Raw genomic sequence first — 114,570 nt, 5'->3', positions numbered from 1 at the left:
TCTGGCCCACCAGCGTGGAGATGGCCATCGACAAACCCATCGCCGGGATCATGACGAGCTGCAGCACGTTGGCCAGCACAATGGGCACGGCCAGCCGGAGTAATGCGGGGGCGATGGGACCGTCCAGCAAGTTGTGGGGTGCGGAGGGAGCAGCGGTTCTTGCCATGCACCCCTACCTGAAAATTTGGGGCCGTATTACAAGCTCAGCACCACCTTACCGCGCGTGTGGCCCGTTTCCACCTGGGCATGCGCCGCCGCCATCTCCGCAAAGGAGAAGCGATGCCCGATCGTCGCCTTGAGGTGGCCGGCTTCCAGGAGACGGGCGAGGTCTTCCATATCGGGGCCGCTCGATTGCACGAGGTAGTTTTCCGCCCGCAGGCAGCGGCGCTCCGCTTCCTGCGCTACGGGTTCCCTGGCGCCGCCCACGATGGACACGAGCACGCCGCCGGGCCGCAGCACGTCGAGCGAATGCAGGGCCGTGTCGCCACCGACGGGATCCAATACCAGGTCGATGTCGGAAGCGAGCTTGCGGAAATCGTCATTGTGGTAGTCGATGACTTCGGAAGCACCGAGCCGGCGCAGGTAGTCGTGGTTGGCGGCCGAAGCGGTGCCGATCACTTCGGCGCCGACCTGTTTGGCGATCTGCACGGCAAAGTGGCCCACGCCCCCTGCAGCCGCGTGGATCAGCACGCGCTGCCCGGCGCGGAGGCCGCCACGGTGCACGAGCACCTGCCAGGCGGTGAGCGCCGCCAGTGTGGTCGCCGCGGCTTCTTCCGTAGAAATACCGTCGGGGATGCGCGCGAAATGCGTCGCGGGTGCAGTTACATATTCGGCGTACGCGCGACCCGCGCCGGGGAAGTTGACCATCCCGAAGAGGCGGTCGCCCACTTTCCATTGCGTTACGCCTTCGCCCACCGCCTCGACCGTTCCGGCCACGTCCCAGCCCAGGATGACCGGCGGCGCTTCCATCAGCTTATTAAAGAAGGCGCCGCCCTTGCGGGTCTTGATGTCCACCGGGTTGATGCTGATGGCTTCGTTGCGCAGCAGCACGTCACCGGCCGCGGGCCTGGGTTGCCGGACATCGGTCAGTTGCAGGACATCGGTGCCGCCGGCGGCATTCAGTACATAGGCTTTCATATCAGTGGATCGGTTGTGTTTTAAAGAGGGGTGCGATCAGTTCCAGCGAGCGGGTGCGCGCCGCGAGGTCGTACACGTGTGCCGTCACCATCAGCTCGTCGACGCCCGTTTCGGCCACGAAGCCGGACAGGCCTTCGGCCACCGTAGACGGACTGCCTACGAAGGAGTAGTGCGCAAACTGGCGGACGGCGGCTTCCTCGGCGGGTGTCCATTGGGCCGACATATCTTCTGTGGGCGGTGCCAGGGGGCGGCGCTTGTTGCGGATGAGGCCCAGCACGAGCTCGTAGTACGAGGTGGCGAGGTGCTGCGCTTCTTCGTCGCTTTCGGCGGCGATCACCGACACGCAGGCCAGCGCGTAGGGTTCCTGCAAATACTTCGACGGCTGGAAGCGGGCCTTGTACAGGGCCAGCGCCTCGTGCAGGTAGGTGGGCGCAAAGTGCGAGGCGAAGCCGAAGGGCAATCCCAGCATGGCGGCCAGCTGCGCGCTGTAGGTGCTGGAGCCGAGCAGCCATACCGGCACCTGCGTCCCTTCGCCGGGGATGGCGCGCACCCGCGCGCTGGGCTCGGGCACATCGAGAAAGCGGAGCAGCTCCACCACGTCGTTGGGAAAGTCGTCGCCGCCCTGCAGGGAACGGCGCAGGGCCGCGGAGGTGAGCGGGTCGGTGCCCGGGGCGCGGCCGAGGCCGAGGTCGATGCGGCCGGGATAGAGCGCCTCGAGGGTGCCGAACTGTTCGGCGATGACCAGCGGTGCGTGGTTGGGCAGCATCACGCCGCCCGCGCCGACACGGATGCTGTTTGTTTGCCCCGCCACGTGGCCGATGAGCACGGAGGTGGCCGCCGACGCGACGCTCTCCATGTTGTGGTGCTCGGCGAACCAGTAGCGGGTGCAGCCGAGGCGCTCGGCGGATTGCGCGCCGGCAACAGCACGGCGAAAGGCGCCCGACACGGTATCTCCTTCCACCACGGTGGCGAGGTCGAGTACGGACAGCGGTATATCGGAAAGCTTTTTAGACACAGGCATTTGTTAAGGCCTTGCAAGGTAGCACGGTGCCAACCGACAGCTGTCGGCGAACGGCGTTCCTGCGTCGGTAAAAAACAAGCCCGGCCGTTAAACATTGAAGTCGGCGGTCGGTCTGATGAACAGGACCCCGCAAAAGGTCCGCATCGTTAACCTCAAAAAAAAACACCATGAAAAAGATCTTTCTCGCCTTCGCCCTCCTCGCCGGCGTGCTCGGCGCGTCGGCCCAGGGTCGTTCCCGCGAGCAAGCCACTGACGCCATCCTCCGCGGCGGCGCGCCCACGGCCAGCAGCAACTATCCCGGCAGCAACAACGGCTACGGCCGCGACGATCGCTACGAGCGCAACGAACGCAACGACCACCACGATCGCTACGACCGGAAGGACCGCTACGAGCGGGATCGCCGCGAGCGCGAAGCCCGCGACCGCCGCGAAGAAGCGATCCGCCGCATCAATGACGACTACGATTACCGCATCGCCCGCGTGCGCGACGACCGCCGCCTCAGGAACCGCGAGCGCAAGCGCCAGGTAGCAGTGCTGCAGCGCGAGCGCGAGCAACGCCTCCGCGACGTGCAGGCCGGCAACAACGGTTACCGTTATTGAGGATCAATCGTGAATCAGGAAAAGGCGTTCGCCATCGGCGGGCGCTTTTTGCGTCTAAGAAGGTATTAAAGGGTAAAAGGTCCGGAACCGCCCCGCCGTCGCTAAAGCTATGGCGGGCGATGAAAGAAAAAAGAAAGGAAGTTGGTACGCTAAGCAGAGACGCACGATGTGCGTCGCTACTTAATGAACAGCCTTGCCTGCGGCGGAACCATTATTATATCTCTTCGCGAAACACCTTATTCTCTTTTTTTCTTAGCGGTGAAAAACGCTTCTTTCCCTTTATACACCTTGTCCGCTCCCGCCAGCTTCTACAGGACTCCGATGCTCCTATTCAGGGAGCGGCTCTTCAAATTGAAAGGATGCCTCCTCCGGCACGCGGCTGCGGCGTTGCGCGCGGAAGTAGGGCCACAGCGGGCCGGCCATGACGGTGAGGGTCAACAGCCAGTCGAGCGGATCCTTGCCGAAGTTTTTAGCGGAGAACGCGATAAAGACACCGGCCATCAGTAGGGCGCCCTGAACGAAGCCGAGGTAACCGCGCGGGGCGATGCGGGCACCCAGCACGGCGCCCAGCAGTCCGAAGGTGAAGAGCATGCCGGCCACCACGAGGGTCACCCCGTTGGTGGAGAGGCCGCGCAGGGGGCGCGAATGGGTGCTGCGCAGCGCCAGGGCCAGCAGCACGAAGAGAAGCACCGACAGGGCCGCGCCCGCCAGCGGGGCAACGCATTGCCGCCAGGCGGGTACCGGTTGGAGCGAATGAGCCATGGCTGCAAGTTAGGCATTCCGGCGGGCAAGCTTTGGGTCGGTAGGGTGCTTGTCCCACAAGGCAAGATTTCTCGCAGAGGACACGGAGCGTTTCACAGGGCGCACGAAGACTTACCTGCTGCCAACAGAAAACGAGGCACTCCTAACGGCTGCGCAGATCTCTTAACCCGCGGTAGCGAGCGGCGCCCTGCGGGACAGGAAATCCTGGTGTTTTTCCCATGGATTTTCGGGGCGTGGCGGGCAGGCTTGCAGCGTGGAAAAAGTAGCACTTAACCGCATCGGCGTCGCGATCCTGGAGGCTTCCATTTACGTGCATCGGACTGCCACCGCGCCGAAGGCGGCGGGGCGGTTAAGAACCTTCGTCTGCTTGCCGACTTCTTAACGGAGGCCAGCAGCCTGCGTAACGGGGGAGTTTGCCCGCCCGGCTGACGCCAATCGGACGGGCTTCGCTACGCTCGCAATGACCCCGCTTCCTGCGGGGTCGCTGGCGCCAGCAACCGGCAACCGGAAACCGGAAACCCGAAACCGGAAACCCGAAACCGCCAACGCCCCCCACCACAAACTAAAAACTACAAACTACAAACTCTCTCTACCTTCGCGCCTATGCCTGCTCCCCTCGACATTCCCGCGCTGCTCGCCAACCTGAACATCAAAACCCTCAACCCGATGCAGGAAGCGGCGCTCGCTGCCGCCCAGGAGCACGACAACCTCGTGCTGCTCGCACCCACCGGCTCGGGCAAGACCCTCGCCTTCCTGCTGCCGCTGCTGGCCAACCTGGAGCCGGGCGTGTCCACGCAGGCCATCATTGTAACGCCTTCGCGCGAGCTCGCCCTGCAGATCGAGGAGGTATGGCGCAAGCTGAAAACGAACCGCAAGGTGCTGGCCACCTACGGCGGCCACAAGCGCGAGATCGAGGAAACCTCCATCAGCGGTGAGGCACCCGTGCTCATCGTGGGCACTCCCGGCCGCCTCGCCGACCACCTGCGCCGCGGCAACATCAACAAGGAAACCGTCCGCACGCTCGTGCTCGACGAGTTCGACAAGTCCGTGGAGCTGGGCTTCCAGGACGAACTCGAAGAAGTGCTCGGCCACCTGCCCCACATTAAAAAACGCATCCTCACCTCGGCTACCTCGGCCGAGATCCCCGACTTCGTGGGCGCCACCGATGCCCACGTGCTCCAGTTCCAACCGGAAACGACAGAAACCGACAACCCCGAAGAAGGCATCGTCACCGGCGCCAAGCTTACCCTGCAGGCCCTCCGCGCGTCGGAGAAGGACAAGCTCGACACCCTGTTCCGCTACCTCTGCCTGCTGGGCCGCGGCCCCGCCATCATCTTCCTCAACCACCGCGAGAGCGTGGAGCGCACCGCCAACTACCTCCGCGAGGCGGGCGTAGCCACGGGCTGGTACCACGGCGCCCTCGAGCAGCGCGAACGCGAGGTGGCCCTCGCCCGCTTCCGCAACGGGTCGGATCCCTTCCTCGTGACCACCGACCTCGCCGCCCGCGGCCTCGACATCCCCCACATCCGCGCCGTGGTGCATTACCACATCCCGAACACCGAGTCCGAATTCACCCACCGCAACGGCCGCACCGCCCGCGCCGACGCCTCGGGCACGGCCGTACTCATCCTCAGCCCCGGCGAGGAAGTGCCCGACTACATCAAAGAGCCCGTGGAATTCATCGAGCTCCCCGAAGACCTGCAGCTGCCCGAAAAGCCGCGCTGGGCCACGCTCTACATCTCCGCAGGCAAAAAAGACAAGGTCAACAAGATCGACATCGTGGGCTTTCTCTCCAAGGTCGGCGGCCTCAAGCCGGAAGACATCGGCCTCATCGAGGTGAAAGACTACATGGCCTTCGCCGCCGTGCGCCGCAGCCAGGCCTCCCGCGTGCTGGCCGAGGTGAAAGACCAGAAGCTGAAAGGCAAAAAGATCAAGATCGACATGGCGCGATAAAGGAAAGGAAGTGAAAGAAGCGTTTTGAACCGCGAAGGAAAAAAGAGAATAAGCGTTTCGCGAAGAGATACAAAACGTCCCGCCATGGCGGGACGTTTTCGTTACAAACAACTTAGCGTACCACCTTCTTCTCTTCTTCTCTTTGCGGTTACGAACCTTTTTTTACTTTGCTTCCGTCGAGCATGTTCCGGCTTTAGGTTTGCTAGGAAACCTTAAGAACCTTCAAAACCCTGAGAACCCCAAGAACCACTTTTCGAATGCGCACAAAACAACTCGGTAATTCCACGTTATACGCTTCCCGCCAGGGCCTCGGCTGCATGGGGATGAGCGAATTCTACGGCGAGCGCGACGATGCCACCTCGGAGCTCGTGATCAAGGAAGCCTACGAACGCGGCATCACCTTCTTCGATACGGCCGATATGTACGGCCCCTACCACAACGAGGAGCTCCTCGGCCGCGCCATCAAGCCCTTCCGCCAGAACATCGTGCTGGCCACCAAGTTCGGTATCGTGCGCGATGCCGCCGACCCGTCGAAGCGCGGCGTCAACGGGCGCCCCGAATACGTACGCCAAAGCCTCGAGGGCTCCCTGCAGCGCCTCGGCACCACCGTGGTGGACCTGTATTACGTGCACCGCCTCGACCCCGACGTGCCCGTGGAAGAGACGGTAGGCGAGATGGCCCGGCTGAAAGAAGAAGGAAAGATCCGCGCCATCGGCCTCAGCGAGGTCAGCGCCGACACCCTCCGCCGCGCCCACACCGTGCATCCCATCGCCGCCCTCCAGAGCGAGTATTCCCTCTGGACCCGCGACCCCGAAGACGAGATCCTCCCCGCCTGCCGCGAGCTGGGCATCGCCTTCGTGGCCTACAGCCCGCTGGGCCGTGGCTTCCTCACCGGCCAGCTCAAAAGCTTCGACGACTTCGCCCCCAACGACTACCGCCGCCACTCGCCGCGCTTCCAGGGCGCCAACTTCGAAAAAAACCGCGCATTGGTAGAAAAGCTTGGTGAGTTCGCCCTCGCCAAGGGCTGCTCGGCCGCGCAGCTCGCCCTCGCCTGGGTGCTCGCCCAGGGCGACGATATCTTCGCCATCCCCGGGACCAAACAGCTCGGCTACCTCGCCGAGAACATCGCCGCCATGGATGTGACCTTCACCCCCGAAGAGCTCGAGCTCCTCGAAGCGATCGCCCCCAAAGGCGTGGCTGCGGGGGAACGCTACCCCGAGGCGATGATGAAGAGCGTGGGAAAGTAGGCGGCCTTCGGCCGGAGTTGGCTCGCGGAAAACGCGGAAGACGCGGAAGGCGTCTTTTGTGGAAACGTTTTTCAAATGCGAAACCGTCTTCTGTGCCGCATTCCTTATGGCGGACGATGCGTTCTAAAAGTTGAAAGAGTATACTGTTTGACGTTTCCGGTAAAAACGCAGAAAGGAAATGGCTGTTAGGGGCCTTCCGCGTATTTACCGGAAATCACAACCTGAAAGGAGTTTCCTTTTTTAAAGGATACGTCGACGCGCAAGAGTTTCCAAAAAAGGATGATTCCAAGTATGAAGAAAACTGCCACTGCAAGTTTCCGCGTCTTCTGCGTTTTCCGCGTGCCATAGTACGCCGCGCAATGCGCCTGTCCCGTGCCTACTTTTATACCATGCAATTCGGACTATTCACTTTCGGCGACATCGGCACCAACCCGGCCACCGGCGATACCATCGCGGCGCCGCAGCGCCTGCAATACCTGGTAGAAGAAGCGGAGCTCGCCGAAGCGGTGGGGCTCGACGTATTCGGCGTGGGCGAGCACCATCGTCCCGACTATGCCGTGTCGGCGCCGGCCGTGGTGCTGGGCGCCATCGCCGCCCGCACGAAGCGCATCCGCCTCAGCAGCGCCGTGACCGTGCTTTCCTCCGAAGACCCCGTGCGCGCCTACCAGCAGTTTGCCACCGTGGACGGCCTCTCCGGCGGACGGGCCGAGCTGATGGCGGGCCGCGGCTCCTTTATCGAATCGTTCCCGCTGTTCGGCTACGACCTCAAGGACTACGACTCCTTGTTTGAAGAGAAGCTCGAGTTGCTGCTCCGCATCCGGCAAAGCGCCATCCTCAACTGGAAAGGGACGCATACGCAGACCATCAGCCAGCGGGGCGTGTTCCCGCGGTCGGTGCAGGAGCCGCTGCCCGTGTGGATCGCCGTGGGGGGCACTACCGGCAGCGTGGTGCGCGCGGCGCAATACGGCCTGCCACTGGCCCTCGCCATCATCGGCGGACAGCCCGCCCACTTCGCCCCACTGATCGACCTCTACAAGGAAACCTATGCGAAAAGCGGCCACCCCGAAGACGCCCGCCAGGTGGCCATCAACTGCCACACCTTCATCGCCCCGACCACGCAGGAAGCCCGCGACACGTTCTGGCCGCCTTACGCCTCGGTGATGACCCGCATCGGCCGCGAGCGCGGCTGGCCCGCTATGACCCGCCCCCAGTTCGACGCCGCCTGCGGCCCGAATGGCGCCCTGCTGGTGGGCTCCCCCCAGGAGGTGGCCGACAAGATCGCCGCCCACCGCGCGCTTTTCGGCCATACCCGCTTTGCCGCGCAGATGAGCATCGGCGTTGTGCCCCAGCCCGCACTCATGCGCTCCATCGAGCTTTTTGGCTCGGCTGTAACGCCGCAATTCCGGTAATGGTATAATTTTCGCCAAACACCTCTCTATGAAACGAGCGCTCATCCTTTCCCTCCTGGCCCTTGGCTTTGCCACGGGCGCCTTTGCGCAGGACGGCATCATCGGCAAATGGTGGAGCCCCCGGCGCGACGGCCAGATCGAGATCTATAAGGCCAACGGCCAATACTTCGGTAAGCTGATCTGGGCCCAGAAGTCGGGCAAGAAAGACATCCACAACCCCGACGCCTCCCTGCGCCAGCGCGACGTCGTAGGCCTCAACCTCTTCACCAACTTTCACTACGACGACGATGACGGCGAATGGGTGGACGGTAAGGTATACGACCCCTCCAGCGGCAAAGTATACAGCTGCAAACTCTGGCTCAGCGAAGATGGAAAAGTGCTGAATGCAAGAGGCTACATCGGGTTTTCGCTGCTGGGGCGGACGGAGAAGTTTGAGAAGGTCAGGTAGCGGCCCCCTGTCCCCCGAAGGGGGCACTTGGACGGATGCCTTACTCCTGGTTTGGCAACTGTTCTTTATTGAAAATTTGTGCAGCCCTGAATATGTCGGGGCTGTTTTTTTCACCGTAACTGCGGGGAATTTTCCCGGAAATCAATGCTTGTTTTCACCTTGGCCTGAATTGCTGAAGCCGGAGTTTCAGTGAATGAAAAATACTACGTCCGACTCAGACAAGCATTACGGGTATCAATTGGCTGACCCGTTGTTTTATGTGGCATTGAAGCAATATGCGCAGCGAATGCGCGCTCAGCCAACGCACGCGGAAATGCTGTTGTGGAATGCGTTAAGAGGAAAGAAACTTGACGGCCACAAGTTCCGGCGACAGCACATAATCGGCCGCTACATTACCGACCTCGTTTGCCTGAAAAAACGACTGATCATCGAGATCGACGGCCTCATTCATCAACTCCCCGACAACCAGCAAAGCGACGCCGAGCGCCAAGAGGAATTAGAAGGAATGGGCTTCACAGTAACCCGCTTTACCAACAAAGAAGTAGAAACACAACTCGAAGATGTCCTGGAAAAAATTGGCTCCATCTTGAATAAACTACAGGAGATTTCAACCCAATAATGATCCAGCCAAAGAAGAAATGATCGACCTGAGTGCCCCCCTCGCGCCGCCAGCCGAAGCCTATGGCGCGGAGGCCGGGGGTTCAGGGGGCCGGTAGGGTAACGATGAACGTCGCCCCTTCCCCGGGCCGGCCCTCGGCGCGGATGGAGCCGCCATGGTTCTCGGCTACCTTCTTGCAAAGGGCGAGGCCGATACCCGAGCCGCTATAGGCGGCGCGGTCGTGGAGGCGCTGGAAGATCGTGAAGATCTTGTCGGCATAGTTCTGTAAAAAGCCGATGCCGTTGTCGCACACGCGGAGCTCGTGAAAGCGGCGGCCGTCCTGCTCCACGAGGCGGTAGCGCAGCTGCACGTGCGGCGGCACGCCGGCGCGGGCAAACTTGAGCGCATTGTTCACCAGGTTGTACAGCAGCTGGTGCATCTGCAGCGGGATGGCCGGCAGCGTCGGCAGGTGGTCGGATTCGATGAGGGCGCCCGATTGGGTGATGGCCAGCTCGAGGTCCTGTTTCACCTGCTGCAGCACGTCGTTGAGATCTACCGGCTCGCGGTGGTCGGCGCGCTCCAGGGAGGCATATTCGAGGAGGTCGCGGAGGGAGCGGCTCATGCGGTCGGCGGCGGCGGTGATCTTTTCAAAGCGCGTGCGCGACAGCTCGCTCAGGTTGTCGTATTCCTGCTCGCGGATGTAATCGGCAAACATGCGGATCTTCCGCAGCGGCTCCTGCAGGTCGTGGCTCGACACGTAGGCAAACTGCTCCAGTTCCGCGTTCTGGCGGTTCAGCGCACGGTTGGCGTCCTGCAGGGCCTGTGTGCGTTCTTCCACCTGGCGGGTGAGCTCGGCGGCGAACTCCTTGATCTCGGTAATGTCCTGCACCACGCCGAGCAGCTGCACCGGCGTTCCGTCTTCGAAAAAGATGCGCCCCTTGAAGCGGCACCAACGGATGGAACCGTCGGGGTGCACCACGCGTCCTTCGTATTGCAGGTAGCCGTCGGCATAAGCGCGCTTGTAGGCTTCCGTGCGCAGCACCTGGTCGTCGGGGTGGATGGCGTGCACGTAGGCCTCACGGTCGTTGCTGTGCGTAATTCCCATGATGTCGGCCATCCGCTTCGATGCCGAAATGGCGTTATTACGCAGGTCCACATCGAAGGTGCCGAGGTCGGCGGAGTCGATGGCGAGGCGGGCACGTTCTTCGGAGCGCTGGATGGCGCGGCGCGCGGCGACCTTGTCGGTCACGTCGATCACCAGGGCCATGATGCGGCTCCAGGTGCCGTCGCGCTCGCGGAGCGGCTCGTATACAAAATCTACGTAGATGGTTTCCTGGAGCCCGTTGCGAACGATCTGCACCGGCGTATCGCGGCCGATGAACGCCTCGCCGTTGCGGAGCACATTCTTGAGGATCTCGTCGAAGCCCTGGTCGCGCACTTCGGGGATCCCCTCCCAGATCGGCCGGTGCTCGAAGTCGGTTCGCGTGCGCTGCACGATGGCCAGGTAAGCGTCGTTGACCAGCTCCACGTACAACTCTTCTCCACGGAGAATACAGATGCCCATCGGCGCCTGCATGAACAGCCGGCGCAGGTTGTCTTCGCTCTTCAACAGCTCCTCGCGGGCCTGCTCCTCGAGTTCGATGGCCGCCACCCGGGTGAGGGTGGTGTTGAGGTGCAGGGCCACGGTGCTGATATACTGCCGGTAACCGGTGTCGAGCTGGCGGCGCGGGCTGACGCCGCATACCATGTAGCCGCTGGGTTGCCCATTGGTCAGGAGCGGCAGCAGTAATGCCTCCCGCACGGGCTCGGGCCAATGGCCTATCCATCCTTCGAGCGGCGTGCCCTGCAGCGGCACCTGCTGCGCGGTGCCTTCCGCGCCCGCCGCATCAAATGGCCAGGGCAGGGCGGCAGCTTCTTCGGCACGGAGGCCCACCGCCTGCTCGAGACGGGGTTGCCCGTTGCCGTCCAGCGAATAGAGCAGGGCAAACGGGAGCGACATCGGCGCGCCGGCGATGACCGCGGCGGCGCAGGTATAAACATCGTGGCGGGAGCGCAGCGCGCTCAGCTTGCCGAGTAATTCGTGGAGAAAACGATTGCGCCGTTCGTTAACGATACGGTAGGTGGTTTCGATCCCCGCGTTGAATACGCCCGCCACCTGGCCGTCGGGCTGAAAGATGGGTGACAGGTTGTAGTCGAAATAGGTTTCTTCGGTAAACCCGTAGCGATGCATCGGCAGGAACTGGTCGGTTGCGCGGAAGCTGCGGCCATCGGAAAGAACGGCGGCAAACTGCGGTCCTACCGTGTCCCAGATGTCGGGCCATACTTCCGCCGCGGGGCGGCCCAGGGCCCAGGGATGCTTGTCGCCGGGAATACCCGACCAGGCGTCGTTGTAAAAAAGATAGAGCTCGGGGCCCCAGTAGATGGCGATCGGGAAGCCCGCGTTGAGACAGATGCTCAGCGACGAACGAAGCAGCATGGGCCACTCCGATACGGGGCCCATCGGGTGCGCCGACCAGTCGTACTGGCGGATGCGCTCTCCCATCTGGCCACCGGCCTGAAGAAATCGGAACGATGCTGCTTGCTGGGTACTGTCCATGTATTTGTGTGGAAACGAAGCGGTAAAGGGCGGGGTAAAATTAAGCATTGGCCGCCGTTTCTAATAAGCATTTGGCTGGCCTTTGTTTAACTTAGCCTGTTTCGCACACCCTTAAACCCAAACAATGACCCTGACCTCCCCCGTCATCGGGCGCAACCATGTGCGCGTTTTTGGAAAAGGCAGCCAGCCGATGCTTTTTGCACACGGCTTCTGCTGCGACCAGAACCCCTGGCGCTACCCGACGCCCGCCTTTAAAAATGACTACAAGATCGTACTGTTCGACTCCGTGGGCGCCGGCCATTGTCCGCATTTGAGCGAAGCCGATAAAACGATCGGGCTGGTGAAGGAATACCTCTCAACCGCTGCCTGATGGACCATTCGCTGCGGGGTGCGCCCTGTCTTTATTTTGTTACAACCGACGACGGTACCATCCTGTCGGTCAACGATACGCTGTGCCGTCTCCTCGGCTATTCGGCCGGCGAGCTGACCGGCGAAAAGATCGACTTCTTCCTCCCCGTCGCCAGCCGGATCTTCCAGCAAACGCACCTCTTTCCACGGCTGAAGATGCAGGGCTTCGCCGAAGAGATCTTCGTGCACCTTCGCCCCCGAACCGGTGAAGACCTACCCGTGCTGCTCAACGCCGAGTGCCGCGGGCGCGGGCGCGCCGAGCTCCATTATGCCGGCATCGTGGTGCGCAACCGGAAAACGTTCGAGGAGGAGCTTATCACGGCCCGCCGCGCCGCCGAAACCGCCCTGGAAGAAAACACGGCGCTGCAGGAAGCCAAGCGCGCGCTGCAACAGAAGGCCGAAGCCCTCGACCGGCAGGTGGAGCAAACTAAACGGCAGAACGACGAGCTGCAGCAGTTCAACCGCGTGGTGACCCACGACCTGCAGGAGCCGCTGCGAAAGCTTCAGGTGTTTGCCAACATGATCCTTGAAGACGGTAGCCCCGACGGCCGCCACCCTGCGCTGCTGAAGGTGCGCCGCGTAACGGGGCAGCTCCGCGATATCATCAACGGGCTGCAGCAGTACGTATGGCTCAACGATGCGCCGCTCCGTAGAAATACAATCGACCTCGAACCGATGCTCCGGGCTGCGGCTGCGCGCATCGAGCCGGAATTCGAAGGCGTACGCCTGCACCTCGAATTGCCCGCCGGCATCGGCCTCGCCGGCGACCGCGAGCAGTTGCAGTGGCTCTTTTACGAGTTGCTTTATAATGCCGTGCGCTTCCGGTCCAAACCCGACAGGGTGCGCGTGGTCGTATCGGCCGAGCCTGTAAAGCAAAACCGCTACCGCAATGAGGAAGGCCGCTACGAATACACCGACCACCTGCGCCTGCGCTTCAGCGACGACGGCCAGGGCTTTGAACCGGCCTGTGGAGAGCAGGCCTTCGAGCTGTTTCGCCGCCTGCATACCGAGAGCGGCCGCGGCGTCGGGCTGGCGCTTTGCCGCAAGATCGTCGATCACCACGGCGGCTCCATCCGCCTCGACGGCCGCCCCGGCGCCGGCTGCACCGTAACGCTGCTGCTACCGCTGGAAGCACCGCAGCAGCTACGCGATTCCCTAACCGATCAACCGGAAAATACACTTCATGAACCTACAGAAAAAGACACTGGTCGTTGAAGACGCCGCCGACGACGACCGCGATATCGTCGTAGAGGTCGTGCACGGCCTCGACCCGGAGCTGAACGGAATTGCACGACGGGTGATCCATGCGTGCACCTGCGAAGAAAGAGCTTGATCGCATTCCCCTTCTTTCCCTATGAGTACCCTTATCGAAATCAAAACAAAACGCTGGCAGTCGTTGCTGCTCCTGCCCTTCATCCTCGGGCTGATGATCGTCTCGTATTGGTTTGTATTGGGCCCCGGGGCCCGTCCGGACGACCCGCCTCCGCCGATCGCGAAGATCGTTGTGTACTTGTTGCAGGTTGTCGGAGCCTTCCTGTGCGCCTATTTCCTGCGGATGACCCTGAAGCCGAAAACGGTGTTGCGGGTCGACGACAAAGGCTTCGTGATGGACACGGGAATCAGCACCAACCTCATTCGCTGGGAAGAGACGCGGTGCGTCACCGAGAAGCTGGTGGCCGTGGCAGGCACTGCGGGCGTACACCGGCGGGAGCTGGTGCTGGCGATTTACCTGAAAGACCCCGAACGCTTTCGCTGCCCGTACCACCTGCTGTTGCGGGGCCTGCTGGCCGCCAGCGAACAGCTGCGCGGCGCGAGCATCCTCATCCCGGCTACTTACCTGGGCCGCAACTACGAGGCATTCAAGACCCTCGCAGCGCGCCGGACGGGCCTGCCGGTGGTGCCGGAAACATAGCGGCGCCCTGCGGCAGGTGCCTAAGCCGCCGCCGTTGCCAGGGGCTGCTCGGAGTTATCGTCACCGGCCTTGGGTTTCAAAATGGAGCAGCGCGCCGGGCGCACGAACAGGAACGAAAGGAAAGTGTTCCGCAGCAGGTACCGAAGGATGAGTGGCCCGGCAACACCCGCTGTTGTAACGGTCAGCGCCAGGATATCTACGTTGGTAACGATCCCGCTGTGGACGAGAACAAGCCGGGCGGCATGCGCCGGCACGAAAAACCCGAGGTAGATGATGATCGAATTGCGGCCGCAGTAACGGATCGGGTTGGCCAATGACACACGCGAGAGCAGCGCCGACAGGGTGACGACTGCCGCGGCGCCTGCAAAACCGAGCAGCAGGGAAACCAGGCCCAGGTCTCCATAACCCGCGAACACCAGGGCGCCATTGAGGATGGCCCAGAGTACGAGCCCGGCGCTGGCCAGCCGTGGCCGAGCAAGCGCCGCCGCTGCAAGGGCGAAGATGCGGGGCGCCAGCAGGTAGCCCGTGTAGAAATAAATGAATCGTTCCGCCGTCTGGTCGATCACGATCCAGCCGGTTTCGATCCGTGCAACCTGGAGCGCGGCCGCCACGGCAAAAACGAGTGCCGGAGGCACGCGGCGGAGCAGCCGGGCAATCACGAAAAAGATGGCCAGCAGGTAGATGAACCACAAGGTTCCCAGCGGCTGAATAAAAGTTTGCAGATAGAGGTAGAAGGTCTGCAATGCTCCTTCCTGTGCCCATGTGCCCGGCGCTTTTACAAGGAAATGAATGGTCACCCAGATGGCATAGAAATAAGCGAAATGGATGACCTTCCGATCAAGGTAATACCGCCAGTTTCGCTCGATGACGCGCGCCAGGAACAGGCCGGAGATCATGAAAAAGTCGGGCATGCGAAACGGCTTGGCGAAGGCCACGAGGTAATCGATGTAGCCCTCACGGCCTATCGATTCTTCTACGGCGTGCGTAGAGTGAAACATCACCACGAGGATGATGCACAAGCCCTTGGCACAGTCCACCCAATCGAGCCGGCGCACCGCGCTGTTGGGTGTAGGATGGGTCGTTGCATTGGCTCGGAATATCCAATTGAATACCCCGGCAGTTGGTTGTAGTACGCGCATTGCCTGGAGGTTTTATGTCGAACGAATCGTACGTTAACCAATATCCAAACAAATAAATGGAGCGCGGCGGTCTTGCCTTTCTGTAAATGACACCTCTCTTTTGGAGCACCTTGCTTGCTGCTTCGTTGGCTGGTTGCTGCTGCAGTTCAGGATGAGTTCAGGCATCTGGTTAACGGGTAGTCAGGCAAAATAATCGTGCCATGAAGAAGGTCTTCCATGCCGGTGGCGGGGCGTTCGAAATGTACAAACACATGCGTTTTGTAATTGGTTATTTTCCGATACAAAACTTGCTGAAGATGTAATCCAGCTGATCTTCATTAGTGATCTCACCCGTGATCTCGCCGAGAAAGTGCAGGCAGCGCCGGATGTCGAGGGCCAGCAGGTCGCCGGGAAGGCCGTTGTCGAGGCCGTCGAGTACATCCTGCACCGAGCGCGCCACTTCCTGCAGCGCGGCATAATGGCGCGCATTGGTCACTACGACGCTCTCGGTTTGTGTGGCGCCTTCGAGCACCTTGGCCACCATGGCGGCTTTGAGCGTATCGATGCCGCGCCCGGCTTTGGCGGAAATATACACCAGGTCGGGACGCTCCTGCCAGCGGGCGCTCAGGACCGCCTCTTCAGCCGCGTCTACCTTATTGGCTACAGACAGGAATGGCTTGCCGCTGTCGGCGAGCTCGCTTTCGAGCTCCCGTAGTTCTACGGGGCTGGTGCCGAGCGCATCGGCCAGGAAGAGTACGAGGTCGGCACCCTGTAATTTTTGGCGGCTTTTCTCAATACCGGCACTCTCAATCACGTCGGCGGTATGGCTGCGGATGCCGGCCGTATCGATGAGGCGAAAGAGGATGCCGTCGATGTTGAGAGTTTCTTCGATCGTGTCGCGGGTGGTGCCGGGGATGGCGCTGACGATGGCGCGCTCCTCGTTGAGCAGCGCGTTGAGCAGTGTGCTCTTGCCGGCATTCGGCCGCCCGATAATGGCTACCGATACGCCATTGCGCACCACGTTGCCCAGGCGGAACGATTGCAGCAACTGCCCCGTCAGCGTGCGGGCCTCATGGAGCAACGCGCGCAGGCGCGTCCGGTCGGCGAATTCCACGTCCTCCTGCGAAAAGTCGAGCTCCAGTTCGATAAGGGCGGAGAACTGCAGCAGCTGCTCGCGCAGTTGCGCCAAAGCCTTGGAAAAGCCGCCGCGGATATGTTGCAGGGCGGTGCGGGCCGAAGCCGCGGTATTGGAAGCGATGAGATCGGCCACCGACTCGGCTTGCGCGAGGTCGAGCTTGCCGTTGAGAAAGGCCCGCTGGGTGAATTCGCCCGGCTTCGCCAGGCGTGCCCCTTCGGCGATGCAGGCTTCGATGATGCGCTGCTGCACGTAGGGCGATCCGTGGCAGGACAGTTCCACCACGTGCTCGCCGGTGTACGAACGGGGCGCCTTGAACAGCGACAGCACCACCTCGTCGAGATCTTCCCCCGCCTGGTGCAGGATGCCCACGTGCAGTGTGTGCGTGCGCTGCGCTTCCACGTCCTTGGCAGGAAAGAGGCGGTTGGCGATCGACAGCGCCTGCGGCCCGCTGAGGCGGATGACGCCGATGGCGCCGATGCCGGGCGGGGTGGCCAGCGCCACAATGGTATCGGACCAACCGGACAGCTTGTTCAACATAGGGGCAAAAGTACGTCTCGAAAGTCGGGAAGTCGGAAGTGAGAAGTGGGAAGTGTTCCGTAAGACGTCATTGCGAGCGCACTTCCCACTTCCGACTTCCGACTTGAATACTTCCACGAAAAAGCCCCGACGTTTCCGCCGGGGCCTTATAAGCTTTCCGTTGAATTACTCGGAGATCATGAACGTGATCGGCTGCGTGCGGTAGGCTTTCACCTGGCGGCCGTTCTGGATGGCGGGCGTCCACTTGGGGCCACGCTTCACGGCGCGGACGGCTTCTTCAGCCATACCGTAACCGGGATCGTTGAGGGCTTCCACGTCGCTCACATTGCCTTCCTTGTCCACCACGAAGCGCACCTTAACGGTGTAGCTGCCGGCGGGGGCGTCGCTGGGGGCCTGCAGGGTGCGCTGGAGATACGAACCCCAGTTGCCCGGCTGGCCGGCGTCTACTTCCACTTTGGTGAAGGTCTGGTCGTAGTTGGTTTCGTCTTTGGGAGCGGCCACTACACCTTTGTTGTCATCGACCGGGGGAACGGCGATGTCTTGCTTCACGCCTTCCTGGCTAACGACGTCGATCTTGGTATCCTGGAGTTTTTCCACTTCCGGCGGAACGTCTTCCTTCTTCACCTGCTCATCGGGAACGATCTTGGGCGGGGTGAACTTGGTCATTTCCACTTTCGGGGGCGGCTCGGTCTTCGGCGGCGGCGGCGGCGGCGGCTCGGGCTTTTTCTCCTCGGGCTGCTCTACCTTGGCCAGCTCTACTTCCTTCACCTCGATCTCGGCCGGTCCGGAGCTGAGCTGCTTGGACACGAATGAAGCGACCAGGCCCAGGATCAGCAGCGCAGCCGTGGCCAGCAGGGCCGTGGTGATCCGCTTGTTGTAAGCCCGGCGCAGCTCGTAGGCGCCGTACTCCTTGTTCCGGTTCTCGAAGACGATGTCCAGGAGATCGGCACTCAGAATTTTATTTGCTTCCATTTGATGTTTTTGTTTTTAGTGAGATGCGCCGCGGGCGCGCATTCCACAACATGGTATCCTAATTATTGACCGGCCGGGGGCATCGGGGTGCCTTCGGTGGCGTGCACCAGCTGGTTTTCCTGGGGCAGGATGTCGATCAGCGCGAATCGCTTGATGTTGGCGATCGTCATCTCGTCCAGAATGTCCACCGTATTCTTGTACGAAGCCTGCTCGTTGGGCTTGATCACCACCACCAGGTCTTCCGGGGGGGTGCTGCGCTTCTTCTGCATGATCACCGACCGGATCCCTTTCTCGGGATCGAAGGAGGAGGTCTTGAAGTTTGAAGCGGTAGCGTCGAGCTGGCCTTCGTAGTAGTACACGTGGTTGTCGTTGCCCAGCATGATGGTCAGGGCACCCGATTCCTTCGCTTTGTTCTGCTCGTCGGGCTTATCCGTATCCTTCGGCATGAACAGCGACATGGCGGCGGGTGTGCTCATCGTCGTGGTGAAGATGAAGAACGTGATCAGGAGAAAGCCCAGGTCCACCATCGGCGTCATGTCTACACGGGTAGACAGCTTCTTCGCTTTCTTGACGCCTGGGCCTTTCTTATGGCCACTATCTGCACCGGCATCTACACTTGCCATAGTAAGTTACTTTTAAGGTGATTGTTTCGGGTTTACTCGGTTTTACCGGTGGCGCGCTCGGTAGCCAGCGGTGAGCCGGCCGGAGCTTCCTCGGGCATCGTTACGAGCTTGAACTTGTAGATCTCATTGCGCTTGAACGCTTCCAGTACGTGTTTGAAGTCGGGGTACTTGGAGCCGTTGTCGCCCTTGATCATGTAGTCTACCGTTCTGCCGGACACGAGTGAGACGGCGTCGCGGATCCAGTATTGGAGCTCGTTGTTGGCCGAGTCCTTCACCGGGATGCCGGGCCAGGTAGCCGCGTTGGCGGCCTGGCCGGAGAGCACCTGCTTCAGGTTGGCAAAGGGCACACCAATGGGACCGGGCAGCGCGAACTTCTGCATCTCGGCCTCGGTGAGGCCCAGGTTGCGGGTGCTGTTGAGGTTCTTGATCAGGTCGTACTTTTTATGCTCACCGGGGGCGTCTTTCGGCTGGAAGTCGAAGAACACGCGGCCCTTCGGGTCCATCGCCACCAGGATGGCGTCGTGCTCGCCGATCTTGACCGTCGACACCGAGTTCGGCGTCGTGATCTCTACCGGCTCCGGCGGCTTGAATTTGGTCGCCAGCATGAAGAACGACAGGATCAGGAACGCCACATCCACGAAGGGCGTCATGTCCGTATCGGTACTTTTCCTGGGAATTTTAACACTTGGCATTGTCGAAGAGAATTTGATTGATAAGATGCAGGTTATACCTGCTTTCCACAAAACTGGTTCCGCTTACTTGTAAAGCGAAGCGAAGCTTTGGGTCAGGGTGAAACCGGACTCATCAATGCCGTACGTGATGCTGTCGATCTTGGTAGTGAACACGTTGTACATGATCAGCGAAAGGGCCGAAGTACCGATACCGAGGGCGGTGTTGTACAGGGCTTCCGAGATACCAACGGCGAGTTCACCGGCGTTACCGCCACCCGATTCACCGAGGGCCGAGAACGAGCGGATCATACCGATTACCGTACCGAGCAGGGCGATGAGGGTACCTACCGAAACGATCGTGGAGAGGAACACCAGGTTCTTCTGCAGCATGGGGAGTTCGAGGGCCGTGGCTTCTTCTACTTCCTTCTGGATGGAGAGTACTTTCTGCTCGGTGTCGAGACCGCCTTCGTTGATCATTTCCTTGTAGCGGCGCAGACCGGCCTTCATGACGTTGGCAACAGAGCCACGCTGCTTGTCGCACTCGGCGATGGCGGCGTCCACGTTGCGGTTGGCGAGGTGGTACTGCACTTTGCGGATGAAGTCGGCGATGTTGCCGGAACCCAGGGCGCGGCCGATGGTCAGGAAGCGCTCGATCGAGAAGGTGATCACCATGAGGAGCATACCGATCAGCAGGGGTACGATGATACCACCTTCATAGATGCGGTTGAAGGCCGTTTTGGGACCTTTATGTTCGGGCCAGAATCCACCGCCGGCAGGTTGACGGAAACCGTCTGCATTACCCATGCCATAGCGCCAGATGATATAACCTACGATGATACAAACGATGGGCGCCAGCCACGAGATGATGTTGCTGCTCCGTTTCGGCTGCACCGAAGTGGACGCTTTGGTGGAGGTTGCCGATGCAGCGGGTCTTTGTTCTGCCATGATTCTGTTTTTAGAGATTTTTTGAAATGAATATTGAACTAACGATTAAGAGGTCACAATTCTAAGGAAAAAACGGATCAAATGCGAAGCATCGTTGCATTTTTTTTGATGGGCTCGCAAAAGATTCCGTTAAAAGGTCCATTGCGCCAAACCCGCGCCGGGCCTCATTCGTAGCGAAGGGCCTGTATCGGGTTCAGGCGTCCGGCCTTGAGCGCGGGGTAAAGTCCCGCCAGCAAGCCCACGGCCGTACAAATCACAATACCGATTATCACCCAGTTCCAGGGCACCACGAATCCGGTGCCCATCGCAAGGGCCACCACGTTGCCGAGCAGTATGCCAAGCACGATGCCGAAGAGCGCACCGAGCACCGAAATGATCATCGACTCGAAGAGAAACTGCAGGCGCACCGTGCGGCTCTTGCCCCCGATGGCCTTAACTAGACCCACTTCCTTCGTGCGCTCTGTAACGGCCACCAGCATGATGTTCATTAACCCGATGGCGGCGCCGATCAGCGTGATGAGGCCGATCACTGTAGCCGAAATAGTCAGAAAGCCGAGGCTGTTCATCGCCTTCTCCGCCACGCTGTCGCTGCGATCGATCACGAAGTTGCTTTCCTCCGTCGTGTTGAGGCGGCGCACCGCGCGGAACACGCTTTCGGCCTCCCCCATCGCTTCTTCCACCTGGTGCAGGTCGTTTACCAGCACCCCGATGGCGAAGGAGCCGTTGGGGTCGAAGTAGCGGCGCACCGACTTATAGCTGACGATGACGATGTTGTCGCGGCTGAAACCGAACGACGATCCGCGGCTTCCGAGAATGCCCACCACGCGGAACGGAATGCCGTTGATGCGCACCACGCGGCCCACGGCGCTTTCCATCCGCGGCTTGAAGAGGCGCTGCGCCACGTCGTGGCCCAGCAGGCATACGTTCTGCGCGCCCTGCACCTCCTGCCGCCCGAAGTTGCGGCCGCTGTGGAGCGTAAAACCGTTGAGGGCGGTATAGTTTTCATCGGCCCCGAACAGAAATACGTTGGGCGTCGTCTTGCGCGTGCCGTTGTTGATGATGGCATTGCGCGATGCAAACGTGGAGAGTCCTACCGAAGCCGGGAAATGATAGCCGCGGGCAAAGGCTTCGGCCTGCTCCTCGGTAATGGGTTTGCCCAGCGAGGATTTCTTTTCGCGGCGCGCACCCTTCTTGGACACCTTCATGTTGTTGTTATTGCCGCCGCCGAACTGGATGTTGCGCTCCTTGAAGCGGAGCGTAAAGCCGTTGGCGCCCATCGTGGAAAAGCTCTCGGTAAACTTCTGGCTCATTGCCTGGATACAGGTAATGATGAAGATGAGGGCCATGATGCCCAGTGCAATGATGGTTACGGTGATGCCGGTGCGGAGCTTGTTGCCGCGCACCGTGCGGGAAGCTAGCGCATAAATATCGAATAGCCGCATGATAAAGTGCTCCTAAGGTACCATTAAAAGTGATCACGTCGGAAGTGGGAACCGGAAAGTGGCTTTTCGCGTCAGACAACGAAAAGCCTCGCATCGCTGCGGGGCTTCGTATTTTTTGACAGATGGCGGAAAGACTTCCGACTTCCGAATTGATGACTTAGAAATAGAGCCATCCCGTGAGCAGCTCCGGGAAGAGGCCCAGCGCGATGGTCAGCGCGGCCAGGGCCACGAGGGTCGCTTTGAAACCCGTGTTGAGGCGCAGCGTGCTGCCGCTGTTGCCCTCGCGGAAGTACATCGCCTGCAGCAGGCGGAAGTAGTAATACACCGAGATGGCGGCCATCAGTACGGCAAACACCGGCAGGGCCAACGAACCGGCCTGCAGCGTGGCGCGCAGCATGTAAAACTTCGACAGGAAGCCGGCCGTGAGCGGGATGCCGGCGAGCGACAGCAGGAAGATCACCAGCGTGGCGGCTACCAGCGGCTGCTGGCGCGCAAAGCCGTTGAAGCCCTCGAAGCTCTGGTCCTTCATCCGGATCAGTACGGCGAAGATGCCGATCGTGGCGAAGGAATAAGCGGCGGCGTAGAGGATCAGGCCATCCAGGGCATCGCTGTTCAGCGCGTATACGGCCATCATCATGAAGCCGGCTTGCGCGATGGACGAGTAGGCAAGCATGCGCTTCACGCTTTGCTGGAACACAGCGGTGATATTGCCGATGAAGAGCGTGATAGCCACGATGACCGCCACGATCAGCTTCCACTGCATGGCGATGCCGCCGAAGCTTTCGTTGAAAAGCCGCATGAAGGCAATGAAGCCGGCGGCCTTCACTACGGTAGCCATGAACGACGTGAACACCGTGGGTGAGCCGTCGTATACGTCGGGCGTCCAGAAGTGGAAGGGCGCAGCGGATACTTTGAAGGAAAGCGCGAACAGAAGCATCAGCATACCGGCCGTCATCAGCACCGGCACGCCCGCATCTCCGGGCACATAGCCCACCGTGTCGAAAGTGCCGGTGGCTCCGTAGAGCAGCGCGATGCCCATCAGCATCAGTCCCGTTGAAAAGGAGCCCATGAGGAAATACTTGAGGGCGGCCTCATTGCTCTTGAGGTTGTTTTTCTCAGAGCCGGCGAGGATGTACAGCGGGATCGAAAGGACCTCGATGCCCAGGAAGAGGATCAGCAGCGACTGGAAGGCTGCCGTCATTGCCACACCGGTGAGGATGAAAAAGATCAGCGTGAAATATTCCGCGTAGTGCTTGCCCACTTTTTCCATGTCGCGCGCGGAGAGCAGGAAGTAGGCCAGCGTGGCCACAACGGCCACCGCCATGAAGAGCGAGGCGAAGCGGTCGAAACGGAGCATCCGCTCCACGTTGGCAATATGATATAGCTCGATGCCGCGCAGGTCGAGCAGGGCGCCGCCCAGTACCAGCAGCAGCAGCACATAGGCCAGGCCGCGTACCGCGGAGGCACGCTTCAAGGCAAAGCCGCCGAACATCATCGCGATCCCGCTGAGTGCCGAAATAAGAAGAGCGTTCATAGTTTATCGTGCTATGTAGTTAGAGTAATTGGCCACCTTGAGCAGGCCCTTCACAAAGGGCTCCGTGGCATTGATCAGGGGTTGCGGGTAGAAGCCGAACCAAAGGATAAGTGCCGCCACCAGCAGGAGCGAAACCGTTTCGGCAGGACGCAGGCGGTAGCCGACGGCGGTCTGCTCATTGGCAGCGCCGAAGAACACCGCCTGTACCATCTTGAGCGTGTAGGCCGCACCCAGGATGATGCTGAGGGTTGCCAGCACGGTGAACACCACGCGGTATTGCGTGCCGCCGGAACTCCAGATGCCGTTGAACATGAGGAACTCACCGGCAAAGGAATTGGTGAGCGGGAGCGATACGTTGGCGAAGGCCACCAGCACCAGCAGGATCGTCAGTCCCGGCGCCTTCTGGGCGATGCCGCCCAGCTGGGAAAGCTTGCGGGTGCCGAACTGACGCTCGATGAGTTCCACCACGATCCAGAGACCGATGATGTTCACGCCGTGGTGAAAGAGCTGGATCAGTACCCCCTGCAGGCCCGTGCGGGTTTCTGCAAAAATGGCCGCGCCCATGAGCCCTATGTGGGCGATCGAGGAGTAGGCCACGAGGCGCTTCAGGTCGTCCTGCTGGAGGGCGAGCAGCGAAGCATAGATGATGCCGATCACCGACAGGCTCATGACCACATCGCCCCAGATGTAAGCGGCATTGGGCACCACCGGGAGCACCCAACGGAGCACCCCGAACACACCCATCTTTACCATGAGGCCGCTGAGCACCATCGTAACGGCCGTGGGCGATTGCTCGTAGGTGTCGGGCTGCCAGGTGTGGAAGGGAAAGATCGGCATCTTCACGGCGAAGGCGACGAACAGCATCCAGAAGATGAAGCCCTGTGTTCCGTTGCTCAGTTTCAGGCTGTAGAACGATTGCATGGCGAAGGAGCTGTCGGGCGTCTGCGCATAGAGATAAAGCAGGGCCACCAGCATGATCACCGAGCCGGTAAACGTGTAGATGAAAAACTTGAAGGTCACCGGGATGCGGCGCTCGCCGCCCCAGCCGGAGCAAAGGAAATAAACCGGGATCAGGGCCAGTTCCCAGAAGAAGTAGAACAGCAGCGCGTCGGTGGCGGTGAACACGCCCATCAGCCCCGCCTGTGTGAGCAGCAGGAGCCCGAAGAAGTTGTTCGCCTTGCGGTAGTCCGTCTTCCAGGTGGCCAGCAGGATAATGGGATAAGCAATGCCGGTGAGCAGGGTCAGGATCCCCGAAAGCCCGTCGAGCGAGAGACTGAAGGAAGAACCCAGCGAGCCCAGCCAGGGCGCCGTGAAGTCGGATACGGTTTCGTTCCGCACATCGGCAAAGCCCTTGATCGAAAGAGCCATCGCCGCGAAGGAAAGCAGCAGGGCCCAGCCGCGGGCAAGCTTCGCATCCCGGAGGAAGAAGCTGACGAGGCCGCCAATGAGCGGGACCAGGAACAGTAGTAATACGGTCATAACACAGTTAATTCAAAAGTTCGGATCCGGGCAAAAACCCCATAATGGCGGCCTGCTTCCCGGAGCGTTGCTTTTTACTTTTTAAGAAAGAATTCCATTACAAAGAACAGCACCATCGAGATCACCATCAGCAGCACGTAGGAACCAACCTGCCCGCTTTGCAGCCAGCGCATCTGGCGGCCGCTGTAGTTGACCGCGCGGCCCACGCCATTCACGATGGCGTCGATGCCGCTGCGCTCGATGAAGTTGTTGGCAAACCGTCCGAGCCCGTTGAGCGGCTTCACGATGGCCGTGTCGTAGAGCTCGTCTACATACCACTTGTTGGCCAACACTTTGCCGAAGGCGCCGTTGTGCTCTTCGCGGTAGTTGCGGTAGCGGAACCAGGCAAAGCCGATGGCCAGCAGCGCGATCACCGTGGTGGCCGCCATCAGGGCGATCTCGGTGCCGTGGCTGATACCGGCGTTCTCCGTGTTGCCATGCTGCTGCGCGATCACCGGCGACAGGTAGCCGGCGAGGCGCTCCCCTCCTTTTGCAAACACTTCAGGCACGCCCACAAATCCGCCAACAATCGACAGGATTGCCAGCACAACCAGCGGGATGGTCATCGCCGCGGGGCTTTCATGCACGTGCTGACGCTGCTCGTCGGTGCCGCGGAACGAGCCGTTGAAGGTGATGAACAGCAGACGGAACATATAAAAGGCCGTGAGCGCCGCGGTGATGAGCCCAACGGCCCACAGGAACTTGTCGTGCTCAAAGGCGCTCAGCAGGATGGCGTCTTTGGAGAAGAAGCCGCTGAAAGGCGGAACGCCGGCGATGGCGATACAGCCGATGAGGAAGGTGAGGTAGGTGATCTTCAGCTTGCCCCTGAGGCCCCCCATAAAGCGGATGTCCTGCTGACCGCTCATCGCGTGGATGACCGAGCCCGAGCCGAGGAAGAGGAGGGCCTTGAAGAAGGCGTGCGTCATCACGTGGAATACGGCAGCCGTGTAGGCCCCGGTGCCCAGGGCGAGAAACATGTACCCAAGCTGGCTCACCGTGGAATAGGCGAGCACTTTCTTAATGTCGTTTTGCTTCAGCGCGATGGTGGCGGCGAGGAGTGCCGTGGCCGCGCCGATGATGGCCACTACGGAAAGCGTGGCGGGTGCGAGGCTGTAGAGGATGTTGCTGCGCGCGATCATGTAGATGCCCGCGGTCACCATCGTGGCGGCGTGGATAAGTGCCGATACGGGCGTGGGGCCGGCCATGGCGTCGGGGAGCCAGGTGTAGAGCGGGATCTGGGCGCTCTTGCCGGTGGCGCCCAAAAAGAGCAGCAGGGTGATGCCCACCACGTCGGTGGTATTGAGCGTGTGCAGCGCCGTGATGACACCGTTCGCGCTGAAAAGGTCCTGGTACGACAGGGTGCCGAAGCGCTGGAGCATCCAGAACAGGGCAAGCAGGAAGCCGAGGTCGCCGATGCGGTTCATCACGAAAGCTTTCTTGGCGGCCTTGGTGTAGTCGATGTTTTTGAACCAATAGCCGATGAGCAGGTAAGAGCAAAGCCCCACGCCTTCCCATCCGATGAACATGATGAGGTAGTTGGCACCCATCACCAGCAGCAGCATCGAGAATACAAACAGGTTGAGGTAGGCGAAGTAGCGGCCGAAGTGCTCGCGCTTTTCCTCGTGCATGTAGGCGGTGGAATACACATGGATGAGGAAGCCTACGCCCGTGATGATCAGCAGGAACAGGGTCGACAGCTGGTCGATCTGGAAGGCGAAGGGAATGTGCAGCGAGCCTACGTTGATGAAGTCGAAGTATTTGTAGGGAACGTCGCTGAAGACGCCTTTCGAGAACAGCAGGCAGCTGATGACAAAGGAGCCCAGCACGGTACCGGATCCGATGAGGCCCACAAGGCCCTTCGACAGGTAGTTGCGCCCCAGCCCGTTGATCAGGAAGCCGGCGAGCGGTAGCAGGGGGATGAGTGCGATCAGATTCTTCATAATACAGTAGCGTTGCGGCTTAGTGTTTCAGTCGGTTGAGGAAGTTGATGTCCACGGAGCGGGTGTTGCGGTACAGCATCACGATGATGGCGAGGCCCACGCTCACTTCGGCGGCGGCCACCACCATGATGAAGAACACGAACAGCTGCCCCTCGGTGCCGGCAACGGCGTCGGTGCCGGCCTTGGCGAGGTGGTGCATCTTCGAAAAGGCCACCAGCAGCAGGTTCACGGCATTCAGCATCAGCTCGATGCACATGAAGATGATGATGGCGTTGCGGCGCGTGAGCACACCGATGATACCGGTGATGAACAACGCGAGCGACAGAAACAGGTAATAGCGGATATCCATAAGGATGATTAAGCGGATTGGTTTGATTCGTTACTCAACTTCCATGGTGGCGCGGACGGCCTCGCTGCGCGCGTCTTCAATGGTCGTGGGGATGTTGGCGTCGCGCTTGCCGATGACCACGGCGCCCACCATCGCGGTGAGGAACAGCACCGAGCTCAGCTCGAAAGGCACTACGTAATCGTGAAACAGCACCCAGCCGAGGTTTTGAATGAGGCCGATGTCGCCGGTTCCGAGCTCCGTAGCGCGGGCCTCGGTACCGCGCAGGGCGGCTACCAGCACCAGGAGGAAGCAGCCGCCGGCAACGGCGCCGATAAGGCGCATCCAGCGTCCTTTCTGCACTTCGGTATTCTTATCGAGGTTCATCAGCATGATCACGAACAGGAACAGCACCATGATGGCGCCTGCATACACGATGATGTTGACCACGGCCAGGAACTGCGCGTTGAGCAGGATGTAGTGGCCCGAGATCGTGAAAAAGGTCACGATGAGCCAGATCACGCTGAACACCGGGTTTTTGCTCGTGATCACCATCAGGGCGCTGAACAGCGAGGCAACCGCGAGGATCCAGAAAAGTATTTCAGTAATTCCCATGAGCAGGTTCGGTTTATTTGGATTGGGGGATCGTTCCTTTTGCCTTGGCAAATCCTTCCGGGTCCTTTGTCGGGTCGGGGATCAGCAGGTCGTCTTTCTTATAAATGAAACCCTGGCGGGCATAGTTCGCCGGGGCAAAGGTCTGCGACAGGTAAATGGCGTCCTTGGGACAGGCTTCCTCGCAGAGGCCGCAGAAGATGCAGCGCAGCATGTTGATCTCGTACTTGGCGGCATACTTCTCTTCGCGGTACAGGTGCTCCTCGCCGGGCTGCCGCTCGGCGGCCTCCATGGTGATGGCTTCGGCAGGGCAGGCGAGGGCGCAGAGACCGCAGGCCGTGCAGCGCTCGCGGCCTTCCTCGTCGCGGTTGAGGATTTGCAGCCCCCGGAACACGGCCGAAAACGGGCGCTGCTCCTCGGGGTAGCTGATCGTGGGTTTCTTCTTGAACAGGTGGCTGAAGGTAATGCCCATGCCCTTGAAGATCGCGGGCAGGTACAGCTTCTCGGCCACCGTCATCGGCTTGCGCTCGACCGGTTTGTTCTTATTGGTGAGTTGCATGTGTCAGGCTTATAGGTGCGGTTTGAGACGGCTGCGAAAGTAGCCCTTTTTGAGGGGCAGGCACCGTCGTGTCTTGACTGATCCACAGGACCACGGCGGCCGTGAGGATCATGTTGGCGAGGGCCAGCGGCAGCAGGCCGCGCCAGCCCAGGTTCATCAACTGGTCAAAGCGGAAGCGCGGGATGGTCCAGCGGATCCACATGAACAGGAAGATGGAAAGAAAGGCTTTGCCCATCAGCGAAGCGAAACCAAGCAGTCCCACCCACCAGGCGCCGTTGTAGGCGGCCTCGTTGAAGAAGGGAATGTCCCAGCCGCCGAAAAACAGCGTGGCCATTACCACACCGGAAATAAACATGTTGATGTATTCGGCAAAAAGGTAGAAACCCAGTTTCATCGAAGAATATTCCTGGTGGTAGCCCATGTTGAGCTCGTTCTCCGCTTCCGGCAGGTCGAAGGGCGTGCGGTTGCACTCGGCAAGGGCGCAGATAAAGAAGATGAGGAAGCCCAGGGGCTGGTAAACGATGTTCCAGAGGTGCTCCTGCTGCTGCTGCACGATGACGCTCATCCGCAGGTCGCCCACGATGAGGAGCACGGCCAGCAGCGAGAGGCCCATGGCCAGCTCGTAGGAGATCATCTGCGAGGCGCCGCGGATGGCGGCCAGCAGCGAGAACTTGTTGTTGGAGGCCCAGCCCCCGATCATGATGCCGTACACACCCAGCGAAACCACGCCGAAGATGTAGAGCACGCCGATGTTGATGTCGGCGATCTGCAGGGGCATCGTATGGCCGAAGAACGTGGAGGTGGGGCCCCAGGGAATGACCGCCGAAGTCATCGTGGCGGTGATCATCGCCAGCAGGGGGCCGAGGATGAACAGGAACTTCGACGACGTGTTGGGGATGATCTCTTCCTTCATGAACAGCTTCACGCCGTCGGCGAGCGGCTGCAGCAGTCCGAAGGGACCGGCGCGGTTGGGGCCCTTGCGATCCTGCAGGAAGGCGGCGATCTTGCGCTCGCCGTAAGTGCTGTACATCGCCACGATCAGCGCCGTGGTAACGATGATCGCGATGAGCACGAATTTTTCAATGAGGGTTACTACCCATTCAGCCATTAGTAAGTACATAGTCTACGGTCTATGGGGCTTCGCCCCTTGGTGATATCCTTTCGTGAAGCGTCAGGCGTGAGGCGTGAGCTAAAACGGGCATCAGCACTCACGGTTCACGCTTCACGACTCACGGTGTGTTCGCGTTCGTCGAGTCGGTGCCCATCTGGTTCCGTCCTACGCCTTCCTTCACATCGGTCACGTTCGTGCCGGTGGAATGGGGATTGCCCGAATAGGTGGCGCCGGTGGCGGGTCCGGGGATCTCGTTGAGGTTAACCTGGTTCACGTCGGAGATGGTATGGATGTCCATCAGCAGTTTCGGGTCGCGGCCCTTCATCACGTCCTGGAAGATCTCCTTGGGCTTCCGGATACCGGTATAGTGGCCGGCGCCGATCACCGAATGGCGGTCTACCTGGGTCGGGCCTTCAATGGTCCAGTCGCTTACCTTTTTCTTTTCAAAGCGGCAATCGTTGCAGATCCACTCCTCCACTTCACCCCACTGGTCTTTGCGGGCCGTTACGCGGAGCACGTCGTCGCCGCGCAGCCAGAGGCGTACGTTGCCCTTACAGGTCGGGCAGTCGCGGTGTGCATCTACCGGCTTGGTGAACCATACGCGGTTCTTGAAGCGGAAGGTGCGGTCGGTGAGCGCGCCCACGGGACAGACGTCGATGACGTTGCCGATCATCTCGTTGTCGAGCGACTTCTCGATGTAGGTAGCGATCTGTGCGTGGTCGCCGCGGTCGAGCACGCCGTGCTCGCGGCCGCCGGCCACCTGGTTGGCGGTGTGCACGCAGCGGTAGCACAGGATGCAGCGCGTCATGTGCAGCTGGATGTACGGACCGAGGTCTATACGCTCGAAGGTGCGGCGTTTGAATTCGTAGCGCGTGCCTTCCTTGCCGTGCTCGTAGGACAGGTCCTGGAGGTCGCATTCACCCGCCTGGTCGCACACGGGGCAGTCGAGCGGGTGGTTGAGCAGCAGGAATTCCACCACGCCCTTGCGGGCTTCGAGCACCGCGGGGTTGGTGATGTTTTCGACGATCATCCCGTCCATTACCGCCGTGCGGCAGGAGGCCACGAGCTTGGGCATCGGGCGCGGGTCGGCGGTGGAGCCGGCAGACACACGCACGAGGCAGGTGCGGCAATAACCGCCCGTCTGGGCGAGCTTGCTGTAAAAGCACATCGTCGGCGGAACAATGTCGCCGCCGATCTTGCGTGCCGCCATCAGGATGGTGGTGCCCGGCTCTACTTCGACCTTGATGTTGTCGATGGTGACCGTGAACATCTTTTTTTCTTCAGCCATATAAAAGGTGCTTCAGAAGAAGCTTGTTTTTCTATTTAACTAACAGCAACAGAAATAGGATCTGCATAATGGGCGAGCCCGAAGTTGCGCGTCTGCGATTCCCCGGGGTTCAGCACGTGCCATTCGAACTCGTCGCGGAAGTGGCGGATGGCGGCGGCCACAGGCCAGGCAGCCGCATCGCCCAGCGGGCAGATGGTGTTGCCTTCGATCTTGCTCTGGATGTCCCACAGCAGGTCGATGTCGCGCATGTCGCCTTTGCCGTGCTCGATCTTGTGCAGGATCTTTTCCATCCAGCCGGTGCCTTCGCGGCAGGGCGAGCACTGGCCGCAGCTTTCGTGGCGGTAGAAGCGGGCCAGCGAGAAGGTGTGGCGCACCACGCACTGGTCTTCATCCAGCACGATAAAGCCGCCCGAGCCCATCATGGAACCCGTGGCGAAGCCACCGTCGGCAAGGCTTTCGTAGGTCATCAGGCGAGGCTCGCCCTTGGCGGTCTTGAGCAGCAGGTTGGCCGGCAGGATGGGCACCGACGATCCGCCCGGGATACAGGCCTTCAGGCGCTTGCCATTGGGGATGCCGCCGCAGTACTCGTCGCTGTAAATGAATTCCTCCACGGAGATCGTCATGTCGATCTCGTAGATGCCCGGCTTGTTGATGTTGCCACAGGCCGAGATGAGCTTGGTACCGGTGGAGCGGCCGATGCCGATCTTGGCGTATTCTTCGCCACCCATATTGAGGATGGGCACCACGGCCGCCAGCGTTTCCACGTTGTTGACCACCGTGGGGCAGTCGTACAGGCCTTTGATGGCCGGGAAGGGCGGCTTGATGCGGGGGTTGCCGCGCTTGCCTTCGAGCGATTCGAGCAGCGCTGTTTCCTCGCCGCAGATATAAGCGCCGGCGCCGCGCTGCACATAGATCTGGCAGTTGAAGCCGGTACCGAGAATGTTCGTTCCGAGGAAGCCTGCCTGGTTGGCTTCGGCAATAGCCTGCTCCAGTATATCTACGATCCAGGCGTATTCACCGCGGATGTAGATGTAGGTGCGTTCGGAGCCGAGCGCGAAAGAGGAGATGATGAGGCCCTCGATAAGGAGGTGCGGGATGAACTCCATCAGGTATCGGTCCTTGAAGGTACCGGGCTCCGATTCGTCGGCGTTGCATACGAGGTAGCGGGGCACGCCTTCGGGCTTGGCCAGGAAGCTCCACTTCATGCCCGTGGGGAAGCCGGCGCCGCCACGGCCGCGGAGGCCGCTCTTCTTCACTTCTTCCACGATGTCGGCGGGCGCCATCTTGAACGCCTTCTCCACCGCGGCATAACCGCCGTTGCGGCGGTAGGTGTCGTAGTAGCGGATGCCTTCTACGTGTTCGTGTTCCAGTAATATTTTCTTACCCATGGTCTATCAGATAGGCAGGCCGGGCCTGCGTTGGATCAATGTTGTTTTTCCTGCGGCGCCTTGTCGTGGTTGAACATCCAGTTAACGCCGTAAGCATCGGTGAGCATGCCGAAGCGGGCGCCCCAGAAGGTGTCCTGCAGCGGCATCGTGATGCGGGCACCGTCACTCAGCGCTTCGAAGGTCTTGTTGATCTCTTCTTCCGAAGAGAAGTCGAGGCTGAGGTGTACCATGCCGCCCACGGCTTCGCTCTGCTGGCCGTCGGAAGCCATCAGGAACAGATCGCCCGCGGAAAACTGCGCGTGCATTACTTTCCGGGCGTCCTCGGGAGCCGTATCCACCGGGGCATTCTCGAAATACTGCAAACCCTGGATCTGGCCGCCGAGCGCTTTGCTGTAAAAATTCAGGGCTTCCTCGCAGTTGCCGTTGAACATGATATAGGGAACTACTCGCATCTTAATTGTTTTGAACCGCGTTGCGGCGGCATTCTTCAATGAGGGCATCTACCTTTTCGCGGGTAAGGTGCTCTTTGTAAAACTTGCCCAGCTGCATCATCGGGGCATAGCCGCAGGCGCCGAGGCACTCTACGGTCTTGAGGGTGAACATACCGTCGCTGCTCGTTTCGCCCACGCCGATGTTCAGTTTTTCCTTGATGTAGCCGATGATGTCGTCGGAGCCATTGAGCATGCAGGGACCGGTCTGGCACACCTCGAACAGGTATTTGCCCACCGGCTTCAGGTTGAACATGCTGTAGAAGGTGGCAACTTCGTAAACCTCGATCGGCTTCAGACCGAGCACCGAGGCTACGTCGTCCATCACCTCGGAGGAAAGCCAACCGTTGTTGGATTCCTGCGCCAGGTGCAGCACGGGGATGAGGGCGCTCTTCTGCTTTCCTTCCGGGTAGCGCGCCACGATCTCGCGTACTTTATTGAGTTTGTCTTCTGAAAAGATCACGGTCGTTCGGTTTATTAGTTTACTTGTTTATTGGTTTATTGGTCTATTAGTTAATTGGTACTTGTTACCTACCAACCTTTTCTAAACTATCCTAAACCTTCTAAACTTCTATCAGCACATTTTCATAGCACACATCCAACATTCGGAATCTCAAATCTGAAATCCGAAATCTGAAATCTTTATCCATCCATTTCGCCGGCGATCAGGTTCAGCGATGACATCGTGATGATGGCGTCGGAGAGCATGCCGCCTTTTACCAGTTCCTCGTAGGCCTGGTAGTACACGAAGCAGGGCCGGCGGAAGTGCAGGCGGTAGGGTGTGCGGCCGCCGTCGGAGATCAGGTAGAACCCGAGCTCGCCATTGCCCCCTTCCACGCTGTGATACACTTCGCCCGGCGGGATATCGATCTCGCCCATCACGATCTTGAAGTGGTAGATCAGCGCTTCCATCTTCGTATACACGTCCTTCTTCTCGGGCAGGTAGTATTCCGGAACGTCGGCGTGGTAGATGCCGGACTCCTCCCCTTTTATATCCTGCAGCTTCTGGTAGGCCTGGCGCACGATCGACAGCGATTCGTGCATCTCACCGTTGCGCACCAGGAAGCGGTCGTAGCAGTCGCCGGTAGAGCCGGTGGGGATGCTGAATTCAAAGTCCTGGTAAGAGCAGTAGGGCGTATGCACGCGCACGTCGTAGTCCACGCCGGCGGCGCGCAGGTTCGGTCCGGTGAAGCCGTAGTTGAGCGCGCGCTCAGCCGAGATGGGACCCGCGCCGATCGTACGCTCCATGAAGATGCGGTTGCGCGTAAAGAGGCTCTCGAACTCGTGAAGCACGGCCGGGAACTCCTCGAGAAACTTCTCCAGCTTGGTGAAAGCGATGTTGTTGAAGTCGCGCTCAAAGCCGCCGATACGGCCGATGTTGGTGGTGAGGCGCGAGCCGCACACTTCTTCCCAGATCTCGTAAATGAGCTCGCGGTACTGCATCACGTAGAGGAAGCCCGTGAAGGCACCCGTATCCACCCCGACCACCGAGTTGCAGATGATGTGGTCGGCGATGCGGGCGAGCTCCATGATGATCACGCGGAGGTAATCTACGCGCTTCGGCGTCTGGATGCCCAGCAGCTTTTCGCAGGTCATGTGCCAGCCCATGTTGTTGATCGGCGCCGAGCAGTAGTTCAGGCGGTCGGTCAGCGGGGTGATCTGGTACAGGGGGCGACGCTCGGCGATCTTTTCGAAGGCGCGGTGGATGTAGCCGATGGTCTGCTCGGCCGAAACCACTTTCTCGCCGTCGAGCTCCACGATGTTCTGGAACACGCCGTGCGTAGCCGGGTGCGTCGGGCCGAGGTTGATCGTCGTCGTTTCCTTCTCGAGGGAACCCTCGGGCAGGGGAATATGGGAATTCGGGGTTTGTGTGGCCATGTTCTATCGTGAGTCGTGAAGCCCATCCCCGACCCTTCCCGGGGGGAAGGGAGCCGGTTCTCGGCATCACTGTTTAAAAGTTCATTCTCTGTAACCCGGAGACCGCTGAAGGATTGTCACCCTGAGCGCAGCCGAAGGGTCATTTCTCGCTCTCCGGCTGTGTCAGCAGCGTGGGTGATCCGTCCTGGCGGCGGTTGCCGAAGTCGAAGGAGCCGCCGCGGCCGAACATCTCGTCGTCCTTGTCGATGCGGGTCTGGTCTTCGAGCGGGAATTCCTTCCGCTGGGGGAAGTAGTCCATCTCGTCCACGTTCTGAATCCGCTTCAGGTTGGGGTGGCCGCTGAAGAGCACACCATAGAAGTCGTAGGCTTCGCGCTCCTGCCAGTTGGCGCTTTCGTAGAGGGCCGTGGCGCTTTGCACTTCGGGGCGGGCAACGGGCGCATACACTTTGAAGCGCAGGCGGAGGTTGTCTACCAGGTTGTGCAGGTGGTACACCACGCAGAGCTCGCGGCCGGCGTAGGCGGGATAATGCACCGCGGTCAGGTCGGTCAGGAAGCGAAACCCGGCCTCCCACAAAAAGCGAAGTACCTCGATGTTTTGGTCGAGGTCGGCTTCGAAGGTCAGCATACCGTAGGGCTCTTCGAAGGCTTTCACCTTCTCGCCGAATTGCTCCCGGAGCTGCTGTTGTACTTGTTCGTTTGTCATAAGACCCATCCCCCGGCCCCTTCCCAAAGGGAAGGGGAGCCCGGAGCGTTGTTTTTATTGAATACCGTAGCTCTCGAGGAGCTTCTTGTAATGATCACTGTTGCGTCGCCGCAGGCTTTCCTTTCCGATGATGTCCTGGATGCGCAGGATGCCGTCGATGATAGCTTCGGGGCGCGGCGGGCATCCGGGCACGTAAACGTCCACCGGAACCACCTGGTCGATACCCTGCAGCACGCTGTAGGAGTCGAAAACGCCGCCCGAGCAGGCGCAGGCGCCCACGGCCATTACCCAACGGGGCTCGGCCATCTGGAGGTATACCTGGCGCACTACGGGGGCCATCTTTTTGGAGATCGTTCCCATCACCATCAGCAGGTCGCACTGCCGCGGCGAGAAGCCGAGGCGCTCGGCGCCAAAGCGGGCCAGGTCGTAGTGCGAGGCCATGGTGGCCATGAACTCGATGCCGCAGCAGGAGGTGGCGAAAGGCAGGGGCCAGATGGAATTTTTGCGGGCAAGGCCTACCGCCTCGCTGAGCTTTTGGGCGAAGAAACCCTCACCCTGGTAGCCCTCCGGCATCTCTACGAGCGAGATGTCCTTTTCCAGCGGCTTTTCATTGATATTATACGATACCGGACGTGCCATAATTCAAGTTTTTAAGTGTGAAGTCGGAAGTTCGAAGTGTTGATAAGTCCAAAAACAGTGCACATTTAGCAGTTCCGACTTCACACTTCCGACTTTTATACTTTTCCCATTAATCTTCCCACTTCAGGGCGCCCTTCTTGATGACGTAGATGAACCCGCACAGAAAGAACGCGACGAACAGCACTACGGCCCAAAAACCACTCCAACCCAGGCTCTTGAAATTAACGGCGTAGGGGTAGAAAAAGATCACTTCCACGTCGAACAGAACGAAGAGGATTGCCACGAGGAAATACTTGATGGCCATGGGCTGGCGGGCGTCGCCGTGGCTGGGAATGCCGGAAGCGAAGGTCTCGAGCTTGTCGGCGGTTTTCCGCTTGGGCCCCAGCAGGTGGGTCACGCCCATGAGGGTGCCGATCATACCAAAGGCAAAAAGGAATTGGAGCGCCACGGGCAGATAACTGCCGGCGCTGCGCACGTCCTGCACCGCGCGCGTGAAATCGGCTTGGAGGAAATGAAACATAGGCTTTTGAATCGCCGGCAAAAATACAGTACCGCCATCAATCTCGGCACTACTATTTTAGCCCCTTAGAGGCCGAAAAAAGCCCCCTTTCGGGGGCTTTCGCGGTTATTTTTTTCCTTTTACTTTCGTCTTACCATCCTCGGTTTTGACCTTGGTGGCACCGGAGGGGGCCGAAGGCCTGGCCGGTTTCGACGGCGGTGCCGGCGCCTCAAGGCGCTTGATCACGCCGCTCAGCTGTGCTTCTTTCGACGGATCGAAGGTCAGGGCCTGGCGGAGCAGCTCGGCACCTTTGGCGCGGTCGCCCTTCTCGTTCACATAGTAGTTGGCGAGGTTCGTGGCGGCCTCATAGCCATAAGAGGCAAAGCGGGCCTTGTCGGCAGCCGACACGCGGAGCACCTGCTCGTATTGCGGAACGGCGAGGCCTTGCTTGCCCGAAGTGTCGATGTTGCCCAGGGAGCGGGCGCTCCAGAGGTAACCGTAGATGCTGTCCGGAAGGGCGCGGCTGTAAGCCTGGAACACGCTGTCGGCCTTTTTGAAATTACCGCCTTGGTAGTACGGCAGACCGATCTGGAAGAGGCCGGCCGGCGAAGAACCGGGGTTGAGGCGGTATTGCGCGAGGCGCAGGTCGCCCTCGGCCACTTTGCGGCCGCTCGTCTTGGCCCAGTCAATGCCTTCCTGCAGGATCAGCAGCTTATTGCGCAGCGTCGTATCGGCGTCAGCGGAAGCGAGGAAGATGTTTACCACCTCGGACGGCGCTTCTTTCGAATAAACAGCAGCCTTCAGCGTATAGTCTTTCGACACGAGCTCTTCGGCCTTCGTGGAGGCAAACAGCTGGTCTACATACTGGCGGGCTTTGGCGGTATCCTTCGCTCCTTCGAGGTAGGAATAGGCCATGAGGCGGTACACGCTCGGCTCTACCTTGGCATTGCCGCTCTGCTGGATGATGCGGTTGCCGATGGCGATGGCCTCATCGTATTTCTTCTGCAGGTACAGGGGCTGCGCCTTGAACACTTCGTTCTGGATCGAAGGCTCGGCTACGGCCACGTACTTCTGGCCCCACTCGTTGGCGGCGTTGAAGTCCTGCTTGTAAAAGAGGTTGTATACATACTGGCGCAGGTAAGCCGGGCCATACTTGGGGTCGGCCTGGATGGAGCGGTTCAGGTTTTCCGTCACCACGTCCCAGTTGCGCTGCGTTTCATAGATGCGGGCCATGCGGTAGTAAGCTACTGCAGGCTGACCATTGGTAGCGGCAACTGTATAAGCGCGTACGGCTTCGCCGCCTTCATGGGCGCGGCGGTAGGCGTTGCCGAGGTTGATGGCGATGTCGGCGTTCGTAGGCTGGGCCTGAGCGGCGGCCTGGAGCTTGGCGAGGCCGTAAGCTACGTCGCCCCCGGGCGTTTCAATGTTGGCGCGGCCCACAGCGTTGAGCACGGCCGGGTCGTCGCCTTTCTTGCCACGGCTCTGGTTGAGAGCCATTTCAAATTGCTGGCGGGCTTCAGGTCCCTTACCCTGTGCCAGGAGCGCATGGCCCAAACCGGCGAGCACCAGCGGGGCGTTGCCATTGGTGGAAAGGGCACGCTGGTACAGTGCCTGGGCCTCAGCGGGCTGGCCCATCTCGAGTTGGGTCTGGCCGAGCCAGTAAATGGCGTCGATGTTGTTCGGGTTAGCGGCCAGGATCTTTTCAAAGGTGGTTTTCGCGCTGGCATTCCGCTCGGCGTAAAGGTGGTTCATCCCTTCCTGGATGGTCTGGGCACCTGCCGTCAAAGCGAAAGACAAGGCGAGAAACAATACAAGTGCTGATTTCTTCATGATCCTTTCTGTGTTTGGTGATTGGCTTTTAGAGCGCAAAAATTATTCTTTAGTTTACCAGTAAGTTGTTAAGGTCCTTTTTCTAACTGTTAATTAATGACGCACCACTGATTAATCGCTCACCTCGGCCTGCCTGACCTGGAAGTTCATCAGCGCCGGCATGAGGAAGGCCCGGTTGAAGATGAGCTGCCCGCTCTGCGTGGTTAAGTAATTATAGAAGCCGTGGCCGAGGCCGTTGTGGCGTTCCTTCAGGATGCACACGAGGTCGCGGAGCAGCGGGTAGCGCTTGAAGTAGATATTATACTGGGCCGGAGTCACGAATTTGCCCGAGCTGCGGGCGTCTTCCAGCGATGCCACCTTTACGCGGCTCAGGTAGCTGAGCTGGGTGCTGTCCTGGCTGTTGCCCACCCAACTGACGCCGAGGAGGCCGATGGCATCCGGGTTCTTCGCCACGTAATCGATCACCGCCTCGCTGCCTTCCGCAGCCGTTACATTGGCCCCCAGCTTGCCGCCGCGGAGCATCGAATCAATAACGAAGCGCACCGTGCTGGTGGCCTTCAACCCGTCGAACACCGGCCGCAGCTTCGCCGTGGAGCGGCCCGACAGCAGGTCTTTCAGCTGGGCGATGGTGAACACGGTGTCGGCCGACGACGGGTGCACGATGACGGCCACGGCGTCGTAGGCCACTACGTTGTAGCGGAGGTCGGTCTTCAGTGAATCGTTCACGAAGTTGCGCTCGGCCTCGCTGTAGCGGCGGGTGGCCACGATGCAGCGGATCGAGTCTACCGCCAGGTCGCGGAGGCATTCCGCCTCGGGCTTGTAGTGGGCGATGATGTGGGTGCCGGGGTGCAGCGCCTCGAACACCGAGATCTCCGAATCGATCACCGGCTTGAAGGACTCATCCACACTAATGTGTATAGTGCCGCTGTCGGGCCGGTCGCCCGGCTCGGGCATCGCCGTGCCGTTGCCGCAGCCCGTGGTAAAAAGGGCCAGCAAGGGGGCGAGCAGGTAAGTTGCGAATCGAAGGATGCCGTACCGTTTCATTCCCGGAAATAATTCTTCTTATAACCACGATAAATGCGCCAGATTCCATAGCCGAGAAAAACAAGGCACACCAGCAGGTCTTTGGTGGACGCCTTGCTGCCCATCAGTTCGATGCGGTTGAGGTATACGTAGCCGAAGAAAAGTCCGACCAGCGCAAAGAGCACGCCCATCACGTAGTTCATGATGGAGCGGCCGGTGCTGATCTGCTGGCGTCGCTTGCGTTCGTATTCCTCGATCTCGTTCATAGGCGCTTGTTGGGCTGGGCAAATTAGGACATTTTCATTCTTCGGGCGCCTGAAATGTAACCGGTTGCACGAAGGAGGTAGCTACGGGCCGGCCGCGTTGCAGGGCGGGTTTCCACTTCGGCATCCGCTTCAGCACGCGCAGCACTTCGTTGTCGAAGGCCGCACCGCCCGACTGCTGCACCTCGAAGCGGCCCACGTGTCCTTCTTCATCCACCCAGAAGCGCACGACCACCGAGCGCTTCTCACCGGGCTGCATGTCCGAGGACGGCACCAGGTTGCGTACGAGGAAGTCGGTCCAGGCCTTCATGCCCCCGGGAAAGGACGGCGGCGCCGAGGGTGCTTCCACCACTTCGGGTGCCGGGACGGGCGCCGGGGGCACCGTACCCTGAGCGATCGGGCCGGGATCGGGTGCCGGCGGCACATCACCGGGAACGGCGCCGGGTGTGTTGTGCGTGCTGATGGCGGCGTTGCGCAGGTCGTCGGTCGGCGGCAGGTTGGTCGGGTCGGGGCCGATCACCGGGGCGGTGAAGGCCTTGCTGTTGACTGGTCCGCCGGCCTTCTGGCGCGGCTTCGGCAGCTCCGGCTCCGGCGCCTTCGTCTTGTCGGGTGCGAGTTGCAGCGACACGACCGTCACCTCGGGAGGGGTAAACACATCGCCTGCCTTGCCCGAGAAAACGTTCACCAGGAACAGCGCCAGCAGCACCGCCGCCAGCATGATGCCGATAGACAACGACAGGCGGTTGTCGTAATATTTGCGGAGCACATAAGCACCGTATTGCTTGTTACGGTTTTCGAACAGCAGGTCGAGCAGCGAGCTGCGGGTAATTTCGTTGGGACTCATGGCGTTTGGTTTGGCTATGAGATGCGGGGGCGTTCGGTTTCCATACCAACCGGCCCCATCCCCTAAACCCTTCCCGAAGGGAAGGGGAATAAAGTCCCTTTGAATGAGAAGGATCATTGCTCCTCCTTTCCTTTGGGAAGGAGGTCGGGAGGATGGGTCTATATTTGCGGCGATGAAAATTCTGATGGTTTGCCTCGGGAATATCTGCCGCAGCCCGCTTGCGGAGGGGATCCTGCAGCACAAGGCCGACGCCGCGGGCCTCGACTGGACGGTAGACAGCGCCGGCACCAACGGCTACCACGTGGGCGAGCCGCCGCACCGCCTGTCGCAAAAGGTGGCGCAACTGCATGGCGTCGACATCTGCCGGCAGCGCGCACGCCGCTTTACCGCCGCCGACCTCGATGCCTATGATAAGATCTACGCCATGGCCGCCGACGTCGTAGACGATATGAAGCGCATCGCCGCCCCCCATTGGGATCCTTCGAAGGTAGACCTGCTGCTCAACGAGGTGCACCCCGGGCGCAACGAAGACGTGCCCGACCCCTGGTACGGCGAAGAACCCGGCTACCACGAGGTATATAAACTGATCGAAGCGGCCTGCGATCGCATACTTTCACGCTACGCTGAAGTCAACAGGTAATTAGTCAGTCCCCTGACGCGACGCTCCTGCCTTTGACTTTTGATTTGATTTTTTAATGACTATGATCCAGAAACCTTCTCTCCCCCAGGGCACCCGCGACTTCGGTCCCGAAGTGGTGCGCAAGCGCCAGTATATCCTGCAAACGATCCGCGGTGTGTTTGAGCGCTACGGCTTTCAGCCCCTCGAAACGCCCGCCATGGAAAACCTCGACACCCTCATGGGTAAGTACGGCGAGGAAGGCGACAAGCTCATTTTCAAGATCCTCAACAACGGGCTCGACAACCCGGTCAAGGAAGCTTCGCTGCGTGATGCGTTCGACAAGGTGCTGCAGGGAAAGAACACGAAAGACCTCACCGAGCGCGCGCTTCGCTACGACCTCACCATACCCTTCGCCCGTTACGTGGCGATGAACCACGGGCAGCTCGCCTTCCCGTTCAAGCGCTACCAGATGCAGCCCGTGTGGCGCGCCGACCGCCCGCAAAAGGGCCGCTACCGCGAGTTCTACCAGTGCGACGCCGACGTGGTAGGCTCCCGCTCGCTGCTCAACGAGGTGGACCTGTGCTACATCTACCACACCGTATTTCTACAATTGGGCCTCGAAGGCTACGAGCTCCGTATCAACTCGCGCAAGCTGCTCACGGCCCTCGCCGAGATCTGCGGCGGCGCCGGCAAGATGATCGACATCACCATCGCCATCGACAAGCTCGATAAAATCGGCCTCGACAAGGTGAAGGAAGAACTCGCCGGGCGCGGCCTCGATGACGCCCAGATCGCCACCATCGAACGCTACCTGAACATCAGCGGCAGCAACGACGAAAAGCTCGCGGCTATCAAGGAGTTGTTTGGGAACAACGAGACAGCGAAAAAAGGCATCGAGGAACTGGAGTACGTGACGAACATGGTTATTCCGGCCCCTTCTCAAAGGGAAGGGGAAACGGTAAGCGCTCACGGCTCACGGCTCACGGCTCACGAATCGCCGAACCTCGTCCTTGACTTCACCCTCGCCCGCGGCCTCAACTACTACACGGGGATCATTTTTGAGGTGAAGGCGCCGGCCACGGTGAAGATCGGCTCCATCGGCGGCGGCGGCCGCTACGACGACCTTACCGGCCTCTTCGGCGTGCCCGACATGCCGGGCGTGGGCATCTCCTTCGGCGTCGACCGCATCTATGATGTATTGGAGGAATTGAACCTCTTCCCCCCTACCGTCACGCAGGCCACCGCGGCCCTGTTCTTCAACCTGGGCGAAGCCGAAAGCCGAGCGGCCTACGGACTGTTGCAGGGCCTGCGCTCCGCCGGCATCTCGGGCGAGCTGTACCACGAAGCGACGAAGATGGACAAGCAGTTCAAATACGCCGAAAAGAAAGGCATTCCCTACATCGTTATCATCGGCTCGCGCGAGCTGGAGCAGCAAACGGCGATGGTAAAAGAACTGGCCACGGGCCAGCAGGAGCCGGTGCCTTTCGGGGAACTGGCCGCGCGCTTCGCGGGAGAGAACGTACGCTGATCCCGCAAGCGGGATACGCGGATTTATTAAGATTCGTTATGATTTTTATAGCGCAACAAAGGCACCGCAAGCGGTGCCTTTGTCTTGTACGTAGCGAGTACCGGGCGGGGCTACAGGGTCGCACTAACCGCAACAAGGTAGTCAGGCCTGTCGCTACCGTCCCGCACCTGGTGCAACTTGGCAGCTGCAGGTGTTTCCGGCATGTTGTAGGGCGCACTTGGGCCGGTCAGGGCGGTTTCCGGCGTCTCGCGCGGGGTGCAACAGGGTGGAAACAGGTGTGTCTACCCTTCCGCACCTCGTGCAAAGTCCGGAAACAGGCGTGTCTACCCTCCCGCACGGAGAGGGGATGGGGTGAGGTCTACCGGAATGCTTTTACCGAGTTCACCGCCGAATCAAACAGGGCTTCGGAAGTTCCTTCTTTTACATTGATATAGCCGGCGCGCAGCGCGCCCTTGACGTCCTCGCGCCAGATACGGCCCGTTTGTTCCGACTGCTCCTTATATAAGGTATCGCCCGACGGCAGCAGCCTCGGCACGTGGCGGTCGCGCGGGATGGGCTGGATGTTGCCGCCCTTGGGCGCATAGGCAACATAAAACACGGTACCGCCCCCGTAATCGTACAGCTTCACCGGCCGCCCGGCGGAGTCGGTCTCGCTGCGCACATTTTTCCAGCCCTTCGGCACTTTATAGGAGAGCGCCGCCGGTCCCTGGCCCGCCGCAAAATCGGCTGTGGCCGGGCGCAGGGCTTTATAGGGATTGCAGGCGACGAGCAGGAACAGGAAGGGAGCGACGCGTTTCATGGCGGGAAATTAGGCAACAATCAGGCCTCCCCGACCCATCCCCTAACCCCCCTCCCAAAGGGAAGGAGGAACCGACCCATCCCCTAACCCCTTCCCAAGGGGAAGGGGAAAAGTACAGAGCCCGCATCGTAGATGCGGGCTCTGTAGCTCCCCACTCCTTTGGAGAGGGGTTGGGGGTGAGGTCTGGCTACCCCTTCCCTTCGGGAAGGGGGCTGGGGGGATGGGTCGGGCTGGGGGATGCACCTGCCCGGTTGGGCGTTAACAACGTTCATAGATGATCGCCGCTCCCTGCCCCACGCCCACGCACATCGTGGCCAGGCCGTACTTGAGGCCGCGGCGCTTCAGCTCGTGCACCAGCGTGGTGGAGATGCGCACACCCGAGCAACCGAGCGGGTGGCCGAGCGCGATGGAGCCGCCGTTGACGTTGACGATCTCGGGGTTCAGTTGCAGGTCGTGCATCACGGCCAGCACCTGCGACGCGAACGCTTCGTTGAGCTCCGCCAGCTCGATATTGGCGATGGAAAGCGACGCACGCTTCAGCGCCTTCCGGGTGGCCGGCACCGGACCGATGCCCATGATGGCCGGGTCTACGCCGGCAACAGCCATGGAGAGCACCTTGGCGATGGGCTTCAGCCCGTATTTCTTCACTGCTTCGCCGGAGGCAAGGAGCATCGCGGCGGCGCCGTCGTTGAGCCCCGCAGCGTTGCCGGCGGTGACGGTCCCGTCCTTCACGAAGGCCGGCTTGAGGGTGGCCAGCTTCTCGGCCGTGGTGCGGCGCGGGTGCTCGTCGGTATCGACCGTTTTCTTTTCTTTTCCTTCGGTTACTTCTACCGGCACCAGCTCCGCGGCCCACTTGCCGGCCTCGAGGGCGGCGAAATAGTTGTTTTGCGAGCGCAGCGCCCAGGCGTCCTGGGCCTCGCGGCTGATGTTCCATTGCTTCGCCACGTTCTCACCGGTCTCGCCCATGCTGTAGGGATGGTATGCATCGGCCAGCTCCTTGTTCACGAAGCGCCAGCCCAGGGTGGTGTCCACCACTTCGGCCGTCCGCTGGAAGGGGCTCGTGGATTTGGCCATGACGAAGGGCGCGCGGCTCATACTTTCCACGCCGCAGGCGATGATGAGCTCGGCGTCGTCGGTGGCGATCTGGCGGGCGCCGTCCATGATGGCCTGGAGGCCGGAGGCGCAGAGGCGGTTGACCGTGGTGCCGGGCACCGTCACGGGCAAGCCCGCGAGCAGGGCGGCCATGCGGGCCACGTTGCGGTTGTCTTCGCCGGCCTGGTTGGCGTCGCCGGCGATCACGTCTTCGATGGTAGCCGGGTCCACGGCCGGGTTGCGGGCCAGCAGGGCGCGGATGGCGCCGGCCAGCAGGTCGTCGGGGCGAACGGAGGAAAGAGCGCCGCCGTAGCGGCCGATCGGGGTGCGGAGGGCGTCAATAACGTATACGTCGCGCATGGGGAGCAAGTTTGAAGTTTGTAGTTTGTAGTTTATAGTTGGGGGCGTCGGTCTTGGGTTTTAGCGGTGCGTATCCCGCAACCGTAAACTATAGACTGTAAACTATAAACTGTTTTCGCTGTTAAAAGCAACGCAAGATAACACCTCCCCACTACTCGCCTGCGCCTTTTCAGGTACCTTTGCAGCATGAGCGCAACGGCACATTTCCCCACAAAAGGCGTCCGCAACATCCGCCAGCTGTCCCTCGACGAGCTGACCCAGTACTTTGAAACGCTGGGCGAGCCCAGGTTCCGGGCAAAGCAGGTGTGGGAATGGCTGTGGGCGAAGCAGGCTCATACGTTTGCCGACATGACCAACCTGAGCAAGGACCTCCGCCAGAAGCTGGGCCAGCATTTCACCCTGCCCGCGCTGACGGTGGACGCCACCCAGTACAGCGCCGACGGCACGGTCAAAAGCCGCTTCCGTACCCACGAAGGGCACCTTTGCGAGGGCGTGCTCATCCCTACCGAAGAGCGCTTTACCGCCTGCGTGTCCTCGCAGATCGGCTGCTCCCTGGCCTGTAAGTTCTGCGCCACCGGCTACATCGACCGCAAGCGCAACATCGACTTCGACGAGATCTACGACGAAGTGGTGCTGCTCAACCAGCAGAGCGAGAAGGTTTACAACCGCAAACTGACCAATATTGTGTTCATGGGCATGGGCGAGCCGCTGCTCAACTACAAGAACGTGTTGAAGGCGATTGAGCGGATCACTGCCCCCGACGGCCTGGCCATGAGCCCGCGCCGCATCACGGTGTCCACCGCCGGTGTGGCCAAGGCCATCCGCCAGCTCGGCGACGACAAGGTGAAGTTCAAGCTCGCCCTCTCGCTGCACGCCCCGAACGACGCCAAGCGCAACGAGATCATGAACATCAACGCCTCCAACGACCTGAAGAGCCTGGTGGAGGCGCTCAACTACTTTTACCAGCAAACGAAGAGCGAGATCACGCTGGAATACATCCTGTTCAACGACTTCAACGATTCGCAGAAGGATGCGGAGGAGCTGGTGAAGCTCTATCGCCAGATCCCGGCCGACCTGGTCAACATCATCGAGTACAACCCGATCGACTTCGCGAAATACGAAAAGCCCACCGAGCAGCGCATGGAAGAATTCATGGGTTACCTGGCGAAGCACCGGGTCAATGCCCGCCTGCGCCGTAGCCGGGGTAAAGACATCGATGCCGCCTGCGGACAGCTGGCCAATAAGGAAGGCATCAGCAGCTAAAAGCGATGAACCGTTTTAGAAAGGGGTCCCAACGGGCCCCTTTTTGTTATCTATCCGACCGGCGCACACGAAAACAAGCTCCGACATTGTAGGTAATTTTACCTATTTAACACTTTTCGCCGCGTTCGCCGAGTAAAAAGGGGGCTTAGTCGAACTAAGTAGAAGCCCCGATCCCGGTTAGGTACTTTTGACGAGTCAAACAAGCAACATGAAAGCAACTGCACTCGCCCTCCTTCTCTCGATCGTTTCCCTCGCTTCCTTCGCTACCGAAAACCCCGCCGATAAAAGCCCGAAAAGCAAGGCAGTGACCGTAGCGGCTGTTTACCCCGGCGGTGCGGGCGCTTTCAACACCTTTGTTACCGCCGTGCTGTCGAAGACGATGCGCGCCGGCGTCAGCCGCCAGCTGCCCGCCGGCTCCTACAGCGTTACCCTGAGCTTTGATATTGATGCCCGCGGCAACGTGAGCCGCGTGAAGGCCGTGAGCCAGAACGGCTTTGGCCTCGAAGAAGCCGCCGTGGCCCAGTTCAGCACCACCGGCCGCTGGACCCCCGCCCGCAATGCGGCCGGCGCCGTGAAAACCACCCAGACCCAGACTTTTCGTTTTGACGTGTTTTGATACATTCTTGGTTTCGTATAACGAAGGGCCCTTCCGGGCCCTTTTCTATTTTTCGCACACCGTCCGCAACGTGATCGAGCACCGTGTTCCAGCCACCGGTGCTGCACTGTGCGCCCATTCGCTACGCGCCGCGCCCTGCACCAGGTACGGCGAGCGGCGCCCCGCCACGATACTCCGCAGGCCTTCCTTGCCGGCGCCCGGCGTCAGATAGCAGACATCCGTAACTTCGCGGTCCGCTTTTTTAAACGGATGTGTTTATGGAGATCAAAGTGATTGCCTTCGACGCCGACGACACCCTTTGGGTGAACGAGCCTTATTTCCGCGAAACCGAAACCGCTTTCTGCCAGCTGCTGGAGAGCTTCATGCCGCTGCACAGCGCTGAGCGCGCCCTGTTGCAGACGGAGATCAAAAACCTCCCGCTCTACGGATACGGCATCAAGGGATTTACGCTATCAATGGTGGAGACAGCGCTCACCATTTCGGAAGGACACATCAAGGCGGCGGCTATCGGTCGGATCCTGGAACTGGGAAAGGAACTGCTGGCCCGGCCCATCGAGCTGCTCGAAGGCGTGGAGGATGTGCTGCTGGCGCTCAAGGAACGCTACCGCCTCGTGGTAGCTACCAAGGGCGACCTGCTGGACCAGGAGCGCAAGATGAAGAACTCCGGCATCGACCACCATTTTCACCACATCGAGATCATGTCCGACAAAGGCGTGCGCGACTACCGCAAGCTGGTGCGCCACCTCGACATCGCGCCCGAGCACTTCCTGATGGTGGGCAACTCGCTCAAGTCGGACGTGCTGCCCGTACTCGAACTCGGCGGGCATGCCATTCACGTGCCCTACCACACCACCTGGGCCCATGAAGTGGTGGAAGACACGATCGACCATCCCAACTTCCGCGCCGTTACCGGCATCGCAGACATCCTGCCCCTGCTGTCCTGACCTCCGACTTCCAACTTCCGACTTCCAACTTCCGACTTCCAAACTTCCCTGATATGCCTCGCCCGATTGACCTCGCCACCTGGCCCCGCCGCGACCACTTTCAATTTTTCCGGCGTTTCGAAGAGCCTTTTTTCGGGCTGTGCGTGGAGTTGGACTGCACCGCGGCCTACCGCCGTGTGAAAGAAGAAGGCACTTCCTTTTTCCTGCATTACCTGTGGTGCTCGCTGAAAGCTGCCAACGAAACGGAGCCCTTCCGCTACCGGATCAGCGGGGACGAGGTACTTGAATACGAATCAGTTCATGCCTCCCCTACCATCAACAGGCCCGACGGAACCTTCGGTTTCGCATACATGGATTACCAGAGCGACCGGACCGTATTTCTACGGGCGGCCGCCCTGGAGCGCGACCGCGTTCAGGCGGGCAGCGGTCTCGTGCCGGCGGTATCGGGCGAGAACGTCATTCACTATTCCTCGATGCCCTGGATCCGCTTCACCGGCCTGTCGCATGCCCGCGCGTTTTCCTTTGCCGACAGCTGTCCCAAGATCGCCTTCGGCAGAATGACCAACGTGGGCGGAAGGCTGCTGCTGCCGGTATCGCTGCACGCGCACCACGCACTTATGGACGGCTTCCACGCCGGGCAGTTCCTGGAGCGCTTCGAATCCCTGCTGCGCGAGGCGTAGGCAGGAACGTATCTTCGTAGCCGCATGGCCTACATCGACACCTATCGCTTTCGCGCCCGACTGCCCAAGGCCGACCTGCTGCATTTCGTAGCCAGCGCGCCCGCGGGGCAGTACGTGTTCCTCGTGCCGCCCGGGCCCGACCTGTTCGGCTTGTTTGCCGGGCCGGATGTGCTGGAATTTTTCTGCAATGAATGCCGCGTGGACGAATTGGAGGCCATCGACCCCGCCGAATGGGCGCGCCTGCGCCGGCAGCCCGGCTGCCGCATCTGGGGCGACGCTTCCCTGCTCGATCTCTGACCGTAATTCTACAGATCAGCGCAGCAGCGTGGCCGTTCCTTTCCGAAACACTTTTTGCCCTTTGTAATCGGTGCCTTCAGCAACCCACACCAGCGTTTGCGTACCGAGCGCCACGCCCCCGAAGGTGCCGTCCCAGCCTTTATCGCCCTGCGTGCCCCGGTAGAGAAGCTTGCCGCCGCGGCTATATACCGCGAAATAGTGGAGTGTGCGGATGCCAACCGGCAACACGCGCAGGCGGTCGTTGCGGCCGTCGGCATTGGGCGTGAATGCGGAGGGAACATAAAGATCGGGACCCAGGTAGCGGCGCACCAGGATGCTGCTGCGGCTTTCGCAACCAAAGCGGTCAACTGCATACAATTCGTAGCGGATATCGGCGGGCCACAGCGCAAGCGGCCTGGCCGAAGCCGGGTCGGTGAGCCCGTCGGCGGGGCTCCACGTAAAGCGCATAGTGCTGTCGCCATGGGAGTCGAGCTGCACCGCTTCGCCATACGTCGCGGACGTATCGCTGCCGGCAAAGGCTTCGTTGCGGATCACGGGAATACCGCGGCTTAGTGTATCACGGCAGCCATCGGGCGCCGCGGCGATCACCTGCAGGAAGCGGATGCCGGGTTGCAGGAAAGTTTGCCGCAGTCGCATACCACCATTCACCCAGCCGGCGCCGAGGTTCCAGCGCCAGTCGCGCACCAGGCCCGAAAGCACCTGCGCAGTGAACTGCATCGGCCTGCCGGCACAGGAGTCGTCGGCCTGCACATCGATGCGCGGATGGGCCGATAAGGTAATGCTGCTGTCGGCAGGATCGCTTGTACATCCGAAGTTGTTTGCGACCACGAGCGCTACCCGGTGCGTGCCGCCGCTGAGCAGCACGTCGGGGCTGGACCGATTGCTGAGCGGATTGCCGTCGGCGGTCCAGGACCAGGATTCAAGGCGTTCCCCCTGCGTGTTGGGCGGCTGGTAAGAAGCATCACGCAGTTGCAGCGGCTCGTTGTCGCAGTAGCCGCTGAACGTAAAGGCAGCCACGGGTCGCGCGTGTACCGGAAGTACTTTGTGCACCGTGTCGGAGCGGCAACCATCCGTGTTTGTCACAACCAGGTCCACTGTAACGGGCCCTGCCGCGTTGGCCGGCAGCGGCGGCTGCGGGTTATTGCTGATGACGCCGCCGACATTCCACCACCATTGCGCCAACGACGAACCGGGTACCAGCGACGAATCTGCCAGCGCCGCACCTACGGCGCCCACGCAGATCGACGGAGGGCCCGCGATGAAAGCCACGGGATCAGGAATGACCACGATGTTGATGCCGGTAGTATCGGAGCAGACGCCGGTGTTGGAGAGTACGAGTTTTGCGCGGAAGGCGCCTCCGTAGTCGTAATGATGCGAGACCGGTACGCCCGGCTGGGCAAACGCCCGGTAACCGTCGCCGAATTGAATTTCGAAGTAGGGAGATGCGAGGTTAGCCGTAGTATTGGTGAACACAAAGTCGTGCCCGCGGAAACACTGGCGGTCCTGGTTGACGGCCAGGCTGATGGGCACGGGACCGTGCACGGTTACCCGCACCGGCACCCGCGGGCTTTCACAGCCGAAAAGCTGCTTTTGCGACACCCAGTATTCGCGAACGCCCAGCGTCGCCGTAGATGGCGTGGGCGGGCTGGTGCTGGCAACGCCGCCCGTGGGTGCGGTGTACCATTGCAGCAGGTGGCCGGCCGATGCCGTAGCCGAGAGCGGGAAGGCCGTTTGATTCTGGCAATAATAATAGGCGCGTACATCGGGCGGTGGTGGAACCGGGTTGGTTGTAACCACGGCCTTGATCGTATCGGGACAACCATAGCCGGGATAGGGAACCATGCTTACCCAGTAGGCGCCGCTGGTGGCCGGCGCTGGCGACAGCGTCACGGATTGCCCGCTGCCCACGATCTGCGAGAAGTCTTCGCTGTACCAGGTGTAGTCTTCAAAACCGTAGGGTGCGTTGAGCACCAGCGCATTGGCATCCGGGCAATAGGGCGCCGTGGCGAGCTGACCCGTGCAATTGTCGCTGACATCCACATACGCATAACCGAAATGACCGCCTCGGGTACAGTCGGCCACACGGAATTCGAGCGTGATGGTTTCGCCCGCCATGCCCGCGAACTGCAGGGATGCGGGCGTCCACTCTTTGTACACAACGGTAGGATCGAGCGGTGAATTTTTGAAGCCCGGGATTCCCCCGGAGGCTACGAAGTCGAAGTCGGAACAGTTGACGATACTGCCCGAGCCCTCGTTGCGTGCTGTAACGGTGAAGCGGGGCTGCTCGTCGGGCGCGTGGCCCGGGTTCTGGAGCACCACGGCGTAAAAGAACGTAATGGTGAATGTGTCCAGGTTGGCCGGAACCGTGAAGGAATAGGAAAGTCCGTCGGCTTCCTTGCCGGTGAGGTCGTTGCCCAGCTGCACCGAATAGCGGCCGCCGAAGGGGCACACGATCGGGAAGCCTCCATAGGGATCTAGAAACAGCTCCGAGGTGTCGGTGATGCTGTGGTGATTGGGAGTTGGAGCCGAAGCCGAAAGGTCCATCACATTCCCGGCGCTGCTGTTCGTTACCTGGCCCATCGAGCAGGCCCAATTGGCGAGGTTGCCGCGGCCGAAGCCGATGTTATCCGGGCATTGAGCGCGCGCACCGAAGGAAAGGAAGAACAGGGAAAGCAGCCATAGGTAGCGTTGGTACATCAGCGAGTCGGTTTGAGGCAGGGTGTTGCCATAAGGCCTTTAAGTTACAACACAGAGCAGCCCGGCCGCCAAAATGTTGCATGAACTGCCGCTACCGCAACGCGGGGCGGCGCAAAAGGAGGCTGGGCGGTTGCCGCGCACCGTTGGTCCTTTTCCCACGATTTGATGGTTTTCCCACCCTTGCCATCTCCTTCGCCGGTTTCAATTTTACTTCCAAAGAAATCCCATGCTGGTCAAGACCTTCGGATCTGCCGTATACGGCGTGAGCGCCGTCACTATTACCGTGGAAGTAAACTGGATGGAAAGCAACCTGGGCGTGCTGCTCGTGGGCTTGCCCGACAATGCCGTCAAGGAAAGCCTGCAACGCGTGGAGAGCGCGCTGGGCGCCATCGGCCACGAGCTGCCGCGCACGCGCATCGTCGTCAACCTCGCGCCCGCCGACCTCCGCAAGAGCGGCTCCGCCTTCGACCTGCCTATTGCCCTGGGTATGCTCGCCGCAGCCGAGCGCATCACCGAACCCGCGCGGCTGGAGCGCTACGTGATCATGGGCGAGCTTTCCCTCGATGGCAGCATGCGTCCCGTGCGCGGCGCCCTGCCCATGGCCCTGCAGGCCCGCCGCGAAGGCTTCCACGGGCTCATCGTGCCCGCCGCCAACGCCCGCGAAGCCGCCATGGTGGAAGGGCTCAACGTGTACGGAATGCAGCACCTCCGCGAGGTCCTGGCTTTTTTCGAAGGAGGCGAGCAAGGCGCCGAGCCGGTTCAGGTAGACCTGCTGGAAGCGTTTGCCGCGGCCCAGGAACGCAGCGAGGTCGACTTTTCGGAGGTAAAGGGGCAGGAAAACATCAAGCGGGCATTGGAGATCGCCGCCGCCGGCGGCCACAACGCCATCCTCATCGGGCCGCCGGGCGCCGGCAAGACGATGCTGGCGCGGCGCCTGCCCACCATCCTGCCGCCGCTGACGCTGCAGGAAGCCCTGGAAACGACCAAGATCCACTCCGTTGCCGGCAAGCTTCCGGAGGGCGCGACGCTCGTGGCAGCGCGCCCCTTCCGGAGCCCTCACCATACGATTTCGGATGTGGCCCTCGTGGGCGGCGGCTCGGTGCCCCAGCCCGGCGAGATCTCGCTGGCCCACCACGGCGTCCTTTTCCTCGACGAGCTGCCCGAGTTCAAGCGCACCGTGCTCGAAGTGATGCGCCAGCCGATGGAGGAACGGCGCGTCACGATCTCGCGGGCCCGCGTGGCGGTCGATTTCCCCGCTTCCTTTATGCTCATTGCGTCGATGAACCCCTGCCCCTGCGGCTATTACAACCATCCCGAGCGGGAGTGCCAGTGCAGCAGCCAGGCCGTGCAACGCTACCTCAACAAAGTTTCGGGGCCCCTCCTCGACCGGATCGACCTGCACGTGGAGGTGACGCCCGTTGCGTTCAGCGAGTTGTCGACAGCACACAAGCCGGAATCTTCCGCCGATATCCGCGGGCGCGTCATTGCAGCGCGCGTGCGGCAGGCCGGCCGATTCGCCGGCCGCGACGGCCTGTATTGTAATGCCCAGATGGGCAGCCGCCTGCTGAAGGAAGTGTGTGTGCTTAATACAGCGGGACAAAGCCTGCTGAAAGCGGCCATGGAAAAACTAAACCTGTCGGCACGGGCCTACGACCGCATACTAAAGGTGGCGCGCACCATTGCCGACCTCGCCGGCAGCGAAAACATCGGCACCGAGCACGTGGCGGAGGCTATCCACTACCGCAGCCTCGACCGCGAGGGCTGGGCGGGCTAATTCATTTGGCGCCCGAGCACACCGGGTAGGGACTGACCATCGGCGGGGCGGTAAAGCCCGTGCAGCAGGGCGTACAACACGAGGCCTGCCGTTCCGCGCGCTTCCATCTTGCCAAGGATCCGGGCGCGGAGGCCATCGACTGTGCGCTTACCCAGACAGAGCTCGCGGCTGATCTCCCCGGTGGTCATTTCCTGGCAGATACAGCGAATAATGACCAGCTCCCGTTCGCTGAACAGGTCGCGTTGCACGGTTCCGGCATCGTTGGAAAGAACGTACTGCGCGAGGCGGCTGCTGATAATGCGGCAGAAGTATTCCTCGTGCCGGCTGGCTGCCACGATGGCGTCGATGATCTCGCGGCGGTCGACGTTCTTGAGCAGGTAACCGCAGGCGCCGGCACGGAGCATATCGATGACCATCGACGGGCTGTCGAAGGTGGACAGGGCCACGATCCCGGTCTCGGGCGACAGCTCGCGGATGCGGCGGGTGGCCTCGATGCCGTCCATACCGGGCATGACAATGTCGGTGAGCACTACCTGTGGCCGGAGCCGGCCGGTCAGTGCCACCAGCTGTTCGCCGTTGGCGGCGAGGCCTTCCACTACAAGGCGTGGATCTTTCCCCAGCACAAGGCTCAGGCCTTCGCGCAGCAGCTCGTGATCGTCGGCGATGATCACGCGGATCGGGTTGGAAGAGGGCAGCATAGTCTGGTTTTGTGGCAAAGGGAAAGTTAGTGCATCCGGACGGCTAGCGCTGCGTATTTATACGGTCGGAAAATACGGTAGCGCGCAAAAAAATGCGTACAAGTCGCAAAAACGTTCCGTACAAATGACGCGGCAAACGCCTCCGGTGACCAGTAGTTTCGTCCTATTGTATCACACTAAAACAAATTGCTTTATGAAATCGAACAATGTCGGACTCTTCCCCGTTTCTTACCTCATCGGCGGCGGCCTCATGGGTGGCGTGCAACTGCACCTGCAACTCCTGGTCAACACGCCCTCGCGCCAGGTCAATGGCCGCGCTGAGGTGACGCAATCCACCAACCCGCCCCTGGACATCGTGTCTTCCGCGCACGGCGACTTCACCTACATGACCGTGATGCCGAACAAGACCAGCATTCTCGTGGTGCTGACCGGCTCCGCGCCCGTGCCGCCCACCGAGCCCATCACCCTGCAAAACCTCCACGTGCGCATGGTGCTGAGCGAAGACTGGAAGACCGGCACCGCAGCCTACAGCTACAAGGACGCCAAAGGCCAGTGGCACGAAGTAACCGACGCACCCGTTGAAATGGTCGGCGCCGCTACCACCGCCTGAATGTTTTCTTTTTAGGTCAAGGCCGCTCCCGTTGGAGCGGCCTTTTGCATGGCAGGCCGTTGCCGCGCACACGATTTCGGCGCGCACCGCACCGCTGCTATCTTTATCCCATGAAAATCCTGCTTTTCTACCTCAAACCCCATAAATGGATGGTCGCCGTCATCCTGTTCCTGGCGGCCGTCAACATCGGCTTCTCGCTCATCGACCCAAAGATCTTCGGCCACCTCGTCAACCTGGCATTTTACCAGCAACGCGTGCCGTTCAACTGGCACGACTTCCTGTTCATCAAAACCACGGTTACTGAAACCACCAAGGCGGGGCCCAAGTCGATGGACTTGTACGGTGTGCTGTGGTTGCTCGGCGCCTCCATCACGGTGGCCATGGTGAGCCGCATCGCCAAAAACTTCCAGGACTATTTCCTCAACGTCGTCGTGCAGAAATTCGGGGCCCGCGTTTTCACCGACGGCCTGCGGCACTCCATGCGCCTCCCCTACGCCGAATTCGAAGACCAGCGCTCTGGTGAAACACTATCGATCCTGCAGAAGGTGCGCACCGACACGGAAAAGTTCATCTCCAACTTCGTCAACATCCTGTTCACCGTGCTGGTGGGTATAATCATCGTGGCCGTGGCTGCCTACAGCATCCACTGGTCGCTGCCGCTCATCTACTTCGGTGGCGTGGGCATCCTCATGTACGTGTCGAACCTGCTGAGCAAAAAGGTGAAGGTCATTCAGAAGGCGATCGTGGGGCAAACCAACGCGCTGGCCGGCTCCACTACCGAATCGCTGCGCAACATCGAACTCGTAAAAAGCCTTGGCCTCACCGACCAGGAAGTGTCGCGCCTCAACAAAAACACCTACAAGATCCTCGGCCTCGAGCTTACCAAGGTGAAGCGCGTGCGCTCCATCGGCTTCGTGCAGGGCACCTTCGTCAACACGTTGCGCCAGGTGATCCTGTTCATGCTGATGTGGCTCATCTTCCGCAACTATATGGACGCCGGCGAGATGGTGACGATGCAGTTCTATTCCTTCTTCATCTTCGGACCGCTGCAGGAAATCGGCAACATCATCCTCAGCTACCGCGAGGCAGAGGCATCGCTCAACAACTTTCAGACGCTGATGGCCAAAGAGCCCGAGCCGCGCCCCGCCCACCCGCAACACCTCGGGCCGATCCGCGAGCTCGAATTCCGTAAAGTGGGTTTCCAGCACCGTACCGCGCAACACAAGGCCATCGACGGCATCTCTTTCCGCGTGCACAACGGCGAGACCATTGCGTTCGTAGGACCTTCCGGCTCGGGTAAAAGCACCCTGATGAAACTGCTTGTAGGGCTGTACCGCCCGCTCGAAGGGGCCATCTATTACAACGGCATGGACGAAAACAGCATCGAGTTCGACGACCTGCGCAACCAGATCGGGTTTGTAACGCAGGACACGCAGCTGTTTGCCGGCACCATCCGCGAGAACCTCACCTTTGTCAACCCCGGCGCCTCCGAAGACGACCTTTGGGATGCGCTGCGCAAGGCTTCCTGCGAGAACCTGCTGTCCCGCGCGGAAAAAGGCATCGACACCATTATCGGCGAAGGCGGCCTGAAGCTTTCGGGCGGCGAAAAGCAACGCCTCTCCATTGCCCGCGCCCTGCTCCGCAAACCGCGCCTGCTGCTGTTCGATGAAGCCACCTCCGCGCTCGATTCGATTACCGAAGAAGAAATCACCGAAACGATCCGTGACCTCTCCTCGCAGCGCGAGCAGATCACCGTACTCATTGCCCACCGCCTCTCTACCATCATGCACGCCGACCGCATTTACGTGCTCGAAAAAGGCGTGGTGGTGGAAACCGGCGCGCACCACCAGTTGCTCGAAGAAAAAGGCCTGTATTACGCCATGTGGCGCCAGCAGATCGGCGAGCGGAAGATGATGGTGAAGGCCTAAGCCGAACGCGGATCGCGCCGACCCAATACGTACGATAAAGAAAGCCATCGCAATGCGATGGCTTTCTTTACCTGTGTTATCTGCGTACTACTTTTTCAGTTTCCACTCCATCGGCACATTCAGCTTCACCGAAAAACTGCGGCCTACATTGAACACGCCCCGGCGGCCCGTTGCTGCATTGACGTCGGTGTACTTGAGGCGGCTCAGGTGACTTTGATACGCCACGTCGGTGAGGTTGTTGCCCGACACGTGGAGGCTGAACAGCGTGCGTCCTTTACGTACGAGTTCGCCGCCGAAACCGGCATTGAGCAACGAATAGGACGGCGTCGCGGTTTCGGTATTGTATCCTGCAAACGGATGATTTTGCCGAAAGGTGTTGTCCAGCTCCACTCGACCATACAGGCTGCGGAAGCGTTTGCCCGACTTCGGAAAGGTGACGCGCAGCTCGTTCACGAAGTGAGCCGCCGGGATCGAAGGCAAGTCGTAATCGCCGCCCACCGGCTCGGTAAAGCGTCCGCGCACAAGCGAGAAGGAGTTTTCAAAATGCAGCCAGTCGAGCGGGTGCGGGTGCAGGTCGGTTGACAGTTCGAAGCCGGCCAGCCAGGCGTCGTGCTGCCCATACTGGAAGGCCTCCAGGTCCACGCCATTAATAGTCAGCACCGAGTCGGCGCCCGAAGGCGTTTGCAGGCGCTGGTAGTAAATGTAGCCGGGCAGGTGGTTGTAGAAAGCGCTGGCCGAAAACGAAATATGATCATAGTCGACTTCCACACCGGCGTCGAGCTGCGAGCTGCGTTCCGAGCCGAGGTCGGCGCGGCCATATTCGTAGCGGTTGGTGCCTTCGTGGGCGCCGTTGCTGGCCAGCTCGGACAGCGCCGGGGCCCGGAAGCCGCGGGCCGCGTTGAGGCGGAACGTATAGCGGCTGTTGGGTGTATAGCTGATGCCGAGGCTCCCCGACACATTACCGAAACCACGGCTCAGCGCCGAGAATCTCTGCTGGCCGCCTTCGGCAAACGGAAACGCATCGAGGGCGCGGTGATCGTAGCGCACACCGCCCGAGAGTACGGCATGCGGAATCGTTTTTTGTACGTAGACAAAGCCGCCGATATCGAACAGGTTGTATTCGGGGATGATCACCTCTTCACCACGGTTGCGGTTCCGCTGGTACATCCCGCTGACGCCAACCGTCGGCTGAAAGCCTTTCTGCTCGGGCAAGTGCCACTGCAGGTTGTAGCTGAGGGTACGCAGGTCGAAGTGCAGCGAGGCTTCCTTCGGCGCTTCCGCATCCCCGAACTCGCGGCGGATGTTTTGCTGGTAACCGAGATTGAGTTTTATGCGGCTGTGCCCTGCGCGAAAACTGTTGTCGCTGGTAACGCGGTAGTGCTGCACGTTTTGATAAGGAGTGGTCAGCGTGCGCGACCGGAGCTCGCTTTCGGTGGCCGGCCGCTCCAACGGGCTTTCGGGATTGATCAGGAAGGCGCCACTCTGCGGGTCGCGCAGGCCTTCTACGAGGCCCAGGTTCTGGTTGAAGCTCGATACAATAAGGTGACTGTAGCCCCACTGCTTGTTGAGCCCGAGGTAGCCGCCGAAGTTGCGCTCGTTGAACCGCGAGTTGAGCACGCGCCCGTCGTAGCGGTTGCGGTAATCGGCTGCCGTTTTATAGGAGCCATACGAATTCCAGCTGAATCCCTTTCGGTTGCCCGACAGGCTGGCGTTGAGCCCGACTTGCCCGTTGTTGGTCTGGTAAGAGCTGAAAGCATTGGCGCGCACCGTCCCTTCGGGCACGGGCACATTGGTAATCAGGTGCACCACACCGGCAATGGCGTCCGAACCGTACATCAGCGACGAAGCGCCTTTCAGGATCTCCACGCGGTTTACACTGAGCTCGTCTACTTCGATGCCGTGCTCGTCGCCCCATTGCTGTCCCTCCTGGCGCTGGCCGTCGTTCATCACCACCACGCGGTTGTAGCCAAGGCCCCGGATGACCGGCTTCGAGATGGCCGGACCGGTGCTGATCTGCGCGACGCCCGGCTGCTTGGCCAACGCGTCGATGATGTTGGTGGACGAATTTTCGAGTAATTGCGTTTTACGGATCAGCGTCACCGGCACGGGCGTGTTGCGGTTCGAGGTCGAGGATGCAACGCCCGTAACGATCACCCCGCGGTTCTCGATCACGGCAGGGCGCAGTTGGAAATCCTGGCGGCTGTCGCTGTGGAGGTCGAGGTGGATCACGATCGGCGTATAGCCCGCCGAGCTCACCTCGGCCAGGTAATGTCCCGGCTGCAGGCGCTCCATGCGGAAGTAGCCATTGCTGTCGGCGGAAGTACCGGTGTGCGTGTCGGAAAAATAAAGCGACGCCCCCGGGATGGCGGCGCCGTTGCCGGCATCGGTGATGCGGCCGGTAAGGGAAAGGGTGCGGGACTGTGCGCCGGCGGTGAAGGCCAGCAACAGTAAAACAATGCCCTGGAAAAACTTCATCAGACCTGGGTTTGGAGCAAAAGTATGTTTTTGCAACAAAGCTGCAATTAAAATCAGGTCAAGCCGTTGTTAATACGGGGCACGGTTGTTCGTTGCCGGAAGAGGAATGGAAGAAAATCAGGCGGTGATGGGGGCCAGCTGGCGGATGACACTTTGCCACTCGCCGTGGGAGTCGGGCTTAGTGAGGTAGAGGGCGGCGCCGAGGCGCTGGCAAACGTCGCGATCGAGCTTGTTGTTGGAAGTAGTGACGATGGCCACGGGAATATTGCGGAACTGCGGGTCTTGCTTTAGTTGCTGGAGGGTCTGGCGGCCGTCCATTTCCGGCATGTTGAGATCGAGAACAATCAGGGAAGGCATCCGCTCGGGGCCGCCGCGGAGAAACTCGAGCACCTGCCGGCCGTTCTCCACGAAATGCAGCTCCATCTCTACTCCTACGGTGCGTAGTGCCTCGCTGACCCAGGTGCGGTCATCGGTGTCGTCATCTGCATAGAGAACAAGTTTGGTTTGGGCCACGATTACAGATTGAGTTTATAGCTCTGCGTTGCAAATATGCACCAAAAAAAGAGGCCTTTCCGCCTCTTCGATGAAATGCCGTAAAAACCGGTTCACTTTCCGTAAAAATACGAGGGTCCCAAATCAAAAGCGTTCGATGATCCCGGCGATCCCCTGGCCGCCGCCCACGCAGGCCGTGACCATTCCGTACTTGCCGCCGCTACGCTTCAGGTCGTTGAGCACCTGGATGCTGAGCTTGGCACCGGTGCAACCGAGCGGGTGACCGAGGGCAATGGCGCCGCCGTTGGGGTTTACCTTTTCGGGATCCAGGCCGGCCTCGCGAATGACGGCGATCGCCTGCGACGCAAAAGCTTCGTTGAGCTCTACCGTATCGATCTGGCCCAGGCTCATCCCTGCCTGCTGCAACACCTTTGGAATCGCGGCCACGGGACCGATGCCCATGATGCGGGGATGCACGCCGGCGGAGGCGCAGGCAACGAGGCGCCCGATGGGCGTTACGCCAAGCTCCTTGACAAGGCGCTCGCTCATCACCAGCACAAAGGCAGCCCCATCGCTGGTTTGCGAGGAATTGCCCGCCGTCACGGAGCCACCGGCGGCGAACACCGGCTTCAGCTTCGCGAGCGCTTCCATCGATGTATCGGCACGCGGACCTTCGTCGGTATCCACCACGAACTGGCGGGTTTGGCGCTTGCCTTTTTCGTTGACGAACACTTCATCAACAGTAATGGGCAGCACGCCTTCTTTCAGGTAGCCTTTTTCGATGGCGGCGAGCGCCTTGCGGTGCGAGTGGTAGGAAAATTCGTCCTGCGCTTCGCGGCTCACGTTATAGTCCTTGGCGACCGCTTCGGCGGTGAGGCCCATGCTGAGGTAATAATCCGGATCTTCCTTGGCGATGCTGTAGGCTGGAACGGTCTTCCAGCCGGCCGTGGGCACGAGGCTCATACTCTCGGTGCCACCGGCGATGATGCAGTCGGCCATCCCCATGCGGATCTTGGCCGTAGCGATGGCGATGGTTTCGAGCCCCGAAGCACAATAGCGGTTCACCACCATGCCCGGTGTGTCGAAGCCCACAGCGCGGGCGGCGATGATCCGCCCTACCTGCAGGCCCTGCTCGGCCTCGGGCACGGCATTACCCACGATCACGTCATCCACGCGTTTGCGGTCGAGTGCCGGCACGTCGGCCAGCAACTTCTGAATGACCTCGATGGCCAGGTCGTCGGGACGGTAAAAGCGAAACCCGCCGCGCTTGGCCTTGCCCACCGCCGTGCGATAGCCGGCCACGATATATGCTTCCTGCATAGATTTCTCGTTTTTAGTCCTTAAAGATACGATAGTTGTTCAAACAACTATTTAGAGCATTTTGTAATGAGCGATCACCTCCTTCGGGAAAATCGCCTCGATCATGGCCTTGTTGCGCTTGTAGCCGATGAAGGTCCAGGGCGTGGAAGGCGTGTCGCGGATAGCGTAGAGCACGTCGTTCTTGCTCAGGATGAACGTCCGCGTTTTCGGGTTGAAGGTGACGCGGCCGGCCTCGAAAGCCGTTTGCAACGCAGAGACCATCTGCTCCTGGAAGCCGGGTTGCGCATACACGCTGCTGTCGCGGAAGCCGAGGTGCATCACCATATAATAATCCGCGCGGCGGTACTGGATACCGGCGTTGGTAAAGGGTGCGCCGATCTGTACGACCCGCATTGTGTCGAAACCGATCTCCAGCGATTCGTCGGAGAAAACCTCCTCAAAAGCCTTGACGAGCTCCTCTCGTTTGGCGAGGCGAAACAGCGACGGGTGGATGAGGTCCATCAGGCCGTTGAAATCTTTCTGGTAGGTAAGGTCGAGGTACCGCTGCAGGCGGTTGTCGAGAGCGGCGTCGCCGCTTTTCGCCTGCGCGGAGGCCAGGTTAGTGATGCAAAGTAAGGCGAGGCTGAAAAGCAGGGTTCGCATGGCAAAGGTTTCGGGCAAGTTGGGGCAAAACCGGCAAAGTACCAAGGCCGCCGCTGTATCTTCACGCCGCTATGTACGCCCTGCTGCGCTCCCTGCTTTTTCGCCTACCTGCCGAAACGGCCCACTACGTGTCGATGAACGCCCTCAAGGCCGCCTGTGCGCTACCGCCGCTGCGGGCACTGCTGCGGCGGTCCTTCCGGGCGGCACCAGTGCCCCGGACACACTTTGGTCTTTCTTTCCGCAACCCCGTTGGCCTCGGCGCCGGCTTCGACAAGAACGCCCGCTACCTCCGCGAGCTTGACACCCTCGGCTTCGGTTTCGTGGAGATCGGCACCGTAACCCCGAAGCCGCAGGCCGGCAACGACAAGCCGCGCCTCTTCCGCCTGCCCAAAGACGGCGCCCTCATCAACCGGATGGGCTTCAACAACGACGGCGTGGAAGTGGTGGCTGACCGATTGAAACGCTGGCGCGAGCGTACTGGCCGGCTCAGGGCTGACGGCTCACGGCTCACGATTGGCGGCAACATCGGCAAGAACAAAACCACACCCAACGAAGATGCCTGGAAAGACTATGTAACCTGCTTCTCCGCACTGCATCCCTACGTCGACTTCTTCGTGGTCAACGTTTCTTCGCCCAACACGCCCGGCCTGCGGGCGCTTCAGGAGCGTGACGCGCTCCACGGCATCCTCACGCGGCTGCAGGCGCTCAACCAGCACGTGGTTCCCCGGCCGATCCTGCTGAAGATCGCACCCGACCTCACGGAGACGCAGCTCGACGAAGTGGTGGACCTCGCCCTGGAAATCGGCCTCGACGGCCTCGTGGCCACCAATACCACCATCAGCCGCGCGGGCCTGCAGACGCCCGCCGGGGAGATAGACACCATCGGCGCCGGCGGTCTCAGCGGGCGCCCGCTGAAAGAGCGCTCCACCGAGGTGCTCCACCACCTGGTGACCCGTGCCGGCGGCAAGATCCCGGTGATTGGCTCTGGCGGGATCTTTACCGGCGATGATGCGCTGGAAAAACTCGCCGCCGGCGCGGCCCTGCTGGAAGTGTGGACGGGCTTCATCTATGAAGGACCGTCCATTGCCCAACGAATTTGCAAAGTCTTGTAACGACCGCACGACGTATGTGCTTCTTTACTAATAAACCAATCGATCAATAAACCAATACCCCCTTTCTTTGCACCCATGACCGAGCTGTTAACCGTAGAAAGCCTGATCAGTTTCCTGGTACTTGCCATTCTGGAAATCGTGTTGGGCATTGACAACGTGATTTTTGTGAGTATCATTATCAACCGCTTGCGCGAAGACAATAAAAAGAAAGCGCGGCGCGCCTGGATGATCACCGGCATCATCACGCGGAGCCTGTTGCTGCTCGGCCTCAGCTGGCTGCTGGCACAGCGTGGAAAGGCGCTCTTCAGTATCGGCGACCACGGCTTCGACATCGCCTCGCTGGTGATGCTCGCGGGTGGCCTGTTCCTCATTTATAAATCAGTAAAGGAGATCCACGGCAAGCTCGAAGGCGAAGACCCCGACGCCACGCTGAAATCGGCCAACTACCTGTCGCTCGGTAAGGCCATCGCCCAGATCATGATCATTGATGCGGTGTTCAGCTTCGACAGCGTAATTACCGCCGGCGGCACCGCCAAGCACGTGGAGATCATGATCGCCGCCGTGGTACTGGCCGTGACGGTGATGTTCCTCTTCTCGCCCAGGATCTCGGCCTTCATCCACAAGCATCCGACGCTCAAGATGCTGGCCCTCTCCTTCCTCGTCATGATCGGCCTGAGCCTTGTTATCGAGGGCTGGGACCACGATCGCGCGGAAACACTGCACCTCAAAAATTACATCTACTTCGGCATGGCCTTCTCTTTTGGCGTGGAACTGCTCAACATGACGATGCGCAAGCGCATGAAGAAGCCCGTAGAACTACGGGGACCGCACGTGCGCGAAGAGCGTGTGGACGACGCGGCGCACTAACGCTTCGGCTTCGCTCAGCGTGACAAAGCCCTGTCGTCCTGAGCGCAGTCGAAGGATGGGTGAGGCCGGCAATGCGCTTCTTATAACATGCGTAGCAGCACAGCACCCACCATGCCGGCGGTCTCGGTGCGCAGGCGTGTATCGCCCAGGGTAACGGGCACAAAGCCGGCGGCCAATGCTTCTTCGATTTCCTTTGGTGTAAAATCGCCTTCGGGGCCGATGAGCAGCAAGCGGTCTGCTCCCGGCTTCAATTCATCGCGCAGGGTGCGCTTGCTGCCCTCGTCGCAATGGGCGATGAAGCGCTGCGTGGCGCCATGTTTCAAAACCTGGTTGAACGACTGCGGCTCCTGCAGCTGCGGCAGCCAGCACTGCTGCGATTGCAGCAGCGCCGATTGCAGGATACCCTGCAGCCGGTCGGCACGGAACTTTTCCTTTTCGGTGCGGGCGGTCACCAAGGGAATGATCTCAGTGACGCCGATCTCGGTTGCCTTCTCGAGAAACCATTCGAAGCGCGACGCATTTTTCACCATACCGATGGCGATGCTGACGCGCGGCTGAAGAGCCGCTTCCTGGCTGCGTTCCGTGATGCGCACAAGGCAGCGCTTGCGGTTGTCGTCTTCTATCTCTGCCCCGGCCTTGCCGCCCTTGCCGTCGGTCAGCAGCAAAGCCTCGCCCTTTTGCATACGAAGCACACTGATGACGTGCTTGGACGTCGGCTCATCGAGCTGCAGGGTAGCCGGACTGATATCCGCAACAAAGAAGTAAGGAAGCGCCATAGAAAATCAAAAGTAAAAAGCCAAAAACCAAAAACCTGCACGTTGTAAAGAATGGATACCGCGTACCAGTTTTTGATCTTTGACTTCTGAATGCTTACTTAAAAAGGAGCGTCTTCGTCGTCGTTAAACTGGTTCATTTTGGAACCGGTCTGGATGAACATGCGGGCGCCGCCGCCACCGCCACCGTTGTCGGATACGGGTGTCCAGCTGCCAGGCAGTTGCGGTCCGCCGCCGAAGCCATCGCCCCCGCCGTCGTCGTAGAAGCGCTGGATCTCCAGGCGCGCGCGGAGCACGATCGTTTCGAGCGAGCCGTTCCGGTGCTTGGCGATGCGGATGTGGGTTTCGCCTTTGTTGCTCTCGCCCATTTCGTTTTGCGTCACGTCGTAATATTCGGGGCGGTAAATAAAGCACACCATGTCGGCATCCTGTTCGATGGCACCCGATTCACGAAGGTCGGAGAGCTGCGGCATCTTGTTGCCATCCTTCCGCTTCTCCACTTCACGCGACAACTGCGACAGGGCGATGATGGGCACCTGAAGTTCTTTCGCGAGGCCTTTGAGCGAGCGCGAGATCGTGGAGATCTCCTGTTCGCGGTTGGTGTTCTTATTGTCGCCGCCGGCGGTCATCAGCTGCAGGTAATCGATGATGATAAAGCCGACGTTGTTGATGTTTTTCAGACGGCGGCACTTGGCGCGCAGTTCGAAAATATTCAGGGCCGCGGTATCGTCGAGGTAGATCGGCGCCTGCGCGAGGCGCTGGATGCCTTTCGCGTACAGCTGCTTCATCTCGTGCTCCTCGAGCTTGCCGCGGGAGATCTTTTCGAGGAAGATCTCGCTTTCGGCGGCGAGGATACGTTGCACCAGCTGCGCCGCGCCCATTTCGAGCGAAAACACCGCCACGGGCGTCTGCTTCCGCGGATCGAGTGCGGCATTGCGCGCCAGGTTGAGGGCAAAAGCGGTTTTACCTACGGCGGGACGGGCGGCGAGGATGATCAGGTCGGTGTTCTGCCAGCCATAGGTCACTTTGTCGAGCGTGGGGAAGCCGCTCGGAACGCCCGTAATGTCGGCGTTCTGGTGACGCAGGTCTTCGATGCGCTGGATGGTCTTCACCAGCACGGTATCGATCGATTCGTAGGAGTTCTTCAGGTGGTTGGAGGTCACCTCGTACATCTTGCCTTCGGCTTTGTCGAGCAGGTCGAACACGTCGGCCGAATCTTCGTAGGCTTCCGAAATGATCTCGCCCGAAATGCGGATGAGCTCCCGCTGGATGAATTTCTGCAGGATGATCCGCGCGTGGGCTTCCACGTTGGCGGCCGATACCACCATGTTGGTCAGCTTGGTCACGTAATAAGGACCACCAACGACCTCCAGTTCTTCCATCGAGCGCAACTCCTCCACTACCGTCAGGATGTCGATGGGCTGGCTTTTGTTGGCCAGGCTTTTCATGGCGCGGAACACCTTCTGGTGCGCATCCACGTAAAAACATTCGGGTTTCAGGATCTCTACTACCGCGTCGAAGGCGCCTTTTTCGAGCATGATGGCGCCGAGCACGGCTTCCTCCAAATCTTTGGCCTGGGGCGGCACCTTGCCGTATACCATGGTGCTCAGGTCGAGCGGTGTTTTGCGTCGGTTTTTGGGAAAACGGTCTTTATTGAGGTTGGTTAGGTCCATAGCTTGTACGTAGTCAGTCAACGAATATAACGGGACCCGCTGGGCGGCCTCATTCCCAGCGTACAAATAGTCTTGCACAGGGAATGCACGGCGTTTTCCACCGGGAAAGGGTCCTTATACCCGGTTTTTGGTTAGTAACCCACAAAATTCCCTCTTTTTCCCCAGCCGACACCCACTTGTGCACAACTTTTGTCGATAACTAAATGAGGCCATTTATTTGGAAAATCCGGGCCGTCCCCCTCCGCTTCGAGGGGGCATTTCCGGTACCCCAACCCCGGTTTTCGGGGGCCCGGAGGCTCCTTGTGGAAAACTTCAAAGCAGCCGTTTCGGGGCCGCTCCCCACCGACCGAAGCGTCCGGCTAAGGCTGCCGACAGCCTTTTTACCGCAACGCGGAGGCGCAAAGAATGAAAAAAAAGACGACGCCCGTGGCATCGTCTTTCAAAATAGCGTTCCCGCGGCCTGGAGCCGTTGCGCGCGCCGCCGTCAATGATCGTTCAGCGGCAGCCCCAGTCGCTGGTAGTCGGTCCAGTTGACATAGCCCGGCGCCTTGCGCTCCACTTTCATGGTGATGCATTCATCTACCGGGCACACCAGCTGGCACAGGTTGCAGCCCACGCAGTCGTCTTTTTTCACTGAATAATTGTTGTACGGCTTGCCGTATTTCAGCGCGATGGCCTGGTGCGACGTGTCTTCGCAGGTGATGTAGCAAAGCCCGCAGTGAATGCACTTATCGGGGTTGATGTTGGCTACGTGGTGGTAGTTGATATCGAGTTCTTCCCAGCGCGTCATCGTAGGCACTGACTTGCCCACGAAGTCATAGATGGTAGCGAAGCCTTTTTCGTCCATCCAGTTGTTCAGCCCTTCGCACAGGTCCTCGATGATGCGGAAGCCGTGCGTCATCGCCGCAGTGCACACCTGCACGTTGCTGGCGCCGAGGAGCATGAATTCAACGGCGTCCTTCCAGGTGCTTACACCGCCGATGCCCGACACGGGCACCTGACGCGTTACCGGGTTCTGGCTGATAGTAGTGAGAAACTTAAGCGCGATAGGCTTCACTGCCGGCCCGCAGTAGCCGCCGAACACGGACTGTCCGCCCACGAAAGGGTTGGGCACGAAGGTGTCGAGGTCGATGCCTGTCACCGACTGGATGGTGTTGATGAGGGACAGCGCGTTGGTGCCCGCTTCTACCACCGCCTTGCCGGTAGGCACCACGGAGTGTACGTTGGGCGTGAGCTTGGTAATGACGGGGATCGTGGCCTTTTCCATCACCCACTCCACCACCATGCGGGCGATTTCCGGGTCCTGGCCTACGGAGGCGCCCATGCCGCGTTCGGTCATGCCGTGCGGGCAGCCGAAGTTGAGCTCGAGGCCGTGCGCGCCGGTATCTTCCACTTTCTTAATGAGCTCGTGCCAGCTATCGCGGTCGTTGTCGGCCATCAGCGATACCACCATGGCGCGGTCGGGAAAGAGGCGCAGCGCCTCGCGGATCTCGCGGAGGTTGAGGTCCAGCGGGCGGTCGGAAATGAGTTCGATGTTGTTGAAGCCCATCACGCGATGCCCGCCGAAGTTGACGGCCGAATAACGCGAGGAAACGTTCTTCACCTGCGAGCCGAGCGTTTTCCACACCACGCCGCCCCAGCCCGCCTCGAAGGCGCGGAGCACGTTGGTGAGCTTATCGGTGGGTGGCGCGGAAGCCAGCCAGAAGGGATTCGGCGATTTGATGCCAAGGAAGTTTGCAGAAATATCAGCCATGACGAAGACAGTTTGTAGTTTGTAGTTTGTGGTTTGGCGCAGAGACGCAACCATGCGCGTCTCCTTAACTGGCAAGAAGCAACCTTACAGGACCGGCTCACTGATTGCGGCGCCTTTCCGTATTTCTACGGGAAGACCCAGGTAGTCGAGGATCGCAGCGGCACCGTCCTTACCGGCCTGCACAGCATCCACCACTTCGCGTCCGCCATTAACGCAGTCGCCGCCGGCGAAGACGCCGTTGATGCTCGTGGCGCTGTCGGCAACGGAAAGCTTCCCGTTGAGGTGCAGCAGGTCGCTGCCTTCTACAAGCCCGGTGAAGGGCATCTGCCCGGCCGCCTTGATAATCATGTCCGCTTCGAGGAAGAATTCGGTTCCCGAGGCTACCGGCGCTCGGCGTCCCGATGCATCGGGCTCGCCGAGCTTCATCTGGGTACACAGCAAACCGGTCACTTTACCGTTTTCACCACGCACTTCATGGGGCGCGGCCAGCCAGATCACCTTGCAGCCATCGAGCAGGGCCAGGTCGAGCTCCACCTGGGTGCAGGGCATCTCGGCCTGCGTACGGCGATAGACGATCGTTACTTCTTTGGCGCCGAGGCGCTTGGCCTGCGTGGCGGCGTCGATGGCGGTCATACCGAGGCCAATCACGATCACTTTGTCGCCCACAGCGGTTTGCGCCAGTTCGTTGGTACGCAGGTGGTAGATGAAGGAAATGGCATCCACCACGCCGTCGAGCTCTTCGCCCGGCACGTCGAGGCGGCGGGCAAGGCCCACGCCGAAGCCGAGGAAGACGGCATCGTATTCCGACTTCAACTGCGTCACCGAAATATCGCGGCCCAGTTCCTGGTTGTAGCGGATCTCGATCCCGCCGATGGAAGTGATGTAGTCTACTTCTTCCTGGCAGAATTCGGGCGTTACTTTATACGCGGCGATGCCGTAGGTCATAAGGCCGCCGCCTTTTGCTTCTTTTTCGAAGATGGTCACGTCCACACCCTCGCGGGCAAGTGTGTGGGCACAGGAAAGCCCGGCGGGACCGGCGCCGATCACGGCTACGCGGCGGCCGTTGGCGGGCTTGCGGGTGAAGAGTTTCCACTGCTTTTCCATCGCAATGGCGGTGGAATAGCGCTGCAGCTTCGCAATGGGTATCGGCGGCTCGTGCAGCATATTGTACACACAGGAACCTTCGCACAGCTTCTCCACCGGGCATACGCGCGCGCAGCCGGCGCCCATGATGTTGCTTTGCAGGATCGTGTGGGCCGAGCCCTTCACGTTGTCGGTGGTGATCTGCTTGATGAATTTGGGAATGTCGATGCTCGTGGGGCAGCTTTTCGTGCAGGGCGCATCGTAGCACATGAGGCAGCGGTTGGCTTCTACCAGCGCCGCCTCGCGGTTCGAAAAAGGCGGGTGCACATCCGCGAAGTTCACTTCGTATTCGGCAGCAGTGAGACGATTGTTTGTCAGGGACATAGTCAGCAGTTTAGATCTACGCATCTCGGATGTGATGATCTCGGATCTACCCATAGATCCGAGATCCCGAGATCCGCGATAAATAGATTATAATTCTACGAGCTTTTCATAAGTCTCAGGACGACGGTCGCGGAAGAACTGCCACGTAGAGCGCACTTCCTCGATCATGTCGAGATCAAATTCCGCAACGAGGAGCTCGTCGTTGTCTTCGGAAGCCTGCGCGATAATTTGTCCGCGCGGATCCACGAAGTAGGACGTGCCGTAAAACTTGCCCAGGTTCCAGGGCGCTTCGGTGCCAACGCGGTTGATACAGCCCATGAAGTAACCATTGGCGGCGGCGTGTGCCGGTTGCTCCAGCTTCCACAGGTACTGCGAGAGGCCAGCCACGGTAGCCGACGGGTTGTATACGATCTCGGCGCCATTAAGGCCCAGCACGCGTGCGCCGTCGGGGAAGTGGCGATCGTAGCAGATGTAGACACCGATCTTGGCGTAGCGGGTCTGGAACACGGGATAACCGAGGTTGCCGGGCTTGAAAAAGAACTTTTCCCAAAAGCCGGAAGTGTGCGGGATGTGGTTCTTACGGTACTTGCCCAGGTAGGTGCCGTCGGCGTCAATCACGGCGGCGGTGTTGTACAGCACCCCTGCCTGCTCGCGCTCGTATACCGGCGCAATGATGACCATCTGGTACTTCTTGGCGTATTCGGCGAGGCGGTTCGTCGTCGGGCCCGGCACCGGCTCAGCAGACGCGTACCAGTCCTTGTTTTGACCCGGGCAGAAATACGGCGTATTGAAGATCTCCTGCAGGCACAGGATCTGAACGCCCTGCTCACCGGCTTTTTCAATGTAGGCAATGTGCTTCTGGAACATGGCTTCCTTGATCTCCTCGATCGTACCCTCGCCCTCTGTCTTGGGCAGGCTCATTTGGATAAGTCCGGATTTGATGATGCGTGGCATGGGAACAGTTTTAGTTTGTAGTTTGAAGTTTGTGGTTTGTAGTTATTTCAGACATCCGACATCAGACATCTATATGTGGTCTTTTACTTTGTTTCGCCTGATGAAACGGCCGTAGCCTTTCTGCACCTTGCAGGCGCCGTCCTCCACGGCTACCTGTCCCCGTAATAATACGGTCTTGACCTTTCCTTTCAGCTTCCATCCTTCATAGGCCGAATAGTCCACGTTCATGTGGTGGCCGGCTGCCGTGATGGTATGCTCTTCGTTCGGGTCCAGCAGCACGATGTCGGCGTCGGAACCTACGCCGATGGTACCCTTCCGCGGGAACATCCCGAAGATCTTCGCTGGGTTGGTGCAGGCCACTTCCACGAACTTGTTGGCGGTAATGCGGCCTTTGTTGACGCCTTCGCTGAACAGCAGCTCGTAGCGGTGCTCGATGGCGGGATGCCCATTGGGTATCTTCGAGAAATCTTCCTTACCCATCAGCTTCTGCTCCCACATAAACGGGCAATGGTCGGTGGCCACCACGTTGACGAGACCCTGGTTGATACCGGCCCAAAGCGTTTCCTGGTCCTTCTTCTCGCGCAACGGCGGGCTCATTACCCACTTGGCGCCTTCAAAGTCTTTTTCATACAGCGAGGCATCGAGCAGCAGGTACTGGATGCAGGTTTCCACGAACACGTGCTGGTTGCATTTGGCGGCCTCACGCACTGCGTTGAGAGCGCCTTCGCAGGTAAGGTGCACGATGTAGCCCGGGCAGCCGGTGTAGCGACTCATGGCGGCAAAGCGTTCCGAGGCTTCGGCTTCGGTCACTTCGGGCTGCGACAGGTAGTGATACAACGGCGCCAGCTTGCCCTCCGCACGGTGCTTCGCGATGAGGTAGTCGATCATGTCGCCGTTGGTGGCGTGCACGGTAACGAGACCGCCGCAGCGCTTCACTTCCTCCATCAGGCCTACCATCTGGCGGTCATCGATCATCAGCGCGCCCTTATAGGCCATAAAAGTCTTGAAAGAGGTGATGCCTTCGTTCTCCACGAAGTGGCTGATCTCCTTTTTCGTGTCTTCATTGAAATCGGTCACGGCCATGTGAAAGCTGTAGTCGCCCACGGCGGTTCCGTCGGCGCGCGATTGCCATTCCTGCAGGGCATGTTGCAGTGTGTCGCCTTGCTTCTGCAGGATGAAGTCGATCACCATCGTGGTGCCGCCGTGGAGCGCCGCGCGGGTCCCGGTTTCATAAGAGTCGCTCGAAAAGGTGCCCATAAAGGGCATGTCGAGGTGCACGTGCGGGTCGATGCCGCCGGGCAGCACCAGCAGGCCTTCGGCATCGATCACTTTGGCATTGCCGGCGGGCAGGTTGCGCCCGATGGCCGTGATGATCTCTCCTTCAATGAGGATGTCGGCCACCATATCCTCGGAGGCCGTAATGATTCGTCCGTTTTTAATGAGCAGGGGCATAAGCAGTTTGTTCGTCTGGAATAGGCACCGGCTCGCGGTCGGGGACCACGCGTCGGCGCATCAGTAAGAGATACAGGATGCCGGAAAGCAGGAAACCCACAAACCAGGCGTAGTGATACAGGTCGGCCACCCAGGGCGTTACGCGGGCGGCGTCCACCACGTGAATGGTGACGAGAAAGCCCGGGATGTTGGGCAGGATACCGAGCACAAGGGCCATGAGCGCCCGCGCATTGAAGCCGTCGCTGTAGCCATAGCGGCCTTCGTGCCGGTACAGTTCATTCACATGCAGCGTCTGGCGGCGGATGAAATAATAGTCGGCGATCATGATGCCGCCCACCGGCCCCAGCAGGCCCGAGTAGCCGATAAGCCAGGTAAAAATGTACCCGGTCGGGTCGGCCACCAGCTTCCAGGGGAAGATGCAAAGGCCGAGGATGCCGGTGATGAAACCTCCGGTGCGAAAGTTGATCTTTTTCGGCGCGAGGTTGGCGAAGTCGTTGGCCGGGCTTACAATGTTGGCCGCGATGTTGGTAGCCAGCGTGGAGAGGACGATGCCAAGCATCGCGAAGCTCACCACGAGCTTGTTCTCAAAATGACCGGCGAGCTTCACCGGGTCCCACTCGGGCTGGCCATAAAGAATGGCTGATGCGGAGGTAACGATCACACCCACGAAAGCGAAGAGCGTCATCGACGGCGGCAGCCCGATGGCCTGCCCCCTGATCTGCGCCCGCTGGCTTTTTGCATAGCGCGTGAAGTCGGGGATGTTGAGCGACAGCGTGGCCCAGAAGCCGATGACGGCGGTGAGCGCGGGGAAGAAAAACTTAAAGAAGGAAGCGCTGTCGGTAAACGCCGAAGGCTTGGCGAGTATCGGGCCGAGTCCCTTTGCCGCCGTAACGGCCCAGGCAAAAAGCGCGATGGCGGCGAGCGGTAGAAATACGGCTTTGAACACCAACAGCTTGCGGATACTTTCCACGCCTTTGTACACCACGAACATGTTGAGCAGCCAGAAGGCGGCGAAGCAAAGCAGGGGCAGGGTTTGCGGAAAGAGCCCACTGTTGTCGATGGCGGCGAGCGACGGGTTCCAGGCGCGCAGCAGGTGGTAGATGCTTTCGCCCCCGATCCAGGTCTGGATACCGAACCAGCCGCAGGCCACAACGGCGCGCAGCAGCGCGGGCACGTTGGCGCCACGGGTGCCGAAGGAGGCACGCGCCAGCACCGGGAACGGAATGCCGTACTTGGCACCCGCATGCCCGTTGAGCAGCATCGGCACCAGCACAATCGCGTTGCCGATGAAGATGGTCAGGATCGCCTGCCACCAGCTCATGCCCTGGTTGATCATCGAAGAGGCCATCGTGTACGTAGGAATACACAGGCTCATGGAAATCCAGAGCGCGGCGTAGTTGCCCGTACCCCAGGTGCGCTTCTCCTGGGGGATCGGCGCCAGGTCTTCGTTGTAGAGAGAAGATGTTTCCATCGGCATTTTCGACATTAGACAGGTTTTTTGCATGCACGAAAAAGAAGAGGATCCAGTCGACCGGTTGATCAGTTGACCGGTTGATAAATTGATAAAAAATGATCAGAACCTATGCGGCGACAACCCATTAATCCATCAACGCATCAACCGGCTAACCGGTCCGCTACTACCCGAAGGCTATCGCTTCGTCCGCGATCTTCAGCGCTTCGCTGATGATGGCCAGGCCTTCGTCGATCTGCTCTTTCGTGACGCAGAGCGGCGGTGCGATGAACACGTAGTTCCAGCGCACAAAGGTGTACATGCCCAACTCCTTGATTTTAGCGGCGACTTTGTTCATCACGACCATTTCGTCGGGCTTCGCGTTAAAGGGCGCCATCGGCTCGCGCGTGTTGCGATCCTTCACGATCTCGAGACAGCCGAGCAGGCCCTGGTTGCGCCAGTTGCCGATGGAGGGGTGCTGCTTTTTCAGTTCTTCGATGCGACCATTGAGGTATTGCTCCATGGCCACCGTATTTTCAATGAGGCCTTCGTCTTCATAGACCTTCAGCGTTTCCAGTGCCGCCGCGCAGCATACGGGGTGTGCGGAATAGGTGAGGCCGAGCGGCAGCATCGCGTCGTCGAATTTGGCAGCGATGCGGTCGGTCACCATGAGGCAGCCGAAGGGCAGGTAGCCGCAGGTGAGGCCTTTGGCCATGCAGATCATATCGGGCACGATGTCTTCGTGCTCGAAGCCGAACCACTTGCCGGTGCGTCCGAAGCCGCTCATCACCTCGTCGATGATCAGCAGGATGCCGTGCTTGTCGCAGAGGGCGCGGATGCCTTTGAGGAAGCCCTGCGGGTAGGTAAAGCAACCCGAGGAGCCCGAGGCGCCTTCGAGCAGGATGGCAGCAATGTTGCCCGGCCCCTCGAACGCGATCGTGCGCTCGAATCGCTGCAGGCATTCCTTCAGCAGGTTTTCGTCGCCGTATTCCCAGCGGTAGGCATAGGGGATGTCCACATGCACGAAGTTGGGTGCCTGCTGGCTGTCCATCGGGAGCTTGCGCGGGTCGCCGCCGGCGGAGGCCGCACCATACGAAGCGCCGTGGTAGGATTGATAGCGGGTGATGATCTTATGGCGCCCCGTAGAAATACGGGCCAGCTTCAGCGCGTTCTCAATAGACGTAGCGCCGCAAAGTGTGAAAAATGCCTTATTGAGGTCGCCGGGGCAAATCTCCGCGAGCTTCTTTCCGAGCTCGCCACGGGCCTTCGTTACGCAGCTCGGCGTCACATAAGCCACTTCCTGCATCTGCTTCGTTACCGCCGCGGTGATGCGCTGGTTGCCGTGGCCGATGTTGACGTTCATCAGCCCCGAAGAGAAGTCCAGGTAGCGTTTGTCTTCGTAATCGTATAAATACACCCCTTCCGCGTACTTCACGGCAATGGGGTTCTGGCCTTTTTGTTTGCTCCAGGAAAAAAGGGTGTAGTCGAGATTTTCCTGCACGATCTGTTGGGATTCGGTGCGGGTGGAAAGTGTAGTATCCATAGTGATGGTTTTTAGTTTCATTAGGACGTCATTGCGAGCGCAGCGAAGCAATCTGCTTCACGTTGCCACTGCTGCCGTTCGCCTGCGGTCCGCTAATGGAGGAGTTTGCCCGCCCGGCTGACGCCGGTCGGACGGGCTTCGCTGCGCTCGCAATGACGGCTTCGCGTCGCCTCACGCCTGACGGTTCACGCCTCACGACATCCAGTTCACCCCCGCTTCCGGGTTCCACTTGATGGTCGTTTTCTTCAGCTTCGTCCAGAACTCGATCGAGCTCTTGCCGGTGATGTCGCCGACGCCGAACTTGGATTCGTTCCAGCCGCCGAAGGAGAAGGGCTCGCGCGGCACCGGCACGCCGACGTTCACGCCTACCATTCCGGCCGAAGCGCGCTCGATCACGTAGCGGGCCACCCCGCCGTTTTGCGTGAACACCGAGGCGGCGTTGCCGTAGGGATTGGCGTTCTCGATCTTCAGCGCTTCATCCACGGTTTTCGTGCGCATGATGGAGATGACGGGCCCGAAGATCTCTTCCTTCGCCACGGCCATGTCGGGGCTTACGAAGTCGATCACCGTGGGACCCACGTAGGTGCCTTCTTCCTTGCCGGCTACCTGTATGTTGCGGCCGTCCACCAGCACCTTGGCGCCCTGCGCTTCGGCTTCGGTGATGTAGCGCTCGATGCGCTCCTTGCTTTCTTTATTAATGACGGCGCCCAGGTTTTTGCCGGGCACGATCTTCCTGGCTTCTTCCACGATGCGCTGCACGATATGGTCCACCTCGCCCACCGCCACCATCGCGGAGGCGGCCATGCAGCGCTGGCCGGCGCAGCCGCTCATGGAGGCCGCCACGTTCTGAGCGGTCATGTCGGGCAGGGCGTCGGGCATCACCATCAGGTGGTTCTTGGCGCCGCCGAGGGCGAGGCAGCGCTTGTAGTTGTGGGTAGCGCGCTGGTACACGATCTTGGCCACGCGCGTGGAGCCTACGAACGACACCGCTTCGATGGAGGGATGATCGCAGATGGCTTCAACTATCGACGTGTCGCCGTGCACAATGTTGAACACGCCATCGGGTAGCCCCGCCTGCTTCAGCAGTTCGGCGATGCGGCCCGCGGAGAGCGGCACTTTTTCGCTCGGCTTCAGGATCATGCAGTTGCCGAGGGCCAGGGCGTTGGGGATGGTCCAATGCGGCACCATGCTGGGAAAGTTGAACGGCACAATGGAGGCCACCACACCCAGCGGTACGTGCTCGGTGCGGCACTCGACGCCCTTGCTCACTTCGAGCACTTCGCCCGTAACGAGCTGCGGCAGCGAGGTGGCAAACTCGGTGAGCTCGATGCATTTTTCCATTTCGGCCTTTGCCTCTTCGTAGGTCTTGCCATTTTCTTCCATCACGAGCTCGGAAAGCTCTTTGAGGTTGTCTTCGAGCAGGCGCTTGTAGCGGAAGAATACCTGCACGCGCTCCTTGATGGGCGTGCGCGACCAGGCCGGGAAAGCCTTGCTGGCGGCGGCTACCGCCTCGTTGAGCGTCGTGTTGTCGGAGAGCGGAAGCGTGGAGAGCAGCTGGCCGTCAAGCGGCGACACGACCGTCAAGCTGCGGCCGGTGCTGGTGGGTACAAACTGCCCGTCGATAAAGTTCTGTATCGCTGGATATTTCATATAAGCAAGTATGGGTTAGTGCAAACGGTGGGACGTACAATATACCGCTTTTCATACACTTGCAAAATTTTCTGTAGAAATACAAATTCACTGGAGGGCAGGCAGGGCGCGCCAATCGAGGGCGCGGGCTCGCAGCAGCGGCACGGTTGAATCAGCATTGCCGAAGAGGAGGAGCAGGCTGTCGCCACGCCGGTACCGACAACGGTAGCTGCGCCAGTCGCCGCCTTCGAAACCGATGTGAAGGAGCTGCCGCGCGCTATCGTAATTATACGGATGCGGATGCAGGCGTTCCAGGCTATCCTGCAGCACGAAGTACCCCGCGCGGTGCACCAGCAGTCGCTGCGCCGGCGGGAGTCCGCCCTGCCCTTGGGTTGCCTGTTCCAGCACCGCCCAGGCGCCGTGCAGCGGCGGGCGGGCCGCCACATCGTCGTTCCAGTTGCCCGAGCGCAGGGCGGGCCACAATGCCTCCAGCGCAATCAACCCCAGCACCGCGTAGCGCCCGTAGAGACGCACCATGTGCGTCTCAACCGAACGCACCATGTGCGTCTCAACCGAACGCACCATGTGCGTCTCCCCCGAACGCACCATGTGCGTCTCCCCCGAACGCACCATGTGCGTCTCCCCCGAACGCACCATGTTCGTCTCCCCCGAACGCACCATGTGCGTCTCCCCCGAACGCACCAGGTGCGTCTCCCCCGATGTCCCCGCCACCGCCTCCCCGGTCAGAAAGGCGATCCACGACCGCGCGTCGGGGGCCAGCAGGAGCAGCGTCAGCAGCAACAGGAAGCCGGAGAACAGCCGCACCCCGATGCCGAAGCAAAGGTCCACCGCCAGCACCTGTACCAAAACGGTCAGCGCCAGCAGCAGGCCGGCGCGGCGCGTGCGGCGCCACAACAGGAGCGCCGCGGCCAGCACCTCGGTGCCGCCGAGAAACAAATTGTAGGGCCGCGCCGTGCCGATGGTGCTCCAGTAAAGAATGTCCTTGTCGAGGAATCCCAGCGGTGTATATAAGGTGCTGGGCTCAGGGAGGTAGAACTGGGTCTTGAACAGCTTGTCGGCACCGTAGCGGGCCAACACGGCGGCGAGCCAGGCGGTCAAAACGAGCTGAAGGAGGCGCAGTATGCCGGGCTTCATCAGGAAGAGCGGGCGCAGCAGGAGGGCGAGCCCCCAAGCGACTACGACCAGTGCGCCATAAAGTGCCGCTTGCGGTGAACTGTCGGACGAATAAAGACCCGGACCGAAGATCGCGGGCAGCAGGTGTTGCTGGAAAGAAGCGAGCTGCCAGGGAAAGGGCAGCAGCAAGGCGACCAGCAGGGCGAATAGGAGGGCCGCCCGGTACAACAGGGAGCGGCGCATCAGCTCGAAGATCCGGTGCGGCGGTAAAGGCCAACGATCCCGGCGCAAAGGCCGAGGGCAAAGAGCGCGGTGCCGCCCGCGAACAGGGGCACACGGCCGGGTGCTTCTGCCTCCGCCCGTACCGGTGCGGGCGGCGCCTGGGTGCTGCTGACGGCTGCCCCGTTCTGCCGGGGCGTTACCCTTGCCGGCTCCCTGCGCTTCCGCGACGTGGGGCGATCCGCTTGCAAACCAATAATTTTCACGTCTTTGGTTTCCTCTTTACCGAACCGCAGCTCGAGCAGCCGGCGCACGCTGTCGGCAGACAGGTTGCGGTGGAGGTATTTGTCGTTGCGCAACGCACTGCGGTACCGGTTTTGAAAGGTCCCCTGTTCCTTGAGGTCGTAACGCCGGTAGTTGCTGATGACCAGCTCCGCGAGCGAATCAGACCGGAAGATGAGGCTGTCGACCTTCCGGAAGTTCACCCAGCTGGGCAAGCCGAAGTCGGCCCCGGCGGGCTCCGGCAGCTCCACGGCGCCGCCGATGCTTTTACGGAGGAGGTCGCGGGTCTGGGCGCCGGCGGCAACAGAAGCGGCCAGGGCAAGGAGCAGGACGAGGCGTTTCATAAGCGGCGGGTTTGCAACCGGAAGATACGTCTTCGGGCGGAAGGGTTGCATGGGTGAGCGGGTGAGCACCATGGGCGGGTACCCCTCCCGCAACTTTCCGGACGGGGCTCGAACATTCATTTTACAAAAATGAATGTTCATTTCGCAAAAATGAATGTTGGTGAAGGCAAAATCAACATTGCGCCGACCATCGTGAATGTTGAATTTGGCAAAACCAACGTTGACACCTCCTCCGCGAATGTTGAATTTGGCAAAACCAACATTGGATTTGACAAAACGAACGTTGACGATAGCAAAACCAATGTTGGCAACCCCTCCGCGAATGTTGCCGGCCACATATCCAACGTTGCGAGCCGGCATGCGGCTGGTCATGAGGGCGATTTTACCGCAGATATCTGCGGTAAAATCGCGAAGAACCGGCATTCCGCACCGCCCGGCATCCCTGCCGGCTTCGGATCCCGGCCCTCCGCCTGAAAAACCAGCAGAACCGGAAGAACCCTGAGAACCTTCCCGCTAAGGGTTATCTTTGCCGGCCCTAGATCTATCATTATGACCATTTCCTATAACTGGCTGAGCGAATATTTACCCGTAAAACTCGATCCCGAGCGCCTGTCGCGCATCCTGACGGCCATTGGCCTGGAGGTGGAGTCGATGGAACCTTTCGAAGAGGTGAAGGGCGGCCTCCAGGGCCTCGTTATCGGCGAGGTGCTCGAAGCGGAGCCGCATCCCAATGCCGACAAGCTGCGCCTGACGAAGGTAAATGTCGGCGGCGGTGAGCCCCTGCAGATCGTTTGCGGCGCCCCCAACGTGGCCGCCGGCCAGCGCGTGGTGGTGGCCACCGTAGGCACCACCATCTACCCCGCCTCGGGCGACCCGCTCACCATGAAAGTGGCTAAGATCCGGGGCGTGGAGAGCTACGGTATGATCTGCGCCGAAGACGAGATCGGCCTCGGCGATTCCCACGCCGGGATCCTGGTGCTCCCGGCCGACGCACCCGTCGGCACGCCGGCCGCCGAGTACTTCCAACCCTACACCGACACCGTATACGAGATCGGCCTCACCCCCAACCGCGCCGACGCCATGAGCCACTGGGGCGTGGCCCGCGACGTGTGCGCCTACCTCTCCCACCACGACAAGAAAGGCATCCGCCCCGTGCTGCCCGCCAACAACCTCAAAGCCGACGGCAACACGATGCCCGTGCAGGTGACGATCGACAATGCCGCCGCCTGCCCCCGCTACAGCGGCGTTACGATCGCCGGCATCACCGTGGGCCCCTCGCCCAAGTGGATGCAGGACCGTCTCAAGGCCGTGGGCGTGCGCCCCATCTCCAACATCGTAGACATTACCAACTACATCCAGCACGAGACCGGCCAGCCGCTCCACGCGTTCGATTACGACGCCATCGCCGGGCAAAAGGTGATCGTGCGCAACGAGGCCGAAGGCACTCCCTTCGTAACGCTGGATGAAAAGGAACGCAAGCTCTCGGCCGACGACCTGGTGATCGCCTCGCCCGAAGGGCCGATGTGCCTCGCCGGCGTGTTCGGCGGCGCCAAAAGCGGCGTGCGCGACAGCACGAAGAATATCTTCCTCGAAAGCGCCTTCTTCGAGCCCGGAACGATCCGCAAGACCTCCTTCCGCCACGGGCTCCGCACCGACGCGGCTACCCGCTTTGAAAAAGGCATCGACATCTCCAACACGGTCGCTGTGCTGAAGCGCGCGGCCCAGCTGGTGAAAGAGATCGCCGGCGGCACCATCGCCTCCGACTTCATCGACGTATACCCCAAGCCCGAGCCGAAGAAGGAAGTGATCCTTAAAAATCAATACCTCAAAAAGCTTAGCGGCAAGAACTACCACCCCGAGACCGTCAAGAACATCCTCGAAAGCCTCGGCTTCCGCATCATCAAGGACAGCATGGACGCCCTCTCGGTGGAAGTGCCCTACCACAAGCGCGACGTGAGCCTTCCCGCCGACGTGGTGGAGGAGATCCTCCGCATCGACGGCCTCGACAACATCGCCATCCCCGCCGCAATGACCATCACGCCCTCGGTGGAAGACAACTACCGCGCGGAAAGCCTGAAGCAAAAGCTGGCCGACGCGCTCGTGGGCCTCGGCTTCAACGAGATCCTGACGAACTCCATCACCAACTCCGCCTACTTCACGGAAGGGCAGCTCGAAAGCACCGTGCGCCTGCTCAACAACCTGAGCACCGAGCTCGACGTGCTGCGTCCCTCGATGCTCCCCACGGCCCTCGAGGTGCTGTCCTTCAACGTCAACCGCCGCAACGGCGACCTGCGCTTCTTTGAATTCGGCAAGACCTATTCGGGCGCCGGCACCGGGCAGTACAGCGAGCAGAATCACCTTTGCGTTTACCTCACCGGCAACGTACAGCCCGGAAGCTGGAAGGGCAAGGCCGTGGCCGCCGACCTGTATTATGTAAAAGGCGTGGTGGAAGCGCTGGCCACGATGGCCGGCATTCCGGTTGAAATGACCGCCGAAGGCGAAGCCAACGGACTCAGCGGCGTGCTGACGCTGCGCAGCGGCACCCGCGTGCTGGGCTGCATCGGCACCGTGGCCGCGCCGGAGCTGAAGCGCTTCGACCTGAAGGCGCCCGTGTTGGTGGCCGACATCAACTGGGATGAATTCCTGAAGGCCGCCCTTCCCGTAAAAATACAGTACCGCGAGGTGCCCCGCTACCCCGCCGTGGAGCGCGACCTGGCCCTGGTGGTACCTGCCGCCATGACCTACGAAGCCATCCGCCAGCAGGTAGGCAAGCTGCGCCTCAAGTCGCTCCGGGGCCTGCGCCTCTTCGACCTGTTCGAAAGCGAAAAGCTCGGCGCCGGCCGCAAGTCGATGGCCGTCAACTTCACCTTCCTCGACGAGGAGAAGACCCTCACCGACAAGGAGATCGAAGGCTGGATGCAAAAAATAATGAACACGCTGGAAGGCGAGCTCGGCGCTGAAATCCGTAAATGATGACGCCTTCCGAACAACAGATCGCCCGCCTCCAGGAGAAGCTGCTGCTGCTGGTCAAGCAGCAGCAGCGCCTGCGCAGCGAGAATGCCGAACTTCGCCAGCAGCTGGCGCAGGCCACCGACGACCGGCAGGCCCTCGCCGTGCAGGTGCAGGACCTGCAGCAGGCCGTGGCGCTGATGAAACTCGCCGCCGGCAGCCTCAACGACACCGAGAAGCGCGCCTTCGAAAAGCAGGTGAACAAGTTCATCCGCGAGATCGACAAGGTCATTGCGCACCTCAGTACGTGAGGCGTGAGGCGTCAGCCGCGAGCACTGACGTAAACCCATTATTACTGCCGCGAACGGGCTCACGGTTCACGGCCCACGCTTCACGACCATGGAACTCATTCCCGTTAACCTCGTCATCGCCGACCGCACCTATCGCCTCAAGATCCAACCCAAGGATGAAGCCGTGGTGCGCCATACGGCCAAGACCATCAACGACAAGCTGGTCGAGTTCAAAACGGCCTTTGCCGGCAAGGACATGCAGGATTACATCGCCATGGTGCTGATCTGGTTCGCTACGCAGCAGAACGCGTCCATCACCCATGAGCTGAACGAAACGGCGATGCAGGAAAAACTCGCCGCGTTGGAGAAGCTGGTAGATGGCGCGTTGGGAGAAGAGGGTTTGTAGTTTGTGGTTTGGTAGTTTTTGTTGGTTGGCGCCAGCAACAACTTTCAAAACCTCTCAGAACCTTAAGAACCTTTCATTGCCGGGGCAGCAACCGGTCCAGCACCGCCCAGAGGTGTTCGCCACTGAGGTTGCGGGCGACGATCTTCCCCGATGGGTCCACCAGCACGTTTTGCGGCACCGACTGAATGGCGTACTTCTTCGCCACGGGGCTGTTCCAGAATTTTGTGTCCAGCAATTGGGTCCAGCGGAGGCTGTCCGAGCGGATGGCCTTGCGCCAGAGGCTTTCATCGCCGCGTCGCGCGAGCGCCACGCCCAGCAGGGTCAGGTTGCGGGGCGCGAAATAGCGGTAGGCTTCGGCCAGGTTCGGATGCTCCTCGCGGCTCAGCACGTTCCACACCGACCAGAAATGAATCAATACGTAGCGCCCGCGGAGGGCCGACAGCTGCACGGCCTGCCCGGCGGTATCGCGCAGCTCGAAGTCGGGCGCGTCCTGCCCGGTCCACACGCGGGCCACTACCTGCAGCTCATCGCGGAAGGCGTTGATGTAGGGATAGCGGTAGCGCCAGGGCATGTTTACCAGGAAGCGCAGCATCCGGTCGGGCTCCCCGTCGAGGTGCCAGTAGGCGCCCAGCACGTGCGGCACCAGCGGCGAGGCGATGTTGCGCTCGAGAAAGCGGCCGTAGACGCGCTCGCGGCAGAGCGCCGACAGGCTGTCGATCTTTCGCCCGAAATAAACCTGCTGCGGCAGGTTGCCGGCCAGAGCGGAATCGCCGGCGAGGGCGCGCCAGCGCTGGATCTCCTCCTCGTACGGCGCAGCGGCTGCCTGCAGGCGCAGGTAGTCGTCGGTGGCCTCCGACCCGCCCACGCTGCTGGCGGCAAGGGCGCCGCTGGTTTCCACCGTCACGGTTCCGGGCGTCATAAACAGGGGCACATTGTAGCGATACACCGGCGCCTCGGGCGAAGCGTTGACGGGCACCTCGCTCAGGAAACTCACCAGCGCCAGGCGCGGCTGCGGAATGCGGCATTGCAGGCTCCAGCGCCCGTTCTTCACCGGCACCGGTCCCGCCAGCACGACGCCGTTGGGATACATCAGCTGCACATTCCGCACAGCGGCAACGCCGTTGAGGCTGCCTTCGATACGGAGTTTGCCGCCCTGCGCAGCGGCGGGCAGCAGGGAGCTGAAAAAGCAGGAAAGCAACAGCAGGAGTCGGGGCATAACCGGGGTTTCGGCTGGGTACTCAATGTACGTTATCGGTTTGGATACCGGCCATTTTTACTCGCCCAGCACGCCGGCCAGGGCAACGAGCAGTTGTTGGCCGCGCAGGTTGCGGAGCACCGGGAAGCCGGCCGGGCTCAAGAGGTAATTGGCCGGGATGTAGCGGATGTTGAGGTGCCGCGGCAGGTAGCCCTGGAAGCCGGCGAGCTCGCTCACCTGCGGCCACTCAAGCCCGTCGTCCTGGATGGCCCGGATCCACTGGTCGCGCCCGTTGGGGTAGTCGAGCGACACGCCGAGGATGGTAAAGCCTTTATCGCCGAAAAGACGCAGCGCATCGCGGAGGTTCGGGTTTTCCATCCGGCAGGGCACGCACCAGGAGGCCCAGAAATCCACCAGCACCCATTTGCCCTGGAACGACGACAGTGTCACCCGGTTGCCCCAGGGATCGTCGTTGGAAAAATCGCGCAGGGGCGTGCGGAGGCCTTCCACTTCCTCTTTAAGCGCTTGGCGGAGCATATCCATGCTCCGGTTGTGGCGCATGGAGCGGGGCAATGTTTCGAGCAGGCGCAGCGCCCGTGCCGGCTGCAGGTACGAGAGGGCGGTGTACCGCTGCAGTGCCCAGCCGGCCAGCGGCGATGCTGGTTTTTCCGCAAGAAAGGAAGCGTACACGCTCTCCGCCACGAGTGTATCGAGCAGGTAGCGGGCCCGCAGCACCTTTCGGGTGACCGCCGCATCACCCGACAAGCGGGCGCTGGCCATGGAGTCGAACAGGGCGCGGTAGCGCGGATCGAACGCTTTCATCCGGAGGCGCAGCAGCTCGTAGTCGGCATGGGCTTCCGAGCCGGTCACTGTCGTGTTCGCCACCGAATCGCGTGTGCACACGTGTATGGTACGCTGACGCAGGTAATGGTCACGCTGTGCGCCACGGGCAGGTTTTCCACGCGCCCGCGCAGTTGCGCAATGCCGCCCTGGGCATGGGCAACGCAGGAACAAACGAAGAGGAAAAGGAGGAGGCAGAAACGCATAGGCAGCTGGTTGGTGGCCGTAAAATAAAAAAAAGCCGGGACTCCATGGTCCCGGCTTCGCCTATTTTATAGGATAGATCAATGCAACACTTCCGCCAGCTTCGATTGCAGCTCGTCGCCGCTCAGGTTTTTGGCGATGATCTTGCCTTCCGGGTCGAGCAACAAGTTGGCCGGGATGGCCTGGATGCCGTATTGTTTCGCCGCGGCATTGTCCCACCACTGCAGGTCGCTCACGTGGTTCCAGGTGAGGCCGTCGTCGTGGATGGCCTTCAGCCAGTTCTCCTTTTTACCCGGGCGGTCGAGCGACACGCCGAGGATCGTGAAGTTCTTGCCCTGGTATGCCTGGAACGCCTTCACCACGTTGGGGTTTTCGCGGCGGCAGGGGCCGCACCAGGAAGCCCAGAAGTCAACCAGCACATACTTTCCACGAAGCGAGGACAGGGACAGGGGATGGTCGAGGGTGTCGTTCATAACGAAGTCCGGCGCCACATTGCCCACGGCGGTCAGACGGGCCTTATCCAGTTCGGCGGAAAAGGCGACACCCGAGGGCGACTTCTGTGCCGACTGCGACAACCGGGCAAACAGGGGCGTCACCTTTGCCGGGTCGAGGTAATAGCCGGCATACTCGCGCAGGGCATAAAGCGCCACGGGCGAGCCCGGGTTGGACTGCAGGAAGCCGCCGTACACCTTTTCGCGCATCACGGCATCGATCGAGTCGATCTGATGCTCAATGCGCGCGGCCTCGGTTTTGTTTTGCGCTTTCGACGCCTGGTAAAATGCAGCTACGTAGGGTTCTTCGATCTTGTCGTATTCCTTCGTCTGGTCGTTGAGGGCCAGGTACTGCGTATGGGCAGTGGAGCCACTGACACGGTTGTTCTGCACGGAATCGGTGGTCCGGATCTCGATGCTGCTGCCTGGCTCGAGGAACACCGGGAAAGCGTAGGAATTGGATGAGCGTTCGCCCTTGCGCACCAGCACGGAGTCAGAGAGATAGGTAACCGTGGCGAGTACGGGCTCAGCAAGCGGTCGCTTGTATTTATAGGTTCCCTTTTCCACCCGGATCGAGTCGCGAACCTTGTCGGTACCGCTGCGGAAGCTTACCTGCACCCATTTGACGGCCGGAATACTGATGCTGCCTTTGAGCTTGAGCTCGCCGCCCTGGGCAATGCCGGCCAGCGGAAGCGCGGAAAGAAGAAGTAATGAAATGCATTTCATGTTGCAAAGTTTAGGGGAAGACGTCTTAAGTCTATCAAAAATGTAGGATAAGCGGCAGCCCGGGCTGAGTGGCGCGGACGACCCGGAGTCCACACGTGGCCAAGTTACAACAGGGAAGCTCTGCTTGCGCAGACGCCTGAATTACAATTGGTCCGCTCTACGTATCTTCGTCCCCCTGCCCTTCCGCGGGCACCGGCTATAGATTTACTTACACCAACAACACTTAAAAACAGAACAACCCGATGGATATCAGCATAATCATCGCCGCCGTCGTTGCCCTCGTAGTGGGCATCATCGCCGGTAAATTCATTTTCGCGAAAGACACCCGCAAGAAAGTCGACGAAGCCGACCAGCACGCCCGCAACCTAATTAAGGAAGCCGAACTCCGCGCCGAAACGGTGCGCAAGGAAAAGGAAGTGGCCGCCAAGGAGCGCTTCGTTCAGCTGAAGTCGGAGCACGACAAGGAGGTGAACGACCGCAACCGCAAGCTCGCCGACGCCGAGGGCCGCATCAAGCAGAAAGAGTTGCAGCTGTCGCAAAAAACCGAGCAGCTCGAGCGCCAGGTGAAGGAAAACGACAGCATCAAGCAAAACCTCTCCCGCCAGCTCGAAGTGGTGGCGAACAAGCAAAGTGAGCTCGAAAGACACCAGGAAGAGCACACCCGCCGCCTCGAAAAGCTCGCCAACCTGAGCGCCGAGGAAGCCAAGGCGCAGCTCATCGAAACCCTCAAAGCCGAAGCGCACTCCCAGGCCCTGGGCCTCCAGCAGGAAATCATCGACGAGGCGAAGGCCAAGGCCAACAAGGAAGCCCGCAAGATCATCATCCAGTCGATCCAGCGCACCGCCGCCGAGCAGGCCATCGAGAACGCCATTACCGTATTCAACCTCGAAAGCGACGAGATCAAAGGCCAGATCATTGGCCGCGAAGGCCGGAACATCCGTGCCATCGAAGCCGCCACGGGCGTCGACCTCATTGTAGACGATACACCGGAGGCCATCATCCTCTCCTGCTTCGACCCGCTGCGCCGCGAGATCGCGCGCCTGTCGCTCCAGCGCCTCGTTTCCGATGGCCGCATTCACCCCGCCCGTATCGAGGAAGTGGTGGAAAAGACCAAGCGTCAGCTCGAAGAGCAGATCATGGAGATCGGCGAGCGCACCGTGATCGAGCTCGGCATCCACGGCCTCCACAAAGAACTGATCCGCCTCGTAGGCAAGATGCGCTTCCGCTCCTCCTACGGCCAGAACCTGCTCATGCACAGCCGTGAGGTAGCCAACCTGTGCGGCATCATGGCCGCCGAGCTGGGCCTCAACGTGAAGCTGGCCAAGCGCGCCGGCCTCCTGCACGATATTGGTAAGGTCCCCGACGAAGAGAGCGAGCTGAGCCACGCCCTGCTGGGTGCCAAGCTGGCCGAGAAATACGGTGAAAACCCGGCCATCGTGAACGCTATCGGCGCCCACCACGATGAAATGGAAATGCAGTACGTCATCTCCCCTATCGTACAGGCCTGCGACTCCATCTCCGGTGCCCGCCCCGGTGCCCGCCGAGAGATCATGCAGCAGTACCTCCAGCGTATCAAGGAACTCGAGAACCTGGCCCAGAACTATAATGGTGTGGAGAAAGCCTACGCCATCCAGGCCGGCCGCGAGCTCCGCGTGATCGTGGAAGCCGACAAGGTGACCGACAACGAGAGCGAGAAGCTTTCCTTCGAGATCGCCCAGAAGATCCAGAACGAAATGACCTACCCCGGCCAGATCAAGGTAACCGTGATCCGCGAGAAACGCGCCGTGAATGTCGCCCGCTAGAGCCCTTGGTTGTAAAAATGATACAAGCCCCTCCCGAGGGGCTTTTTTTATCACTGATCTCGGATGTAGGATGTCTGATTTAAAGCTACTGTCCCTTCAAATCAGACATCCTGCATCAGACATCTGAGATTTTCCCGACGGATGTGCTCCACATATGAAACTTTCCCCTTACCTTTGCCCTCCTTAAATCGATAGTTATGAACTCCGCCGCTATTGCCTTTGTACACGAGCAGCTCACGGCTACTAAAGAATTCCCGAAGTTCAAAGCGGGTGATAATATTACGGTCAACTACAAGATCATTGAAGGTAACAAGGAGCGTATCCAGTCCTTCAAAGGCGACGTGATCAAGCAGCAGGGCACAGGTGCCACGGCTACCTTCACGGTGCGTAAGATCTCCGACGGCGTTGGCGTGGAGCGTCTGTTCCCCTTCAATTCGCCCAACATCGACTCGATCGTGCTGAACAAGTCGGGCCGCGTTCGTCGCGCCAAACTGTTCTACCAGCGCGAGCGTAGCGGTAAGAGCGCGCGTATCCAGGAAAAGAAACGCGCTGTGGTGCAGAAAGAAAAGCAATCTGCATAAGGCCGATAATCGTACGTATAAGCGGAAGTTAATGCTTCCGCTTTTTTATTGGCCCGATGGTTATTTCGGTACCTTTGAAGCCGATTCTGTCATTTTAAAATATAGATTATGTTTGGTATGGGTGCAAACGAGATCATACTCATCGTCGTTCTGGTGCTGATCCTCTTCGGTGGCCGCAAGATCCCCGAGCTGATGCGTGGCCTCGGCCGCGGTGTGCGCGAGTTCAACGACGCCAAGAGCAACGTGCGTCGTGAAATTGAAGAAGGCATGCATGAGAAGAGCGACCGGGCGGCCGCTTCGACAACCAATTCCGCCTCCAGCCAGTCGTAAAAAGCTGACTTTTAACATTTTGCATAAGCCGGTGTGGTCGTTTTGGCACACCGGCTTTTTCGTGCTCCTTAACGCAACTCTAACAGCATTCAGGGAATTTCCTCAACAAAGGGTGGTATCTTCGCCTCGCGATCGACCCCCGGGTGGATCTGCGTACCAGAACTAACAATAAAGGTGTGATTGGCCTTGTGCGATTTGAGTAACCCCTAAAACGTGGTGATGAAAAAACTTTTATTGTTGACGACCCTGCCGCTTGTTGCCTTTCTTTCTTCCTTTGCCGGAAACGAGCAAGGCCCCCGCGAATACGACGCTACCGGAACCGATACCGTTGTAAAAGCCGCTGGCGCTCCCAAAGGTGGTTTCAAAGACCTCTTCGAGAGCCAGAACGCGGATGGCAGCTTCTTCAATGTACAACTCAACCCGAAAGCGGTTTCCTTCGTACAGGACTACATGGAGGTTTATTCCAATAAACTCAACAACATGAAGTCCTGGGGCCGCACCTATTTCGACCTGATCGATAAGGTACTGGCCGAGCACAAGCTGCCCTCCGAGCTGAAGTACCTCGCCGTGATCGAATCCGAACTGAAGACGTCCGCTACCTCTTGGGTAGGCGCCGCCGGTCCCTGGCAGCTGATGCCCCAGACCGCCCGCGAACTGGGCCTCCGTGTATCGAAGAAGAACGACGAGCGCCGCGACTATACAAAGAGCACGCACGCCGCCGCCCGCTACCTCAACGACCTCTACAACGTCTTTAACGACTGGCTGCTGGTGGTAGCTGCCTACAACGGTGGTCCGGGCAACGTAAACCAGGCCATCCGCAAGAGCGGCAGCCGCAACTTCTGGGACCTGCAGTATTACCTGCCCACGGAGTCGCGCAACCACGTGAAGAAGTTCATCGCTACCCACTACATCATGGAAGGCGACGGTGGCGTAACCACGATGACCCGCAACGAGCGCGCCGACTATGCCGTTCAAGTCAGCGAGCCCGTAGCCGTTGCCGGTGTGCAAAGCACGGTGGTGTCGGGCAAATACAACGCCCTGGTGATCGCCCAGAACCTCGGCCTCGACGCCGCTACTTTCAACAAGCTGAACCCGGCTTTCGACAAGCAGCTGTCCGAGAAAGGTTCCTACGAGCTGCGCCTCCCCGCCGATAAGATGCAGGCCTTCGCAGAAGCCCGCAACCAGATCCTGGAGCAGTCGGTGAAAGCCCTCCTGATGGCCGCCCGCTAATTACGATTTCAACCTACCGACATAGAAAAACCGCCCCTCGGGGCGGTTTTTTGTATTGGTCTATTGGTTTATTGGTAAACCGGACCTACCGGCCTTACCTCCTAAACTCCAGATCCTTCTTGCCCCCCTGAACCTTTTAAAACACGCTCGAGGGCGGACGCCTTCAACAGGCATTCCTCCCACTCGGCTTCCGGCTCGCAATAGGCCGTGATGCCCGAGCCGACCTGGTAAGACAAATACCGGTTGGCGGCGTTGTAGAGCAGCGAGCGGATCACGACATTGAAATCAAAATCGCCTTCGTGGAAATAGCCGATGGAGCCGGAGAACAGTCCCCGCGCGGAGGGCTCGTATTGCCGGATCAGCTCCAGCACGCGCTTTTTGGGAGCGCCGGTCATTGAGCCCATCGGGAACGTCGCCTCCAGTATGGCTGCGAAGCCCGTCCCGGGCCGCAGCTCACCGGCGACCGTGGAGATCATCTGGTGCACCTGCGGGAACGTATAGAGCCCGAAAAGCTCCGGCACGCGCACGCTGCCTTCGGTGCAGATGCGCGACAGGTCGTTGCGCATCAGGTCGACCACCATCACGTTCTCGGAGCGTTCCTTCGGACTGGCCCGGAGCGCATCGCGCAGTGCCGCATCGGCGGCCGGGTCGGGCAGGCGGCGGGCGGTACCCTTGATTGGCTGCGCCGTGAGCAACCGCCCTTCCTTGCGCAGAAAACGCTCCGGACTGGCGCAGAGCAAGTAGCGATCGTCCTGCCGGTAAAAGCCGCCAAAGGGCGTCGGTGATAGGGCGGAGAGGCGGGCATACACCGCCCAGGGATCGAAGCTTTCAGGATGTGCGAAAAACTCCTGGCAGAAATTGATCTCGTAGCAATCGCCGCGGTGGATATGCCCCAGCAGCGCCCGGATGGCCTCCAGGTAGGCTTCCCGGCTCATGCGACCCTTCATCGCTACCGGCAATTGCTGGTCGTCTAACGCATCCGGTGCGGCCAGCAGTGCCGCAAAAACAGCATCAGGATCGTCGGCCTCGATGCGCAGGGCGGTGCCTTCCTGCCACAGCACCACTTCGGGCTCAAAAAAAGAATAGGGGGCGAAGCCCACGACATCGGCCGGACCCGGGGGAAGCTCGAAAAAAGCGTCCTGCAGGGCAAAGGAAAGGTGGCCGAAGGCCCAACGCCGGCCTTCAACAAAAGCCTCGAGCTCGGGCAGGGAAGCCCCCGCCTCGAGCCGCTGCCGGCTGCCGGCGCCCAGCAGCAGGTCGAACCGGCCGGGGGCCGTCGGGTAGTGATGGCTCTCCAGAAAACAAAAAATGTTGAACCGCTTTAACCAGTTCAACATTTTGAGCCGGCCCACCGCTCCGGCAGGCCAGGGGTACGTTCGTTGTATCAGCAGCCAGCTATTTACGGATTAGAAATCGTCGTCTTCGTCGTCGAAGCTGTCGCCACCGCCGCCGCTGAAAAGGTCTTTGAACTCTTCATCGTCTTCGATCTTGAAATCTTCTTCCTCCTCGGATTCTTTCTTACCACCGGTGCCGGCGCTGCTGCCGCCCTTTTTGGACTTGGGCAGGTCAAACTCCTCGAAATCCGGATCCCAGGCATCATCGTCGCCTTCGCCCTCTTCCGTTTCTTCGTCATCGATGTCTTCTTCGTCCTCTTCTTCCTCGTCGCGCGGGGTTGCCGCACGCTTGGCCTGCATCAGCAGTTGCTCCACCAGGTCGGTGGTGGTCAGCGTTGTTTCCTTCTCAAGTATAAGCGCCATAATAGGGTAATTAGCGGTGTAAATTTTCGGCGAAGTTTTTATATGTCCAAGTTTTTAGCCGTTTTTTTTGCCGGCCTTTCCAGGGCTTACAGGCGTACGATCTGCTCGCGGCCGGGGCCGTTGGACACATAGCGGATGGGCGTGCCCAGCTGCTCGTTGATAAACGTGATATAGTCCTTCATTTCCGCAGGCAGCTCCTCGGCCGTGGTGCAGGCCGTGCTGTCGGTTTTCCAGCCGCGTACGCTGTGGTATACGGGCTCGATGGCGTTGCGCGTCATCTGGAACGGCACCTTGTCGGTGGCCGCGTTGTCTACGCGGTAGCCGGTGCACACCTGCAGGTTGCTGAAGGGGTCGAGCACATCGGCCTTGGTCATCACCACCTGCGTCACGCCGTTGATCATGCACGCATATTTGAGGGCCACGAGGTCCATCCAGCCGCAGCGGCGCGGGCGGCCCGTAGTGGCGCCAAATTCGGAGCCGAGGCGGCGCAGCTCCTCCCCCGTTTCATCGTGCAGCTCCGTGGGAAAGGGACCGCTGCCCACGCGGGTGCAATAGGCTTTCGATACACCGATCACCTCGCGGATGCGCTGCGGCGCCACGCCGAGGCCTGAGCATACGCCGGCCGAAGTGGTGCTGCTGGAGGTAACAAAGGGAAAAGTACCGAAGTCGATGTCGAGCATGGAGCCTTGTGCGCCTTCCGCCAGCACTTTCTTGCCGCGGGCGATCTGCTCGTTGATGAAATATTCCCCGTTCACCACGTTGAGTGTGCGGAGAAACTCGATGGCTTCGAAGAATTCCTCTTCCCAGGCCGTGATGTCTTCGTCGAAATGATACGTGTCAAGCAGTTTCTGGTGCTTCAGGCGCAGCTTGATGTAGCCGGTGGTAAAGCTTTTGTGCAGCAGGTCGCCCACGCGGAGGCCATTGCGGCCGGTTTTGTCCATATAAGCCGGCCCGATGCCTTTGAGCGTGGAGCCGATCTTGCCCGCTCCTTTCGCCTGTTCGGCAGCCTTGTCGAGGGCACGGTGCGTGGGCAGGATGAGGTGGGTACGCTCCGCGATGAACAGGTTCTTGCGCAGGTCTACGCCGAAGCCGGCAACCGTAGCGCACTCCCGCGCGAGCGTCACGGGGTCGAGCACAACGCCGTTGCCGATGAGGTTGATGGCGCCCTGGTGGAACACCCCCGACGGGATCTGGTGCAGCACCACTTTCTTGTTTTCAGGTCCTACGTACAAGGTGTGGCCCGCGTTGGGACCGCCCTGGAAGCGCGCTACGATGTCGTACTGCGACGCAAAGTAATCTACGATCTTGCCCTTCCCTTCGTCGCCCCATTGCAGTCCCAGGATTACGTCTACCATAACATGCTTTGTTGTTGCGGCAAATGTAGGCACAAAAAAAAGCCATCCGCCCGGAGGGGGATGGCTTTTTGGTCAGTGAGTCTATTTCTTAGCGGATGATCGTCACGATGCCTTTGCGCGTGATGACCTTTCCTTCCTTCGTGATCCCTTCGGCGACCCATACGAACGAGCCGGTACCGAGGTCAGAGCCTTTGTGGCGACCATCCCAGCCGATATTGGAGCTGAGCAGGTTGTACACTTCCGGTCCGCGCTTCTCGCCTTTGTACTCATACATCAGCTGTCCCCAGCGGTCGAACACGCGGAAGTAGGTCAGGGTATTGACACCCACGCACACAGGACGCAGCAGGTCGTTCTTGCCGTCGCGGTTGGGCGTGAAGGCCGAGGGTACATAGATCTCGGGGCCCTGGTAGGCACGCAGGTAGAAGAAACCGTCGCCCGTGCAACCATTGGCATCAGTTACGTGCACTTTGAGGATCTCGTTCTTATCCACCAGCAGCACCGGATCGGCGATGTTGGGGTTGGTGAGGTTCGCCGGAGTCTGGCCGAGGCTGTTGGTCCAAACGAATTGCGTAGCCGCGGCCAGTGTATTCAGGTGAAGCGTGTCGCCGATGTACATCACAGTATCCACCGGGTTGATCCGCACCGCGATGGGAGCCGTAACGCTGAGGCGAACCGTATCCGGAATGAGCGACCAGCAACCATTGCCGTCCTTCACCATCAGGAAGAAATTCACGCCCGGGGCCGGAGCGCCGGTAACAGTGGGGTTGGGCACTGCCGGGTTGGACAGGTAGTTGACCGGCGACCACTGGTATTCCACGAAACCGGGCGCAGCATTCAGCTGGGCTGTTGAGCCGGAACAGATACCGGCAACCGTACCGGCGTCCGGAGTCGGGGCCGCGTACACGCTGACCGGGATGTCGTCGTTGGCCGAGCACGAACCGAGGGTGTACACGAGGTGGTACACGGTGTCGCTGGTAGGACGTACGGTTACCGACGACTGGGCCGCGTTGTTCGGCGTCAGGCGCGGGCCGTTCCAGTTGAACTGGGTGGCGTTCGTTACCGGCGTAAGCGTAGCGCTGGAGCCTTCGCAGATCGTTGCTACGGTGGGGCGGGTATAGGTCAGGTTGTTCACCTGGTTGATCGTAATGTATTGCTGGGCCTGGCAGTTGTTGGTGTCGCGTACGGTCAACTGGTAGGTGTTCGCGGGCACCTTGAAGCTGCTGTCGCGCTGCAGGCCGCCGTTATCCAGCTGGAAGCGGTAGGGAGCCGTACCGCCGCTGGCGTAGGCCCACACACGACCCATCGTGTCGCAGGTAGCGTCGCCGATAGTAATCGCGTCAAACTTCAGGAGCGCGGGATCCGTAACAGTTACCGTGCGCGTGCTGGTGGCGCAGTTGTTCGCGTCGCGCACCTGGAAGTTGAACGTTCCGGCGCTGGCGGGGAAGGTCGCCGTGCTGACGAACGGACTGTTGTTGAACGAATAGGTATACGGGGCCGTGCCGCCGGTAGCCGAAAGCGTTACCGAGCCGTTGGCCGCGCCGTTGCAAAGCGGGCTGACGACCGTCGGTGCACCGGCAACGAGCTGCGTGGGCTCGGTGATCGTCACGCCGATGCTGTTGGAGCAACCGACCGCGTCGCGGAACCAGAGGGTATGGGTGCCCGCCGGGAGGCCGGTGAGCAGGTTGGCGCTTTGCGTGCTGGCCCAGTTGTCGGAAGAGAACTGGAAGGGCGCCGTCGCATTGGCTGACAGGGTAAGCGTAGCCGTACCGTTGCTGCCGCCGAAGCAGGACACATTGGTATGGGCTTCGGTAGCCGTGATGGCCGGCCCGGCGGTGATCACTGCCTGGAAGGCACCCGAAAGGCAACCCGAAGCGTCTTTGAAGTACAGGTCATACGTACCTACCGCCAGGTTCGGGAATGAATCCGAAGCCTGCCAGCCCGAGGTGCCGATCTGGAATTGGAAGGGCGCGATACCGTTGCCGGGGTGCAGCACGGCAGAGCCGTTGGCCGAGCCGTTGCAGGAAGTAGTGTGGCTGGTTACCGTCGCAGCCAGCGGCGTCGGGGCGCCCACGTTGGCCGCGAAGGAGTAGGTGCAGCCGGTGGCATCGCCTACGAGCACGGTATGGTCACCGGCGTCGAGCGAACCGAGAACGTTGCTGGCCTGGGAAGCCCCGCCGTCAACCGAGTAGGTGAACGGAGCGACACCCACCGTGGAGGGCACCGTTACAGTAATGGTGCCACTGGGCGAGCAGCCCGTGGGCGTAGTGGTAGCGGTTGCGGTCAGGGCAGGCAGGTTGCCTACCGTGCTGGTGATCGTGGTGCTGCAGCCTTGTGCATCGGTAACCACAACCGAGTGCGGACCGGCCCCTACCAGGTTGAAGGTATTGCCGGCCTGCTGGGCGCCGCCGTCGAGTGCGTACTGGAAGGGCGCCACGCCGTTGTTCATGGTGATGCTGATGCTACCGGTGGGGTTACAACCCGAGGCGGTCGTCGTAGCCGAGCCGGTGATCGGAGCGGTCGCATCCACCGTGACCGGGATGGTGACTGTACAACCGGAAGCGTCCGTGACCAGCACGCTGTGCGTACCGACAGCAACCGCGTTGAAGGTATTGCTGCCCTGTACGGCACCGCCGTCGAGCACGTAGGTATACGGCGCGATGCCGTTGGTCATTGTGATGGTGATCGAGCCGGAAGGAATACAGCCCGAGGCCGTTGTTGCGGGCGTGCCCGTGAGCGGCGAGGGAGCCGCTACGTTGGCCGGGATGGTCGTGGTGCAACCCTGGGCGTCAACAACCACTACACTGTGGTTGCCCGAAGCCACGTTGCTGAAGCTGTTGGTTCCCTGCGGGGCGCCCGCGTCGAGGGTATACGTATAAGGAGCCACGCCGTTCGCCATCGTAATCGTGATGGTACCGGAAGGCGTACAACCCGAAGCGGTGGTGGCAGCAGAGCCCGCCAGCGTGGGCGGTGCGTCCACGGTAGCGCTGAGGGTCACCGTGCAGCCCTGGGCGTCGGTAACGGCAACCGTGTGCGGACCAGCCGGCAGGTTGGTGAACGTATTCGCCGGCTGTGGCGCACCGCCGTCCAGCACATAAATAAAAGGAGCCACGCCATTGCTCATGGTCACCGTGAGGGTACCGGAGGGTACGCAGCCGGAAGGCGTAGTGGTGGCCGTACCGGCCAGTGCGGCCGGGGCGGACACGGTCGTGTTCAGGGTCACCGTACAACCGGCGGCGTCGGATACCACCACGCTGTGGGAGCCGGCGGCAATCCCGGTGAAGGAGCCCGTGGCCTGTGCGGCGGCACCGTCGAGGCTAAAGGTAAAGGGAGCAAGACCGGCACCGGCGTTCACGGTAGCTGTGATCGTTCCGCTGGGCGGCGTGCACCCCGAACCGGTCGACGCGATGCTGGCAACCAGCGCCGGGTAGGTGGTGGTGGTATAGGTTTGGGTAGCGGTGCAACCTTTCGAATCGGTGACCACAACCGTGTGCGGACCGGCAGCTACGTTATTGAACTGGCCGGAGGCTTGCGCGGTGCCGGCATCCAGTGTATAAGTAAACGGTGCCGTACCGGAAGCTGCAGTAGCGGTAATAGTGCCGATCGGCGAACAACCGGCCGGCGTACCGGTGACGGTCAGCGTGGGCGAGGGCGTGCTGCCTACCGTAACGCTTACAGTGTAGGTACAGCCGGCGTTGTCTTTTACCACAACGGAGTGCGCGCCGGAGGCCACACCGCTAAAGGTATTGCCGGGCTGGGCCGCGGCTCCGTCCAGTGCATAGGTATAAGGAGCAACACCCGAGCCGGCAGGCACCGTGATGTCGATGGTGCCGGAGGCGGGCGCACAACCGGAAGGCGTGCTGGTGCCGGAGGCAGTGAGGGTACCGGTGGCAGCCACCGTGGCCGTGGCCGTAGCGGTACAGCCGCTGGCGTCGGAAACGGTCACGTTGTAAACACCGGGCGTGAGGGCATTAAATACGTTGGAGGTCTGCGAGGTGCCGCCGTTAATTGCGTAACGCAGCGGGGGCGTGCCCCCAATGCCGGTAACGGTTACCGTGCCGGAAGGCGTGCAACCCGAAGGTGTGCCCGTGGCGGTAGCGGTAAGCGCGGGCGAAGCAGCGACCACGATATTGTTTTTCGTAACCACACAACCAACGGCATCGGTAACGGTCACCGAATAGGTGCCGGCAGCCAGGCCGGTAAAGACATTCGTGGTCTGACTGGTCGCGCCGGGGTTGAGCACGTAGGTAAACGGAGCCACACCGCTGCCCGCCGTGAGGTTTACGGTGATGCTCCCGCTGGGCGTGCAGCCGGATCCGGTCGTGGGTGTAGAGGCAATGTTCGGCTTCGGAATCGGAAGTCCCGCCACGATCGCATTGACCGTCTTGGTACAGGTAGCGGCATCCGTGATCACGATGGTATGGAGGCCGACACCGATGCTCGTAAAGACGTTGCTGGTCTGCGAGGGGCCACCGTCGATGCTGAAGGAATAGGGAGGTGTGCCCAGGCTCGGCGTAATGGTGACGGTGCCGGTTGCCGGCGAACAGCCCGAGGGTGTGGTGGTGGCCGTGCCGCTCAGGTTATTGATGTTGCTGACCGTCGCCGGTACCGAGCGGGTACAGGTAGTGGTCAGGTCGGTGATCAAAACGTTGTGCGCACCGCCGGCCACGCCGGTGAAGATATTGCTGTTTTGGGGCGTACCGCCATCAAGCGCATAGGTGTAGGGACCCGTGCCCGAGCCGGGCGTTACGTTGATGGTGATGGAACCCGTTGGCGAACAGGCTGCCGGGGTGGTGGTGGCCGTGCCGGCCAGCGGGTTGATCTGGGCCACCGTAACGGAAAGTACGTTTGTACAACCGGTAACGTCCTTGATGGTAACCGTGTAGTTGCCGGCCGGGAGGTTGTTGAATACGTTCGAGCTTTGCGGCGTGCCGTTGTTCAACTGATAGGTATAAGGCGGAGTTCCCGTTCCCGATGTTACGTTGACCGTGATAGAACCGTTGGGGGTACAACCCGCCGGGACCACGGTAGCGTTCGCAGCGATGCCGGACACAACCGACACGCGGAAGGTATCCGTACCATACAGGAATCCACCGGGGTTATCGGGGTCGTTGTAAACTGCACGAACGACGTAGTTGGACGTGTTGGATACGGGAACGCAGAAGTTGGGGAAGCTGACCGGGATATAGCCGCCGGTAGCAGCGCCGGGAACCCCGTTGGCCACTACGGTGCCGAGACTGTTTACGAGTTCAACGCGGTTCAGCAGTGAACTGCCATTTTTGGGAATAAAACGCCAGGCCTCGTTGAGGGTGCCGCCCCAAAGCGGGCTCGAAGCTTTACGGCCGGGGGCCATAACGCCACGCGTTTTGTTCTGGTTTTGCAAACCGATCATGGCACGTCCGCCATTCCAGCCGCTGCAGATCTCGCGGCTGTACACGAACACCTCAACGATGTTGGTGGTTTCGTATAAAACGATCTGGTGCGTATTTTCAATCTGGCTGGTGCAGTCGAAGGAAGGCACCTTATAGAAACTGAACACAAAGCGGCGGTACGGCGCGGTGCCGATCACCTGGTATTGAATCTTCTGCGTGGGCGAGTTCGTAAAGCTGGTGGACGGGCTGACTCCGGGAAGGATATCATGGTAAGGACCCATGATCAACGAAGCGTCGTAGAGGGTGCTGGGAAGATCCAACGGAGTACCGGTGCCGCTCAGGGTGCCGCCGGAAACGTTGATCTGCCAATGCGCCCGGGCACCTGCCAGCGCGGTATTGAAGGAGATGACACCGTTGGTGCTCACCACGACCGAATTATAGCTTGTACCCCAAAACTTGAAGTTGAAACCCAGGTTGATTACCGAGCTGTATACGTCATCCGTTGTGATCGAGGTGGACGTACCCGCCGGGTCGTTGGGTGACGTATAGGGCGCGAAGCAGCTGCCTGCAGGCGCGCCGGCCCCGGCAATTTGCACCACCTCGTAGTCGTCGGTCTGACCGTGGATATCCGGCACCTTCGTGGCAATCGGAAAACACACAGGCACGACGCAACTTTGCACGGTCGTGTCCCGGGTACAGTTAAAACTGTATCCCTGAGCTTGGGTCAGCGTATGGAACAAGGAGGTTAAGACAACCAGCAGGGCGAGGCGTAGTCTCATAGCAGCTTATTTGGCAGAATTACGTATTGTGGACAGAAAAAATTCGCTACAAGTTAAGGTAAAATTTAACTTGTTGTTCAGTTATTTCGTCCTTTCCGCCAAATTCTTCCATCAAGCTACTTCGGTGTCGAAACGGTCCACCGACTGGATGCCCTGCAAGCTCTTCAGCTTGTCCACGAGCTTGTCCAGCTCGTCGCGGTCGTGCACGAAAAGCTTGATGGAGCCTTCGAAAATGCCCTCTTTCGCCTCGATGGTGATGGCCGCGATATTGATCCGCAGCTCCCCGGAGATAAGGTTGGTGATTTTGCTCACCACCCCTACATCGTCCAGCCCGATGATCCGAAGGCCCGTCAGGAAGGAAATTTCCTTGTTTTTGGCCCACTTGGTCTTCACGATCCGGTGCCCGTAGTTGGCCATCAGCTTGGCGGCGTTGGGACAGTTGGTGCGGTGGATGGTGAGGCCCTTGCCGGTGGTCACGAAGCCAAAAACGTCGTCGCCCGGGATGGGCTTGCAGCAGTTGGCCAGGTTGTATACGATCTTGTCGGAGCTTTCCCCGAAGATGATCAGCTCGGTGTCTTTTTTAGGTGTGTACGGAACGTCGTGCTTCAGCTCCTGCACCCGCACAGGCTTGGGCGCGTCGAGGCGGTCGCCGGTCACCTTGAATTCTTTGAGCTCTTTAAGGTCGATCGCCTTGATCGCGACCTGGTAAAACAGCTCGAGCGAAGAAGACAGCTTGTAGAAATTAGCCACTTCGTCGGTATTGTGCTGGCTCATCGAGGCGCCCATGCCTTCCAGTTTGCGCTGCAACGTGTACTTGCCTTCCTCCGCCACGGTCCGCTTTTCTTCCTTGAGGGCGTCCTTGATCTTGGTGCGCGCCTTGGCGGTGACCACGAAGTCGAGCCAGCCCTCGTTGGGCTTTTGCTTGTTGGAGGTGATGATCTCCACCTGGTCGCCGGAGCGGAGCTTGTGCGAGATGGGCACCAGCTTGTGGTTGACCTTGGCGCCGATGGTGCGGGCGCCCACCATGCTGTGTACCGCAAAGGCAAAGTCGAGGGCGGTAGCACCGGTGGGTAGCATCTTCACCTCCCCTTTCGGGGTGTACACGTAGATCTCTTCGGCCAGGAAGCTGATCTTGAAGTCCTGCAGGAAGTCCACCGAGTCGGTATCGTTTGAATTGAGCACCTCCCGGATCTGGCTGAACCATTTGTCGAAGCGGCTTTCGTCGGCCTGGCCTTCTTTGTATTTATAGTGGGCGGCAAGGCCTTTTTCGGCGATCTCGTTCATCCGCTTCGTGCGGATCTGCACTTCCACCCACTTGCCCTGCGGGCCCATCACGGTCGTATGCAGGGCTTCGTACCCGTTGCTTTTGGGGTTCGACAGCCAGTCGCGCAGGCGTTCGGGCGACGGTGTATACTCGTCGGTGATCATCGAGTACACCTTCCAGCATTCTTCCTTTTCCTTTTCCGGCACCGAGTCGAGGATGACGCGGATGGCAAAGAGGTCGTACACCTCCTCGAAGGCGACGCCCTTTTTCTTCATCTTGTTCCAGATGGAGTGGATCGACTTGGGCCGGCCGTAGATCTCGAAGTTGAAGCCGGAGGCCGTGAGCTTGTCCTGCAGCGGCTTGATGAATTCGTTGATGTAGCGGGTGCGCTCCCGCTTGGTTTCGGCGAGCTTGCGCGCCAGGCCGCGGTAAGTTTCCGGCTCGAGGTACTTCATCGCCAGGTCTTCCATCTCGGTCTTGATGTTGTACAAGCCCATGCGGTGCGCCAGCGGGGCGTACACATACACGGTTTCGGAGGAAATTTTGAGCTGCTTCTCCGGTTTCATCGAGTCGAGCGTGCGCATGTTGTGCAGGCGGTCGGCGAGCTTGATGATGATCACCCGCGGGTCGTCGGTAAGCGTCAGGAGAATCTTCCGGAAGTTCTCGGCCTGCTGCGAGGCGTTCACATCCACCACGGTGGAGATCTTCGTCAGCCCGTCCACGATCCGCGCGATCTCGGAGCCGAACTCGCGCTGCACGTCTTCGAGGGTGATGTCGGTATCTTCCACGGTGTCGTGAAGGAGTGAGCAAATGGTGGAGCGCACGCCGAGGCCGATCTCTTCCACGCAGATGCGGGCTACGGCCAGCGGGTGCAAAATGTAGGGCTCGCCGCTTTTGCGGCGCATCGTCTTATGGGCTTCGGCGGCCATTTCAAAGGCCTGCCGGATCATCTTGCGGTCGCCGGGCTTGATACGGCCCTTCAGGCAACGCAGCAAGGCCCGGTATTCCCGGAGGATCAGCCGCTTTTCCTGTTCTTCATTGAGGTTGTACTTCGGTGCCTGCGCTACAGTTTCCATGCCTTCCAAATTTAGGCTTTTACCCGAAAACAAAAGCCCCCCGCCTGGGGCGGGGGGCTTTCAAACCGTTCGTTTCCTTACTTTTTCAGGAAATCATAACGCAGCATGATCTCGTGGGCCGAAGAGCCGTTGATGAACACACTTACCGGGTTGCGGTACAGGTCGATCGAGTAGCCGACGTTGAACTTCTTTTTGATGCGCACACCCACGGATCCCATCCACGACTGGCGGGCGCGGAGCGAGAGGCCGTACCAGAACAGGTGGTTGTGCTCCACGCGAACGCCGCCCTGGAATTCGAAGGGAGCGTTGGGCAGGTATACGGCCAGGAAGTTGGGGTAGATGTCGGTCACTTCGTCCACCTTCCAGTCGTAATAACCGTGGGCGAAGAAGTGGCGGTAGTTGCGGGCTTCCACCGGCGCGCCGTTGGCGTCGGTAAAACGCAGCTTCGACTGGATCAGCTGGCTCACCGAAGCGCCGATCTGGAAGCGCGGGTGAGTATACGCGACGCCGAAGCCGGCATCGCCGCGGAACTGGCTTTCCTTACCGGCCAGCACCGGGTCGTTGGAGCTGAGGGCCTGCTGGATCTTGCTGTGGTCGAGCGAATACTGCTGCAGGCGTCCTTCGATACCGAGTGAAAACGAAGCTTCGTTCTGCATGCGGATGATGTAGGAATACGCCATCTGCAACCCGGTGCGGCGGGTGGGGCCGGTCACGTCGTTGTACAGGTAGCCGCCGAGGCCGAGGTGCACCTTGGGGAGGTAGGTGTTGCCGAAAACGATCGTCGTTTGCGGGGCGCCCGACACCGAGGACCACTGCGAGCGGAAGGCGCCGCCGATGGAGGCGTAGCCCTTAACGCCGGCGGTGGCGGGGTTGTGCATGGTCGGGTGCAGGTCGTACAGGCTGAATACCGGGAGCTGCTGCGCTGCACCAAAGAGCACCGAAAGCAACAGCACACAGGTCAATAGGTTCTTTTTCATGTTGATTCTTTGGTAGGGTTTAGCGAACAATGGTTACGTCTCCGCGGCGCGTGATGATGCGGCCGTCGAACATGCGGTATACGATCAGGTAGTAGTAAGTGCCGTCGGCAACGAGCTTGCCCTCGTACGTACCCATCCAGTCGTTGTGGTAGTCTTTGTTTTCATACACGCGGCCACCGTAGCGGTTGAATACCTGCACGTGGATATTCTGGGCGCAGGTGCCGTCGGTAACGCGCCAGATGTCGTTGATGCCGTCGCCGTTGGGTGTGAAAGCGTTGTGCGGGTCGATGCAATCACCCAGCACGATCACCGTCATCGTATCGCGGCCCACGCAACCCTGCGGGGTGGTCACGGTAAGGGTATACAGCGTCGTAACGGTGGGGCGTGCCCAGGGCTGCAGCACCGTGGAGTCGCGCAGCGTGATTCCCGGCGTCCAGGAGTAGCTGTACGTGCCGGCGGGCGTTACCGAAGCCTGGAGGCGTACCGAGTCGCCGAGCTGGATGCGCTCGATGGGACCGGCGTCAACACCGGGAGGCGGCGTGGCGGCAACGGTTACGGTGGCGGTAGCCGAGCAGGCGCCCGTGCCGGCCGTAACGGTGTACGACGAGGTCGAGCCGATGGTGACCGTGGCGCTGGCGCTGGTGGCGTTGCTCACACCGACCGTGGGCGACCAGCTTACCGAGCCGGCGTTGGTGGTGAAGGAAACGGGCACCTGCGTGCCGAGGCAACCGGCCACCTGCGTCGTTGCCGGCGTGATGGTAATGTCGTTGGTCTGGCCAACAGTGGCGGCCGTCGTGGTGAACGTACAACCGGCGGCATCGGTAATGGCTACCGTGTAGGAACCGGGGGCCAGGTTGCTGAACGAGCCGGTGGCCTGCGCCGCAGCGGCGCCGCTGATACGGTATTGGTACGGTGCGGTACCGGCGGTAACGGTTACATTGAGGGTACCGGTATTGGCGGTGCAGAGCGAGTTGGCGGTGGTAGCGGTAGCGGCAATGGCCGGCGTGGCGCCAACCGTCACGTTGACGGAAACCGTACAGCCATTGTTGTCTTTCACCTGTACGCTGTGCGCGCCGGAGGCTACCCCGTTGAACACGTTGGAGGCACCGAAGGCACCACCGTCAAGCGCATAGGTGAAGGGGGCGCTGCCGGTTTGAGTCGTTACGGTAATAGTGCCGTTCACCGGGCTGCAACCCGAAGGGGTCGAAGTGGCGGTGGCGGTGGGGGCGGGCGATCCGGCCACAGTTACTGGAACGGCCGTGCTGCTGCAGCTCTTCGAGTCGGTAACCACCACGGTGTGAGGGCCGGCTGCTACAGCAGTGAACACGTTGCCGCTTTGCGTGGCGCCGCCGTCGAGTGCATAGGTGTAAGGACCGGTGCCGCCGGCAGGCGTTACGGTGATCGTACCGCTTGCAACGCAGCCCGAAGGCGTGCTGGCCGCGGTAGCCGTCGGGGGCGTGCTGGTGGGGATGGTGACATCTACGATACCGACGCAACCGTTGGCATCCTGAACGCTGAGGAACTGCTGGCCGCCCGGGAGACCGGTAAGCACGTTGGACGTCTGGCAGGAAGCCGGCGTCGCGCCCAGGCAGTAGGAGTACGTACCCGTGCCACCGGTAGCGGTGAGCGTGGCCGTGCCGGTATTACCGACGCAGCCCGTGGGGGTAACCGTTGCCGAAAGCGAAGGGTTGCCCGTTTGCGCTACGTTGACGCTGATCGTTCTGGTACAGCCGCCGGCGTCTTTCACCGTTATGGTGTGCGCGCCGACGCCTACGTTGGAAAATACGTTGGAGGCCTGGAAGCTGCTGCTGCCGTCAAGCGCATATACATAAGGTGCGAGGCCGGTCAGCGCGGTGACGGTGATCGTACCGTTGTTGATCGTACATCCCGATGCGGTGCTGGTGGCCGTAGCGGTCGGGTTGGCATTGATGCCTACGTTCACCGTGATCTGGGTAAGGCAGCCGGCGGCATCCTTAATAGTTGCGATATGCGTACCGGGGCCCACATTGTTAAAGACGCCGGTAGCCTGGAAAGCACCGTTGTCGAGCGCATACGTGTACGGCGCAGTGCCCCCGCTGAGCCAGGTGGCCGTCACGGTGCCGGTGTTGACCGTACATCCCGACGGGGTGCTGCTGGCGTTGCCGCTGATGGTACCGGGTGCCGCGTTGACAAAGATCGCCTGCGACGATTCGCAACCGGTGGCATCCTGAACGAAGGCGCTGTACAGACCGGAGGAAACGCCGAGGAAGACGTTAGCGGGCTGGTACACACCGGCGGGGCTGCCGAAAGGAGAGATGGCATACGTGAATGGGGGCACGCCACCACCGGGCTGCGGGGTAAGCGTGATGGAGGAGGGCGTGGTGCAGGTAGCGGCTGCCGAAACCACACCGATGGAGAACGGCAGGCCCGGGCGGTTTACGCGGATCGTATCGTTGCCGTAGATCTCCACGGTGGGATCGTCGATCTTTTCATATACCGCGCGCATCCGGTAAGCGGTGGTGCCGATGGTGGTGCAGATGTTGGGAAATTCCACGCTGGCGGCGCCATTGGCATTGGTGCCGATGGTGCCGTTGCCGATGAGGGCGCCCGACATATCATACAGTTCCACGCGCTTCAGCAGCGTGTTGCCGGAAGCCGGCACAAAGCGCCAGGACTCGTTCATGCCCGGCGTGCCCCAGGGGGCGTCCGAGGCTTTGCGGCCGGGGGCCATGATGGCCTGGTCGCGGGTCATGTTCTGCAGGCCGATCATCGCGCGGCCCTGGTTCCAGGCCGTGCAGATCTGGCGGCTCATCACGAACACTTCGACGATGCCGGTCGATTCGTACAGAACAATCTGGTGGGTGTTTTCGATAAGGGCCGTGCAGCTGAAGGCCGGCACTTTATAAAAGCTGAGGATCCAGCGGCGGTAGGGCGCTACACCGAACACCTGGTACTGGATACGGCGGTCGGGGGAGGTGGTGGTGGAAGGGTTGATGTCGTGGTACGGACCCATAATCAGCGCCTTGTCGTAGAGGGTGCTGGGCAGGTCGAGCGGCGTGCCGCCGGTGGCGGAAAGCGACGTTCCGTTGCGCAGGATCTGGTAGTGGCTGAACAGCGTTGCGCGGCTTACGTCGAACGAAACAAGGCCGTTGGTGCTGGCCACGAGCTGCGTGTAGTTCGTGCCGTAGAACGGAAACGTGAACCCGATGGTGATCGGGGTACTGTACTTGTCGTCGATGACGAGGCTGGTGGCCTGGCCGGCCGGGTCGTTGGGCTCCACGTAGGGGATGAAACAACCCGTCGTGTTCGACAGGGCGGCGACGGCATACGAGGCGGTGCTGGCACGCAGGTCGGGAACTTTGGCCTGCAGGGTGATGCAGACGGGATCGCAACTCCGGAGGGTCGTGTCGCGGGCGCAGGAAAAGGTGAATCCCTGTGCCTGAACGGAAACCGCTGCGCACAGGCAGAAAAGCGAGAGCAGGAAGAGTCTCATAAACAGAAGGTTAATGTTGTTTGGTCCAACATGCGGGGGATCGGGGTCGCCGAAGGATGAACGGCGCCTGGTTTCGCATGAAAGCCGCCAAATCTACAATAATTCTTTTTTTCTTAACAATTAGAAATTGCTCATTTCACAGCCGGCAAACGGGGATGTGCATAAGTTAAAAGCCCCTACCTTTGCCGCCCGCCGCGGGTGTGGCGAAATTGGTAGACGTATCAGACTTAGGATCTGACGCCGCGAGGCATGTGGGTTCGAGTCCCTCCACCCGCACGAAGCCGCTTTCCCCGGGCGGCTTTTTCGTGCCCGGGCCACCCACCCTATATTTGCCGCTATGAACGAGTTCCTCCTGGAGGCTCCGCAGCAGGTGCTGGGGCAAAATGTGCGGATCGGGAAAGGCACCCGGATCCTGGCCGAAAGCGTCGAACTGGGCGACGGCGTCCAGATCGGCGACGGCGTGGAGATCACCTGCGACCGCCTCGTGCTGGGTGCCGGCAGCAAGATCGCCTCCCACACCCACCTCCTCGCCCCCGAGATCACCCTCGGCGAAGGCTGCTCCATCGGCCGCAACGTGGAGGCCGAACTGAACGAATACCTCCGCCTCGGCAAGCTCTCTGTCATCGGCTCCAACTGCGTCATCGCCGGGCAGGGCGTCAGCAGCGGCGACTACCTGTGGCTGAAGAACGGCGTCATCATCGGTGGCGGCGGCTGCTCTGGGCCCAACTCCTACCTGCACATGGGCCATGGCGTGACCATCATCGACAAGTGCTATATCAACCTTTCCGAAGAAGTGACCATCGGTGACAACGTGGCCCTCTCCTATAACGTAGTGATCCTCACCCACGGCGCCTGGCAGCCGGTACTCTATGGCTTCCCCGCCCAGTTCGGCCCCGTGCGTATCGGCTCCGGCTCGGTGATCTACCTCAACTCGGTGATCCTCCCCGGCGTTACGCTCGGCGAGCACGTGACCATCGGCGCACAGTCGCTCGTCAACCGCGACGTGCCGGCCCACCATCTGGCAGCCGGCACCCCGGCCAAGGTGGTCAAGAACATGGAATCCTTTACAAAGCCCCTCCCCCTGCCCGAGATCGACCGCATCCTCACCGGCGTGCTTTCCGACTACGCCGGCACCCTGGCCCCGAAGGAAGTGGAACTGCTGGAGCTGCACGCCGGGGGCAACCCGGTACTGGTCAAGCTGAAGCACGGCGGCACGACGCGCACCATCGCCTATTATAAAGGCGCCGAAGCCGCCGCCGAGCCGGTGGCCGCGGACATCACGCTGTCTTTCCGACCCCTCGACGACGCCGAAAAGGGCACCGCCCACTTCAACCTCCAATCGATGGAGATTGAAGGAGAGCTGGACCTCGTGGGTGAAGACCTGCGCGACTACATCCGCCGCCGCGCCATCCGCTTCCTCAACGGCAAGCCGTTCAAAACGATCGTCATCGCCAACGTGCGGCGCCTGCGCGCCCGCAGGGCCGGCGCCTGACGCACCCGCAGGCAGCTGCGCCATCGATTATTCGCCGCAATGCCGTATTTTCGCACCCCACAAAAAAAACGCGCGGAGCCGGGCTAAAGCCCCGCCGGCTACGCTCCACATCAAACAATATGGCTACGATCACGCAACAAGAGGTGGCGCCGCTGCACAAGCAACTGCAGGTCACCCTCCAGAAAAACGATTACCTGCCCTCTTTCGAAAAGGCGCTGAAGCAATACAGCAAGCAGGCCAACATCCCCGGCTTCCGCAAGGGAATGGTGCCTACCGGCCTCGTCAAGAAAATGTACGGCGCCTCGCTGTTCGTGGACGAAGTGCTGAAGCAGGTGGACAAAGAAATGAATGACTTCCTGCAGAAAGAGCAGGCCGACATCTTCGCCAACCCCATCCCCGTGAAGGTGGACCTCGCGCAGCTCGATATGAACAACCCGGGCGACTACGAGTTCACGTTCGAGATGGGCCTGAAGCCCGACTTCCAGCTCCCCGACCTCGGCACCTTCCCGCTGAAGCGCTACGAGATCACCGTCAACGACGCCATGATCGACGAAGAGATGGACCGCCTCCGCGGACGCTACGGCAACATGACCGAGCCCGCTGAAGTGAACTCCGACGAAAACGTGCTGAACCTCAATTTCACCGAAACCGACGCAGCCGGCAACCCCATCGCGGGCGGCGTAACGAAGGACAACTCGGTGCTGGTGCGCTACTTCAAGGAAAGCTTCCGCCCCACCCTCATGGGCAAGAAAACCGGCGACTCGCTGCAGGTGGCTTTCGACGAAGCCTTTGGCGGCCAGGAAGCCCAGTGGATCCTCCAGGACCTCGGCATCGACTCCGGCACCGACCGCTACTTCCGCCTCGACATCACGAAAGTGGGTCTCGTGGAAAAGCGTGAGCTGGACCAGGAATTCTTCGACCAGCTGTACCCCAACGATAAAGTAACTTCCGAAGAGGAGCTGCGCAACCGCCTCCGCACGGAGCTCGAAGGGCAGTGGAACACCGAAAGCCGCAACCAGCTGCACCACAGCCTTTATCACGCCCTTCTTGACAACACCCAGATCGAAATGCCCGAAGCGTTCCTGAAGCGCTGGCTCCAGACGCAGGGCGAGGGCGGTATGAAAACCGAGGAAGAAGCAGCGGCAGAGTTTCCCCACTTTAAGAACCAGCTGAAGTGGAGCCTCATCACCGAGAAGATCGCCAGCAGCGCCGGCATCGAAGTGGGCCAGGACGATCTCCGCGCCTTTGCCAAGCAGCAACTGCTCGGCTACATGGGCGGCCAGGTAATGGACACCGAAGCCGAATGGGTGACCGACTACGTGAACCGCATGATGAAGGACCGCAAATACGTGGAGGATGCCGCCAACCGCATCCAGACCGACAAGATCTTCCAGTGGCTCGAAAGCCAGGCGAAGACCACGCCGGAGCCCATCACGCGCGAAGCCTTCGTGGAAATGAACCAGCAGCACAACCACGCACACCATTGAGCGACTCGCTGATGTCTGATTTCGGATATCTGATTTAATAGAAAACGGAAGCCTGCGGCTTCCGTTTTTATTTGCGTGCGTCCGCAACAAATCAGACATCCGAGATCCGACATCCGACATTGCGCGGGGGGAAAGCAGACAGAATGTCTGCTTTCCCCCCGCGCACGGTATTTGCAAACCGGTATTCCACTAAATTGCCACAACTTAACAACAGACGATATGAGTTTTTCCTCTGAATTCGAGAAATATGCTGTCAAGCACCGGGGCCTTTCCAGCAACACGCTGAACAGCTACGCCAAGTACAACGTGACCGCGCTGACCGCCAACGTGATCGAGGAACGCCCGATGAATGTAGCCGTGATGGACGTGTACAGCCGCCTCATGATGGACCGCATCATCTTCCTGGGCTATCCCATCAACGATGAAGTCGCCAACATCGTGACCGCGCAGCTGCTCTTCCTCGACTCCACCGACCGCACCCGCGACATCAATATGTACATCAACTCGCCCGGCGGCTCCGTGTATTCGGGCCTCGGCATCTACGACACTATCCAGTACGTAAGCCCCGACGTAGCTACCATCTGCATCGGCATGGCCGCCTCCATGGGCTCGCTGCTGCTTTGCGCCGGCACCGCCGGCAAGCGCGCCGCCCTGAAGCATAGCCGCGTGATGATGCACCAGCCCTCGGGCGCTATGGGCGGCCAGGCTACCGACATCGAGATCACCGTGGGCCAGATCAAAAAGCTGAAGCGCGAGCTGTACGAGATCTACAGCCACCACTCCAACCAGAGCGTGGAGCGCGTGGAAGAAGACCTCACCCGCGACTACTGGATGACCGCCACCGAAGCGAAAGAATACGGCCTCGTGGATGAAGTGCTGCTGGTCAACCCCAAGAAAGAGAAGAAAGAAAAGGCTTAAGCGTGAACCGTGAGCCGTGAACCGTGAGCGCCCCCTGGAGCCTATTCACGGCTGACGGCTGACGCCGCACGAAAATTCAGGCAATCAACCTATAAATCAATCCACAAATGGAACGCAACGAACTTTTATACAACCGCCGCTTTCACATCATGAGCCCCCAGCCCAACCCCGAAGAGCCGGAGCAGGAAGAGGAAAAAGAAGAACGCGCAGAGACCGATACCCGCATGCTCTACAAGCGCATGGAGCAGCATTTTTACGAAACACGCTCCATCTACCTTTGGGGCGTGGTGGACGACAAGAGCGCCAAAGACATCACTACGAAGCTGCTCCTGCTCGACTTCGCCCAGCCCGGTGAAGAGATCAAGTTCTACATCTCCTCGCCCGGCGGCTCCGTTACCAGCGGCATGGTCATCTACGATATGATGCGGATGATCAAAAGCCCGGTAAGCACCATTTGTATGGGCCTCGCGGCCTCGATGGGTTCCATCCTGCTCAGCGGCGGCGCCAAAGGCCGGCGCTTCATCTTCCCCCACGGCGAAGTGATGATTCACCAGCCCTCGCTCGGCGGCCACATTCAGGCCGTGAGCGCCGACATGGAGATCCATGCCGAGCAGATCCTCCGCACCAAGGAAATGGGCGCCAAGATCCTCGCCGAAAACACCGGCCAAACGGTCGAGCGCATCCGCAAAGACTTCGAGCGCGACTACTGGATGGACGCCGAAGCCGCCCTGCAGTATGGCATCGTAGACAAGATCAGCGACAAACTGTCGTAAGCGCGCCGATCAAAGACGAATAGATTAAAGCCATCGCTACAGCGATGGCTTTTTTATCGGCGTTACCCCCCGCGATCAACGTACTGCGTTCCGGCCCCTGCATGCCCGTTCCCTAGTGATAAACGACGTAACAAATGGTGGTGAATCGGCGTTAAACGATTGAAACACCGGCTTTTGACCTAAAATCCTCCCAATTCATCCCAATTGACGCGCCCGGGCTGGGTTTTTTCTAACTTTGCCCGCTGTCCGTGCAGCCAACTGAGCGGGAAAGCACTCTAACTAATCAGAAAACATCCTATGGCGAAAAACATATTGCATTGCTCTTTCTGCGGCCGGAGCCGCGACGAGGTGAAGATCCTCATCGCCGGCCAGGAGGGACATATCTGTGAAAACTGCGTGGAGCATGCCCGGGAGATCATCGACCAGGAGCTGCTCGTGCGCGACGACAAAGGCGCCGGATCCGCAGCCTTCAAGCTGACGGTGAAAAAGCCCCTCGAGATCAAGAAATTCCTCGACGAATACATCATCGGCCAGGACGAGGCCAAAAAGGTGCTCTCGGTGGCCGTATACAACCACTACAAGCGCCTCCAGTACAAAGCCGAGCCCGGCACCGAAATCGAGATCGAAAAAAGCAACATCGTCATGGTGGGCGAAACCGGCACCGGCAAAACCCTGCTGGCGAAAACCATCGCCAAGCTGCTCAACGTACCCTTCGCCATCGTAGACGCCACGGTGTTCACCGAAGCCGGCTATGTGGGCGAAGACGTGGAATCCATCCTCACCCGCCTGCTGCAGGTGTGCAACTACGACGTGGCCGCCGCCGAGCGGGGCATCGTCTATATCGACGAGATCGACAAGATCGCGCGCAAAGGCGACAACCCTTCCATCACCCGCGACGTGTCGGGCGAGGGCGTGCAGCAGGGCATGCTGAAGCTCCTCGAAGGCACCGACGTGCTCGTGCCCCCGCAGGGCGGCCGCAAGCACCCCGAGCAGAAACTCATTAAGATCAATACCCAGAACATACTCTTCATCTGCGGCGGCGCCTTCGACGGCATCGACAAGATCATCGGCCGCCGCGTGCAGACCAACACCATCGGCTTCAACGTGGACAAGGACCTGCAGGAGAACATGAAGAAGAACCTGCTCCGCTACGTGAATGCGCAGGACCTGAAAGCCTTCGGCCTCATCCCCGAGCTGCTGGGCCGCCTGCCCGTAGTGACCCACCTCGACCCGCTGGACGCCTCCACGCTGCGCGCCATCCTGGTGGAACCCAAGAACGCCCTCATCAAGCAATACATCCGCCTCTTCGAGCTCGAAGGCATCAAGCTGCAGCTCGAAAACGACGTGCTCGACTTCATGGTGGAAAAAGCCGTGGAATTCAAGCTCGGCGCCCGCGGTCTGCGCTCCATCTGCGAAAGCATCCTCACCGACGCGATGTTTGAACTCCCCTCCTCTTCGGAAAAGTTCTTCACCCTCGACCTGGAATATGCCAAGCGCAAATTCGACAAGAGCAAGATGAGCCTGCTGAAAGTCGCGTAGCGACGTTTGTAGTTGGTGGTTTGTAGTTTGTAGTTTTCTGCAGGCCGACCACGAACTACATTCGCAACGACAAACCACAAACAACAAACTACAAACTGATTTTATGTTTGGATCTATGCTCGGTGGTGGCGGCGACATGCAAGGCCACGTTACGGAAATCACGGCGCGACTGAAAGAAAAAGCCGGCCTCAACGACGAACAGGCGGCCAAGGTGCTTGAAACAATGAAAGACTACCTCGTAGAGCAGTTTCCCATGATGCAAGGCATGGTGGAAAACATGCTGGGCAAGGGCAAATAAGAAAACAAGTTTCGGAACCGCTAAGAAAATAAGTAACGAAGTGGTTACGCTAAGAAAATGGCTATGCGATGCATAGCCATTTTTTATTTCTTCTTCGCGAAACGCTTATTCTCTTCTTTTCTTCGCGGTTCAAATCGCTTTTTTCACTTGCGCTACCTTCTTTTCATTCTTCTCTGCCCTTTGCTGCTCGCCTGTCAAAAGACGGAGCGCACCGTGCAGCGCTCGTTTTATTACTGGAAGACCGTCTACAACCCGACGGCCCGGGAGAAAGCGGCGCTGGATTCCCTGCGCATCAACAACCTGTACGTGCGCCTCTTCGACGTGGGCATCGACGAAGCTACCGGTGCGGTGGAACCACGGGGCAAGATCAGCTGGAAGCAGTCCCCCACCGGGCGTACCATCACACCCGTTGTCTTCATCACCCAGGAAGCGTTGCGCAGCGGCGACTCCACATCCCTCGACTCCCTCGCCGCCCGCACGGCCCGTCTCTCCGAAACGCTTACCCGCGGGGTTCGCCTGAGCCGGGAGTGGCAGATCGATTGCGACTGGAGCGCGGCCACCCGCGACCGCTACTTCCACTTCCTCCGCCGCCTCCGCGCGCAGCCCTTTGCCCGCGGCAAAACACTCTCGGTAACGGTGCGCCTGCACCAGCTCAAATACGCCGCCTCCGCCGGCATCCCGCCCGCCGACCGCGGCCTGCTGATGGCCTACAACATGGGCAACCTCCGCGACCCCGGCGCCACCAACTCTATCCTCGACAACGAAGAACTCGATAAATACATCGCGAGCGCCGACCGCTACCCGCTGCCCCTCGATGCCGCCCTGCCGCTCTTTGATTGGTACGTATGGTTTTCGGCCAACCACTACCAGGGCCTCGTGCACCACCTCGAAAGTCCGGCGCTGCAGGGGCCGGGGCGCTTCCCCTTCGCAACCGACACGATGATCGAAGGCTACGCCTTCCGCCGCGGCGACTGGCTGCGCCACGAAACGAGCCCGGCCGAAGCCCTCGCCGATGCCGCCGGCACCCTGTCGCGCCACTTGCCGTCTGCCGATGTTCGTGTACTTTTATTCGATCTCGACGAGCACAATCTCGCGGGGTACCAACTCCATGAACTGGAAACTGTTTTTGAGCGCTTCCGTCGCGGCGCTGCTCGGCCTCGTGCCGCAAAACGGCATTAGCTGCGCCGGCGGTGACGAAGACCCGCAGGACTATTTCACCTCCTTCTTCAGCCGTGCCGCCTCCGGCGCCGACCCCTCCTACCGCCCCTTCTATTACACGATGGTGCGCAGCTTTTACGACTCCGAAGACCCGGCCGGCACCGGCGAAAGCGTAAATGCCGCCCTATTGGAAGAATGGCAGCGCTACTGCGGCGGCGCCAGGCGGGCCGATGTGGCCGGACTGGTGATGACCTCCACGCGGGGCGGCCTGTCCGCCCTCCGCGATGGAATCTCCAAAGGCCGCCTGCCCTCCGACTACCAGCAGAACAGTGCCGCTACGGCGCTGCTGGGGATGCACAAGACCGAAGCCGTGGAATACCTGCAGCTCGCCAAGGAAGTAGAGGGATTAACGTCGGGGGCCTCTTCGGCCTGGGACGAGGCGCCCGCGCGCGACTCCGCAGCGCTCTTTCGGCAGATGCAGGCCGCCAGCATGGCCGGCGCCGTGAGCGCCGATCCCTTCCTGAAGCCCAAGTGGGCCTTCCTCTCCTGTAAAGCCGCCTTCTACGCCAACCGCTACGACGACTGCATCCGCCTTTACGACAAAAGCTTTCCGCAGGACGGCAGCGCCGCCGTGCAGCCACTGGCCCTGTCGTACAAGGGCGGTGCGCTCTTCCGGCTGAACCGCAACCGCGAAGCCGCCTATGCCTTCAGCAAAGCCTTTTCGGCCACCGCCTACAACCGCCGTGGCAACTTCCTCGGCTTTCTTTGGAGCTCGCACTACGCCGACAGCACACTGCGTGCATCCTACGTGGCGCAGGGCCGCAACGCGCGCGAGCAGGCCGCCCTCACCGGGCTTTTCGGAATGTATGGCGAAGCGCCGGCACTACGCAACCTGCAGGAGGTGTACCGCCTCGACCCGGCATCGCCACTGCTGCCACTGCTGGCTTCGCGCGAGATCAGCAAGGTGGAAGAGCAATACCTGGCCCCCCTGATGGGCCGCACCTATATCGGCTACCGCGATGAACCCGCACCCGCGGAGCTGCGCAAGCAGCGGGAAGAAGGCCGCGCCCGCGCCGCCAGCCTCGCCCGCATCCTCTCCGGCATGGGCAACGACAGCACCCTGCGCCAGCGCGCCTACTACGCCGCCGGCGCCGGCTATATGTACCTGCTCGACGAGCGGTACGATGCCAGCCGAAGCCAGCTCGCGGCGGCCGAAGCACTGAAGCCTACGGGCAAGCAGCAGGACCAGGTCAGAATGCTTCGCCTCCTTATCGCCGCCAACGAGCCGAAACAGTTGTCGGCAGGCGAAGAAGCGGCCCTCCTGCCCGCCGTGCGATGGCTGACCGCAATGGCGAAGACCGACGAAGAATACGCCCCCTTCCTCCGCAACTTTTTCAGCGAGCTCCTCGTAAAACGCTATACGGCGCAGGGCGACAAGGCCCGCGCCAACCTGGCCCTCGCCGTGGGCAGCTACGGCACCGACTACCTGCACAACGAGCTGACGGCCGGGGAAACGGAACGCCTCTACCGGCTGGTCGATGCGCCGGCAACGCCCTGGGAGCGCTTCCTGGCGCAGAAGGCCACCTTCAACCGCAACGATGTGATCGAATCGCTGGGAACGGCGTACCTGCGCGAAGGCAAGTACGCACAGGCCATCGAATGGCTGCAGCGGGCCGACTCGCTGCCGAAGATGCAGGGCTCCGTTTATGATGCCGACTGGAACGAAACAACGGTGAACGTAGACCCTTTCTTCGACTACCTCAACGACCGGCAGCGGTATGAGAAGCGGCTGGCACAGGCCTATACCAAGCTCACCTTCGCCCGCAAGATGAAAGAGCTCCACGACAAGGCGGCACGCAGCACCGACCCCGACTCGCTCGCGCAGGTGAATTACCGCCTCGGCTCCGCCTATTACAACCTGAGCCAGTACGGCAACGCCTGGATGGCCGTCAGTTGGGACCGCAGCGGCGCCGACTGGAACGAGGGCGACTATAAAACCGCCTGGCAGAACGATTTCTTCGGCGTATACCGGGCCCGCCGGTACTATGAACAAGCGTACAAGGCGGCGCGCAACCGCGACTTCAAAGCGGCCTGTTATTTCATGATGGCCAAGTGCACGCAAAAAGCCCTGCCCCGCCCCTCCTGGAGCAACGTCAGTTACGAGGAATGGGAGCGGCAGAACGCCGAATTCGAAGTGAAGTTCCGCAACAACCCGATGTTCCCGGGCTTTGTAAAGGACTTCGGCGATACGAAGTTTTACCAGTATACCTACAAGCGGTGCAGTTACCTCCGCGACTTCGTACAGCGGCAGCAGCAGCCTCCAGTGAAGAAGTAGCCCGCCGCTGCTA

Annotated in this window: 98 protein-coding genes and 1 tRNA gene (1 of these 99 cut by a window edge); 39 read left to right on the top strand and 60 right to left on the bottom strand. The window is 60.4% G+C overall.

Going from position 1 to position 114,570, the window contains the following annotated elements; translation table 11 throughout:
- The 3 genes in view from E0486_RS05470 to E0486_RS05460 are tightly spaced (at most 29 nt apart) and all read right to left on the bottom strand, a layout consistent with a single transcriptional unit that may run on beyond the window.
- Positions 1-166 carry the 5' end (the start) of an MATE family efflux transporter gene (locus E0486_RS05470; RefSeq protein ID WP_131851138.1) on the bottom strand. 269 nt of this gene lie to the left of the window's left edge, so only the first 166 of its 435 coding nucleotides appear in the window; its start codon is at positions 164-166; its stop codon lies beyond the left edge, outside the window.
- Positions 167-195: 29 nt separating this feature from the next.
- A complete protein-coding gene (locus E0486_RS05465; RefSeq protein ID WP_131851137.1) occupies positions 196-1,137 on the bottom strand; it encodes an NADP-dependent oxidoreductase in 942 nt (313 codons plus the stop codon).
- Position 1,138: 1 nt separating this feature from the next.
- Positions 1,139-2,152 carry an LLM class flavin-dependent oxidoreductase gene (locus E0486_RS05460; protein WP_243697383.1) on the bottom strand — a complete coding sequence of 338 codons (1,014 nt, stop codon included), beginning with the start codon at positions 2,150-2,152 and terminating at the stop codon, positions 1,139-1,141.
- A gap of 173 nt (positions 2,153-2,325) precedes the next feature.
- On the opposite strand from E0486_RS05460, the gene E0486_RS05455 reads away from it, so the two are divergent.
- Complete coding sequence (locus E0486_RS05455; protein WP_131851135.1) at positions 2,326-2,757, top strand: hypothetical protein; 432 nt, start codon at positions 2,326-2,328, stop codon at positions 2,755-2,757.
- A gap of 327 nt (positions 2,758-3,084) precedes the next feature.
- Here the strand turns inward: E0486_RS05455 and E0486_RS05450 are convergent, their stop codons facing one another.
- Positions 3,085-3,519: a hypothetical protein gene (locus E0486_RS05450; RefSeq protein WP_131851134.1), complete on the bottom strand. Its 435-nt coding sequence runs from the start codon at positions 3,517-3,519 to the stop codon at positions 3,085-3,087.
- 603 nt (positions 3,520-4,122) lie between these two features.
- Here E0486_RS05450 and E0486_RS05440 point away from each other — a divergent pair.
- The 5 genes from E0486_RS05440 to E0486_RS05420 all read left to right on the top strand — a co-directional run bounded on the left by E0486_RS05440 (position 4,123) and on the right by E0486_RS05420 (position 9,195).
- The gene (locus tag E0486_RS05440) at positions 4,123-5,472 is read left to right on the top strand and encodes a DEAD/DEAH box helicase (RefSeq protein ID WP_131851132.1); all 1,350 of its coding nucleotides are present in this window, start codon (positions 4,123-4,125) and stop codon (positions 5,470-5,472) included.
- Between the two features lie 257 nt (positions 5,473-5,729).
- A complete protein-coding gene (locus E0486_RS05435) occupies positions 5,730-6,719 on the top strand; it encodes an aldo/keto reductase (protein WP_131851131.1) in 990 nt (329 codons plus the stop codon).
- Positions 6,720-7,108: 389 nt separating this feature from the next.
- Positions 7,109-8,128, top strand: a complete 1,020-nt coding sequence (locus E0486_RS05430) for an LLM class flavin-dependent oxidoreductase (RefSeq protein WP_131851130.1) — start codon at positions 7,109-7,111, stop codon at positions 8,126-8,128.
- A gap of 28 nt (positions 8,129-8,156) precedes the next feature.
- Positions 8,157-8,576: a DUF2147 domain-containing protein gene (locus tag E0486_RS05425; RefSeq protein ID WP_131851129.1), complete on the top strand. Its 420-nt coding sequence runs from the start codon at positions 8,157-8,159 to the stop codon at positions 8,574-8,576.
- Between the two features lie 193 nt (positions 8,577-8,769).
- Entirely contained in the window at positions 8,770-9,195 is a 426-nt protein-coding gene (locus tag E0486_RS05420; protein ID WP_131851128.1) for an endonuclease domain-containing protein, read from the top strand.
- Positions 9,196-9,277: 82 nt separating this feature from the next.
- Here E0486_RS05420 and E0486_RS05415 read toward each other — a convergent pair whose 3' ends face one another.
- Positions 9,278-11,818 (bottom strand): sensor histidine kinase, encoded by a 2,541-nt coding sequence (locus tag E0486_RS05415; protein WP_131851127.1) that lies wholly within the window; start codon positions 11,816-11,818, stop codon positions 9,278-9,280.
- Positions 11,819-11,894: 76 nt separating this feature from the next.
- On the opposite strand from E0486_RS05415, the gene E0486_RS05410 reads away from it, so the two are divergent.
- Genes E0486_RS05410 through E0486_RS05400 form a run of 4 tightly spaced genes read left to right on the top strand, consistent with a single transcriptional unit; the run spans position 11,895 to position 14,090 of the window.
- Positions 11,895-12,140: an alpha/beta fold hydrolase gene (locus tag E0486_RS05410; protein WP_131851126.1), complete on the top strand. Its 246-nt coding sequence runs from the start codon at positions 11,895-11,897 to the stop codon at positions 12,138-12,140.
- Positions 12,140-13,393: an ATP-binding protein gene (locus tag E0486_RS05405; protein ID WP_131851125.1), complete on the top strand. Its 1,254-nt coding sequence runs from the start codon at positions 12,140-12,142 to the stop codon at positions 13,391-13,393. Before E0486_RS05410 ends, E0486_RS05405 begins: the two co-directional genes overlap by 1 nt.
- Positions 13,362-13,511, top strand: coding sequence for a hypothetical protein (locus tag E0486_RS18770; protein ID WP_165917201.1), 150 nt, complete (start codon positions 13,362-13,364; stop codon positions 13,509-13,511). The genes E0486_RS05405 and E0486_RS18770 overlap by 32 nt, the downstream gene beginning before the upstream one ends.
- 21 nt (positions 13,512-13,532) lie before the next feature.
- Positions 13,533-14,090 (top strand): hypothetical protein, encoded by a 558-nt coding sequence (locus E0486_RS05400; protein WP_131851124.1) that lies wholly within the window; start codon positions 13,533-13,535, stop codon positions 14,088-14,090.
- Between the two features lie 20 nt (positions 14,091-14,110).
- Here E0486_RS05400 and E0486_RS05395 read toward each other — a convergent pair whose 3' ends face one another.
- The 26 genes from E0486_RS05395 to E0486_RS05270 form a co-directional block, all read right to left on the bottom strand.
- Positions 14,111-15,229, bottom strand: coding sequence for an acyltransferase family protein (locus E0486_RS05395; protein WP_131851123.1), 1,119 nt, complete (start codon positions 15,227-15,229; stop codon positions 14,111-14,113).
- A 268-nt stretch (positions 15,230-15,497) separates the two neighbouring features.
- Complete coding sequence (gene mnmE, locus E0486_RS05390) at positions 15,498-16,883, bottom strand: tRNA uridine-5-carboxymethylaminomethyl(34) synthesis GTPase MnmE (RefSeq protein ID WP_131851122.1); 1,386 nt, start codon at positions 16,881-16,883, stop codon at positions 15,498-15,500.
- A gap of 165 nt (positions 16,884-17,048) precedes the next feature.
- Positions 17,049-17,855, bottom strand: a complete 807-nt coding sequence (locus tag E0486_RS05385) for an energy transducer TonB (RefSeq protein WP_131851121.1) — start codon at positions 17,853-17,855, stop codon at positions 17,049-17,051.
- A gap of 62 nt (positions 17,856-17,917) precedes the next feature.
- Positions 17,918-18,478 (bottom strand): ExbD/TolR family protein, encoded by a 561-nt coding sequence (locus E0486_RS05380; protein WP_131851120.1) that lies wholly within the window; start codon positions 18,476-18,478, stop codon positions 17,918-17,920.
- A 32-nt stretch (positions 18,479-18,510) separates the two neighbouring features.
- Complete coding sequence (locus E0486_RS05375) at positions 18,511-19,170, bottom strand: ExbD/TolR family protein (RefSeq protein ID WP_131851119.1); 660 nt, start codon at positions 19,168-19,170, stop codon at positions 18,511-18,513.
- Positions 19,171-19,233: 63 nt separating this feature from the next.
- Positions 19,234-20,094, bottom strand: coding sequence for a MotA/TolQ/ExbB proton channel family protein (locus tag E0486_RS05370; protein ID WP_131851118.1), 861 nt, complete (start codon positions 20,092-20,094; stop codon positions 19,234-19,236).
- Positions 20,095-20,258: 164 nt separating this feature from the next.
- Positions 20,259-21,536 (bottom strand): ABC transporter permease, encoded by a 1,278-nt coding sequence (locus tag E0486_RS05365; protein ID WP_131851117.1) that lies wholly within the window; start codon positions 21,534-21,536, stop codon positions 20,259-20,261.
- Positions 21,537-21,693: 157 nt separating this feature from the next.
- On the bottom strand, positions 21,694-23,070 hold the full coding sequence (locus tag E0486_RS05360; RefSeq protein WP_131851116.1) for an NADH-quinone oxidoreductase subunit N: 1,377 nt from the start codon (positions 23,068-23,070) through the stop codon (positions 21,694-21,696).
- Between the two features lie 3 nt (positions 23,071-23,073).
- Entirely contained in the window at positions 23,074-24,549 is a 1,476-nt protein-coding gene (locus E0486_RS05355) for a complex I subunit 4 family protein (RefSeq protein ID WP_131851115.1), read from the bottom strand.
- 74 nt (positions 24,550-24,623) lie between these two features.
- A complete protein-coding gene (gene nuoL / locus E0486_RS05350) occupies positions 24,624-26,528 on the bottom strand; it encodes an NADH-quinone oxidoreductase subunit L (RefSeq protein ID WP_131851114.1) in 1,905 nt (634 codons plus the stop codon).
- Between the two features lie 19 nt (positions 26,529-26,547).
- A complete protein-coding gene (gene nuoK, locus E0486_RS05345; protein WP_131851113.1) occupies positions 26,548-26,877 on the bottom strand; it encodes an NADH-quinone oxidoreductase subunit NuoK in 330 nt (109 codons plus the stop codon).
- Positions 26,878-26,907: 30 nt separating this feature from the next.
- Positions 26,908-27,468: an NADH-quinone oxidoreductase subunit J family protein gene (locus tag E0486_RS05340; protein WP_131851112.1), complete on the bottom strand. Its 561-nt coding sequence runs from the start codon at positions 27,466-27,468 to the stop codon at positions 26,908-26,910.
- Between the two features lie 13 nt (positions 27,469-27,481).
- Positions 27,482-28,024, bottom strand: a complete 543-nt coding sequence (nuoI, locus tag E0486_RS05335) for an NADH-quinone oxidoreductase subunit NuoI (protein WP_131851111.1) — start codon at positions 28,022-28,024, stop codon at positions 27,482-27,484.
- Positions 28,008-29,132, bottom strand: a complete 1,125-nt coding sequence (nuoH, locus tag E0486_RS05330) for an NADH-quinone oxidoreductase subunit NuoH (RefSeq protein ID WP_317129407.1) — start codon at positions 29,130-29,132, stop codon at positions 28,008-28,010. Before nuoH ends, nuoI begins: the two co-directional genes overlap by 17 nt.
- 121 nt (positions 29,133-29,253) lie before the next feature.
- Positions 29,254-30,423 carry an NADH-quinone oxidoreductase subunit G gene (locus E0486_RS05325; RefSeq protein ID WP_131851109.1) on the bottom strand — a complete coding sequence of 390 codons (1,170 nt, stop codon included), beginning with the start codon at positions 30,421-30,423 and terminating at the stop codon, positions 29,254-29,256.
- A gap of 35 nt (positions 30,424-30,458) precedes the next feature.
- Complete coding sequence (gene nuoF, locus E0486_RS05320) at positions 30,459-31,811, bottom strand: NADH-quinone oxidoreductase subunit NuoF (protein WP_131851108.1); 1,353 nt, start codon at positions 31,809-31,811, stop codon at positions 30,459-30,461.
- Between the two features lie 35 nt (positions 31,812-31,846).
- A complete protein-coding gene (locus E0486_RS05315; protein ID WP_131851107.1) occupies positions 31,847-32,263 on the bottom strand; it encodes a VOC family protein in 417 nt (138 codons plus the stop codon).
- 1 nt (position 32,264) lies between these two features.
- Positions 32,265-32,762: an NADH-quinone oxidoreductase subunit NuoE family protein gene (locus E0486_RS05310; protein WP_243697382.1), complete on the bottom strand. Its 498-nt coding sequence runs from the start codon at positions 32,760-32,762 to the stop codon at positions 32,265-32,267.
- Positions 32,763-32,941: 179 nt separating this feature from the next.
- Entirely contained in the window at positions 32,942-34,177 is a 1,236-nt protein-coding gene (locus tag E0486_RS05305; protein ID WP_131851105.1) for an NADH-quinone oxidoreductase subunit D, read from the bottom strand.
- Between the two features lie 139 nt (positions 34,178-34,316).
- Entirely contained in the window at positions 34,317-34,880 is a 564-nt protein-coding gene (locus tag E0486_RS05300; RefSeq protein WP_243697381.1) for an NADH-quinone oxidoreductase subunit C, read from the bottom strand.
- A gap of 54 nt (positions 34,881-34,934) precedes the next feature.
- Entirely contained in the window at positions 34,935-35,519 is a 585-nt protein-coding gene (locus E0486_RS05295; RefSeq protein ID WP_131851103.1) for an NADH-quinone oxidoreductase subunit B, read from the bottom strand.
- A gap of 109 nt (positions 35,520-35,628) precedes the next feature.
- Entirely contained in the window at positions 35,629-36,039 is a 411-nt protein-coding gene (locus tag E0486_RS05290; protein ID WP_131851102.1) for an NADH-quinone oxidoreductase subunit A, read from the bottom strand.
- Positions 36,040-36,144: 105 nt separating this feature from the next.
- Complete coding sequence (locus tag E0486_RS05285) at positions 36,145-37,848, bottom strand: tetratricopeptide repeat protein (RefSeq protein WP_131851101.1); 1,704 nt, start codon at positions 37,846-37,848, stop codon at positions 36,145-36,147.
- A gap of 111 nt (positions 37,849-37,959) precedes the next feature.
- Complete coding sequence (locus E0486_RS05280) at positions 37,960-38,892, bottom strand: PstS family phosphate ABC transporter substrate-binding protein (RefSeq protein WP_131851100.1); 933 nt, start codon at positions 38,890-38,892, stop codon at positions 37,960-37,962.
- Positions 38,889-39,137: a hypothetical protein gene (locus E0486_RS05275; RefSeq protein WP_131851099.1), complete on the bottom strand. Its 249-nt coding sequence runs from the start codon at positions 39,135-39,137 to the stop codon at positions 38,889-38,891. The genes E0486_RS05280 and E0486_RS05275 overlap by 4 nt, the downstream gene beginning before the upstream one ends.
- A gap of 34 nt (positions 39,138-39,171) precedes the next feature.
- Complete coding sequence (locus E0486_RS05270) at positions 39,172-39,978, bottom strand: energy transducer TonB (protein WP_165917200.1); 807 nt, start codon at positions 39,976-39,978, stop codon at positions 39,172-39,174.
- 172 nt (positions 39,979-40,150) lie between these two features.
- Here E0486_RS05270 and E0486_RS05265 point away from each other — a divergent pair, with 172 nt between their 5' ends.
- On the top strand, positions 40,151-40,618 hold the full coding sequence (locus tag E0486_RS05265) for a low molecular weight protein-tyrosine-phosphatase (RefSeq protein ID WP_243697380.1): 468 nt from the start codon (positions 40,151-40,153) through the stop codon (positions 40,616-40,618).
- A gap of 61 nt (positions 40,619-40,679) precedes the next feature.
- Positions 40,680-42,125: a histidine--tRNA ligase gene (hisS, locus tag E0486_RS05260; RefSeq protein ID WP_131851097.1), complete on the top strand. Its 1,446-nt coding sequence runs from the start codon at positions 40,680-40,682 to the stop codon at positions 42,123-42,125.
- Between the two features lie 358 nt (positions 42,126-42,483).
- On the opposite strand, the gene E0486_RS05255 is transcribed toward hisS, so the two are convergent.
- A complete protein-coding gene (locus E0486_RS05255; protein ID WP_131851096.1) occupies positions 42,484-42,924 on the bottom strand; it encodes a hypothetical protein in 441 nt (146 codons plus the stop codon).
- A gap of 258 nt (positions 42,925-43,182) precedes the next feature.
- On the bottom strand, positions 43,183-44,376 hold the full coding sequence (locus E0486_RS05250) for a thiolase family protein (RefSeq protein WP_131851095.1): 1,194 nt from the start codon (positions 44,374-44,376) through the stop codon (positions 43,183-43,185).
- Positions 44,377-44,562: 186 nt separating this feature from the next.
- On the opposite strand from E0486_RS05250, the gene rlmN reads away from it, so the two are divergent.
- The 5 genes from rlmN (at position 44,563) to E0486_RS05225 (ending at position 48,176) form a co-directional block, all read left to right on the top strand.
- Complete coding sequence (rlmN, locus tag E0486_RS05245) at positions 44,563-45,639, top strand: dual-specificity RNA methyltransferase RlmN (RefSeq protein WP_131851094.1); 1,077 nt, start codon at positions 44,563-44,565, stop codon at positions 45,637-45,639.
- A 208-nt stretch (positions 45,640-45,847) separates the two neighbouring features.
- Positions 45,848-46,255, top strand: a complete 408-nt coding sequence (locus E0486_RS05240; protein ID WP_131851093.1) for an energy transducer TonB — start codon at positions 45,848-45,850, stop codon at positions 46,253-46,255.
- Positions 46,256-46,512: 257 nt separating this feature from the next.
- Positions 46,513-47,199 (top strand): HAD family hydrolase, encoded by a 687-nt coding sequence (locus E0486_RS05235; protein WP_131851092.1) that lies wholly within the window; start codon positions 46,513-46,515, stop codon positions 47,197-47,199.
- A gap of 53 nt (positions 47,200-47,252) precedes the next feature.
- Positions 47,253-47,879 carry a chloramphenicol acetyltransferase gene (locus E0486_RS05230; RefSeq protein ID WP_131851091.1) on the top strand — a complete coding sequence of 209 codons (627 nt, stop codon included), beginning with the start codon at positions 47,253-47,255 and terminating at the stop codon, positions 47,877-47,879.
- 24 nt (positions 47,880-47,903) lie between these two features.
- Entirely contained in the window at positions 47,904-48,176 is a 273-nt protein-coding gene (locus tag E0486_RS05225; RefSeq protein ID WP_131851090.1) for a hypothetical protein, read from the top strand.
- A gap of 15 nt (positions 48,177-48,191) precedes the next feature.
- Here the strand turns inward: E0486_RS05225 and E0486_RS05220 are convergent, their stop codons facing one another.
- The gene (locus E0486_RS05220) at positions 48,192-50,873 is read right to left on the bottom strand and encodes an Ig-like domain-containing protein (protein WP_131851089.1); all 2,682 of its coding nucleotides are present in this window, start codon (positions 50,871-50,873) and stop codon (positions 48,192-48,194) included.
- Positions 50,874-51,099: 226 nt separating this feature from the next.
- Between E0486_RS05220 and E0486_RS05215 the strand changes: the two genes are divergently transcribed.
- Positions 51,100-52,647, top strand: coding sequence for a YifB family Mg chelatase-like AAA ATPase (locus E0486_RS05215; RefSeq protein ID WP_131851088.1), 1,548 nt, complete (start codon positions 51,100-51,102; stop codon positions 52,645-52,647).
- Here E0486_RS05215 and E0486_RS05210 read toward each other — a convergent pair.
- Positions 52,644-53,345, bottom strand: coding sequence for a response regulator transcription factor (locus tag E0486_RS05210; protein WP_131851087.1), 702 nt, complete (start codon positions 53,343-53,345; stop codon positions 52,644-52,646). The genes E0486_RS05215 and E0486_RS05210 overlap by 4 nt on opposite strands.
- 193 nt (positions 53,346-53,538) lie before the next feature.
- Here E0486_RS05210 and E0486_RS05205 point away from each other — a divergent pair, with 193 nt between their 5' ends.
- Together E0486_RS05205 and E0486_RS05200 are read left to right on the top strand one after the other, a co-directional pair.
- Entirely contained in the window at positions 53,539-53,955 is a 417-nt protein-coding gene (locus E0486_RS05205; protein WP_131851086.1) for a DUF1842 domain-containing protein, read from the top strand.
- Positions 53,956-54,065: 110 nt separating this feature from the next.
- On the top strand, positions 54,066-55,883 hold the full coding sequence (locus tag E0486_RS05200; protein WP_131851085.1) for an ABC transporter ATP-binding protein: 1,818 nt from the start codon (positions 54,066-54,068) through the stop codon (positions 55,881-55,883).
- Between the two features lie 87 nt (positions 55,884-55,970).
- On the opposite strand, the gene E0486_RS05195 is transcribed toward E0486_RS05200, so the two are convergent.
- The 4 genes from E0486_RS05195 to E0486_RS05180 all read right to left on the bottom strand — a co-directional run bounded on the left by E0486_RS05195 (position 55,971) and on the right by E0486_RS05180 (position 60,812).
- Positions 55,971-58,358 carry a TonB-dependent receptor gene (locus tag E0486_RS05195; protein ID WP_131851084.1) on the bottom strand — a complete coding sequence of 796 codons (2,388 nt, stop codon included), beginning with the start codon at positions 58,356-58,358 and terminating at the stop codon, positions 55,971-55,973.
- A 117-nt stretch (positions 58,359-58,475) separates the two neighbouring features.
- The gene (locus E0486_RS05190) at positions 58,476-58,871 is read right to left on the bottom strand and encodes a response regulator (protein ID WP_165917199.1); all 396 of its coding nucleotides are present in this window, start codon (positions 58,869-58,871) and stop codon (positions 58,476-58,478) included.
- A gap of 123 nt (positions 58,872-58,994) precedes the next feature.
- The gene (locus E0486_RS05185) at positions 58,995-60,170 is read right to left on the bottom strand and encodes an acetyl-CoA C-acyltransferase (protein ID WP_131851082.1); all 1,176 of its coding nucleotides are present in this window, start codon (positions 60,168-60,170) and stop codon (positions 58,995-58,997) included.
- A gap of 51 nt (positions 60,171-60,221) precedes the next feature.
- The gene (locus E0486_RS05180) at positions 60,222-60,812 is read right to left on the bottom strand and encodes a hypothetical protein (RefSeq protein WP_131851081.1); all 591 of its coding nucleotides are present in this window, start codon (positions 60,810-60,812) and stop codon (positions 60,222-60,224) included.
- A gap of 71 nt (positions 60,813-60,883) precedes the next feature.
- Between E0486_RS05180 and E0486_RS05175 the strand changes: the two genes are divergently transcribed.
- Positions 60,884-61,924 carry a quinone-dependent dihydroorotate dehydrogenase gene (locus E0486_RS05175; protein ID WP_131851080.1) on the top strand — a complete coding sequence of 347 codons (1,041 nt, stop codon included), beginning with the start codon at positions 60,884-60,886 and terminating at the stop codon, positions 61,922-61,924.
- Between the two features lie 75 nt (positions 61,925-61,999).
- On the top strand, positions 62,000-62,791 hold the full coding sequence (locus tag E0486_RS05170) for a TerC family protein (RefSeq protein ID WP_131851079.1): 792 nt from the start codon (positions 62,000-62,002) through the stop codon (positions 62,789-62,791).
- A gap of 80 nt (positions 62,792-62,871) precedes the next feature.
- Here the strand turns inward: E0486_RS05170 and E0486_RS05165 are convergent, their stop codons facing one another.
- The 11 genes from E0486_RS05165 to E0486_RS05115 form a co-directional block, all read right to left on the bottom strand.
- Positions 62,872-63,567 carry an RsmE family RNA methyltransferase gene (locus E0486_RS05165; RefSeq protein WP_131851078.1) on the bottom strand — a complete coding sequence of 232 codons (696 nt, stop codon included), beginning with the start codon at positions 63,565-63,567 and terminating at the stop codon, positions 62,872-62,874.
- A gap of 98 nt (positions 63,568-63,665) precedes the next feature.
- Entirely contained in the window at positions 63,666-65,237 is a 1,572-nt protein-coding gene (gene dnaB, locus E0486_RS05160; protein WP_131851077.1) for a replicative DNA helicase, read from the bottom strand.
- A 484-nt stretch (positions 65,238-65,721) separates the two neighbouring features.
- Entirely contained in the window at positions 65,722-66,990 is a 1,269-nt protein-coding gene (gene preA, locus E0486_RS05155; RefSeq protein WP_131851076.1) for an NAD-dependent dihydropyrimidine dehydrogenase subunit PreA, read from the bottom strand.
- A gap of 84 nt (positions 66,991-67,074) precedes the next feature.
- On the bottom strand, positions 67,075-68,457 hold the full coding sequence (locus E0486_RS05150) for an NAD(P)-dependent oxidoreductase (protein ID WP_131851075.1): 1,383 nt from the start codon (positions 68,455-68,457) through the stop codon (positions 67,075-67,077).
- Between the two features lie 87 nt (positions 68,458-68,544).
- Positions 68,545-69,411: a nitrilase-related carbon-nitrogen hydrolase gene (locus E0486_RS05145; RefSeq protein WP_207906202.1), complete on the bottom strand. Its 867-nt coding sequence runs from the start codon at positions 69,409-69,411 to the stop codon at positions 68,545-68,547.
- A gap of 69 nt (positions 69,412-69,480) precedes the next feature.
- Positions 69,481-70,863, bottom strand: a complete 1,383-nt coding sequence (gene hydA / locus E0486_RS05140; protein ID WP_131851074.1) for a dihydropyrimidinase — start codon at positions 70,861-70,863, stop codon at positions 69,481-69,483.
- On the bottom strand, positions 70,847-72,334 hold the full coding sequence (locus tag E0486_RS05135) for an NCS1 family nucleobase:cation symporter-1 (RefSeq protein ID WP_243697379.1): 1,488 nt from the start codon (positions 72,332-72,334) through the stop codon (positions 70,847-70,849). The genes hydA and E0486_RS05135 overlap by 17 nt, the downstream gene beginning before the upstream one ends.
- A gap of 166 nt (positions 72,335-72,500) precedes the next feature.
- Positions 72,501-73,856, bottom strand: a complete 1,356-nt coding sequence (locus E0486_RS05130) for an aminotransferase class III-fold pyridoxal phosphate-dependent enzyme (protein WP_131851072.1) — start codon at positions 73,854-73,856, stop codon at positions 72,501-72,503.
- A 192-nt stretch (positions 73,857-74,048) separates the two neighbouring features.
- Complete coding sequence (locus tag E0486_RS05125) at positions 74,049-75,506, bottom strand: CoA-acylating methylmalonate-semialdehyde dehydrogenase (protein ID WP_131851071.1); 1,458 nt, start codon at positions 75,504-75,506, stop codon at positions 74,049-74,051.
- 87 nt (positions 75,507-75,593) lie between these two features.
- Positions 75,594-76,862, bottom strand: coding sequence for a hypothetical protein (locus tag E0486_RS05120; protein ID WP_131851070.1), 1,269 nt, complete (start codon positions 76,860-76,862; stop codon positions 75,594-75,596).
- The gene (locus E0486_RS05115; protein ID WP_131851069.1) at positions 76,862-77,464 is read right to left on the bottom strand and encodes a hypothetical protein; all 603 of its coding nucleotides are present in this window, start codon (positions 77,462-77,464) and stop codon (positions 76,862-76,864) included. Before E0486_RS05115 ends, E0486_RS05120 begins: the two co-directional genes overlap by 1 nt.
- Positions 77,465-77,593: 129 nt before the next feature.
- Between E0486_RS05115 and E0486_RS05110 the strand changes: the two genes are divergently transcribed.
- The 4 genes from E0486_RS05110 (at position 77,594) to E0486_RS05095 (ending at position 81,109) form a co-directional block, all read left to right on the top strand.
- The gene (locus E0486_RS05110; RefSeq protein ID WP_131851068.1) at positions 77,594-77,938 is read left to right on the top strand and encodes a hypothetical protein; all 345 of its coding nucleotides are present in this window, start codon (positions 77,594-77,596) and stop codon (positions 77,936-77,938) included.
- A gap of 75 nt (positions 77,939-78,013) precedes the next feature.
- Positions 78,014-80,437, top strand: coding sequence for a phenylalanine--tRNA ligase subunit beta (gene pheT / locus E0486_RS05105; protein ID WP_131851067.1), 2,424 nt, complete (start codon positions 78,014-78,016; stop codon positions 80,435-80,437).
- On the top strand, positions 80,437-80,724 hold the full coding sequence (locus E0486_RS05100) for a hypothetical protein (protein WP_131851066.1): 288 nt from the start codon (positions 80,437-80,439) through the stop codon (positions 80,722-80,724). Before pheT ends, E0486_RS05100 begins: the two co-directional genes overlap by 1 nt.
- Before the next feature lie 88 nt (positions 80,725-80,812).
- Complete coding sequence (locus E0486_RS05095; RefSeq protein ID WP_131851065.1) at positions 80,813-81,109, top strand: cell division protein ZapA; 297 nt, start codon at positions 80,813-80,815, stop codon at positions 81,107-81,109.
- Between the two features lie 73 nt (positions 81,110-81,182).
- On the opposite strand, the gene E0486_RS05090 is transcribed toward E0486_RS05095, so the two are convergent.
- The 3 genes from E0486_RS05090 to E0486_RS05080 all read right to left on the bottom strand — a co-directional run bounded on the left by E0486_RS05090 (position 81,183) and on the right by E0486_RS05080 (position 84,565).
- Entirely contained in the window at positions 81,183-82,325 is a 1,143-nt protein-coding gene (locus E0486_RS05090; protein ID WP_131851064.1) for a TlpA disulfide reductase family protein, read from the bottom strand.
- A gap of 57 nt (positions 82,326-82,382) precedes the next feature.
- Positions 82,383-83,207: a peroxiredoxin family protein gene (locus E0486_RS05085; RefSeq protein WP_131851063.1), complete on the bottom strand. Its 825-nt coding sequence runs from the start codon at positions 83,205-83,207 to the stop codon at positions 82,383-82,385.
- A 221-nt stretch (positions 83,208-83,428) separates the two neighbouring features.
- Complete coding sequence (locus E0486_RS05080) at positions 83,429-84,565, bottom strand: peroxiredoxin family protein (RefSeq protein WP_131851062.1); 1,137 nt, start codon at positions 84,563-84,565, stop codon at positions 83,429-83,431.
- A gap of 242 nt (positions 84,566-84,807) precedes the next feature.
- Between E0486_RS05080 and rny the strand changes: the two genes are divergently transcribed.
- The 4 genes from rny (at position 84,808) to E0486_RS05060 (ending at position 88,508) form a co-directional block, all read left to right on the top strand.
- On the top strand, positions 84,808-86,367 hold the full coding sequence (gene rny, locus E0486_RS05075; protein WP_131851061.1) for a ribonuclease Y: 1,560 nt from the start codon (positions 84,808-84,810) through the stop codon (positions 86,365-86,367).
- 197 nt (positions 86,368-86,564) lie between these two features.
- On the top strand, positions 86,565-86,948 hold the full coding sequence (rplS, locus tag E0486_RS05070) for a 50S ribosomal protein L19 (protein WP_131851060.1): 384 nt from the start codon (positions 86,565-86,567) through the stop codon (positions 86,946-86,948).
- A 117-nt stretch (positions 86,949-87,065) separates the two neighbouring features.
- Positions 87,066-87,278, top strand: coding sequence for a Sec-independent protein translocase subunit TatA/TatB (locus E0486_RS05065; protein ID WP_243697378.1), 213 nt, complete (start codon positions 87,066-87,068; stop codon positions 87,276-87,278).
- A 219-nt stretch (positions 87,279-87,497) separates the two neighbouring features.
- Positions 87,498-88,508 (top strand): lytic transglycosylase domain-containing protein, encoded by a 1,011-nt coding sequence (locus E0486_RS05060; RefSeq protein WP_131851058.1) that lies wholly within the window; start codon positions 87,498-87,500, stop codon positions 88,506-88,508.
- Between the two features lie 101 nt (positions 88,509-88,609).
- Here E0486_RS05060 and E0486_RS05055 read toward each other — a convergent pair whose 3' ends face one another.
- The 7 genes from E0486_RS05055 to E0486_RS05025 all read right to left on the bottom strand — a co-directional run bounded on the left by E0486_RS05055 (position 88,610) and on the right by E0486_RS05025 (position 104,557).
- Positions 88,610-89,845, bottom strand: a complete 1,236-nt coding sequence (locus tag E0486_RS05055) for an anthranilate synthase component I family protein (protein ID WP_131851057.1) — start codon at positions 89,843-89,845, stop codon at positions 88,610-88,612.
- A 69-nt stretch (positions 89,846-89,914) separates the two neighbouring features.
- Entirely contained in the window at positions 89,915-90,265 is a 351-nt protein-coding gene (locus tag E0486_RS18765; RefSeq protein WP_165917198.1) for a hypothetical protein, read from the bottom strand.
- Between the two features lie 86 nt (positions 90,266-90,351).
- A complete protein-coding gene (locus tag E0486_RS05045; RefSeq protein ID WP_131851056.1) occupies positions 90,352-91,620 on the bottom strand; it encodes an adenylosuccinate synthase in 1,269 nt (422 codons plus the stop codon).
- An 88-nt stretch (positions 91,621-91,708) separates the two neighbouring features.
- Positions 91,709-97,648: a T9SS type B sorting domain-containing protein gene (locus E0486_RS05040; RefSeq protein ID WP_165917197.1), complete on the bottom strand. Its 5,940-nt coding sequence runs from the start codon at positions 97,646-97,648 to the stop codon at positions 91,709-91,711.
- A gap of 231 nt (positions 97,649-97,879) precedes the next feature.
- Positions 97,880-100,108, bottom strand: a complete 2,229-nt coding sequence (locus E0486_RS05035; RefSeq protein WP_131851054.1) for a RelA/SpoT family protein — start codon at positions 100,106-100,108, stop codon at positions 97,880-97,882.
- Between the two features lie 77 nt (positions 100,109-100,185).
- Positions 100,186-101,085: a PorP/SprF family type IX secretion system membrane protein gene (locus E0486_RS05030; protein WP_131851053.1), complete on the bottom strand. Its 900-nt coding sequence runs from the start codon at positions 101,083-101,085 to the stop codon at positions 100,186-100,188.
- 19 nt (positions 101,086-101,104) lie between these two features.
- Positions 101,105-104,557 (bottom strand): T9SS type B sorting domain-containing protein, encoded by a 3,453-nt coding sequence (locus tag E0486_RS05025; RefSeq protein ID WP_131851052.1) that lies wholly within the window; start codon positions 104,555-104,557, stop codon positions 101,105-101,107.
- Positions 104,558-104,751: 194 nt separating this feature from the next.
- Between E0486_RS05025 and E0486_RS05020 the strand changes: the two genes are divergently transcribed.
- The 9 genes from E0486_RS05020 to E0486_RS04980 all read left to right on the top strand — a co-directional run bounded on the left by E0486_RS05020 (position 104,752) and on the right by E0486_RS04980 (position 114,557).
- Positions 104,752-104,833: transfer RNA gene (locus E0486_RS05020), tRNA-Leu, on the top strand.
- 61 nt (positions 104,834-104,894) lie between these two features.
- On the top strand, positions 104,895-106,049 hold the full coding sequence (locus E0486_RS05015) for a DapH/DapD/GlmU-related protein (RefSeq protein ID WP_131851051.1): 1,155 nt from the start codon (positions 104,895-104,897) through the stop codon (positions 106,047-106,049).
- Positions 106,050-106,168: 119 nt separating this feature from the next.
- A complete protein-coding gene (tig, locus tag E0486_RS05010; RefSeq protein WP_131851050.1) occupies positions 106,169-107,536 on the top strand; it encodes a trigger factor in 1,368 nt (455 codons plus the stop codon).
- A gap of 219 nt (positions 107,537-107,755) precedes the next feature.
- The gene (locus tag E0486_RS05005; protein ID WP_131851049.1) at positions 107,756-108,454 is read left to right on the top strand and encodes a ClpP family protease; all 699 of its coding nucleotides are present in this window, start codon (positions 107,756-107,758) and stop codon (positions 108,452-108,454) included.
- A gap of 107 nt (positions 108,455-108,561) precedes the next feature.
- Entirely contained in the window at positions 108,562-109,227 is a 666-nt protein-coding gene (locus E0486_RS05000; RefSeq protein WP_131851048.1) for a ClpP family protease, read from the top strand.
- Positions 109,228-109,524: 297 nt separating this feature from the next.
- Positions 109,525-110,766 carry an ATP-dependent Clp protease ATP-binding subunit ClpX gene (gene clpX, locus E0486_RS04995; RefSeq protein ID WP_131851047.1) on the top strand — a complete coding sequence of 414 codons (1,242 nt, stop codon included), beginning with the start codon at positions 109,525-109,527 and terminating at the stop codon, positions 110,764-110,766.
- A 103-nt stretch (positions 110,767-110,869) separates the two neighbouring features.
- Positions 110,870-111,064, top strand: coding sequence for a hypothetical protein (locus E0486_RS04990; protein ID WP_131851046.1), 195 nt, complete (start codon positions 110,870-110,872; stop codon positions 111,062-111,064).
- A 147-nt stretch (positions 111,065-111,211) separates the two neighbouring features.
- On the top strand, positions 111,212-112,243 hold the full coding sequence (locus tag E0486_RS04985) for a hypothetical protein (RefSeq protein WP_131851045.1): 1,032 nt from the start codon (positions 111,212-111,214) through the stop codon (positions 112,241-112,243).
- The gene (locus E0486_RS04980) at positions 112,173-114,557 is read left to right on the top strand and encodes a hypothetical protein (protein WP_131851044.1); all 2,385 of its coding nucleotides are present in this window, start codon (positions 112,173-112,175) and stop codon (positions 114,555-114,557) included. Before E0486_RS04985 ends, E0486_RS04980 begins: the two co-directional genes overlap by 71 nt.
- The last annotated feature ends 13 nt before the right edge of the window (positions 114,558-114,570 follow it).

The organism is Flaviaesturariibacter aridisoli (assembly GCF_004343705.1).
GTDB lineage: Bacteria > Bacteroidota > Bacteroidia > Chitinophagales > Chitinophagaceae > Flavisolibacter > Flavisolibacter aridisoli.
This window is presented reverse-complemented; position numbering and strand designations above follow the sequence as displayed.

What these genes read in the sequence shown, in the direction of transcription:
- E0486_RS05465 (WP_131851137.1), bottom strand. Translation starts at nt 1,137, where the DNA reads ATGAAAGCCTATGTACTGAATGCCGCCGGCGGCACCGATGTCCTGCAA.
- E0486_RS05455 (WP_131851135.1), top strand. Translation starts at nt 2,326, where the DNA reads ATGAAAAAGATCTTTCTCGCCTTCGCCCTCCTCGCCGGCGTGCTCGGC.
- E0486_RS05450 (WP_131851134.1), bottom strand. Translation starts at nt 3,519, where the DNA reads ATGGCTCATTCGCTCCAACCGGTACCCGCCTGGCGGCAATGCGTTGCC.
- E0486_RS05440 (WP_131851132.1), top strand. Translation starts at nt 4,123, where the DNA reads ATGCCTGCTCCCCTCGACATTCCCGCGCTGCTCGCCAACCTGAACATC.
- E0486_RS05435 (WP_131851131.1), top strand. Translation starts at nt 5,730, where the DNA reads ATGCGCACAAAACAACTCGGTAATTCCACGTTATACGCTTCCCGCCAG.
- E0486_RS05430 (WP_131851130.1), top strand. Translation starts at nt 7,109, where the DNA reads ATGCAATTCGGACTATTCACTTTCGGCGACATCGGCACCAACCCGGCC.
- E0486_RS05425 (WP_131851129.1), top strand. Translation starts at nt 8,157, where the DNA reads ATGAAACGAGCGCTCATCCTTTCCCTCCTGGCCCTTGGCTTTGCCACG.
- E0486_RS05420 (WP_131851128.1), top strand. Translation starts at nt 8,770, where the DNA reads ATGAAAAATACTACGTCCGACTCAGACAAGCATTACGGGTATCAATTG.
- E0486_RS05415 (WP_131851127.1), bottom strand. Translation starts at nt 11,818, where the DNA reads ATGCTTAATTTTACCCCGCCCTTTACCGCTTCGTTTCCACACAAATAC.
- E0486_RS05410 (WP_131851126.1), top strand. Translation starts at nt 11,895, where the DNA reads ATGACCCTGACCTCCCCCGTCATCGGGCGCAACCATGTGCGCGTTTTT.
- E0486_RS05405 (WP_131851125.1), top strand. Translation starts at nt 12,140, where the DNA reads ATGGACCATTCGCTGCGGGGTGCGCCCTGTCTTTATTTTGTTACAACC.
- E0486_RS18770 (WP_165917201.1), top strand. Translation starts at nt 13,362, where the DNA reads ATGAACCTACAGAAAAAGACACTGGTCGTTGAAGACGCCGCCGACGAC.
- E0486_RS05400 (WP_131851124.1), top strand. Translation starts at nt 13,533, where the DNA reads ATGAGTACCCTTATCGAAATCAAAACAAAACGCTGGCAGTCGTTGCTG.
- E0486_RS05395 (WP_131851123.1), bottom strand. Translation starts at nt 15,229, where the DNA reads ATGCGCGTACTACAACCAACTGCCGGGGTATTCAATTGGATATTCCGA.
- mnmE (WP_131851122.1), bottom strand. Translation starts at nt 16,883, where the DNA reads ATGTTGAACAAGCTGTCCGGTTGGTCCGATACCATTGTGGCGCTGGCC.
- E0486_RS05385 (WP_131851121.1), bottom strand. Translation starts at nt 17,855, where the DNA reads ATGGAAGCAAATAAAATTCTGAGTGCCGATCTCCTGGACATCGTCTTC.
- E0486_RS05380 (WP_131851120.1), bottom strand. Translation starts at nt 18,478, where the DNA reads ATGGCAAGTGTAGATGCCGGTGCAGATAGTGGCCATAAGAAAGGCCCA.
- E0486_RS05375 (WP_131851119.1), bottom strand. Translation starts at nt 19,170, where the DNA reads ATGCCAAGTGTTAAAATTCCCAGGAAAAGTACCGATACGGACATGACG.
- E0486_RS05370 (WP_131851118.1), bottom strand. Translation starts at nt 20,094, where the DNA reads ATGGCAGAACAAAGACCCGCTGCATCGGCAACCTCCACCAAAGCGTCC.
- E0486_RS05365 (WP_131851117.1), bottom strand. Translation starts at nt 21,536, where the DNA reads ATGCGGCTATTCGATATTTATGCGCTAGCTTCCCGCACGGTGCGCGGC.
- E0486_RS05360 (WP_131851116.1), bottom strand. Translation starts at nt 23,070, where the DNA reads ATGAACGCTCTTCTTATTTCGGCACTCAGCGGGATCGCGATGATGTTC.
- E0486_RS05355 (WP_131851115.1), bottom strand. Translation starts at nt 24,549, where the DNA reads ATGACCGTATTACTACTGTTCCTGGTCCCGCTCATTGGCGGCCTCGTC.
- nuoL (WP_131851114.1), bottom strand. Translation starts at nt 26,528, where the DNA reads ATGAAGAATCTGATCGCACTCATCCCCCTGCTACCGCTCGCCGGCTTC.
- nuoK (WP_131851113.1), bottom strand. Translation starts at nt 26,877, where the DNA reads ATGGATATCCGCTATTACCTGTTTCTGTCGCTCGCGTTGTTCATCACC.
- E0486_RS05340 (WP_131851112.1), bottom strand. Translation starts at nt 27,468, where the DNA reads ATGGGAATTACTGAAATACTTTTCTGGATCCTCGCGGTTGCCTCGCTG.
- nuoI (WP_131851111.1), bottom strand. Translation starts at nt 28,024, where the DNA reads ATGCAACTCACCAATAAGAACAAACCGGTCGAGCGCAAGCCGATGACG.
- nuoH (WP_317129407.1), bottom strand. Translation starts at nt 29,132, where the DNA reads ATGGCTGAATGGGTAGTAACCCTCATTGAAAAATTCGTGCTCATCGCG.
- E0486_RS05325 (WP_131851109.1), bottom strand. Translation starts at nt 30,423, where the DNA reads ATGGCTGAAGAAAAAAAGATGTTCACGGTCACCATCGACAACATCAAG.
- nuoF (WP_131851108.1), bottom strand. Translation starts at nt 31,811, where the DNA reads ATGGGTAAGAAAATATTACTGGAACACGAACACGTAGAAGGCATCCGC.
- E0486_RS05315 (WP_131851107.1), bottom strand. Translation starts at nt 32,263, where the DNA reads ATGCGAGTAGTTCCCTATATCATGTTCAACGGCAACTGCGAGGAAGCC.
- E0486_RS05305 (WP_131851105.1), bottom strand. Translation starts at nt 34,177, where the DNA reads ATGGCCACACAAACCCCGAATTCCCATATTCCCCTGCCCGAGGGTTCC.
- E0486_RS05300 (WP_243697381.1), bottom strand. Translation starts at nt 34,880, where the DNA reads ATGACAAACGAACAAGTACAACAGCAGCTCCGGGAGCAATTCGGCGAG.
- E0486_RS05295 (WP_131851103.1), bottom strand. Translation starts at nt 35,519, where the DNA reads ATGGCACGTCCGGTATCGTATAATATCAATGAAAAGCCGCTGGAAAAG.
- E0486_RS05290 (WP_131851102.1), bottom strand. Translation starts at nt 36,039, where the DNA reads ATGTTTCATTTCCTCCAAGCCGATTTCACGCGCGCGGTGCAGGACGTG.
- E0486_RS05285 (WP_131851101.1), bottom strand. Translation starts at nt 37,848, where the DNA reads ATGAAGAAATCAGCACTTGTATTGTTTCTCGCCTTGTCTTTCGCTTTG.
- E0486_RS05280 (WP_131851100.1), bottom strand. Translation starts at nt 38,892, where the DNA reads ATGAAACGGTACGGCATCCTTCGATTCGCAACTTACCTGCTCGCCCCC.
- E0486_RS05275 (WP_131851099.1), bottom strand. Translation starts at nt 39,137, where the DNA reads ATGAACGAGATCGAGGAATACGAACGCAAGCGACGCCAGCAGATCAGC.
- E0486_RS05270 (WP_165917200.1), bottom strand. Translation starts at nt 39,978, where the DNA reads ATGAGTCCCAACGAAATTACCCGCAGCTCGCTGCTCGACCTGCTGTTC.
- E0486_RS05265 (WP_243697380.1), top strand. Translation starts at nt 40,151, where the DNA reads ATGAAAATTCTGATGGTTTGCCTCGGGAATATCTGCCGCAGCCCGCTT.
- hisS (WP_131851097.1), top strand. Translation starts at nt 40,680, where the DNA reads ATGATCCAGAAACCTTCTCTCCCCCAGGGCACCCGCGACTTCGGTCCC.
- E0486_RS05255 (WP_131851096.1), bottom strand. Translation starts at nt 42,924, where the DNA reads ATGAAACGCGTCGCTCCCTTCCTGTTCCTGCTCGTCGCCTGCAATCCC.
- E0486_RS05250 (WP_131851095.1), bottom strand. Translation starts at nt 44,376, where the DNA reads ATGCGCGACGTATACGTTATTGACGCCCTCCGCACCCCGATCGGCCGC.
- rlmN (WP_131851094.1), top strand. Translation starts at nt 44,563, where the DNA reads ATGAGCGCAACGGCACATTTCCCCACAAAAGGCGTCCGCAACATCCGC.
- E0486_RS05240 (WP_131851093.1), top strand. Translation starts at nt 45,848, where the DNA reads ATGAAAGCAACTGCACTCGCCCTCCTTCTCTCGATCGTTTCCCTCGCT.
- E0486_RS05235 (WP_131851092.1), top strand. Translation starts at nt 46,513, where the DNA reads ATGGAGATCAAAGTGATTGCCTTCGACGCCGACGACACCCTTTGGGTG.
- E0486_RS05230 (WP_131851091.1), top strand. Translation starts at nt 47,253, where the DNA reads ATGCCTCGCCCGATTGACCTCGCCACCTGGCCCCGCCGCGACCACTTT.
- E0486_RS05225 (WP_131851090.1), top strand. Translation starts at nt 47,904, where the DNA reads ATGGCCTACATCGACACCTATCGCTTTCGCGCCCGACTGCCCAAGGCC.
- E0486_RS05220 (WP_131851089.1), bottom strand. Translation starts at nt 50,873, where the DNA reads ATGTACCAACGCTACCTATGGCTGCTTTCCCTGTTCTTCCTTTCCTTC.
- E0486_RS05215 (WP_131851088.1), top strand. Translation starts at nt 51,100, where the DNA reads ATGCTGGTCAAGACCTTCGGATCTGCCGTATACGGCGTGAGCGCCGTC.
- E0486_RS05210 (WP_131851087.1), bottom strand. Translation starts at nt 53,345, where the DNA reads ATGCTGCCCTCTTCCAACCCGATCCGCGTGATCATCGCCGACGATCAC.
- E0486_RS05205 (WP_131851086.1), top strand. Translation starts at nt 53,539, where the DNA reads ATGAAATCGAACAATGTCGGACTCTTCCCCGTTTCTTACCTCATCGGC.
- E0486_RS05200 (WP_131851085.1), top strand. Translation starts at nt 54,066, where the DNA reads ATGAAAATCCTGCTTTTCTACCTCAAACCCCATAAATGGATGGTCGCC.
- E0486_RS05195 (WP_131851084.1), bottom strand. Translation starts at nt 58,358, where the DNA reads ATGAAGTTTTTCCAGGGCATTGTTTTACTGTTGCTGGCCTTCACCGCC.
- E0486_RS05185 (WP_131851082.1), bottom strand. Translation starts at nt 60,170, where the DNA reads ATGCAGGAAGCATATATCGTGGCCGGCTATCGCACGGCGGTGGGCAAG.
- E0486_RS05180 (WP_131851081.1), bottom strand. Translation starts at nt 60,812, where the DNA reads ATGCGAACCCTGCTTTTCAGCCTCGCCTTACTTTGCATCACTAACCTG.
- E0486_RS05175 (WP_131851080.1), top strand. Translation starts at nt 60,884, where the DNA reads ATGTACGCCCTGCTGCGCTCCCTGCTTTTTCGCCTACCTGCCGAAACG.
- E0486_RS05170 (WP_131851079.1), top strand. Translation starts at nt 62,000, where the DNA reads ATGACCGAGCTGTTAACCGTAGAAAGCCTGATCAGTTTCCTGGTACTT.
- E0486_RS05165 (WP_131851078.1), bottom strand. Translation starts at nt 63,567, where the DNA reads ATGGCGCTTCCTTACTTCTTTGTTGCGGATATCAGTCCGGCTACCCTG.
- dnaB (WP_131851077.1), bottom strand. Translation starts at nt 65,237, where the DNA reads ATGGACCTAACCAACCTCAATAAAGACCGTTTTCCCAAAAACCGACGC.
- preA (WP_131851076.1), bottom strand. Translation starts at nt 66,990, where the DNA reads ATGGCTGATATTTCTGCAAACTTCCTTGGCATCAAATCGCCGAATCCC.
- E0486_RS05150 (WP_131851075.1), bottom strand. Translation starts at nt 68,457, where the DNA reads ATGTCCCTGACAAACAATCGTCTCACTGCTGCCGAATACGAAGTGAAC.
- E0486_RS05145 (WP_207906202.1), bottom strand. Translation starts at nt 69,411, where the DNA reads ATGCCACGCATCATCAAATCCGGACTTATCCAAATGAGCCTGCCCAAG.
- hydA (WP_131851074.1), bottom strand. Translation starts at nt 70,863, where the DNA reads ATGCCCCTGCTCATTAAAAACGGACGAATCATTACGGCCTCCGAGGAT.
- E0486_RS05135 (WP_243697379.1), bottom strand. Translation starts at nt 72,334, where the DNA reads ATGGAAACATCTTCTCTCTACAACGAAGACCTGGCGCCGATCCCCCAG.
- E0486_RS05130 (WP_131851072.1), bottom strand. Translation starts at nt 73,856, where the DNA reads ATGGATACTACACTTTCCACCCGCACCGAATCCCAACAGATCGTGCAG.
- E0486_RS05125 (WP_131851071.1), bottom strand. Translation starts at nt 75,506, where the DNA reads ATGAAATATCCAGCGATACAGAACTTTATCGACGGGCAGTTTGTACCC.
- E0486_RS05120 (WP_131851070.1), bottom strand. Translation starts at nt 76,862, where the DNA reads ATGCGCCGCTCCCTGTTGTACCGGGCGGCCCTCCTATTCGCCCTGCTG.
- E0486_RS05115 (WP_131851069.1), bottom strand. Translation starts at nt 77,464, where the DNA reads ATGAAACGCCTCGTCCTGCTCCTTGCCCTGGCCGCTTCTGTTGCCGCC.
- E0486_RS05110 (WP_131851068.1), top strand. Translation starts at nt 77,594, where the DNA reads ATGAATGTTCATTTCGCAAAAATGAATGTTGGTGAAGGCAAAATCAAC.
- pheT (WP_131851067.1), top strand. Translation starts at nt 78,014, where the DNA reads ATGACCATTTCCTATAACTGGCTGAGCGAATATTTACCCGTAAAACTC.
- E0486_RS05100 (WP_131851066.1), top strand. Translation starts at nt 80,437, where the DNA reads ATGACGCCTTCCGAACAACAGATCGCCCGCCTCCAGGAGAAGCTGCTG.
- E0486_RS05095 (WP_131851065.1), top strand. Translation starts at nt 80,813, where the DNA reads ATGGAACTCATTCCCGTTAACCTCGTCATCGCCGACCGCACCTATCGC.
- E0486_RS05090 (WP_131851064.1), bottom strand. Translation starts at nt 82,325, where the DNA reads ATGCCCCGACTCCTGCTGTTGCTTTCCTGCTTTTTCAGCTCCCTGCTG.
- E0486_RS05080 (WP_131851062.1), bottom strand. Translation starts at nt 84,565, where the DNA reads ATGAAATGCATTTCATTACTTCTTCTTTCCGCGCTTCCGCTGGCCGGC.
- rny (WP_131851061.1), top strand. Translation starts at nt 84,808, where the DNA reads ATGGATATCAGCATAATCATCGCCGCCGTCGTTGCCCTCGTAGTGGGC.
- rplS (WP_131851060.1), top strand. Translation starts at nt 86,565, where the DNA reads ATGAACTCCGCCGCTATTGCCTTTGTACACGAGCAGCTCACGGCTACT.
- E0486_RS05065 (WP_243697378.1), top strand. Translation starts at nt 87,066, where the DNA reads ATGGGTGCAAACGAGATCATACTCATCGTCGTTCTGGTGCTGATCCTC.
- E0486_RS05060 (WP_131851058.1), top strand. Translation starts at nt 87,498, where the DNA reads ATGAAAAAACTTTTATTGTTGACGACCCTGCCGCTTGTTGCCTTTCTT.
- E0486_RS05055 (WP_131851057.1), bottom strand. Translation starts at nt 89,845, where the DNA reads ATGTTGAACTGGTTAAAGCGGTTCAACATTTTTTGTTTTCTGGAGAGC.
- E0486_RS18765 (WP_165917198.1), bottom strand. Translation starts at nt 90,265, where the DNA reads ATGGCGCTTATACTTGAGAAGGAAACAACGCTGACCACCACCGACCTG.
- E0486_RS05045 (WP_131851056.1), bottom strand. Translation starts at nt 91,620, where the DNA reads ATGGTAGACGTAATCCTGGGACTGCAATGGGGCGACGAAGGGAAGGGC.
- E0486_RS05035 (WP_131851054.1), bottom strand. Translation starts at nt 100,108, where the DNA reads ATGGAAACTGTAGCGCAGGCACCGAAGTACAACCTCAATGAAGAACAG.
- E0486_RS05030 (WP_131851053.1), bottom strand. Translation starts at nt 101,085, where the DNA reads ATGAAAAAGAACCTATTGACCTGTGTGCTGTTGCTTTCGGTGCTCTTT.
- E0486_RS05025 (WP_131851052.1), bottom strand. Translation starts at nt 104,557, where the DNA reads ATGAGACTCTTCCTGCTCTCGCTTTTCTGCCTGTGCGCAGCGGTTTCC.
- E0486_RS05015 (WP_131851051.1), top strand. Translation starts at nt 104,895, where the DNA reads ATGAACGAGTTCCTCCTGGAGGCTCCGCAGCAGGTGCTGGGGCAAAAT.
- tig (WP_131851050.1), top strand. Translation starts at nt 106,169, where the DNA reads ATGGCTACGATCACGCAACAAGAGGTGGCGCCGCTGCACAAGCAACTG.
- E0486_RS05005 (WP_131851049.1), top strand. Translation starts at nt 107,756, where the DNA reads ATGAGTTTTTCCTCTGAATTCGAGAAATATGCTGTCAAGCACCGGGGC.
- E0486_RS05000 (WP_131851048.1), top strand. Translation starts at nt 108,562, where the DNA reads ATGGAACGCAACGAACTTTTATACAACCGCCGCTTTCACATCATGAGC.
- clpX (WP_131851047.1), top strand. Translation starts at nt 109,525, where the DNA reads ATGGCGAAAAACATATTGCATTGCTCTTTCTGCGGCCGGAGCCGCGAC.
- E0486_RS04990 (WP_131851046.1), top strand. Translation starts at nt 110,870, where the DNA reads ATGTTTGGATCTATGCTCGGTGGTGGCGGCGACATGCAAGGCCACGTT.
- E0486_RS04980 (WP_131851044.1), top strand. Translation starts at nt 112,173, where the DNA reads ATGAACTGGAAACTGTTTTTGAGCGCTTCCGTCGCGGCGCTGCTCGGC.